Annotated in this window: 98 protein-coding genes and 3 pseudogenes (1 of these 101 cut by a window edge); 39 read left to right on the top strand and 62 right to left on the bottom strand. The window is 72.2% G+C overall.

What is annotated here, in order from left to right; all coding sequences use genetic code 11:
- Window positions 1-188, bottom strand: the beginning of a protein-coding gene (locus tag AB0L95_RS26065; RefSeq protein WP_365165106.1) for an acyl-CoA dehydrogenase family protein. 964 nt of this gene lie to the left of the window's left edge; only the first 188 of its 1152 coding nucleotides appear in the window; the start codon lies at window positions 186-188; the stop codon falls past the left edge of the window.
- A gap of 141 nt (window positions 189-329) precedes the next feature.
- Between AB0L95_RS26065 and AB0L95_RS26060 the strand changes: the two genes are divergently transcribed.
- From AB0L95_RS26060 to AB0L95_RS26050, 3 genes are all read left to right on the top strand, one after another.
- Window positions 330-971, top strand: coding sequence for a TetR/AcrR family transcriptional regulator (locus tag AB0L95_RS26060; protein ID WP_365165103.1), 642 nt, complete (start codon window positions 330-332; stop codon window positions 969-971).
- Between the two features lie 79 nt (window positions 972-1050).
- Window positions 1051-1767, top strand: a complete 717-nt coding sequence (locus AB0L95_RS26055) for a winged helix-turn-helix domain-containing protein (protein WP_365165101.1) — start codon at window positions 1051-1053, stop codon at window positions 1765-1767.
- Window positions 1768-1913: 146 nt separating this feature from the next.
- Window positions 1914-2912, top strand: coding sequence for a DMT family transporter (locus AB0L95_RS26050; RefSeq protein WP_365165191.1), 999 nt, complete (start codon window positions 1914-1916; stop codon window positions 2910-2912).
- 16 nt (window positions 2913-2928) lie between these two features.
- Here the strand turns inward: AB0L95_RS26050 and AB0L95_RS26045 are convergent, their stop codons facing one another.
- The 5 genes from AB0L95_RS26045 to AB0L95_RS26025 form a co-directional block, all read right to left on the bottom strand.
- Window positions 2929-4011: a Zn-dependent alcohol dehydrogenase gene (locus AB0L95_RS26045; RefSeq protein ID WP_365165098.1), complete on the bottom strand. Its 1083-nt coding sequence runs from the start codon at window positions 4009-4011 to the stop codon at window positions 2929-2931.
- 5 nt (window positions 4012-4016) lie between these two features.
- Entirely contained in the window at window positions 4017-5414 is a 1398-nt protein-coding gene (locus AB0L95_RS26040) for an aldehyde dehydrogenase family protein (RefSeq protein WP_365165096.1), read from the bottom strand.
- Window positions 5415-5460: 46 nt separating this feature from the next.
- Complete coding sequence (locus tag AB0L95_RS26035) at window positions 5461-7776, bottom strand: molybdopterin oxidoreductase family protein (RefSeq protein ID WP_365165094.1); 2316 nt, start codon at window positions 7774-7776, stop codon at window positions 5461-5463.
- 101 nt (window positions 7777-7877) lie between these two features.
- Window positions 7878-8498 carry a TetR/AcrR family transcriptional regulator gene (locus tag AB0L95_RS26030; RefSeq protein WP_365165091.1) on the bottom strand — a complete coding sequence of 207 codons (621 nt, stop codon included), beginning with the start codon at window positions 8496-8498 and terminating at the stop codon, window positions 7878-7880.
- Window positions 8499-8597: 99 nt separating this feature from the next.
- Window positions 8598-9149 (bottom strand): PadR family transcriptional regulator, encoded by a 552-nt coding sequence (locus AB0L95_RS26025; protein WP_365165088.1) that lies wholly within the window; start codon window positions 9147-9149, stop codon window positions 8598-8600.
- 105 nt (window positions 9150-9254) lie between these two features.
- Between AB0L95_RS26025 and AB0L95_RS26020 the strand changes: the two genes are divergently transcribed.
- Window positions 9255-9686, top strand: a complete 432-nt coding sequence (locus AB0L95_RS26020; protein ID WP_365165085.1) for a nuclear transport factor 2 family protein — start codon at window positions 9255-9257, stop codon at window positions 9684-9686.
- Between the two features lie 110 nt (window positions 9687-9796).
- Here the strand turns inward: AB0L95_RS26020 and AB0L95_RS26015 are convergent, their stop codons facing one another.
- A complete protein-coding gene (locus AB0L95_RS26015; protein WP_365165082.1) occupies window positions 9797-10321 on the bottom strand; it encodes a hypothetical protein in 525 nt (174 codons plus the stop codon).
- 163 nt (window positions 10322-10484) lie between these two features.
- On the opposite strand from AB0L95_RS26015, the gene hmgA reads away from it, so the two are divergent.
- The 4 genes from hmgA to AB0L95_RS25995 all read left to right on the top strand — a co-directional run bounded on the left by hmgA (window position 10485) and on the right by AB0L95_RS25995 (window position 15084).
- On the top strand, window positions 10485-11825 hold the full coding sequence (gene hmgA / locus AB0L95_RS26010; protein WP_365165080.1) for a homogentisate 1,2-dioxygenase: 1341 nt from the start codon (window positions 10485-10487) through the stop codon (window positions 11823-11825).
- A gap of 26 nt (window positions 11826-11851) precedes the next feature.
- Window positions 11852-12601, top strand: a complete 750-nt coding sequence (locus AB0L95_RS26005; protein ID WP_365165078.1) for a GntR family transcriptional regulator — start codon at window positions 11852-11854, stop codon at window positions 12599-12601.
- Between the two features lie 12 nt (window positions 12602-12613).
- Window positions 12614-13783 (top strand): type ISP restriction/modification enzyme, encoded by a 1170-nt coding sequence (locus tag AB0L95_RS26000; RefSeq protein WP_365165076.1) that lies wholly within the window; start codon window positions 12614-12616, stop codon window positions 13781-13783.
- 104 nt (window positions 13784-13887) lie between these two features.
- Entirely contained in the window at window positions 13888-15084 is a 1197-nt protein-coding gene (locus AB0L95_RS25995) for a CaiB/BaiF CoA-transferase family protein (protein ID WP_365165074.1), read from the top strand.
- A 55-nt stretch (window positions 15085-15139) separates the two neighbouring features.
- Here the strand turns inward: AB0L95_RS25995 and AB0L95_RS25990 are convergent, their stop codons facing one another.
- From AB0L95_RS25990 to AB0L95_RS25980, 3 genes and pseudogenes are all read right to left on the bottom strand, one after another.
- Window positions 15140-15409 (bottom strand): hypothetical protein, encoded by a 270-nt coding sequence (locus tag AB0L95_RS25990; RefSeq protein ID WP_365165072.1) that lies wholly within the window; start codon window positions 15407-15409, stop codon window positions 15140-15142.
- Between the two features lie 115 nt (window positions 15410-15524).
- Window positions 15525-16355, bottom strand: coding sequence for an anti-sigma factor (locus tag AB0L95_RS25985; RefSeq protein ID WP_365165070.1), 831 nt, complete (start codon window positions 16353-16355; stop codon window positions 15525-15527).
- A pseudogene (locus AB0L95_RS25980) lies at window positions 16352-16897 on the bottom strand (sigma-70 family RNA polymerase sigma factor); the annotation flags it as partial. The pseudogene AB0L95_RS25980 and the gene AB0L95_RS25985, both read right to left, overlap by 4 nt.
- A gap of 203 nt (window positions 16898-17100) precedes the next feature.
- On the opposite strand from AB0L95_RS25980, the gene AB0L95_RS25975 reads away from it, so the two are divergent.
- The 4 genes from AB0L95_RS25975 (at window position 17101) to AB0L95_RS25960 (ending at window position 23955) form a co-directional block, all read left to right on the top strand.
- Window positions 17101-18627 carry a DUF4331 domain-containing protein gene (locus AB0L95_RS25975; RefSeq protein ID WP_365165067.1) on the top strand — a complete coding sequence of 509 codons (1527 nt, stop codon included), beginning with the start codon at window positions 17101-17103 and terminating at the stop codon, window positions 18625-18627.
- A gap of 145 nt (window positions 18628-18772) precedes the next feature.
- Window positions 18773-20641, top strand: a complete 1869-nt coding sequence (locus tag AB0L95_RS25970) for a tetratricopeptide repeat protein (protein ID WP_365165065.1) — start codon at window positions 18773-18775, stop codon at window positions 20639-20641.
- Window positions 20638-22284: a nickel transporter gene (locus tag AB0L95_RS25965; protein WP_365165062.1), complete on the top strand. Its 1647-nt coding sequence runs from the start codon at window positions 20638-20640 to the stop codon at window positions 22282-22284. Before AB0L95_RS25970 ends, AB0L95_RS25965 begins: the two co-directional genes overlap by 4 nt.
- A gap of 63 nt (window positions 22285-22347) precedes the next feature.
- Window positions 22348-23955: a protein kinase gene (locus tag AB0L95_RS25960; RefSeq protein WP_365165060.1), complete on the top strand. Its 1608-nt coding sequence runs from the start codon at window positions 22348-22350 to the stop codon at window positions 23953-23955.
- 3 nt (window positions 23956-23958) lie between these two features.
- On the opposite strand, the gene AB0L95_RS25955 is transcribed toward AB0L95_RS25960, so the two are convergent.
- Window positions 23959-24765, bottom strand: coding sequence for an SGNH/GDSL hydrolase family protein (locus AB0L95_RS25955; protein ID WP_365165057.1), 807 nt, complete (start codon window positions 24763-24765; stop codon window positions 23959-23961).
- Between the two features lie 304 nt (window positions 24766-25069).
- On the opposite strand from AB0L95_RS25955, the gene AB0L95_RS25950 reads away from it, so the two are divergent.
- The 6 genes from AB0L95_RS25950 to AB0L95_RS25925 all read left to right on the top strand — a co-directional run bounded on the left by AB0L95_RS25950 (window position 25070) and on the right by AB0L95_RS25925 (window position 33418).
- Window positions 25070-25492 carry a hypothetical protein gene (locus tag AB0L95_RS25950; RefSeq protein ID WP_365165054.1) on the top strand — a complete coding sequence of 141 codons (423 nt, stop codon included), beginning with the start codon at window positions 25070-25072 and terminating at the stop codon, window positions 25490-25492.
- Window positions 25493-25496: 4 nt separating this feature from the next.
- On the top strand, window positions 25497-26591 hold the full coding sequence (locus tag AB0L95_RS25945; protein WP_365165052.1) for a GNAT family N-acetyltransferase: 1095 nt from the start codon (window positions 25497-25499) through the stop codon (window positions 26589-26591).
- A 366-nt stretch (window positions 26592-26957) separates the two neighbouring features.
- Entirely contained in the window at window positions 26958-27776 is an 819-nt protein-coding gene (locus AB0L95_RS25940) for a glycosyltransferase family 2 protein (protein WP_365165049.1), read from the top strand.
- On the top strand, window positions 27773-28777 hold the full coding sequence (locus tag AB0L95_RS25935) for a glycosyltransferase family 2 protein (protein WP_365165047.1): 1005 nt from the start codon (window positions 27773-27775) through the stop codon (window positions 28775-28777). The genes AB0L95_RS25940 and AB0L95_RS25935 overlap by 4 nt, the downstream gene beginning before the upstream one ends.
- Window positions 28774-29574, top strand: a complete 801-nt coding sequence (locus tag AB0L95_RS25930) for a polysaccharide deacetylase family protein (protein WP_365165044.1) — start codon at window positions 28774-28776, stop codon at window positions 29572-29574. The genes AB0L95_RS25935 and AB0L95_RS25930 overlap by 4 nt, the downstream gene beginning before the upstream one ends.
- Window positions 29567-33418 carry a lipopolysaccharide biosynthesis protein gene (locus AB0L95_RS25925; RefSeq protein WP_365165042.1) on the top strand — a complete coding sequence of 1284 codons (3852 nt, stop codon included), beginning with the start codon at window positions 29567-29569 and terminating at the stop codon, window positions 33416-33418. Before AB0L95_RS25930 ends, AB0L95_RS25925 begins: the two co-directional genes overlap by 8 nt.
- A gap of 49 nt (window positions 33419-33467) precedes the next feature.
- On the opposite strand, the gene AB0L95_RS25920 is transcribed toward AB0L95_RS25925, so the two are convergent.
- A complete protein-coding gene (locus tag AB0L95_RS25920) occupies window positions 33468-34886 on the bottom strand; it encodes a xylan 1,4-beta-xylosidase (RefSeq protein ID WP_365165188.1) in 1419 nt (472 codons plus the stop codon).
- 147 nt (window positions 34887-35033) lie between these two features.
- Here AB0L95_RS25920 and AB0L95_RS25915 point away from each other — a divergent pair, with 147 nt between their 5' ends.
- Window positions 35034-36146, top strand: a complete 1113-nt coding sequence (locus tag AB0L95_RS25915) for a DUF5925 domain-containing protein (RefSeq protein WP_365165039.1) — start codon at window positions 35034-35036, stop codon at window positions 36144-36146.
- A gap of 51 nt (window positions 36147-36197) precedes the next feature.
- The gene (locus AB0L95_RS25910; RefSeq protein WP_365165037.1) at window positions 36198-36983 is read left to right on the top strand and encodes a DUF72 domain-containing protein; all 786 of its coding nucleotides are present in this window, start codon (window positions 36198-36200) and stop codon (window positions 36981-36983) included.
- A 67-nt stretch (window positions 36984-37050) separates the two neighbouring features.
- On the opposite strand, the gene AB0L95_RS25905 is transcribed toward AB0L95_RS25910, so the two are convergent.
- Window positions 37051-37419: a GntR family transcriptional regulator gene (locus tag AB0L95_RS25905; protein WP_365165035.1), complete on the bottom strand. Its 369-nt coding sequence runs from the start codon at window positions 37417-37419 to the stop codon at window positions 37051-37053.
- 76 nt (window positions 37420-37495) lie between these two features.
- Here AB0L95_RS25905 and AB0L95_RS25900 point away from each other — a divergent pair, with 76 nt between their 5' ends.
- Entirely contained in the window at window positions 37496-37996 is a 501-nt protein-coding gene (locus AB0L95_RS25900; RefSeq protein ID WP_365165186.1) for a DUF402 domain-containing protein, read from the top strand.
- Window positions 37997-38071: 75 nt separating this feature from the next.
- Here the strand turns inward: AB0L95_RS25900 and AB0L95_RS25895 are convergent, their stop codons facing one another.
- Window positions 38072-38698, bottom strand: a complete 627-nt coding sequence (locus AB0L95_RS25895; protein WP_365165184.1) for a class I SAM-dependent methyltransferase — start codon at window positions 38696-38698, stop codon at window positions 38072-38074.
- A 159-nt stretch (window positions 38699-38857) separates the two neighbouring features.
- On the opposite strand from AB0L95_RS25895, the gene AB0L95_RS25890 reads away from it, so the two are divergent.
- On the top strand, window positions 38858-38992 hold the full coding sequence (locus tag AB0L95_RS25890) for a hypothetical protein (protein WP_365165032.1): 135 nt from the start codon (window positions 38858-38860) through the stop codon (window positions 38990-38992).
- A gap of 39 nt (window positions 38993-39031) precedes the next feature.
- Here AB0L95_RS25890 and AB0L95_RS25885 read toward each other — a convergent pair whose 3' ends face one another.
- The 3 genes from AB0L95_RS25885 to AB0L95_RS25875 form a co-directional block, all read right to left on the bottom strand.
- Complete coding sequence (locus AB0L95_RS25885) at window positions 39032-39505, bottom strand: GNAT family N-acetyltransferase (RefSeq protein WP_365165030.1); 474 nt, start codon at window positions 39503-39505, stop codon at window positions 39032-39034.
- Window positions 39506-39783: 278 nt separating this feature from the next.
- Window positions 39784-40656 (bottom strand): alpha/beta fold hydrolase, encoded by an 873-nt coding sequence (locus AB0L95_RS25880; RefSeq protein WP_365165027.1) that lies wholly within the window; start codon window positions 40654-40656, stop codon window positions 39784-39786.
- A gap of 191 nt (window positions 40657-40847) precedes the next feature.
- Window positions 40848-41294, bottom strand: coding sequence for a MarR family winged helix-turn-helix transcriptional regulator (locus tag AB0L95_RS25875; RefSeq protein ID WP_365165025.1), 447 nt, complete (start codon window positions 41292-41294; stop codon window positions 40848-40850).
- A 94-nt stretch (window positions 41295-41388) separates the two neighbouring features.
- Between AB0L95_RS25875 and AB0L95_RS25870 the strand changes: the two genes are divergently transcribed.
- Entirely contained in the window at window positions 41389-41763 is a 375-nt protein-coding gene (locus AB0L95_RS25870; protein ID WP_365165023.1) for a cupin domain-containing protein, read from the top strand.
- Between the two features lie 2 nt (window positions 41764-41765).
- On the opposite strand, the gene AB0L95_RS25865 is transcribed toward AB0L95_RS25870, so the two are convergent.
- Together AB0L95_RS25865 and dnaE are read right to left on the bottom strand one after the other, a co-directional pair.
- Entirely contained in the window at window positions 41766-42740 is a 975-nt protein-coding gene (locus tag AB0L95_RS25865) for a hypothetical protein (protein ID WP_365165021.1), read from the bottom strand.
- Window positions 42737-46255, bottom strand: coding sequence for a DNA polymerase III subunit alpha (gene dnaE, locus AB0L95_RS25860; RefSeq protein WP_365165019.1), 3519 nt, complete (start codon window positions 46253-46255; stop codon window positions 42737-42739). Before dnaE ends, AB0L95_RS25865 begins: the two co-directional genes overlap by 4 nt.
- A gap of 237 nt (window positions 46256-46492) precedes the next feature.
- Here dnaE and AB0L95_RS25855 point away from each other — a divergent pair, with 237 nt between their 5' ends.
- Window positions 46493-48874: an excinuclease ABC subunit UvrA gene (locus tag AB0L95_RS25855; RefSeq protein ID WP_365165017.1), complete on the top strand. Its 2382-nt coding sequence runs from the start codon at window positions 46493-46495 to the stop codon at window positions 48872-48874.
- A gap of 133 nt (window positions 48875-49007) precedes the next feature.
- On the opposite strand, the gene AB0L95_RS25850 is transcribed toward AB0L95_RS25855, so the two are convergent.
- The 6 genes from AB0L95_RS25850 to AB0L95_RS25825 all read right to left on the bottom strand — a co-directional run bounded on the left by AB0L95_RS25850 (window position 49008) and on the right by AB0L95_RS25825 (window position 56328).
- Window positions 49008-50087 (bottom strand): S1 family peptidase, encoded by a 1080-nt coding sequence (locus AB0L95_RS25850; RefSeq protein WP_365165015.1) that lies wholly within the window; start codon window positions 50085-50087, stop codon window positions 49008-49010.
- Between the two features lie 462 nt (window positions 50088-50549).
- Window positions 50550-51455 (bottom strand): S1 family peptidase, encoded by a 906-nt coding sequence (locus AB0L95_RS25845; protein WP_365165013.1) that lies wholly within the window; start codon window positions 51453-51455, stop codon window positions 50550-50552.
- A 269-nt stretch (window positions 51456-51724) separates the two neighbouring features.
- Window positions 51725-52507, bottom strand: coding sequence for a DUF1684 domain-containing protein (locus AB0L95_RS25840; protein ID WP_365165011.1), 783 nt, complete (start codon window positions 52505-52507; stop codon window positions 51725-51727).
- Window positions 52508-52632: 125 nt separating this feature from the next.
- The gene (locus tag AB0L95_RS25835) at window positions 52633-53646 is read right to left on the bottom strand and encodes an LLM class flavin-dependent oxidoreductase (protein ID WP_365165009.1); all 1014 of its coding nucleotides are present in this window, start codon (window positions 53644-53646) and stop codon (window positions 52633-52635) included.
- Window positions 53647-53719: 73 nt separating this feature from the next.
- Complete coding sequence (locus AB0L95_RS25830) at window positions 53720-55483, bottom strand: FAD/NAD(P)-binding protein (RefSeq protein WP_365165007.1); 1764 nt, start codon at window positions 55481-55483, stop codon at window positions 53720-53722.
- Complete coding sequence (locus AB0L95_RS25825; RefSeq protein ID WP_365165005.1) at window positions 55480-56328, bottom strand: amino acid ABC transporter permease; 849 nt, start codon at window positions 56326-56328, stop codon at window positions 55480-55482. Before AB0L95_RS25825 ends, AB0L95_RS25830 begins: the two co-directional genes overlap by 4 nt.
- A 556-nt stretch (window positions 56329-56884) precedes the next feature.
- Between AB0L95_RS25825 and AB0L95_RS25820 the strand changes: the two genes are divergently transcribed.
- Entirely contained in the window at window positions 56885-57841 is a 957-nt protein-coding gene (locus AB0L95_RS25820) for an ABC transporter substrate-binding protein (protein ID WP_365165003.1), read from the top strand.
- Window positions 57842-57872: 31 nt separating this feature from the next.
- On the opposite strand, the gene AB0L95_RS25815 is transcribed toward AB0L95_RS25820, so the two are convergent.
- Both AB0L95_RS25815 and AB0L95_RS25810 read right to left on the bottom strand, forming a co-directional pair.
- Window positions 57873-59117, bottom strand: a complete 1245-nt coding sequence (locus tag AB0L95_RS25815; protein WP_365165001.1) for a nitrate- and nitrite sensing domain-containing protein — start codon at window positions 59115-59117, stop codon at window positions 57873-57875.
- 188 nt (window positions 59118-59305) lie between these two features.
- Window positions 59306-60463, bottom strand: coding sequence for a DUF5685 family protein (locus AB0L95_RS25810; RefSeq protein ID WP_365164999.1), 1158 nt, complete (start codon window positions 60461-60463; stop codon window positions 59306-59308).
- Window positions 60464-60753: 290 nt separating this feature from the next.
- Here AB0L95_RS25810 and AB0L95_RS25805 point away from each other — a divergent pair, with 290 nt between their 5' ends.
- A complete protein-coding gene (locus tag AB0L95_RS25805; protein WP_365164997.1) occupies window positions 60754-61191 on the top strand; it encodes a cell division protein SepF in 438 nt (145 codons plus the stop codon).
- A gap of 39 nt (window positions 61192-61230) precedes the next feature.
- On the opposite strand, the gene AB0L95_RS25800 is transcribed toward AB0L95_RS25805, so the two are convergent.
- The gene (locus tag AB0L95_RS25800; RefSeq protein ID WP_365164995.1) at window positions 61231-62421 is read right to left on the bottom strand and encodes an acyl-CoA dehydrogenase family protein; all 1191 of its coding nucleotides are present in this window, start codon (window positions 62419-62421) and stop codon (window positions 61231-61233) included.
- A 168-nt stretch (window positions 62422-62589) separates the two neighbouring features.
- Window positions 62590-64203 (bottom strand): MFS transporter, encoded by a 1614-nt coding sequence (locus tag AB0L95_RS25795; protein ID WP_365164993.1) that lies wholly within the window; start codon window positions 64201-64203, stop codon window positions 62590-62592.
- A 256-nt stretch (window positions 64204-64459) separates the two neighbouring features.
- On the opposite strand from AB0L95_RS25795, the gene AB0L95_RS25790 reads away from it, so the two are divergent.
- Together AB0L95_RS25790 and AB0L95_RS25785 are read left to right on the top strand one after the other, a co-directional pair.
- Window positions 64460-65626 carry a glycosyltransferase family 39 protein gene (locus AB0L95_RS25790; RefSeq protein ID WP_365164991.1) on the top strand — a complete coding sequence of 389 codons (1167 nt, stop codon included), beginning with the start codon at window positions 64460-64462 and terminating at the stop codon, window positions 65624-65626.
- A gap of 239 nt (window positions 65627-65865) precedes the next feature.
- Window positions 65866-66888 carry a phosphatase PAP2 family protein gene (locus AB0L95_RS25785; RefSeq protein WP_365164989.1) on the top strand — a complete coding sequence of 341 codons (1023 nt, stop codon included), beginning with the start codon at window positions 65866-65868 and terminating at the stop codon, window positions 66886-66888.
- Between the two features lie 84 nt (window positions 66889-66972).
- On the opposite strand, the gene AB0L95_RS25780 is transcribed toward AB0L95_RS25785, so the two are convergent.
- A complete protein-coding gene (locus AB0L95_RS25780) occupies window positions 66973-67188 on the bottom strand; it encodes an I78 family peptidase inhibitor (RefSeq protein WP_365164987.1) in 216 nt (71 codons plus the stop codon).
- 438 nt (window positions 67189-67626) lie between these two features.
- Here AB0L95_RS25780 and ctaD point away from each other — a divergent pair, with 438 nt between their 5' ends.
- Entirely contained in the window at window positions 67627-69327 is a 1701-nt protein-coding gene (ctaD, locus tag AB0L95_RS25775) for a cytochrome c oxidase subunit I (protein WP_365164985.1), read from the top strand.
- Here ctaD and AB0L95_RS25770 read toward each other — a convergent pair.
- The 4 genes from AB0L95_RS25770 to AB0L95_RS25755 form a co-directional block, all read right to left on the bottom strand.
- The gene (locus tag AB0L95_RS25770; RefSeq protein WP_365164983.1) at window positions 69209-70276 is read right to left on the bottom strand and encodes a YafY family protein; all 1068 of its coding nucleotides are present in this window, start codon (window positions 70274-70276) and stop codon (window positions 69209-69211) included. The two genes, ctaD and AB0L95_RS25770, sit on opposite strands and share 119 nt — an antisense overlap.
- Before the next feature lie 48 nt (window positions 70277-70324).
- Window positions 70325-71140: a hypothetical protein gene (locus AB0L95_RS25765; protein ID WP_365164980.1), complete on the bottom strand. Its 816-nt coding sequence runs from the start codon at window positions 71138-71140 to the stop codon at window positions 70325-70327.
- Complete coding sequence (locus tag AB0L95_RS25760; RefSeq protein WP_365164978.1) at window positions 71137-72384, bottom strand: glycosyltransferase; 1248 nt, start codon at window positions 72382-72384, stop codon at window positions 71137-71139. The genes AB0L95_RS25765 and AB0L95_RS25760 overlap by 4 nt, the downstream gene beginning before the upstream one ends.
- Before the next feature lie 231 nt (window positions 72385-72615).
- Window positions 72616-73302, bottom strand: a complete 687-nt coding sequence (locus AB0L95_RS25755; protein WP_365164976.1) for a transglycosylase family protein — start codon at window positions 73300-73302, stop codon at window positions 72616-72618.
- A gap of 540 nt (window positions 73303-73842) precedes the next feature.
- Between AB0L95_RS25755 and AB0L95_RS25750 the strand changes: the two genes are divergently transcribed.
- Window positions 73843-74616, top strand: a complete 774-nt coding sequence (locus AB0L95_RS25750; RefSeq protein ID WP_365164974.1) for a hypothetical protein — start codon at window positions 73843-73845, stop codon at window positions 74614-74616.
- A gap of 166 nt (window positions 74617-74782) precedes the next feature.
- The gene (locus AB0L95_RS25745) at window positions 74783-75190 is read left to right on the top strand and encodes a hypothetical protein (RefSeq protein ID WP_365165182.1); all 408 of its coding nucleotides are present in this window, start codon (window positions 74783-74785) and stop codon (window positions 75188-75190) included.
- Between the two features lie 77 nt (window positions 75191-75267).
- On the opposite strand, the gene der is transcribed toward AB0L95_RS25745, so the two are convergent.
- The 16 genes from der to AB0L95_RS25665 all read right to left on the bottom strand — a co-directional run bounded on the left by der (window position 75268) and on the right by AB0L95_RS25665 (window position 92981).
- Complete coding sequence (gene der, locus AB0L95_RS25740) at window positions 75268-76752, bottom strand: ribosome biogenesis GTPase Der (RefSeq protein ID WP_365164972.1); 1485 nt, start codon at window positions 76750-76752, stop codon at window positions 75268-75270.
- A gap of 72 nt (window positions 76753-76824) precedes the next feature.
- A complete protein-coding gene (locus tag AB0L95_RS25735) occupies window positions 76825-77472 on the bottom strand; it encodes a lysophospholipid acyltransferase family protein (protein ID WP_365164970.1) in 648 nt (215 codons plus the stop codon).
- Window positions 77469-78164 (bottom strand): (d)CMP kinase, encoded by a 696-nt coding sequence (gene cmk, locus AB0L95_RS25730; RefSeq protein ID WP_365164968.1) that lies wholly within the window; start codon window positions 78162-78164, stop codon window positions 77469-77471. Before cmk ends, AB0L95_RS25735 begins: the two co-directional genes overlap by 4 nt.
- A gap of 119 nt (window positions 78165-78283) precedes the next feature.
- On the bottom strand, window positions 78284-79378 hold the full coding sequence (locus AB0L95_RS25725; RefSeq protein WP_365164966.1) for a prephenate dehydrogenase: 1095 nt from the start codon (window positions 79376-79378) through the stop codon (window positions 78284-78286).
- Entirely contained in the window at window positions 79375-79743 is a 369-nt protein-coding gene (aroH, locus tag AB0L95_RS25720; RefSeq protein WP_365164963.1) for a chorismate mutase, read from the bottom strand. Before aroH ends, AB0L95_RS25725 begins: the two co-directional genes overlap by 4 nt.
- A gap of 127 nt (window positions 79744-79870) precedes the next feature.
- On the bottom strand, window positions 79871-80893 hold the full coding sequence (locus AB0L95_RS25715) for an ADP-ribosylglycohydrolase family protein (protein ID WP_365164961.1): 1023 nt from the start codon (window positions 80891-80893) through the stop codon (window positions 79871-79873).
- Window positions 80890-81609: an NUDIX domain-containing protein gene (locus AB0L95_RS25710; RefSeq protein WP_365164958.1), complete on the bottom strand. Its 720-nt coding sequence runs from the start codon at window positions 81607-81609 to the stop codon at window positions 80890-80892. Before AB0L95_RS25710 ends, AB0L95_RS25715 begins: the two co-directional genes overlap by 4 nt.
- Before the next feature lie 166 nt (window positions 81610-81775).
- A complete protein-coding gene (locus AB0L95_RS25705; RefSeq protein ID WP_365164956.1) occupies window positions 81776-82840 on the bottom strand; it encodes a pseudouridine synthase in 1065 nt (354 codons plus the stop codon).
- Window positions 82840-83511, bottom strand: coding sequence for an SMC-Scp complex subunit ScpB (gene scpB, locus AB0L95_RS25700; RefSeq protein ID WP_365164954.1), 672 nt, complete (start codon window positions 83509-83511; stop codon window positions 82840-82842). The genes AB0L95_RS25705 and scpB overlap by 1 nt, the downstream gene beginning before the upstream one ends.
- Window positions 83508-84791: a segregation/condensation protein A gene (locus AB0L95_RS25695; protein ID WP_365164951.1), complete on the bottom strand. Its 1284-nt coding sequence runs from the start codon at window positions 84789-84791 to the stop codon at window positions 83508-83510. The genes scpB and AB0L95_RS25695 overlap by 4 nt, the downstream gene beginning before the upstream one ends.
- A gap of 20 nt (window positions 84792-84811) precedes the next feature.
- Entirely contained in the window at window positions 84812-85387 is a 576-nt protein-coding gene (locus AB0L95_RS25690) for a hypothetical protein (RefSeq protein WP_365164948.1), read from the bottom strand.
- Window positions 85372-86505, bottom strand: coding sequence for a ParA family protein (locus AB0L95_RS25685; RefSeq protein WP_365164946.1), 1134 nt, complete (start codon window positions 86503-86505; stop codon window positions 85372-85374). The genes AB0L95_RS25690 and AB0L95_RS25685 overlap by 16 nt, the downstream gene beginning before the upstream one ends.
- A gap of 411 nt (window positions 86506-86916) precedes the next feature.
- Window positions 86917-88041: an alanine dehydrogenase gene (gene ald / locus AB0L95_RS25680; protein WP_365164943.1), complete on the bottom strand. Its 1125-nt coding sequence runs from the start codon at window positions 88039-88041 to the stop codon at window positions 86917-86919.
- Window positions 88042-88176: 135 nt separating this feature from the next.
- Window positions 88177-90246 (bottom strand): tetratricopeptide repeat protein, encoded by a 2070-nt coding sequence (locus AB0L95_RS25675; protein WP_365164941.1) that lies wholly within the window; start codon window positions 90244-90246, stop codon window positions 88177-88179.
- A 336-nt stretch (window positions 90247-90582) separates the two neighbouring features.
- Window positions 90583-91209, bottom strand: coding sequence for an NUDIX hydrolase (locus AB0L95_RS25670; protein ID WP_365164939.1), 627 nt, complete (start codon window positions 91207-91209; stop codon window positions 90583-90585).
- Between the two features lie 83 nt (window positions 91210-91292).
- A complete protein-coding gene (locus AB0L95_RS25665; protein ID WP_365164936.1) occupies window positions 91293-92981 on the bottom strand; it encodes a CTP synthase in 1689 nt (562 codons plus the stop codon).
- Window positions 92982-93447: 466 nt separating this feature from the next.
- On the opposite strand from AB0L95_RS25665, the gene AB0L95_RS25660 reads away from it, so the two are divergent.
- Window positions 93448-95250, top strand: a complete 1803-nt coding sequence (locus AB0L95_RS25660) for a glycoside hydrolase family 15 protein (RefSeq protein WP_365164933.1) — start codon at window positions 93448-93450, stop codon at window positions 95248-95250.
- 107 nt (window positions 95251-95357) lie between these two features.
- Here the strand turns inward: AB0L95_RS25660 and AB0L95_RS25655 are convergent, their stop codons facing one another.
- Complete coding sequence (locus tag AB0L95_RS25655; protein ID WP_365164930.1) at window positions 95358-96053, bottom strand: PAS domain-containing protein; 696 nt, start codon at window positions 96051-96053, stop codon at window positions 95358-95360.
- Between the two features lie 310 nt (window positions 96054-96363).
- Here AB0L95_RS25655 and AB0L95_RS25650 point away from each other — a divergent pair.
- The 4 genes and pseudogenes from AB0L95_RS25650 (at window position 96364) to AB0L95_RS25635 (ending at window position 101931) form a co-directional block, all read left to right on the top strand.
- A pseudogene (locus tag AB0L95_RS25650) lies at window positions 96364-97409 on the top strand (zinc-binding dehydrogenase).
- A 255-nt stretch (window positions 97410-97664) separates the two neighbouring features.
- A complete protein-coding gene (locus AB0L95_RS25645) occupies window positions 97665-98744 on the top strand; it encodes a hypothetical protein (protein ID WP_365164927.1) in 1080 nt (359 codons plus the stop codon).
- Window positions 98745-98832: 88 nt separating this feature from the next.
- Complete coding sequence (locus AB0L95_RS25640; protein WP_365164925.1) at window positions 98833-100215, top strand: FAD-binding oxidoreductase; 1383 nt, start codon at window positions 98833-98835, stop codon at window positions 100213-100215.
- A 69-nt stretch (window positions 100216-100284) separates the two neighbouring features.
- Window positions 100285-101931: a PucR family transcriptional regulator gene (locus AB0L95_RS25635; protein WP_365164923.1), complete on the top strand. Its 1647-nt coding sequence runs from the start codon at window positions 100285-100287 to the stop codon at window positions 101929-101931.
- A 25-nt stretch (window positions 101932-101956) separates the two neighbouring features.
- Here AB0L95_RS25635 and AB0L95_RS25630 read toward each other — a convergent pair whose 3' ends face one another.
- The 6 genes from AB0L95_RS25630 to AB0L95_RS25605 all read right to left on the bottom strand — a co-directional run bounded on the left by AB0L95_RS25630 (window position 101957) and on the right by AB0L95_RS25605 (window position 108098).
- Window positions 101957-103093, bottom strand: a complete 1137-nt coding sequence (locus AB0L95_RS25630; protein WP_365164921.1) for a glycosyltransferase family 4 protein — start codon at window positions 103091-103093, stop codon at window positions 101957-101959.
- A 213-nt stretch (window positions 103094-103306) separates the two neighbouring features.
- The gene (locus AB0L95_RS25625; RefSeq protein ID WP_365164919.1) at window positions 103307-104149 is read right to left on the bottom strand and encodes a hypothetical protein; all 843 of its coding nucleotides are present in this window, start codon (window positions 104147-104149) and stop codon (window positions 103307-103309) included.
- Between the two features lie 31 nt (window positions 104150-104180).
- The gene (gene recN / locus AB0L95_RS25620) at window positions 104181-105923 is read right to left on the bottom strand and encodes a DNA repair protein RecN (protein WP_365164917.1); all 1743 of its coding nucleotides are present in this window, start codon (window positions 105921-105923) and stop codon (window positions 104181-104183) included.
- Between the two features lie 83 nt (window positions 105924-106006).
- The gene (locus AB0L95_RS25615) at window positions 106007-106912 is read right to left on the bottom strand and encodes an NAD kinase (protein ID WP_365164915.1); all 906 of its coding nucleotides are present in this window, start codon (window positions 106910-106912) and stop codon (window positions 106007-106009) included.
- Window positions 106909-107724, bottom strand: a complete 816-nt coding sequence (locus AB0L95_RS25610) for a TlyA family RNA methyltransferase (RefSeq protein WP_365164913.1) — start codon at window positions 107722-107724, stop codon at window positions 106909-106911. Before AB0L95_RS25610 ends, AB0L95_RS25615 begins: the two co-directional genes overlap by 4 nt.
- Window positions 107725-107780: 56 nt before the next feature.
- Window positions 107781-108098 carry a hypothetical protein gene (locus AB0L95_RS25605; protein WP_365164911.1) on the bottom strand — a complete coding sequence of 106 codons (318 nt, stop codon included), beginning with the start codon at window positions 108096-108098 and terminating at the stop codon, window positions 107781-107783.
- Between the two features lie 42 nt (window positions 108099-108140).
- Between AB0L95_RS25605 and AB0L95_RS25600 the strand changes: the two genes are divergently transcribed.
- Window positions 108141-108488: an SCP2 sterol-binding domain-containing protein gene (locus tag AB0L95_RS25600; RefSeq protein ID WP_365164909.1), complete on the top strand. Its 348-nt coding sequence runs from the start codon at window positions 108141-108143 to the stop codon at window positions 108486-108488.
- 44 nt (window positions 108489-108532) lie between these two features.
- Here the strand turns inward: AB0L95_RS25600 and AB0L95_RS25595 are convergent, their stop codons facing one another.
- Genes AB0L95_RS25595 through AB0L95_RS25580 form a run of 4 tightly spaced genes read right to left on the bottom strand, consistent with a single transcriptional unit; the run spans window position 108533 to window position 112556 of the window.
- A complete protein-coding gene (locus tag AB0L95_RS25595; RefSeq protein WP_365164907.1) occupies window positions 108533-109402 on the bottom strand; it encodes an ABC transporter ATP-binding protein in 870 nt (289 codons plus the stop codon).
- Window positions 109399-110436 carry an iron chelate uptake ABC transporter family permease subunit gene (locus tag AB0L95_RS25590; RefSeq protein ID WP_365164905.1) on the bottom strand — a complete coding sequence of 346 codons (1038 nt, stop codon included), beginning with the start codon at window positions 110434-110436 and terminating at the stop codon, window positions 109399-109401. The genes AB0L95_RS25595 and AB0L95_RS25590 overlap by 4 nt, the downstream gene beginning before the upstream one ends.
- On the bottom strand, window positions 110433-111476 hold the full coding sequence (locus tag AB0L95_RS25585; RefSeq protein WP_365164903.1) for an iron chelate uptake ABC transporter family permease subunit: 1044 nt from the start codon (window positions 111474-111476) through the stop codon (window positions 110433-110435). Before AB0L95_RS25585 ends, AB0L95_RS25590 begins: the two co-directional genes overlap by 4 nt.
- A 51-nt stretch (window positions 111477-111527) precedes the next feature.
- Window positions 111528-112556: an HAD hydrolase-like protein gene (locus tag AB0L95_RS25580; RefSeq protein WP_365164901.1), complete on the bottom strand. Its 1029-nt coding sequence runs from the start codon at window positions 112554-112556 to the stop codon at window positions 111528-111530.
- A 70-nt stretch (window positions 112557-112626) separates the two neighbouring features.
- On the opposite strand from AB0L95_RS25580, the gene AB0L95_RS25575 reads away from it, so the two are divergent.
- Window positions 112627-113916, top strand: a complete 1290-nt coding sequence (locus AB0L95_RS25575) for a DUF1015 domain-containing protein (RefSeq protein WP_365164898.1) — start codon at window positions 112627-112629, stop codon at window positions 113914-113916.
- A gap of 64 nt (window positions 113917-113980) precedes the next feature.
- Here the strand turns inward: AB0L95_RS25575 and AB0L95_RS25570 are convergent, their stop codons facing one another.
- Complete coding sequence (locus tag AB0L95_RS25570; protein ID WP_365165179.1) at window positions 113981-114823, bottom strand: hypothetical protein; 843 nt, start codon at window positions 114821-114823, stop codon at window positions 113981-113983.
- A gap of 321 nt (window positions 114824-115144) precedes the next feature.
- Between AB0L95_RS25570 and AB0L95_RS25565 the strand changes: the two are divergent.
- Window positions 115145-115343: pseudogene (locus AB0L95_RS25565) on the top strand (hypothetical protein); the annotation flags it as partial.

The following is a 115343-nucleotide window of genomic DNA, read 5'->3' as shown; positions in this document are numbered from 1 at the left end:
CCCGAGCCGCCGTACTCCTCGTCGATGGTGAGCCCGAGGAACCCGACCTCGCCCAGCTTCTTGACGATGCCCCGGTCGACCTCCTCGGCCCGGTCCCAGGCGATGACATGCGGGGCGACCTCACGGGCCACGAAGTCCTCGGCCAGCCGCCGCACGGCGGTCTGCTCCTCGCTCAGCTCCAGATTCACGACGCGTCACCTCAAGGGAAGGTCCGGGAAGGGCGGGAGGAGATCCCGGATGGTCTGTGAAATCCGCACCGAAACCGCACCGAAATCCGCACCCCTAAATTAGCACTGCTAGTTTTCGAGTGCAGCCCTACTATGTGCGCCATGGCCCGACCGCGCAAGCCCCTCCTGAGCACCGACCGCATCGTCGCCACGGCGCGGGCGCTGGTGGACGCGGAAGGCCTCGCTGCCGTCTCCACGCGCCGCCTCGCCGCGGAACTGGGGGTGAGCGGCCCCTCCCTCTACAACCACTTCCGCACCAAGGACCAGATCCTGGAGGCGGTGGCGGACTCGGTGAGCGCACAGGTCGACCTGTCGATGTTCGAGGACGGCCGGCCCTGGCGGAGGGCACTGCACGACTGGGCGGTCTCCTACCGAGCCGCCCTGCGCGACCACCCGAACATCGTGCCGGTGCTGGCGCGTGGCCCCGGCCGCCGCCCGGCCGCGCTGCGCCTCGCGGACGCCGTCTACGGCGCGATGGTCGACGCGGGCTGGCCGCCCGCGCAGGCCACCTCCATCGGCGCGCTGATGCGCTACTTCGTCATGGGCTCGGCGCTCGGCTCGTTCGCGGGCGGCTTCGTGGACGACGCGACGGCGTACGACCCCGCCGACTATCCGCACCTCGGTCAGGCCCACCGCCTCGCCGAGCGTCAGGAGAAGATCGACGAACGGGCCTTCGAGACCGGGCTCACGGCCCTGCTGGACGGACTGGAGCAGCAGTACCGGCAGATCCGACGGACCGCCTAGGTAAGGCCCGGCCCTTCGGGGAACGGGCGCCCGGCACACTTCGGCGGGCGCCGAAGTGTTCGTACCGCATGCTGGACGCATGACAGGCCGGAAGGATGCGGGAGCGGCGGGGCTCGCGGCGCTCGCCGGACTCATCGCCGACCAGACGCGGGCCGCCTGCCTGCTGGCCCTGCTCGACGGACGGGCCTGGACCGCCTCGGAGCTGGCACGGCACGCGGGCGTCGCGGCGTCCACGCTGAGTGAACACCTCGGCAAGCTCGTCGCCGGCGGGCTGCTGGCCGAGGAGCGGCAGGGGCGCCACCGGTATGTGCGGCTGGCCGGGCCGCGGGTCGCCCAGCTGGTCGAGGAGCTGGCCGCGCGGGTCCAGCCGGGTGTCCGGACCGCGCGCCCGACCACCCTGCGCGCGTCGGGCGCCGAAGCGGCGATGGCCCGTGGCCGCACCTGCTACGACCACCTGGCCGGGCGGCTCGGCATCGCGGTCCTGGACGCGTTCACCGCGCGCGCACTGCTGCGCCAAGACACGGGGTTCGCGCTCACGGGCGCGGGGCTGAGGTGGTTCGACACCGCCGGCATCGGCCTCGACCGCACGGGCCGCCGTCCGCTGGTCCGCGCCTGCCTCGACCGGACCGAGCGCCGTCCCCATCTCGCGGGGGTCGCGGGCGCGGCTCTGTGCCGCCACGCCCTGGACGCGGGCTGGTGCGTGCGCATCGGCTCCGAGCGGGCCGTCAGGGTCACGACGGAGGGCGAACGCGCACTGTCCGCGCTGCTGGGCATCGAGGCGGTGGCGCTGCGGTGAGGCAGCCGCGCCCGGCGCCGCCGTGAGCGTCCGTGTCTCCGGCGCCGCGGTGCGCCTCCGTCTCCCCGGCGCCGCGGTGCGGGCCAACGTCCCGTCCGAAATCCGCGAGCGTTTCCCTCTTCGACCCTCCTAGCCTCTGGAGCATGATGAACGTCTCCCCCTCCCGGTCGGCCGCGGGCGCGGCCACGGTCACCGTGCTGCTGTGGGCCTCCGCCTTCGTCTCCATCCGCAGTGCGGGTGCCGCGTACGCGCCGGGTGCGCTGGCGCTCGGACGACTGCTGGCCGGGGCCCTGACCCTCGGGGTGCTCTGTCTGATACGGCGGGAGGGACCCCCGCCGCGGGCCGCGTGGCGCGGGATCGCACTGTCCGGGCTGCTGTGGTTCGGCTTCTACATGGTCGTCCTCAACTGGGGCGAGCAGCAGGTCGACGCGGGCACGGCGGCGCTGGTGGTCAATGTCGGGCCCCTGCTGATCGCGCTGCTCGGTGCACGGCTGCTCGGGGATCCGATGCCGCCGCGACTGCTCGCGGGGATGGCGGTGTCCTTCGCCGGGGCCGTGACCGTGGGGCTGTCGATGTCGGGGGACGGCGGTTCCTCGGTGCTCGGGGTGGTGCTCTGTCTGCTCGCCGCGGTGGCGTACGCCGGCGGGGTCGTCGCGCAGAAGCCGGCGCTGGGGTCGGCCAGTGCGCTCCAGGTGACGACGTTCGGCTGCCTTGTCGGCGCGATCGGCTGTCTGCCGTTCGCCGGGCAACTGGTCCACGACGCGGCCGACGCGCCCCTGTCCGCGACGCTCAACATGGCGTATCTGGGCGTCTTCCCGACCGCGCTGGCCTTCACGACCTGGGCGTACGCCCTGGCCCGTACGACGGCCAGCCGCATGGGCGCAACGACCTACGCGGTGCCCGCGCTGGTCGTCCTGATGTCCTGGCTGTTCCTCGGCGAGGTGCCGGGAGTGCTGACGCTCGGGGGCGGCGTGCTCTGTCTGGCGGGCGTGGCGGTGTCGCGGTCGCGGTCCCGCCGTCCGGCCCCGGTTCCGAGCCCGCGCCCCTCACCCGAGGCTCCGTACGCCACGCCCCAGACTCCGCACGCCACGCCCGACGGTCCGCACACCGCACCCGACCGGTCGCCGGCCGCCGAGTCCCAGTAGTCCGCCCGTCGGGGCCCTAGAACACCACCAGCGCCCGGCCTCCCCTGCCCGCCAGCATGTTCTCGAACGCGCCCGGGATCCCCTCCAGCGTGATGCGTTCCGTCACCAGCGCCCCCAGGTCGAGGCGGCCCGAGCGCACATGCTCCGCCAGGACCGGCAGGTCCTCGGCCGGGTTCGAGTTGCCGTAGACACAGCCCGACAGGGTGCGGCCCCAGTGGAAGATCTCCAGGGCGTTGAAGGTGACCTGCTGGTCCTTGCCGCCGATGCCGACCACCGTCGTACGGCCGCCGCGGCGCGTGGACTCCCAGGCCGCGCGGATGGTGGCCGCGCGGCCCACGCACTCCACCGCCACATCGACGCCCTGCTTGTCCGTGAGCCCGCGGATCTCACGGGGGGTGGTGTCGGAGGCGAGCGAAAAGTCGGTGGCGCCCGCCCGCCGGGCCAGTTTCTCCTTGGCGGGGGACACGTCGACCGCGACGATCCGCTCCGCGCCCGCGATCCGGGCCGCCTGCACGGCCGCGAGACCCACCCCGCCGACGCCGAACACCGCCACCGTCTCCCCCGGCCGCACCCGGGCCGCATGGTGCACGGCACCATAGCCGGTCAGGACGGCGCAGCCGAGCAGGGCCGCGTCGGCGAGCGGCACCCCGTCCGGCGCCGGCAGCACACAGGAGGCCGCCACCACCGTCTCCTCGGCGAACGCGGCCACGTTGAGGCCCGGGTACAGATCGCCCCCGTCGTCCGCGCGACGGGCGTGGACGTCCCCGGAGCCGTTGAGCGCGTTCGCGCACAGCCACACCTCTCCGCGGGCGCAGGCGTGGCAACCGCCGCAGGACGGCGCCCAGTTGAGGACGACCGCGTCGCCCGGCGCGACATGGGCGACGCCCTCGCCCACGGACACCACCGTCCCCGCGCCTTCGTGGCCGAGGACCGCGGGCACCGGCACCCGCATGGTGCCGTCGGCCAGGGACAGGTCGGAGTGGCACACCCCGGCGGCGGCCAGCCGGACGCGGACCCGGCCGGGGCCCGGTTCCGGCAGCTCGATGCCGGTGATCTCCAGCGGGGCGCCGACGGCGGGCAGGACAGCGGCACGGACCATCTCGCTCAGCCTTCCTTGAACTGCAGGGACTTGGTCTGGAGGTACTCGGCGAGCCCGTGCGCACCCAGCTCGCGGCCCACTCCCGACTGCTTGTAACCGCCGAAGGGGGCCCGGGGATTGAAGCGGCCCCCGTTGATGTCGATCTGACCGGTCTCCAGCCCGCGCGCGAACGCGGCCGCCTCCGCGTCGTCGCCCGCCCAGACGGCGCCGGCGAGCCCATAGATCGTGCCGTTGGCGATCCGCCGCGCGTCCTCCTCGTCCTCGTAGCGCAGGATCGACAGCACCGGGCCGAAGATCTCCTCCTGGGCGATCGTCATCTCCGGGGTGACGTCGGCGAAGACGGTGGGCCGGACGTAGTAGCCGCGCTCACGGGGGGCGTCCGGGCCGCCCGCGACCAGGCGCGCGCCCTGAGCCACGCCCTGGTCGATGTAACCGCGCACCCGCGCCTGCTGCCGGGCGCTCACCAGCGGGCCGATGCGGTCGCCGTACTTGTCCGCGGCCGCGGCGGCCAGCGCGACCGCCTCCTCGTACCGGTCCCGGTGCACCAGCATCCGGGTCCAGGCGCTGCATGTCTGGCCGGAGTTGGCCATCACGTTCGCGACGCCGACGTTCACCGCCCGGGCGAGGTCCGCGCTCGGCAGGATGACGTTCGCCGACTTGCCGCCCAGTTCCAGTGCGACCTTCTTGACGGCCGCGCCCGCGGTCGCGCCGATCTGCCGGCCCACCGCCGTGGATCCGGTGAACGAGACCAGGTCGACGCCCTCGTGTCCGGCGAGCGCCTGGCCCGCGACCGGGCCGAGCCCGGTGACGAGCTGGAACACCCCGGCCGGTACGCCCGCCTCGTGCACCGCCTCCGCGAAGAGCTGAGCGGTCAGCGGGGTGTCCTCGGCGGGCTTGAGGACGACGGTGCAGCCCGCGGCGAGCGCCGGGGCGACCTTGGCGACGATCTGGTGGAGCGGGTAGTTCCAGGGAGTGATGGCGCCCACGACACCGACCGGCTCGTGATACACGACGGAGTTGCCGACCTTCTCCTCGAAGGCATGTCCGGCGGCCAGTTCGGCGTACGAGCCCGCCACGGCGATCGGCAGACCCGCCTGGACGTTCCGGGAGAACTCCGGCGGCGACCCCAGCTCGGCCGTGACGGTCTCGGCGATCTCCTCCCGCCGGGCGGCAAGCACGTCCCGCAGCGAGCCGAGGCGCTCGGCCCGCCGGGCGGGCGGGGTGGCGGCCCACGCCGGGAGGGCGGTCCGTGCGGCCTGTACGGCGGCGTCGACGTCCTCGGCGGTGCCCGCCGGGACCCGGCCGATGACCTGCTCGTCCGCCGGGTTCACGACGTCGATGGTGTCCCGGCCAAAGGCGGGGCGCCAGGCGCCGTCGATGTACATGCCGTCATGTGCCTTCATCGTCGTCCTTCCGGGCGGGCCGTGAACGGGCCCCAAACTAGCGACGTTAGTTTTGCGGCGCCAGGTCCTTCGCCGACGTGGCCGGTCGGTCCGGCGTGTCGAGCGGCAGAAGGTCGACGGGCACCCCGTTGAGCACCGCGTTGCCCGACAGCGGGTCGAGCAGGCTGCCGTCGAGGAGCTGGTTGACGTTGACGCCGGGGTCCAGGGCGGCGTGGCTCATCCGGGTGCCGGGCCGGTCATGTCCCCAGCCGTGCGGGAGGCTCACGACCCCGCGCCGGACGGTGTCGGTGATCTCGACGGGCGCGGTCACCGCTCCCCCGGCGCCCCGGACCCGTACCGGCGCGCCGTCGACGAGGCCGAGCCGCTCCGCGTCCTCGGGGTGGACCTGCAGGGTGCAGCGGTTGGAACCGCCCGTCAGCGCGGGCACGTTGTGCAGCCAGCTGTTGTTGGACCGCAGATGGCGACGCCCGACGAGCACCAGCCCGGCGGCGCGCTCGCCGAGGGCCTGCCTCAGGCGCGGCAGGTCGCCCGCGATGGGCCCCGGCAGCAGTTCGACCTTGCCGCTCACGGTCTTCAGCGGCTGCGGCAGTCGGGACGTGAGCGGGCCGAGGTCGATGCCGTGCGGATGGGCGAGCAGCTTCTCCAGGGTGAGCCCGTCGGGCCGGGAGCCGAACCCGTCGCCGTAGGGGCCGAGACGCAGCATCATGTCCAGTCGCCGCTCGGCGCCGTTGTCCCCGGTGAGCTGCGCGGCCAGTTCGCGCGGGTCGCGGCCGTGGACGGGCGAGTGTGCTTCGGTGACCGCCTTGCCGAGAGTCTGGTCGATGACCATGGTGTCGACGGCGGCCGCCGCGCCGTACTTCCCCAAGCTCTCGGCTTCGCTCGAGCAGGGGAGACCCCAATCCGTGGCGGCGAGGACCAGCCGGGCGAGGATCTCGGTCTCCGGCATACGGCCGGGCTCCAGGGGGACGGCGGCGGGGGTGTAGCGGACCTGGTTGCGTACGGCGAGGGCGTTGAAGGCGAAGTCGAAGTGCGGCGCCTGGGAGGGCGGGGGCGGCGGCAGCACGACATGCGCGTGGCGCGAGGTCTCGTTGAGATACGGGTCGACGCTGACCATGAAGTCGAGCGTGCCGAGCGCCTTGTCGAGGCGGTCGCCGTCCGGGGCTGAGAGCACGGGGTTGGCCGCGACCGCGATGACGGCACGGATCGGGCTGCCCTCGTCGGTGACGGTGTCGATCTCCTCCGCCAGCGCGGAGATGGGCAGTTCACCCTTTGCCTCGGGGTGCCGGTTCACCCGCGAGTGCCAGCGGCCGAGCGCGAAGCCGCGGCCGGGCCCGGCGGGGCGGGGGGTCTTGTCGGTGGCCGAGAGCGGGAAGAGCGCGCCGCCCGGCCGGTCCAGGTTGCCGGTGAGGATGTTGAGCACGTCGACCAGCCAGCTGGCGAGGGTGCCGTGCGGCACGGTGCAGCTGCCGATGCGTCCGTAGACGGCAGCGGTGGGGGCGGCGGCCAGCTCCCGGGCGAGGGTCCGGATGACGTCGGCCTCGACATCGCACGCCGCGGCGACGGCCTCAGGAGTGAAGTCCCGGAGGGCGGCGGCCAGGTCCTCGACACCCTGGACGTGCGGGGCGAGATGCCCGAGGCCGACGAGGTCCTCCTCGAAGAGGACCTGGGTCATCGCCGCGAGCAGCAGGGCGTCGGCGCCCGGGCGGACGGCCACATGGCGGTCGGCGAGGCGGGCGGTACGGGTGCGACGCGGGTCGATCACGGTGAGGGTGCCGCCGCGGGCCTTGAGCGCCCTGAGCCTGCCGGGGAAGTCGGGGGCGGTGCACAGACTTCCGTTGGACTCCAGGGGGTTGGCGCCGATGAGCAGCAGATGATCGGTGCGGTCGAGGTCGGGCACGGGGATGGCGCCGGCGTCGCCGTACAGCAGTCCGCTGGAGACGTGCTTGGGCATCTGGTCGAGGGTGGAGGCCGAGAAGAAGCTGTGGGTGCGCAGACCGGCGAGCAACAGGGGCGGATAGAGGCCGCCGGCCACGGTGTGCACATTGGGGTTGCCGAGGACGACGCCGACGGCGTGCGGCCCGTACTGCTCGACGACCGGCCGCAGCCCGGCGGCGACGGCGTCGAACGCCTCCTCCCAGGTGGCCTCGCGCAGTGCTCCGTCCCGGCGCACGAGCGGCGTGCGCAGCCGGTCGGGGTCGGCGTCGGCGGCCCCGAAGGAGGCGCCCTTCGGGCAGATGAAGCCCCTGCTGAACACGTCGTCCCGGTCACCGCGGGCGCCGGTGACCCGGGTGCCGTCGATCGTGAGCGTCAGCCCGCAGGTGGCCTCGCAGAGGGGACAGATACGCAGAGCGGTGCGGGGCACGGGTCCTCCCGGAGGGTGGCGGCGGTGACGCACGAACGAGCCGAGCATACCGACCGGTATGAACGGAGGGGAGGGGGCGCGGTGCGCGTCCCCTCCGGCTCTCAGTCGAGGGCCCGCTCCAGATAGGCCCGCAGGAGCGTGCGTGCCTCGGCGATGATCCGCTCGTCGCCCGCGGGGTCCGTCCGGAAGGCGAGATGGACCAGGGTGTCGGCCGTTTCCACCGCGACCAGGAACATCCGCCGCAGGTCTTCGTCCGGTTCGCGGTCGATGTACGCCGACAGCAGGTCCGAAAGGCGGTCGGCGACGCGGTGGTTGGGTTCGGCGTATCGGGCGCCGACCGGGATCTGGTTGCCGAAGTCGACGAGGGAGAAGCCGGGCGCCGTGCGCTTCATGTCCAGGTACTCGTCGAGCACCGCGTCCATGGCCGCGCGCCAGCCCCTCTCGCCCTCCGCCTCCGCGAGGCGGCGGGTGACGCGCTCGGTGTAGCGCTCCAGGTTCCGTTCGGCCAGGGCGTCGGCCATCGCCCGCTTGTTGCCGAAGAAGCGGTACACGGAGCCGATGGGCACGCCCGCGCGCAGGGCCACGGCCCGGGTGCTCAGGGCGTCGTAGCCGGCCTCGTCGAGCAGGTCGGCACATGCGTCGAGGATTCTGGTCAGTCGTTCCGCGCTACGGCGCTGGACGGGCGCGCGGCGCAGCGATGTCGCGTGGGGCACGGGCTTCATGATGCCTCTCCGCCGGGGTCCGGTGAACCTCGCCCGTTTGTACGGAGTTGGATGGCACCAGCACTCATCCGGCGCCGGGGAGGCCGCTGCGGGCCGGGCCTACCGCCTCTCCCGCAGGACGGTGACGATGCGCTCGCACCAGTCGCGGTTGCCCTGTTCGAAGGCGAGGCCGCGCAGGCACGTCAGGTAGGGGCCGATGCGGTGGCCGTGGCGCAGGAACTCATCCTCCGTACGCTCACCGCGCATGGTACGGAGCAGCTTGCCGAAGAGGTCGATCTTGTCCTGGGCGAAGGCGGCACGCTCGATGAGCTGGGCGATCAGGGTCTCGGTGTCGACGTGGTCGGCGGCCTGGACCTTGACGAGCAGGTCGTCACGGATGAAGGAGGGCTTCGCGGATGCGGCCGTGAACTCCTCCAGCTCCGCCAGCCCGGCATCGGTCACCCGGAACAGGCGCTTGGTGGGGCGGGTCTCCTGGACCACCGCCCGGCCCGCGATGAGCCCGTCCTTCTCCAGGCGGGTCAGCTCGGCGTAGAGCTGCTGCGGCTGGGCGTGCCAGAAGTTCGCCACACCGAGGTCGAACGCCTTGGTCAGCTGGTATCCGCTGAGCTCCCCGTCGAGCAGCGCCGCCAGCACGGCGTGCCGTAGCGCCATCGGATCGCCTCCCTCACACCTCTCACACCTCTGTCGCCGGACGTCCGTCCATGATAGTCATGAAAATGACTAATCACATCCATGACTATGGAAGGGGAGCGCGCCATGAACGCTGCCGACCGATTCCGTGCCGCCGTCGACAACCGGGACCTCGCGGCCCTGGACGACCTGTTCACGGAGGACATCCGCCTCTACAGCCCCGTCAAGTTCGCCCCCTTCGAGGGCAAACCGATGGTGCTGGGCCTCTTCGGGGTCCTGCTGCGCACGTTCGAGGACTTCCGTTACATCGGCCGGTACACCGGTACCGCGCAGACCAGCAGCGACGGCACGTCCGCCCCGTCGGAGGTGCTGCTCTTCCGCGCCACGGCGGGCGGCAAGGAGATCCACGGGATAGATCTGCTGCACTTCGACGACGACGGCCGGATCAAGGAGTTCACGGTCATGGTCCGCCCCCAGTCCGCCGTCCACGCCCTCGGCGAGGCGGTCCTCGGCGGCCTGGCCGAGGACGGACTCGCGCCGGCGCCCTCCGGTCGGTAGACACACACCCCGCCCGTCGCCGGGGGCCCCGCGAGGAGCCTCGGCCGACTCCGGGAAACCGCCGCTCCCCCGATCACCCCGTGCACAGGCGGCACCCGCGCCCTTCGGGCCTACGTGCACCCGGGGCCCGGCGTCCGTTCCGTCCCCGAGGACGTGAGGGCGGCCGCGCCCTCCACCGGCCGGCCGTGCACCGACCACAGGGTCCGGTCGTCCGCGTAGAGCCGGGCCCTGACGCGGTGTGTGCCCCGCGGGACCAGGGCGGCGGGGAGGCGGTAGGCGGTGACGCGCAGCCAGGTCAGAGAGCGGCCGTCCAGAGAGAGCCGGGCGAGGCCGCGACCGGCCACGGCCACCGGGCGCACCTCGGCCGCCGAGAAACGGAAGTGGCGGACGGTCAGCTGTATGTCCCGGCCACCCCCGGAGTCCGGCCGGACCTCGACGGCCACCCGGGGCGCACCCTTCGGGTCGACGTCACGGTAGTGCCGCCCCTGCTCGTCCGTATCCGTCAGCACCGTGCCCGCCGGCGAGACCCTCGCCCCGCCCTTCCCCTCGTGGACGTCCTCCGCGCCGCAGCCGGCGGAGCCGCCGATCAGAGCACCCGCCGCGAGCGCGGCGAGCAGTCCGCGCCTGAACGCCATGCCGGCGAGCGTAGGACAGTCCCGCGGCGGCCGGATCCCCCTGGAGGCTGGTTCCGGTGTCCCCCGGAAGTGCCGCGCGCCCCTCTCGAATCCCGCTCCCCCTTGCGCGCCCGACCCACGAATCCTACGGTGATGCATAGGAATCAGTGACGAGGGAGCAGTGATGAACGGGGACGCGAGGAAGACCGCGGAGGGGCTGGCGTATCTCTCCGGTTTCGGCAACGAGCACAGCTCGGAGGCGGTTCCGGGCGCCCTGCCCGAAGGCCGCAACTCCCCGCAGCGCGCCCCGCTCGGGCTGTACGCGGAGCAGTTGAGCGGGACGGCGTTCACCGAGCCGAGGGCGCACAACCGCCGCTCGTGGCTGTATCGCATCCGCCCCTCGGCGGCCCATCCGGCGTTCACCCGCGCCGACAACGGCACGCTGCGCTCGGCGCCCTTCACGGAGGCGGTGCCCGACCCCAACCGGCTGCGCTGGAACCCGCTGCCCGAGCCGGCGGCGGGCACGGACTTCCTCGCCGGGCTGTGGACCCTCGGCGGCAACGGCGACGCCACCCAGCGCACCGGCATGGCCGTGCACCTCTATCACGCCAACGCCTCCATGGACCGGGTCTTCAGCGACGCGGACGGCGAACTGCTGATCGTGCCGGAGCGCGGCGGACTGCTGCTGCACACCGAGTTCGGGATGCTGCATGTGGAGCCCGCCGAGGTGGCGCTCATCCCGCGGGGCGTCCGCTTCCGAGTGGAGCTGCTCGACACCGGCTCCGACGGCGGTGAGCGCCCGACGGCCCGTGGCTATGTCTGCGAGAACTACGGCGCCCCCTTCCGGCTGCCCGACCTCGGCCCGATCGGCGCCAACGGCCTGGCGAACGCCCGTGACTTCCGGGCGCCGGTCGCGGCGTACGAGGACGTGGAGGGGCCGGTGGAGGTGGTGAACAAGTTCTGCGGCAACCTCTGGTCGGCCGTCTACGACCACTCGCCGCTGGATGTCGTCGCCTGGCACGGAAACCATGTGCCCTACGTCTACGACCTGCGCCGCTTCAATGTGATCGGCACCATCAGCTACGACCACCCCGACCCGTCCGTCTTCACGGTGCTGACCTCGCCGAGCGACACCCCCGGACTGGCGGGCGTCGACTTCGTGGTCTTCGCGCCGCGCTGGCTGGTGGGTGAGGACACCTTCCGGCCGCCCTACTTCCACCGGAACGTGATGAGCGAGTACATGGGGCTCATCGAGGGGGCCTACGACGCCAAGGCGGAGGGTTTCGTACCGGGCGGGGGCTCGCTGCACAACATGATGTCGGCGCACGGTCCGGACCGGGAGACGTTCGAGAAGGCGAGCACGGCCGAGCTGCGGCCGCACAAGATCGACGACGGGCTGGCGTTCATGTTCGAGACCCGCTGGCCGGTGACCCTGACAGCGCACGCGGCCCGCGCCGATCACCTGCAACACGGGTACGACCAAGTGTGGCGGGGCCTCGAACGTCACTACCGCCCGTTGCACTGAGCGCCGTCGACCGGTACGGATAGCCCGTGACCTCCTTTGCCCCCGACTCGATCGTTCTGAACCGCAAGCTGCCGCTCTGGTACCAGGTGTCGCAGTCGCTGCGCGCCTCGATACTCGGTCGCTCGCCCCAGGACCCGCTGCGCCTGCCCACCGAGGAGCAGTTGGCCGGGCACTACGGAGTGAGCGTGCTGACCATGCGGCAGGCGCTGAAGGAGCTGGAGGACGAGGGCCTGATCAGCCGCCACCGCCGGCGCGGCACGTTCATCGAGCCCAGCGCCAGGAGGGGCACCCCGGTGCGTCTGCTGGGCTCGGTGGACGCGATCGTGGCCCAGCAGTCCGGTATGACGACCGAGCTGCTGGACCGGGGCACGGGGCCGGTGCCCACCGAACTGGCCGAGCACTTCCCGGGTCTTCGCGAGGTGGCGACGTATCACCGGCTGCGCAGCGACGAGAAGACGGGCGAACCCACCAACCACGCGCGCAACTACGTCCGTCCGGAGCTGGCGGACCGCATCGACCGCGAGGATCTGCTGCGCTGGCCCATGACCAAGGTGCTGCGGGACGTGGTCGGCGCGGACATCAGCCGCATCACGGACACGGTCGAGGCGCGGCTCGCGGACCCGGAGACCGCACAGTTGCTGAACGTCCCGCTGCTCAGCCCGATCCTGCACTACACGGGTGTCACCTACGACACCTGCGGTCGGGCCCTGGACGTGGCGGTGATCCACTACCGGGGGGACCGCTTCTCCTTCACGGTCACCCTCGAGGCCACCTGAGCACGTCGTACGATGCCCGGCGTGACGCACGACGACGCTCCGCTGCTCGCGGACCTCATGCCGTGGTCCGTCGCACCCGTGCGGCCGGGCCGTTCCTGGCCGTCGGCGCCCGACGCGGCCTGTCTGAAGGCGCGGTGGGACGCCTTGGTGAAGGCCGAGGGGCCCGACCGTGAGGCGTTGCTGGAGCCGACACGCTCCCGCACACTGCACTCGGCGGTCGGTCAGCTGCCGGGCCAGTCCAGCGGCACGGAGAAGCTGGCGCGCGCGGCCGGGCCCTGCCCGGAGCCGGTCCGCGTGCTGTCGGCCCCCTTCGACGAACAGTGGCTGATCCCCGACCACCGCCTCATCGACACCGCCCGGCCCGAGCTGTGGCGAGTCGCGGACGAGCACCAGGTGTTCGTCGTGGAGACGGCGGCGGACTCGGGCGGCCCCGCCCTGCTCGCGACGTCCCTGCTGCCGCTGCTGCGCCCCGGCCGCATCCGCCCGCTGTACCGCCGCCCCGGCGGCACGGAACCCAATCTGGCGCCCGGCCTGCTGGAGCATCTGCACGGCCGGCTGGGCACGAGGCCCGCCCCGACGGACGTCCTCGCCTGGATCATGGCGACGGCACGCCCCGGCCCGGACGGACTCGCCGTCCCGCTCACCGCGAGCCCCGAGCACTTCTCCCGTGGCGTGGAGCTGGGCCGGCGCGCGCTGTGGCTGATGCGGCGCGACGGCGAGCGCCCCAAGCTGCCGGGCGGCCGCCGCCCGTACGTCCGCGCCCCGCTGCCCTCCCGGCCTCTGACCCTGCGCTACGACCCCGACGAGGAGACCCTCCACCTCGACGAGGGCCGTGTCTCCCCGGTGCCGCGGCAGGCCTGGGAGTTCGAGGCGGGCGGGGTCCGGGTCCTGGAACAGTGGTTCACGGCCCGCACCGAGCGGGGACAGCCCGGCATGCTGACGGCGATCCGCCCCGCGACCTGGTCGCAGACCTGGACGTCGGAGCTGCTGGAACTGATCACGGTGCTGGCGCTGCTCGCGGAACTGGGCCCGGCACAAGAGGAATTGACGCCCGGTGATCCCGTCACGGCCGGAGACCTGCGCGAGGCGGGAGTCCTGCCGGTCCCGGACGCGGCCCGCCTCCCCGCCTCCGTGCTCGACCACCACGAGGAGGGCCCGGAGGGGCAGTTCGCGCTGCTCTAGGCGCCGACGGCTGGGTTCGCCGTCGGCCCGCCGGCTCGACGAGGCGGGTGACCCCGGTGACAGCCTGCTGACAACGCCGCCCTCCGCGGGTCATGATCCCGCCCATGGACCGTCTTCCGCTGCCCCTGGAGGGCCTCACCGTCGTCGCCGTCGAACAGGCCGTCTCGGCCCCCTTCGCCACCCGTCAGCTCGCCGATCTCGGCGCCCGGGTGATCAAGGTCGAGCGGATCGACGGCGGCGACTTCGCGCGCGGCTACGACACCGCCGCCCGCGGTCTGGCCTCGCACTTCGTGTGGTGCAACCGCGGCAAGGAGTCGATCGCCCTGGATCTGAAGGATCCGAGGGGCCTGGCCGTCGTACGGCGGCTGATCGCGGACGCGGACGTGTTCGTGCAGAACCTGGCCCAGGGGGCCGCGGCCCGCCTCGGCCTGGACGCGGCCACCCTGTGCGCGGCGCACCCGCGGCTGGTGGCCGTGGACATCTCGGGCTACGGGGCGTCCGGACCGTACGCGGACAAGCGGGCGTACGACATGCTCGTGCAGTGCGAGGCGGGGCTGGTGTCCGTGACCGGGACGCCCGGGCAGCCCGTCAAGGCCGGCATCCCGGCGGCCGACATCGCGGCGGCCATGTACGCGTTCTCCGGGGTGCTCGCGGCGCTCGTCCGACGCGGCACGACCGGGCGCGGGGGCCCGGTGGAGATCTCCATGCTGGAGGCGCTGGCGGAGTGGATGGGCCATCCGCTGCACCACACGATGCATGACGGCACGCCACCGGCGCGCACAGGTCTGGCGCACGCCGTCATCGCCCCCTACGACGCTTATCCGACGGCGGACGGCGGCCGTGTGCTGCTGTCCGTGCAGAACGACCGGGAGTGGCGGCGCCTCGCCGAGCAGGTGCTCGGGCAGCCGGAGCTGGGGGACGACCCCGCGTACGCCACGAACGCGGCGCGGGTCGCCCGTCGGGAACGCACGGACGCGCTCGTCGCGAAGGCGCTGGGCGCGCTGGACGCCGACGAGGCGATGTCCCGGCTGGAGCGGGCGGGCATCGCGTGCGCGCGTCTGAGGGATCTGCGGGAGCTGGCCGCGCATCCGCAGCTGGCGGCCCGGGACCGGTGGCGGGAGGTGGGGACTGAGGTGGGGACGCTCAGGGCACTGCTGCCGCCGATCACGCTGCCGGGCGGGAACGAGGCACGGATGGGGGACGTGCCCGCGCTCGGGGAGCACACCGAGGCGCTGCTGCGTGCCGTGGGGATGATGGACGACGAGATCGCAGCGTTGCGCCGGGACGGTGTGGCGGCCTGAGCGCGGGCCTTGCGAGCGCCCGCGTCGCGGGCGCCATGAGGAACGCCGGTGGCGCTCAGCGCCCGCCGAACAGCGTACGACGCAGGCGGCGCAGCGGCGCGAAGAGCGAGACCTTGCTCACGCGCGCAACCCTTCCGCTGCGCTCGTGCGCGGGGCCACGTGCGGTCAGCTCGCGCATCAGGGACGTCGCCTCGGCCGTCTCACGCTGTGGCACGGCAGGGCCTGCCAGTACCGAGAGATGGCGATCGAGGCGCGCGCTGGTCGCACTGCTCCCGCAGGTGATCGCAGGGACCCTCGCCCTGCTGCGCACTGTTATCTGTTCCATGTCACTCCCCACCCGTACGAGTCCACCCGGCCCGGGCAGGCTAACCCTATCGCCCCCTCGGGGCACGCGTGTATCACGGGCGCAGGATTCACCTTCTCTGTAAGGAGGTTGACAGCTACTCTCCGAATCCGACGGATTGCAGGGCGAGTTGGACAACTGGCTGGCTGGTGGGCTGCGGTGAGCCCCCGTCGGGTTCCACGGTCACGGCGAGTGACGTCGCCGCCTTGCTCAGACCGCGCGCGATCAGGGGTGTGTCGCCATGGAACAGCCCGAGGGAGCGCGGTTGCACGTTGGGGCGCATGAGCCAGAGCTGATGCACACGCCCGCTCGGTGGCGCATCGAGTCCGCTGAGGGTGACGACGGCGCGCCCCTCGGATGCGGATGCGATTACTCCGATTCCTCGGCCCTTGGCGTCCCGGTCGTTGGTCGCCCGTGCGTCGGGCGCGGCGAGAACGTGGGCGATCTCACGCGCCTGCGCACGCTCGGCATCGAGGGTGCCCTGCGTCTGCGTCGCCTGTACCGCGAACAGCGCGGCGACGACGAGGGCCGCCGCGGCCGTGGCGGTGGCGAGCGGGGCGAAGAGAGGGCGCATCCGGGGCGCACGGGCGCGTTCGGGCGGCGGGGCGGCTCCCCAGACGTGCGGCGGCAGATGCCGGGCGCGGGACCTGATCGCGTCGTACGCGGGTGCGGGCGCGGGGTCCTGAGGGATGGTGCGCACGGCGGTCAGCACGCGGCCGCGCAGGCCGGGCGGCGCCAGCGCGTTCGTGGACCAGGCGAGGCGCACGGCGTCCTCGGACAGGGCCCGCACCTCGGCGGCGCAGCGCTCGCAGCCCGCGAGGTGCTTCTCGAAGCGCACGCGCTCGGCGGGCTCCAGCGCGTCGAGGGCGTAGGGCGCCGCCAGGGAGTGCAGGTCCTCGCGGCGCAGCAGGCGGTCGAAGAAACTCATGCGACTCCTCCCAGGCATTGGCGCAGCCGGGTGAGTCCGTCGCGCATCCGCGTCTTGACCGTGCCGAGCGGCAGCGACAGCCGCTCGGCCACCTCACGGTACGTGTAACCGTCGTAGTAGGCGAGTGTGACGGACTGACGCTGCAGAGCGGTGAGGCGGTCCAGACAGCGGCGCACCCACTCCCGCTCCAGACCGGCCTCCACCTCCTCGGCGACATGGTCGAAGGCGGGGTGGTGGGCGCGTTGGGCCTCGCGCTGCTCGCGTTCGCCGGCGGCGCGGACGCTGCGCACCCGGTCGACGGCACGGCGGTGGGCCAGGGTGAGGATCCACGACAGGGCGCTGCCGCGGCCGGGGTCGAACCGGGGTGCGGAGCGCCACAGTTCGAGCAGCACCTCCTGGGACACCTCCTCCGACTGCGCCGGGTCCCGTACGACCCTGCGCACCAGACCGAACACCGGCCCGGACACCAGCCCGTACAGCTCCTCGAAGGCCTTCTGGTCACCTCCGGCCACAAGGACCAGAAGCTCGTCCGCCTCCACTCGTACCGCCCTCTCCGCCGCCGCGTACGGCCTGCTCGCCCGACTGTGGCACGCGCTGCGTCCACCGCTTCGGATGGGATACGGATCAGCAGGCCGAAAACGCGGGTCGAGCAGGCACAAAAAGATTTTTCGAGATCCACCAATCCGCCTCGCGGGCCGCTCCGAATCCCGGTGCGTCAGGCAAGTTGGCACTGAGGACGGACGGCATGACACCTATCTCCAGGAACGGCGCGGGGCGCAGGAGTATCGCGACCCTCATCTCCGGTGCGCTGGCCGCCGGCGGGCTCGCAGCCGCCGGTGTGGCCGCGCTGGAACCGGGGGCGGCCTCCGCCTCCTCCCACCGGGAGGCTCCGCTCATCTCGGGGCAGCCGCAGTTCGACAACACCGACCTGTACGCGTTCGTGAGCCCCGACAAGCCGGACACGACGACGGTCATCGCGAACTTCATCCCGTTCGAGGAACCGGCGGGCGGCCCGAACTTCTACACGTTCGCGGACGACGCGCAGTACGACATCCACGTCGACAACGACGGTGACGCGCAGAGCGACCTGATCTTCCGCTACACGTTCAAGACGCACGTCAAGAACAAGAACACGTTCCTCTACAACACGGGTCAGGTCGACAGCCTGGACGACCCCGACCTCAACGTCACGCAGACGTACAACATCGACCTGATCAAGCTGCACAAGGAGAAGCTCGTCTCGAAGACGAGGATCGCGGACAACGTGCCGGTCGCCCCGTCGAACGTCGGCAAGGCGTCGATGCCGAACTACGACAAGCTGCGCAACCAGGCGGTCTACAAGCTCGCGGGCGACGCCACGGCGTTCGCCGGCCAGGCGGACGACCCCTTCTTCGCGGACCTGCGCGTCTTCGACCTGCTGTACGGCGGCAACCTCTCCGAGGTCGGCAACGACACCCTCAAGGGCTACAACGTCAACTCCCTCGCGATCCAGGTGCCGAACGACTACATCCGCGAGTCGGCGCACCAGCCGATCGTCGGCATCTGGTCGACGGTCCAGCGCAAGGACGCCCGGGGCTACTGGTCGCAGGTCTCGCGTCTGGGCAACCCGTTGGTGAACGAGGTCGTCAACCCGCAGAAGGACAAGGACAAGTTCAACGCGTCCTCGCCCGCGTACGACGCGCAGTTCCTGAAGAACGTGACCAACCCGGAGCTGCCGAAGCTCATCGAGTCGATCTACAAGATCAAGGCGCCGTCCGAGCCGCGCAACGACCTGGTGGACGTGTTCCTGAAGGGCGTGAAGGGCCTCAACCAGCCGCCGTACGTCAAGCCGTCGGAGCAGCTGCGGCTCAACACCTCGATCAAGCCGACCGCCTACCCGAAGCGGCTCGGTGTGCTGGACGGTGACAACGCGGGCTTCCCCAACGGGCGCCGGCTCACCGACGACGTGATCGACGAGGCGCTCCAGGTGGTGGAGGGCGAACTGGTCGGTTCCAAGAACGACCTGGGCGACTCGGTCGACGCCAACGACCAGAAGTTCGGGCACTCCTTCCCGTATCTCGCCGACCCGACCTCGGGCTCGCGCGGTCCGGTGGCCAAGGGCACCGGCAACAACGTGCGCAACCAGCTGGGTGACGGTCTGATGGCGACCGGTTCCGACGGCCCGGACACCGCCCTGATCGCGTCCTCCGCGGCCGCGGGTGTGGCGGGCGTCCTGCTGGTCGGCAGCGCGGTGATGTGGTGGCGCCGCCGGTCCCGCTACCGGGCGTACTGAGCCGCCCCGCCCACGGGACCGGTCCCCGGTCCCGTCCCCCTGACCGGCGCGGCCCGTATCCCAGCCATCCCCCACGGCGCGGGCCGCGCCGCTCCCCCCCCCGTCCGACAACGAGCGTTTCCGTCCAGGAGATTGAGGAGAGGGCATGTCCCCGCGTAAGAACCAGAGCGCGCCGGAGAACGGGCGCGGCGGCCGGCCGGAGGCCGAGCCGACGTCACCGGCGCTCCGCGCGGCGGAGACCATGCCCGAGGAGGGCGCCTTGAGCGCCGGATCGCGCGGCGCGCACGCCGAGGCGTCCGACACGAAGGCGCTGAGCGTCTCGCCGGTACCGCCGGACGAGGACGGTCCTGCGGCCGACGGCCCGGCGACGGACACCGGGCCGTCGGCGGAGCGGACGCAGGACGACGACGCGGCGGCCGGCCCGGGCCCCCATGCCGGACCGGCCGCCGCAGAACCGTCGACGGCCGAAGCCGGGCCCTCCGCTCCCGCGAGCGACCCGGCCGCGCCCTCCGCCACGACCGAGCCGGCGGAGACGGTCGAGGGCCCGGCCGTGGACGGCGCACCCCACGCGGACGCGGCGCCGTCCCCGGAACCGGCCGACAGCGCCGTGGTGGACATCGCCGCCGCCGAAGCCGTCGACGGAGATGAGCGCATGAAAGCCCTGCGGAGGTTCTCCGCGGCCGGACGGCGCCGGCGGCCCGTGCAGCTCGGGCTCTGCGCCGCGTCGCTGGCCGTCGCGCTCACCGCGGGCGCCCTCGTCGTCGGTGCCGTACGGGACAGCGGCCGTAGCGCCCCGGTGGCATCCATGCCCGGCGCGGTCTCCCCCGAACTCCTCGCCGGCGGTGACCTCGACACGAGCATCCGGTCCCTGCAGGCCCAACTCCGCGCCCAGCCACGGGACTACGGCAGCTGGGCGACGCTCGGACTGGCCTACGTCGAGCAGGCGCGCACCAAGGGCGACCCCTCCCGCTACCCGCAGGCGGAGCGCGCCCTGGACCGTTCGCTGGCGATCCGGCCGGACAACGACCCCGCGCTCGCCGGACGCGCCGCCCTCGCCGCGGCCCGCCATGACTTCACCGGCGCCCTGAAGTACGCGGATCTCGCCCTGAAACAGAACCCGTACAGCGAGCGCGCCCTGTCCTCCCGTGTCGACGCGCTCGTCGAACTCGGCCGCTACGCCGACGCCTCGAAGGCCGCCGACCTGGCGGACTCGCGCCGTCCGGGCGTCCCCGTCTTCACCCGCTACGCCTATGTGCACGAACTGCGCGGCGACGTGGGGACCGCCCGCCGTGTCCTGGAGCAGGCCCTGAGCACGGCCACGAGCCACGGCGACATCGCGTACGTCGCCACCGCGCTCGGCCAGCTCGCCTGGAACCAGGGCGACTACAAGACCGCCCTCGACCGCTACGCGCGCGCCCTGGCCGCCGACGAGAACTACCTTCCCGCGCTGGAGGGCCGGGCCCGCGCCCAGGCGGCCCAGGGTGACACCGCCGACGCGATCCGGGGCATGGAGCTGGTCGTGGACCGCTATCCACTCCCCCAGCCGCTGGTGGAGCTGGGCGAGCTGTACGAGGCACGCGGCAAGGAGGGCGACCGGGCCAAGGCCCGCGACCAGTACGCCCTGGTCGACGCCTGGGTCTCGCTGGCCCGCGCCAACGGCGTCAACGCCGATCTCGACACCGCCCTCGCCGCCGCCGACCACGGCGACCACGCGGCCGCGCTCAAGGCCGCCCGGGCCGAGTGGGCGCGCCGCCACACCGTGCACACCGCGGACGCCCTCGCCTGGGCGCTGCATGTGAACGGCCGCGACCGGGAGGCCCTCCCCTACGCCCAGCAGGCCACGGCCACCGGTTACCGCAACGCGGTCTTCATCTACCACCGCGGCGTGATCGAACGCGCCGTCGGCCGGACGGACCAGGCCCGCGCCTCGCTCACCAAGGCCCTGCACCTCAACCCGGGGTTCTCCCCGCTGGGCGCGCGTGCGGCCCGCAAGGCGCTGGAGGCGATGAAGTGAACCTGCGTCGTGTCGCCGCCGCGGGCGCCGCCGCCCTCACGGCCGCCTGCGCGCTCGTCCTGGTGCCCGCGGGCGCCGCGAGCGCGCACCCGCTCGGCAACTTCACCGTCAACCGGTACGACGGCCTGGTCGCCGGCCCTGGTCAGCTGCGGATCGACCATGTCGAGGACCTCGCGGAGATCCCGGCCACCCAGGCCCGGCCGGACCTGGAGAAGCTCGGCCTCTCCGAGTGGGCACGGCGCAGGTGCGCCAAGGCCGCGCAGGGCAGCACCCTGAGCGTCGACGGACACGCGGTGCCGCTGGCCGTCGGCCCGAGCCGGGCAGAGCTGCGGCCCGGTCAGGCGGGGCTTCACACCCTGCGGGTGGAGTGCGCGCTGAGGGCGCCGCTGCCCAAGGGGAAGACCGTGGCCCTCGCCTTCCACAGCGCGGGCGCGACCACCGGGCCCGGCTGGCGGGAGATCACCGCGCGCGGCGACCGTGTGACGCTCACCGGCACCGATGTGCCGAAGATGTCCGTGTCCCGCGAACTGACCAGCTATCCCAAGGACCTTCTCTCCTCGCCGGCCGACACCGTCAAGGCCTCCCTGCGGGTGCGGCCGGGCGGTGCCGCCCTCGTCGACGACCGGCGGGACGCGCCTGCCGCCGCCGTACTGCCGCGTGGTGCCGACCGGTGGACCGAGGCGCTGAACAATCTTGTCGCGCAGCACCATCTCACCGTCGGCTTCGCCGCGCTCGCCCTGGTCATCTCGATCGGCCTCGGGGCGATGCACGCGCTGGGGCCCGGCCACGGCAAGACCCTGATGGCCGCCAGCGCGGCGGCCCGCGGCGGCCGGGCGAGGCTCAGGGACGTCCTGCCGCTGGCCGCCTCCGTGACCGTCACCCACACCCTCGGCGTGGTCGCGCTGGGCCTGCTGGTCACGGCCGGCTCCGCGGCGGCACCCTCGGTGATCGCCTGGCTCGGCCTGGCCAGCGGCGTCCTGGTCACCGTGGCCGGCGCGCAGCTCGTCCGCAGGGCGTGGCGCAACCGGGTTCCCGTGCACGGCCATGACCACAGCCACGATCAAGGCCACAGCCACAGCGATGAGCACGAGCACGTCCGTCAGCGCGTACACGCGCACGCCGGCGCGCACGCGGGCCCGGCGCACGACCATGCCCACACCGATCACGCGAGCGCGCACGACCACGCCCACCCGCACGAGCACGCCCACCCGCACGAGCACGACCACGCGCACCCGCACCCGCACGACCACGGCATCCCCCACACCCACGGCGGCATCACCCACACCCATCCCGTCGCCCCCACTCTCCGCGGCACCCTCCTGCTCGGCTTCGCCGGCGGGCTCGTGCCCAGTCCGTCCGCCGTCGTGGTCCTGGTCGGCGCCGCGGCACTCGGCCAGGCCTGGTTCGGTCTGCTGCTCGTCGTCGCCTACGGCGTCGGGCTCGCCCTGACGCTGACCGCGGCCGGGGTCGCGGTGGTCAAGCTGGGCAGCGGGGTGAGCCGGGTGCTGGACCGGCGGCCCGGTTGGACCCGCGGCCCGGCGGCGGCTCTGGTGCGCAGGACCGCGCCCCTGGGGTCCGCGTTCGTCGTCGTGGCCCTCGGGGCCGGACTGGTGTTCAAGGGGGCGGCATCCGCGCTCGGTTGAGCTACTTTTGGGGAGAAATCACGCGGAGTGGATACGACGCTCGGATGCGAATGGGGGACGCCCGTGTCCGAAGAACCGGGCCGTGAACGTGTGATCGCGGGGCGCTACCGTCTGCTGTCCCCCCTCGGCGAGGGCGGGATGGGGACGGTGTGGCGGGCCCATGACGAGGTGCTGCACCGCGAGGTCGCCGTCAAGGAGGTGCGCGCGCCCGCCGGGCTTCCGTCGGCCGAGGTGGAGCGTATGTACACCAGGCTGGAGCGCGAGGCCTGGGCGGCCGCCCGGGTGGCGAACCGCAATGTGGTGACGGTCTATGACGTGGCGCACCAGGACGGCCGCCCGTGGATCGTGATGGAGCTGATCCGGGGCATCGCGCTGTCGGACCTGCTGGACGCGGAGGGGCCCCTCTCCCCGCAGCGGGCCGCGTACATCGGCGCCGAGGTGCTCGCCGCCCTGCGCGCCGCACACGCGGCCGGTGTGCTGCACCGCGACGTCAAACCGGCCAACGTGCTGCTGTCGAACGACGACCGGGTGGTCCTGACCGACTTCGGCATCGCCACCGTCGAAGGCAGTTCGGCGCTGACCATGACCGGCGAGGTCATCGGCTCGCCGGAGTTCCTCGCCCCGGAACGGGCGCTCGGGCGCACACCGGGCCCGGAGTCCGATCTGTGGTCGCTGGGCGTGCTGCTGTACGCGGCTGTCGAGGGCAACTCCCCGTTCCGTCAGAACACACCGCTGAGCACGCTGCGGGCGGTCGTCGACGAGGAGTTGCCGCCGCCGCGCCGGGCCGGTCCGCTGGCGCCGGTGATCGAGGGGCTGCTGCGCAAGGACCCTGCCGAGCGCATCCCGGCCGAGCAGGCCGGGCGGGACCTGCGGATCATCGGCTCGGGCGGCACCCCGCGCACGGGCGCACCGGCATCCTTCTACGCGCCGACGGTCGCGGCGTTCCCGGGCGGGTCCCCGACTCCCCCGCTGCCCACACCCGCTCCCGTCCCCGTCGGTGCGACCGGGCCCGCGTACCCGGCGCAGTACGGGCCGCCGCCGCGCAACCGCCGTGCCGCCGTGGTCCTGGTGACGGGTCTGGCCGCGCTCGCGCTCGCCCTGGCGGGACTGACGTACACGCTGGTGCACGGCAACGACGACGGCGGCGGCTCCTCGGCGGGCAAGGGTGCCCAGCACAGCGACACCGCGGGCGGCGGGGCCACGAGCGGTCCGGAGCGGAGCACGGGAGCGAGCCCGGGGCCCACCGGGAGATCCACGGCCGGCGGCGGGAGCGGGCATACGACGAGTCCGCCCGCCCAGTCGGTACGGGTGACGGTCACGGGGACGCACACCGACTACTCCGGGACCTGCCCGCCGCCGGACGCCGAGGCGCCCACGTTCACGGCGACGTTCACGGTGGGGAACGTCCCGGCGGAGGTGTCGTACCGCTGGGTCACGACCTCGGGGCAGGTGTCGGACCCGGGCTGGAAGACGCTGTCCTTCCCGGCGGGCGGCGGGCGGACGAAGCAGCGGCAGGTCGTCGTCACGACGTACGACCCGGCGGGTTCGGTGCGCAACGCGATCGGTGTGGAGGTGCGCTCTCCGGTGCAGGTCACGTCCGGCACCGTGCCGTTCACGGTGACCTGTGAGACGGAGACCCCGACGGGCGGGGCCTCCCCCTCGAGTTCGTGACCGTCAGGCCGCGTTGGTGAGAACCGGCAGATAGCCGCCGGACTGTCCGGCCGCGGTGGGGTGGTAGGACTGGCCGATGTTCAGCCAGTCGACGCTGTGCAGCCAGGAGTCGCTGGAGCAGATCTCGTGGCCGCTGAAGGTGGTGCGCACGTCGCCGAACGTGAATCCGTGGTCTGCGGCGCGCTTGGCGATCGCGGCGTCGATGTAGTCGGCGGCGCCGTTGATCGCGGAGCGCTTGGTGTCGGACAGCCCGACGCAGGTGGTGCCGAGCTTGTAGAAGCGGGGGTAGCCCAGCACGACCACATGGGCGGACGGGGCCCTGGAGCTGATCGCCGAGTACACGGCGTCCAGTTGGCCGGGCAGGGTCGAGTCGACGTAGGCCTTCGCGGTGGCTATGCGCGAGAGGCAGGAGCTGTCGGACTGGAGCACACAGGTCGTCATGACGTCGGAGAAGCCGGCGTCGTTGCCGCCGATGGTGATGGACACGAGGCTCGTGGCGGAGCTCAGGGTGCCGAGCTGGTTGCTGAGGACATCGGTCGTCTTGGCGCCCGAGCAGGCCAGGAAGCTGAACGAGGCGGGCGCGTGGGCCGCCTGCCACAGATACGGGGCGGCATTCGTGCTGCGGTCGCAACTGCCGCTGGAACTGATGTAGCTGCCGGCGCCGACGCCGGAGGCATAGGAGTCGCCGAGGGCGACATAGCCGCCGGCCGCGGCGAGCGGTGACGCCTGCGCCGCGGCCGCCCCGGTGAGAGCGAGGCCGACGGCAAGGAGGAGTGAAGTCACATACGCCGCAATTCGGGAACGTCTCATGGAACCTCCCTTTAGCAGGATCTCTGCCTCAACCGTGGTAGCAGCTACGCGGGTTGACTGGAAGTGTCCATGCCAAAACTGTTTCGGTATTCATCCACCCCGCCCCAGGCGTTCACCCTCGCCCCGCGCACGCTTGTGGCAAGGGCATGACAGAGAAACCTCCGGAGGCCGTCGCGCCTGGAAGGGAACACATGTTTAGAGCGGGCCAAGAACCTGTGCGTCCCGCTTCCGCATCTTGACGACCCCCTCTTCGCTGCGCGACATTGAAGCCCGGCATCCGGCGCTTCGGGGGGCAAAGTCGCCAATGCAGACCTTACGCATCAAGCCACCTTCGCCAGACGAGGACGGGGGGCCGGAACAGGATCCGGGGAGGGACCTGTTCCCGCTGCTCGCGGGTGTGGCGGTCGCCGTCGCGGGCGTCGGCGCGATCCTCGCGCTGAGCGGCTCGGACTCACCGCTGCGCGGCCCGTTCACGCTGTTCTTCCTGCTCGCCGCGCCGGCAACGGCCGTCGGCGCCGTCCTGCGGGGGCTGCAACCCTGGCCCCGCACGGTGGTGTCCATGGCGGGAGCGATCGCGATCGACCTGCTGGTCGCCCAGGGCATGCTGGCGGTGCACCGATGGTCGGTCACCGGCGGGATCCTCGCGGTGGCCGCGATCAGCTCCCTCGTTCTCCTGCTGGTACAGGTACGACGGCAGCACCGCCGTACGGCGAGAAGACGGGCCTGACGACGTGGACATCAGGGTGTACCGCCCCGGCGAACTGAGCGCCGCCAACCGGGCGGCGTGGACGGCTTTGCAGTCGAAGGCCCATCTGAACGGCTCGCCCGAGCTGGCGAACCCGTTCCTGTCACCGGAGTTCGCCCTCGCGGTGGGCCGCACGAGACGCGGCGTACGCATCGCGGTGGCGTACGAGGACGGCGAACCGGCCGCGTTCTTCCCGTTCCAGAGAACCACCGCAGGCGTCGGACGGGCCGTCGGCCTCGGCGTCTCGGACTGCCAGGGCCTGGTGCACCGGCCCGGCTTCGCCTGGGACGCACACGAGCTGCTGCGGGCGTGCGGGCTCGCCGTCTGGGAGTTCGACCACCTGGTGGAGGGCCAGCAGCCGTTCGAGGCGGAGGCCAGCGGCACCTTTCCGTCCCCGGTCATGGACATCGACCAGGGGTACGAGGCCTATCTGCGCCGACTGCGCGAGCAGTCGCCGAAGTTCACCCGCACGACGCTCGCCAAGGACCGCAAGCTGGGACGGGACGCCGGCCAGGTGCGCTACGTCCACGACGAGCGCGACCCGGCGGCCCTGCGGACGCTGATGGGCTGGAAGTCCGCGCAGTACCGCAGGACCGGGCGCAGCGACCGCTTCGCGCACCCCTGGATCAACCAGCTGGTGCATCAGCTCTTCCACACCCGCTCCGAGCCGTTCGCCGGGATCCTTTCGGTGCTCTACGTGGCCGACCGGCCAATCGCGGCGCACTTCGGACTGCGCACCGAGCGGGTGCTGGCCTGCTGGTTCCCGGCGTACGACCCGGAGTTCGCGAAGTACTCGCCCGGGCTGATCCTGCATCTGCGGATGGCCGAGGCCGCCGCGGCCGACGGCATCGCCTATCTGGATCTCGGGCGGGGCCAGAAGGAATACAAGGACTCCCTGAAGACACGGGAACTCTTCGTGTCCGAAGGGTGGGTGACGCGTCGTCACCCCGTCGCACTCGGACACAGGGCGCGCCGCGCCCCGGTCCGGGCACTGCGCAATGCGGTGCTGTCGCGGCCGGAGCTTTTCGAGCCGGCCGACCGGATCCTGAAGCGGATGGGGAAAATCCGTTCTAAGGGTTGAATGACGACCATATCGGCGAAAACGAGGGACACGACCCAGGTCTTGCCATAAAGTCGCAATCGTCAATACCGTCATACATCAACCCGCATCGGTCCATCATCAAGCGGTCCAGGGGAGGGCTCAGGTACCGCGATGGTTCCGGCGCGGGGCGCGGTAGGGGGGTGCCGTGCTCGGCGACCACAGTCGTACGAGCCGTGCCGCGCGACCGGCTGCCGTTCTTCCGGCAGACGGCCAGCTTTGCCAGCTCACCCGGCATGCACGGAGATCCGTGCCGTCATGCCTCAGGTGAGAACCCCCCTTTCGAACCGGACACAAAGCAGGACCGCCCGGGGGCGGACGGTCCACCGGACGAGAGGGACCAGACTCATGAGTTCTGTACTGCGCCCGGCCATTTCGGGCCAAGATCCGTTAATGCCGGGGAAATACCGGCCCATCTCCTCTCACCTGGCCATTGCGCCGCCGGTGAGCGTGGTGATTCCCGCCATGAACGAGGCGGAGAATCTCCCCTACGTCTTCAAGACCCTTCCCGAGTGGATTCACGAAGTGGTGCTCGTGGACGGCAACTCCACCGACGACACCGTGCAGGTCGCGCGCGATCTGTGGCCGGAGGTGAAGGTCGTCGAGCAGCGGGGCAAGGGCAAGGGTGACGCGCTGATCACCGGGTTCGAGGCCTGCACCGGCGACATCATCGTGATGGTCGACGCGGACGGCTCGGCCGACGGCCAGGAGATCGTCAGCTACGTCTCCGCCCTGGTGTCCGGCGCCGACTTCGCGAAGGGCTCGCGGTTCGCGAACGGCGGCGGCACCTCGGACATGACGCCGATCCGCAAGCTGGGCAACCGGGTGCTGTGCGCCATCGTCAACGCCAAGTTCGGCGCCCGCTACACCGACCTGTGCTACGGGTACAACGCGTTCTGGCGGCATTGCCTGGACGAGATCGACCTCGACTGCACCGGCTTCGAGGTCGAGACCCTGATGAACATCCGGGTGGTCAAGGCCGGCCTGAAGGTGCAGGAGATACCGAGCCACGAGTACCTCCGCATCCACGGCGACAGCAATCTGCGCGCGGTGCGCGACGGCCTCCGGGTGCTGAAGGTGATCCTCAAGGAGCGCTCCAACCGGCGTGCGCTGCGTCGGCGCCCGCACGCGGTGGCGCTCAACTCGGGTCAGGGAGAGTTGACTTGAAAGACCCGGACATCTCCGTGGTGATCTGCGTCTACACCGAGGACCGCTGGGAGGACATCCTCGCGGCGGTCGCCTCGGTGCGGGCGCAGTCACTGCCGGCGCGCGAGACGCTGCTGGTCGTGGACCACAACGTGACCCTGCTGGACCGGCTGAGCAGGGAGTACAAGGAAGCCGCGGAGGACGGGTCGGTCCGGGTGCTCGCCAACGCGGGCCCCCGCGGCCTGTCCGCCGGCCGCAACACCGGGATCGCCGCCTCGCACGGGGAGATCATCGCCTTCCTCGACGACGACGCGGTGGCCGAGCGCGACTGGCTGAAACACTTCGCCTCGGGGTACGAGGACCCGAGGGTGATGGCCGTCGGCGGCCGTACGATGCCCGTCTGGGCGTCGGGCCGCCGCCCGGCCTGGTTCCCGGAGGAGTTCGACTGGGTGGTGGGCTGCACCTACCGGGGACTGCCGCCCGGCCGGGTCCGGGTGCGCAACGTCCTGGGCGGCAACGCCTCCTTCCGCCGTACGGCCTTCGAGGCGGCGGGCGGCTTCGCCACGGGCATCGGGCGCGACGGCGACAAGCGCCCGCTGGGCGGCGAGGAGACGGAACTGTGCATCCGCCTCACCCGGGCCCGGCCCGACGCGGTACTGCTGATCGACGACCGGGCCGTCATCCACCACCGGGTGCCCGCACCGCGCGAGCACTTCGCGTACTTCCGCACCCGCACCTACGCCGAGGGCCTCTCCAAGGCGCTCGTCGCCCGCAGCGTCGGCCCCGGCAAGGGTCTGGAGTCGGAGCGCCGCTACACCACCCGGGTGCTGCCCGCCGGGGTGGCCCGCGGACTGCGCGACGCCCTGCTGGCCCGTCCCGGCGGCGCGGGCCGCGCGGGCGCGATCGTCGCCGGGGTCTTCTCGGCGGCGGGCGGCTATGCGCTCGGGAGCGTCCGGGCGCGCCGGGGCGGCGCCGTGTTCTCGGTCGTGGAGATCCCGGACGGTACAGGGGAGGCGCCATGAGTGACCAGCCCGTGCCCATCCTCATGTACCACTCGGTCGCCACGGCGCCCAACGAGGCGACACGTGCCCTGTCGGTGGCGCCGGAGGCGTTCGCGGAGCAGATGGCCCTGCTCGCGGACCTGAAGTTCACCCCGGTGACCACGGCCCAGCTGGCGAGAGGCTGGCGGGACGGCGGTCCGCTGCCCGAGCGGCCCGTCCTCATCACCTTCGACGACGGCTACGAGGGCGTGCACCGGCACGCCCTGCCCGTGCTCGCCGGACACGGCTTCTCGGCCACCCTGTTCGTCTCGACCGGGTGGATCAGGGGCGCCCATGACACCGGCGGCGGTCTGGACACCATGCTCGACTGGGGCCAGGTCCGCGACCTCGCGGGCGCGGGGGTCGAGATCGGCGGCCACAGCCACACGCACCCGCAGCTCGACCAGCTCGCCGACGAGGCGCTCCGGTTCGAGCTGGTGCACTGCGGGGAGATCGTCGCCGACGAGCTGGGCGACCGCCCGGTCTCGTTCGCCTACCCGTACGGCTACTCCAGTCGGCGGGTGCGCCGTACGGTGCGCGAGACGGGCTACCGCCAGTCGCTCGCCGTCGGCAACGGTCTCGCGCGCCGTCACCAGGGCCCGTACGCGCTGCAACGGGTCACCGTGCGCCGCAACACGGGCGCCGAGGAGTTCGAGCGGCTCGTCCAGGGCCGTGCGATCGCCCGCAACTTCGCCAGGGACCGCGCCCTGACCAAGGGGTACGCCGTGGTCCGAAGAGCACGACAGGCTTGCCGGAAGGCCATCCGTTCCCGTGTCTGACACGACGACCACAGCCCAGAACCCCACGGCCCCGACCGCACCGCCCGAACGGTCCGGCCGCCGCCTGCGCCTGCCCGGACGCGGCGGGGGCGGCGGCAGTCAGCTGTTCCGCAACGCCTACGCGCTGATGCTCAACACCGGTATCTCGGCGGTGCTCGGCCTCGGCTACTGGCTGGTCGCGGCCCGCTACTACTCCGCTGCCGCGGTCGGTGAGGGATCGGCCGCGATCGCCGCGATGAAGCTCCTCGCCGGACTCACCGCGGTGACGCTGACCGGTGCCCTGGCCCGTTTCATCCCGATCGCGGGACGCAGCACCGCGCGTCTCATCCTCCGTACCTACGCGGGCAGTTCGATCCTCGTGGCCACCGCCGCGGGTATCTTCCTGCTGACACTGAACGCGTGGGGGCAGTCGTACCACTTCCTGCACGGGCCGGGCCGCGCGTTCGTGTTCGTCGTGGCGGTCGTCGCCTGGAACCTGCTCACCCTCCAGGACGGTGTACTGACCGGGCTGCGCAGCGCGCTGTGGGTGCCGGTGGGCAACACCGTCTTCTCCGCGGTGAAACTGGTGCTGCTCGTCGGGCTCGCGGCCGCCATCCCCGCGATGGGCGTCTTCGTCTCCTGGGTCGCCGCCATCGCCACCTCGGTACTGCCGCTCGGCTGGCTGGTGGTCCGGCGTCTGATCCCCCGGCATGTCCAGGCCACCGAGAGTCACGCCAGTCCGCCGTCGCTGAAGGAGATCGGCCGGTTCCTGGCGGGCGACTACACCGGCTCGCTGTTCTCGCTCGCCGTGGTCTATCTGGTCCCGGTGATCGTGGCCTCGCAGGTCAGCGCCGCGGACAACGCGTACTTCTACATCACCACCACCATCGGCGGCACGACCAATCTGCTCGCCATCAACATGGGTGCCTCGCTCACCGTCGAGGGCTCGCACGACCCGGCGCGGCTCGCCGCCAACACCCGGGCGGCGCTGAAGCGCATGGCCCGGATCATGCTGCCGGTCACCGGTCTGCTGTTCCTCGGCGCGCCCTTCATCCTGCATGTCTTCGGCGACGGCTACGCCCATGCGGCGACCCCGCTGCTGCGCTGGTTCGCGGTCGGGGCACTGCTGCGGGTCGTCATGGAGACGTATTTCGCGGTGCTGCGCGCGCAGAGCCGCACCCTGGGACTCGCCTGGCTCCAGGGCCTGCTGTGCGTCCTGGTGCTCGGTCTGACCGTGCTGCTGCTGCCCCGTATGGGGCTCACCGGCGCCGGCGTCGCGGAGATCTCCAGCCTCACGGTGATCGTGGCGATCGCCGCACCGAGGCTCTACCGGATCCTGCGCTCCGCGCCTGCCGACGCCGTGCCCGAGGACACGGCACCGGACGGGGACCTCGCCGACCTGGGGGCGCGCGAGGTCCCCGTCCCGAGGACCGGCCCGTCCTGGGCGACGAAGCTCGACGCCGACACGCTCGCGCTCGGCATACACGTCGACTTCGACCATGTGGAACGCAGGCCGGACGTGCGCCCCGGCCCGGGGACCCCGCCCACCGGGACTCCCGTGGTGCCCGCGGACCACGACCGGTCGGCCTGGAACCTGCGGCTGCCGCCGGACTCTCCGGCGGGCCTGCCGGTGAAGGAGCTCCCCTCGGCCGGGCGGAGCCGGGACCGGGCGGGGGAAGCCCACCCGGAGGCCTCGCCGGAGCCCGCCGGGACACCGGAGGTGGACGCGCCGTTCGGCAGTGACGAGCCCTGTCGCGCCCCGTCCGGGCCGCGGGGCACCGAAGAGAGCGCCTCCCCCGCGGGCGCGCGGGCGGCCACGAGCGATCCGGGGACCGAGGAACGGCCCCGGTCCGGCCCGCCCGCTGTCGTCCTCGGCTGTCTGCTCGTCTTCGCGCTGCTGCTGTACTGGCTACCCGCGCTGGCCATGAACGACGGCTCCCTCGAACGGATGGGCGGCCTGGGGCTGATCTCGGTCCTGCCGCTGCCGACGCTGGCCGGAGCCGCGCTGCTGGTCGTGGTCTTCGCCGGGCTGCTGTGGCGCGGCCGTGAGCACAAGGGCCTGTTGCTGGCCACGCTGCTCGCCACCGTCGTCTCCCTGCACGCGCTGCCCGCCGTGATCGAGAGCGAGCCGCGCTTCGCGACGGCCTGGCAGCACCTCGGATTCCTCGACTACATCGACCGCACCGGTTCCGCCGTACCGGACCTGGACGCGCGCTGGAGCTGGCCGGGCTTCTTCGCGGCGGCCGCGTTCGTCTCCAGGGCGTGCGGGGTCACCGACCTCACCGAGGTCATCCGCTGGTGGCCGCTGGCCGTCCAACTGCTCTATCTGGCACCGATGTTCCTGCTGGTGCGCGCGCTGCGGGCCGGCTGGCGCGCCAAGTGGACCGGCATCTGGATCTTCGTGCTCAGCGGCTGGGTCGGCCAGGACTACTTCTCCCCGCAGGGCTTCACCTTCCTGCTCTACCTGGCCTTCGTGGCGATCCTGCTGGTGTGGTTCCGCGCGCCGCGCGTGATCTGGGCCAAGGCGCGTCCCGGCGAGGCGGAGGTGGAGCCGACCACGCGTGGGCAACGGGGCGTGCTGCTCATGGTGCTGATCGGCCTGTACGCGGCGAGCGTCCCGGCCCACCAGCTCACGCCGTTCGTGATGCTGGGCGTGCTCGCGGCGCTCGTCCTGGTCGGCCGCTCGGAGCTGCGCGGGCTGCCGATCCTGTTCGCGGTGCTGGTGGCGTTCTGGGTCGGCTTCATGGCCGAGCCGTACTGGTCCGGCCATTTCAACGAACTGTTCGGCGGGGTCGGCGGCGTCGGCAGCAATGTGTCGACCTCCGTCTCCGGGCGCATCCAGGGCGGCGACTCCACCCACAAGCTCGTGCTGTACACCCGTGTCCTGCTCGCCGGCTCGGTCATGGCGTTCGCGTGCTGGGGCTGGTGGCGGCGGCGCGAGCACAAGTACCGCGACCGGTCGCTGCTCGTGCTGACCTTCGTACCGTTCCTGGGCTTCGGCATGCAGTCCTACGGCGGCGAGATGGCGCTGCGCGTCTTCATGTTCGCCGTCCCGGGCGCGGCCCTGCTGGCCGGGCTGGCCCTCTTCCCGCGCACCGGTGCCACAGCGGGGGAGCGGGACAAGGACCGGTCGAGCCTCGCCCCGCTCGCCGCCCTTCTGGCGGGTCTGCTGCTGATGGGCGGCTTCCTGGTGGCCCGCTGGGGCAACGAGTCCTTCGAGCGGATCCGTCCGGGCGAGGTCGCGGCGATGGACTACGTCTACGCCCATGACAACCCGACCGTGCGGCTGCTGTGGCTGAGCAACGACACCGTCAACAACGTGACACCCGCGATGCCGTGGGGCGCCAAGGACATGGAGAAGGTGCAGTACGTGCCGACCCTGGCGCCCGTCGATCCGGTCCTGGTGTCGGGCCTGGTCAAGTCACTCAAGGACGCGGGCCCGAACTCGTATCTCATGATCAACGAGAGCCAGGTGACCTACCTCCGGATGGACGTGGGCTACTCGGCGACCTGGGAGTCCCGGCTCATCAGGAACCTGGACGGCCGTCCGGAGCTGAAGAAGGTCCTCGTCAACGGCGACGTGACCATGTACGCGCTGCGCAACCAGCCCGCGGGCCCGGTCGCCGGGCCGCACCCGGGTCCGATCGGACCGCGGGTGACCTGGACGCCGTGGTCGGTGGTCGGGGGGCTCGCGGCCGTGGCGCTGGTCCTGATGCTGACGGCGCGTGAGGTCGTCCGGGTGGCGATGCCCCCGAGCGTGCGGCGACTGCGGCTGCTGCAGAGCAGTTTCTGGTTCTCCCTGCCCCTGCTCGCGGTGTTCCTGGCCTCGCTGGTGCAGCGCTTCCTGACCATGGGCAAGGGCTGAACACCGGGCGGGAGGTCGACGGGTCAGCGGGCGTACGAGGTGGAGCGGCTCATCGCGAGAGCCACTTCACCTCGTACGCCTTCATGTCGAACCGCTTGCCGTCGACCTGGGCGCTGATCGCGCGGTCCAGGGTGTTCACCACGAGGACGACCTTGTCGTTGGCGAGGACGCGGACATTGCGGACGTCGTCCGGGGCGACCTGCACCGTCCGGTACCGCGTGCCCGGCGGGAACTCCTTGCCGAACCGGGAGACCAGGTCGTACATGGGCAGTGCCCTGCCGCCGCCGGCGGTGTCGGTCGGCGTCCACAGACAGCCCGCGCAGTCGGTGCCCTTCTGCTCCTCCGGGTTCCAGTAGAAGCCCGAGGAGGCCCCGCCCTTGACCAGGGCGATCATCCCGGTGGCCTGGACGGCGACGCGGTGGTCCTCGGTCCAGCCGTCCCGGTCGTCGTTGCCGTCGGCGGGCTCTACGTAGTACTCGGCCCACCACAGCGGCAGATCGTGGGTCTGCTGCCGTACCCAGGCGCCGACGGCGGTGAGCTTGTCGGTCGCGGCGAACTCGTTCGGCAGCAGATCGTCGTCCTTGGTGTAGCTGGAGCCGTCCACGACGACGAAGTCGGCGCCCGCCTTGTGCTGGTTCCAGTAGCTGAAGGCGTCCAGGACGCGCTGGTCCATGGCACCCCAGGTGCCCCGCAGGGCCGTCGACGCCTCCTGCTGCCGGGGGTCGACGCTGTCCATGACGAGATACGGACCGCCCACCATGATCTTGTCGTCGACCTGTTTGAGCGCCTTGTAGACCAGGTTGTACAGCGTGGTGTAGCCCTCGTAGTCCCAGCGGCCCTCGGAGTCGTTCCAGAAGCCCTTGAACTCGTTCCAGACGATGAAGTGGCGCACGTCCGGATAGCGCTTGGCGACGGTCGCGGCGAGGGCCGCGTAGTCCTTGTAGTGGTCGGGGGTCGGCGCGGTCTCCAGGGCGGCCTGGCTCCAGTCCGTGGCGCCGGCGCCCGCCTTGCCGCCCTTCATCCAGTCCGGGGCACAGCACAGGGTGATGACCGGGGTGCCGCCGCTCCTGCGGACGAAGTCGATGCGGCGGTCCATCTCCTCGAAGTCGTAACGCCCCTTCACCGGCTCGGGATTGCCCGCGCCCCAGCCCATGACGGCCTGATCCTGCGGCAGGTCCGTCCCGGAGAGCAGCCCCTCGACACGCGCGGTCGCGGTGCCGCTGCCCTCGTCGGCGCTGTACTGGGTGTGGGTGAAGCCCCAGCCGACGTCCGGCCCCGTGTCCGCGGGCGGGGTGGCGGGCGTGCCGTGCACCTTGTCGCCGTCACGGGTGGTGCCCCTGGTGCTCACTCCGTTGCCGGGCAGCGTGCCGATCAGGGTCACCACCAGGGCGAGAGCGACCGCTCCCACGCCGAGCAGAGCGGTGAGGCGCCACCGCCGTGCCCCCGAATCCCACTCATGACGTCCCATCATGGGCCACAGTAACGGCCGCGATCGGACCGCGGACAGGTTTCGTGTTCGACGGTCAGGTAACAGGACGTACCGGATGCACCGGGAGCACGGAGCAGATCCGACACACCCGGCGCACCTCGGAAACCGGGTGCGCGGGAGGGTCCCGTGACGGATCATGGCGACATGTCCGCGAACCCGCACGATGCTCTGCCGATCCGGCTCAACGTCGATGACAGCGACTCGCCGTCCGACGTCGTCGACGCGCTGTTCCTCGGCCGCTTCGCGACGGGCGAGCAGCCGTACTCCCACGCGGCGAACATCGACCGCGTACGCTCCGGGGCCACGCTCCTGCCGCCGGACGCCCGGGTGCTGCGCATCGCCCGTGACGACGACCGCAGCGCGACCCTCGCGGAGGGCGACGGCTGGACCCTGCTGGTCTCCCGCTGGAACCGCGGTGCGGACGTCACGGTGACGGCCACCAGCGCCGAGCTGGCCGAACAGGTGCTCGGCCAGGCCACGGACGGCGCGGCGGACGAGCCGGAGCCGCAGCCGGAGAACGTGACGATGGGTTTCTGGTACGTGTCCCCGAGACGCGGCCCGCACCGGACGACCCGGCAGATCTCGGCGGGCACCTGGGAGGAGGTCCGCGCGAACTACACGGCACCGGTGGCGGACGCCATGGACCAGCTGATGAAGACGACCCCGGAGGACATCGCGGGCCGGCTGCTGCTGCTCCACGGCCCGCCGGGCACGGGCAAGACGTCCGCGCTGCGGACGCTGGCCCGCTCCTGGCGGGACTGGTGCCAGGTGGACTGTGTCCTGGACCCGGAGCGGCTCTTCAGCGACGTCGGCTATCTGATGGACATCGCGATCGGCGAGGAGGACGCGGCGGGCAAGGGCCGTTGGCGGCTGCTCCTGCTGGAGGACTGCGACGAGCTGATCCGCGGCGAGGCGCGGCACACCGCGGGGCAGGCGCTGTCCCGGCTGCTGAACCTGACGGACGGGTTGCTGGGGCAGGGCAGAAACGTCCTGGTGGGCGTGACGACCAACGAGGACCTGGAGCGTCTCCATCCGGCCGTCGTACGCCCCGGGCGCTGTCTGGCCCGTATCGAGGTCGGCCCGCTGACCCATGCGGAGGCGGTGAGCTGGCTCGGCCGGGAGGACGGCGTGGGCCGCGACGGTGCGACCCTCGCGGAGCTGTACGCGCTGCGCCGGGGGACGTCACCGACGTCGGTGCCCGATCAGCGGGCGGGGGCGGACTCGGGGCTGTACCTGTAGTCCCGCCCCGCCCCGCCGGTGGACGGCGGGAGCCGGTGCTTTGATGGACGTATGACCCTGTTCGTCGGTACGTCGGGGTGGCAGTACCGGGACTGGCGCGACGTCCTGTACCCGGCCGGCCTGCCCATGCGGCTGTGGCTGGAGGAGTACGCGACACGGTTCGCCACGGTCGAGATCAACAACGCGTTCTACCGGCTGCCGACCCGCGAGACCTTCGAGAGCTGGCGGGAGCGGGTGCCGCCGGGGTTCGTGGTCGCGGTGAAGGCGAGCCGCTATCTGACCCATATCAAGCGGCTGCGCGACCCCGAGGAACCGGTGCACCGTCTGATGGACCACGCGGCCGGTCTCGGCGACCGTCTCGGCCCGGTGCTGCTCCAGCTTCCGCCGACCCTGCGCGCCGATCCGGTCCTCCTCGACGACTGCCTCGGCTGCTTCCCGGCGGGCACCCGGGTCGCGGTCGAGCCCCGGCACGACTCCTGGTGGACGCCCCGGGTGCGCGGGGTGCTCACGGCCCGGGGCGCGGCGCTGTGCTGGGCCGATGTGCTCTCCCGCCCGGTCACCCCGCTGTGGCGGACCACCGACTGGGGCTACGTCCGCTTCCACGCGGGCCGCGCCCAGCCGTGGCCGCACTACGGCCGCCGGTCCCTGACGTCGTGGGTCCGCCGTCTCGCCGAGGCCTGGCCCGACGACCGGGACGTCCACGTCTACTTCAACAACGACCCGCACGCGGCGGCGGTCCTGGACGCGACGGTCTTCGCCCGCGTGGCGACGGCGGCGGGCCTACGGGTGACACGTACACCGCGAAGTCTTCCGGCAGCGGCGGGGGCGACCCGATAGTCCCGCACCCGGCGACGGCGTCCGGTGGCACCGGACCCGCCCCAGCGGCTGTCCGGGCCGCGGCGGTTCAGTCCTCGTAGGCCGCCCGCAGGGCGTCCCGCACCGCGGCCAGCGCCTCCTCCTCGCCCAGCCCCAGCCGTCGTACCCGCTCGGCGTACGCGGACGCGGCGGCAGCCGCCTCCCGCTCCGCGGCCGAGCCCGCGGCGGCCACGAACGTTCCGTTGCGTCCCCGTGTCTCGATCACCCCGTCGGTCTCCAGCGTCCGGTAGGCCTTGGCGACCGTGTTCGCCGCGAGGCCGAGGGACTCGGCGAGCCCCCGTACGGTCGGCAGCCGGTAGCCCACCGGCAGCACCCCCGACCGGGCCTGCTCGGAGATCTGCGCCCGTACCTGCTCGTACGGCGGTGCGCTCCCGTCAATCCTGATCTTCAAGGTCACACGCCGATTCTCCCGCACCCGCCGGAAAACAAGAGGCACCCCCGCGCCCGACCCGCGTACCGTGCGCGCTGTGACAGTGAGCGTGGACTCGGCCGGAGCCTCGGCCCAGATGGAGGTCGTCCTGGTCAAGGCGGGTCGTACAAAGATCCGTTACCCGGCCGGACTGCTGAGTGACGACGGCACTCGGATCGCCGTACGGGCCCCCTGGGCCGGCGACGGCGTCCGTGACTTCGGCTTTGTACGGTTCGAGCCCGGTGACGTCTTCACCGAGTACTACTGGCGCGACCGGTGGTACGCGGTGAAGGAGGTACGCGACGGGCGGGGCGCCCTGAAGGGCTGGTACTGCGACATCACCCGCCCGGCCGTGCGCTGCGGCGACGAACTGGTCGTCGAGGACCTCGACCTGGACCTGTGGCGCTCCGCCGACGGCACGACCGTGCTCCGCCTCGACGAGGACGAGTTCGCGGCGAGCGGCCTGGCACGGACGGACCCCGCGGCCGCCGCGGCCGCCGCGGGAGCCCTGGACGCCCTCGAACTCCTCGCGCACAACGGCGACTTCGAGGCGTTGCTGGCCTGAGAGCTGCGAACAAAACGGGAGCCGGGCGCCCATTTTGTTCGCAGCTCTGAGGCGGGACGTCCGACGGCCGGGCGGTCAGGGCACCGCCACCACCGCGTAGCGCTCGTCGTCCACCTCCTTGCCCCACAGCCGGGCGTCCTCCGACAGCCGCTCGACGCGTATGTCACCGGCGAACGGGGCGAGGAGCGCGGTCAGCCGCTCGGCGGGTATGCCGACCGGGCTGACGGTCCCCCACACCCCCTCGACCAGCACCAGCCGTCCCCCGGGCCGCAGCAGCTGCCGCCAGTGCCGCAGGGCACGGCCGGGGTCGGGCAGCGCCCAGAGCACATGGCGTACGAGGACGGCGTCGAAGAGCCGCTCACCGACCGGCGGGGACGCGGCGTCGCCGACGAGGAACAGCACGTCATGGCCCGCCAGTTTCGCCCGCGCGAGGGCGAGCATGGCCGGCGACTGGTCCACGCCCGTCACCCGGTGCCCCCGCTCGGCCGCCAGAAGCGACAGACTCCCCGTGCCGCACCCGAGGTCCAGCAGATCACCTGGCCGGGGCGGCAGCCACTCCCCCAGCCGGGCCGCCCAGGCCTCGCGCACGACGGGATCGCGCAGCCCGTGGTCCGGCTCTTCGTCGAAACCGGCGGCCGCCCGGTCCCAGTCGATGTCGGCTCCTGGGGCCGCCGATGTTTCGGGTGCCCGGTTCCTGGCCATGTTCCTGGTCACATCCCTGGTCATAAGGCCAGAGTGACAGCCGCCACTGACAGTCGAATGGTGACAGCCACCACAGACAGACCGCGATCGATGAGGAACCCTCGCCGAAACGTCTACCTCCGCCTCCACGCGGAACCCGGTGGACACAAGGAGGCAGCCATGCGCCGAGTGACCGTGCACAAGCCCCTGAAGAGGACAGACTCCCGCCGGGTGCGGGAGGAGAACGACGAGCGCCCTGCCGAGCGCCCGGAGATCCGCAGGGACATCGCCCGCCTCTGGTGGCCGGACGCCTGAACCGCGCCCGCCCGTCACCCCTGACCCGGCACGGAACGCTCAGCTCAGGCGCTTGCGATAGTGCACCCGGTCGTACGGCCCGTCGACGCGGCGCTCCCGGACCTCGTACCCGTGTCTCGGGTAGATCTCCTGGTTCTCCCACATCTTCGCGTTCGTGTAGAGCCTGACCTCGGGCAGTCCGAGCGCCCGCGCACGGGCGTCGACGAAGGCGAGCAGCCGCCGTCCGACCCCCTTTCCCCGGGCGTCGGGGTGCACGGCGATGCTGTCGAGGAAGAGATGGTCCCCGCGGGCCTCCACCACGACGAGGCCCGTCACGGGCTCTCCCGTCACGAACACCCGTCCCGCGGCCACGTTCGCCGCGTGGTCGGCCTCCATGGGCATGGGCACCACTCCGATGCGCGCGATGTAGGGGTGGTACGCGGCGTCGGTCACGGCCCGCACCGCCGGCACGTCGGCGGCCCCGGCCGGCCTGATCCCCTCACGCCTCCCGTACCCCTCGATGGCGTCCGTCATGGACACCAGGCTACCGAGGGGCGGGGCGAGCCCCCTCGACCGCTGTTCCTGATCGGCCCGTTAGCCCTGCCTTAACGCGACCATAAGGATCTCCTCCGCCCGTCTCAGGCAGGCGATTTCGCGGATTCTTGGGGCTAGTTTGCTGATCGCCCCCCACGGGTCACCCGGCCCCGGACCCATGGTTACGGGGCCTGTCCGGCGGCTCAGGTCGGACAGGCCCCGGGGACGGCCGCAGCGGCTGGGGACGGCTACGGACGTCGCGTGGTGGTGGTCGGGGGTCAGCTGAGCGCCGAGGCGCAGGTGGTGGGGGTGGCGTGCGCCGGGTCGAGGGCGTTCGCCACCTCGTGGAAGGCGATCCGGTCGGTCAGCCCGATCAGCACGTGCTCGGAGAGGTCGAGGCCGCACAGGTCCTGCAGCAGGACGTTGTGGACGCCGGATCCGCTCAGGAACTGGGAGCTGTACGGGGTGACCACCTCGTCGTACTTGGAGGCGATCACCGTGTAGTGGACGCCGGGCACGGTGTCTCCGCCCGCGTTGAGCTTGGTCAGGAACGCGGAGCCGGCGATCTGGTCGGCGAGCCCGGGCGTGGACTGGGAGAGCAGGTCCTCGGCGCCGGGGAAGTAGGGCAGCAGGTTGGTGAGCCCGTCCAGGGTGGTGCCGTGATTGTCGGGCGCGATGCCGACGAGGGCGTTCACCTTGGCGGCTCCGCCGAGGAACTTGAGGTAGTAGCGGGGCATCATGCCGCCCTGCGAGTGCCCGACGAGGTCGGCCTGGGCGGCGCCGGTCGCGGCGAGCACCTTGTCGACGAAGGTCTGGAGCTGGCCGGCGGACGAGGCGATGGACCCGAGTCCGTAGAAGAGGGGGACGCCGGGCAGCTGGCCGTAGTCGAGGGAGAAGACGCAGTAGCCGCGGTGCTCCAGATAGGGCGCGAGGGCCAGCCAGTTGTCGATGGAGTTCGCGAAGGTCCCGTGGACGAGGACGACGGGGCGGGGGTGGGCGGCGGAGGGCTTGCAGGAGTAGTCGTTCCAGCCGCTGCTCGGCGCGGCGGCTGCGTCGGCGGTAGCGGTGGCGGTGGCGGCGGGAACGACGGTGACCGCGGTGGCCAGCAGCAGCGCGGCCAGCGGTCTGAGCGCTCGTTTCCAGGGCAGCATCGGGTGGTCTCCTTGCGGCTCAAGGGAGGTGCGACGGCCTTAGCCCTGTGATCCGGATCACGGGATGCTGTTCACTCGTCAAGTTACGGACGAGTAGTGGACGTGTGAAGTTACGCGTCAGTAAAAAATTTCAGCATCGAAGGACGACTCCCGTGATTCCTGGTAATGCCTCGAACAGATGTGAGGACTCATCACCAGACGGGTTTGACGGGCCCGGAGGGCGCGATACGGAGCAATTGACTCTGGAGCAGACGAATTTCGCCCTCACCGAGCAGCTCCACCCACGGCCGCACGGCCTCCGCCGCGGCCTCTTCGGCGGCCCGGGTACAGGCCCACCCCCGCCCGGTCAGCACGATCAGCCGGGCGCGCGCGTCCTCGGGATGCGGCCGCCGTTCGGCGTAGCCCTTGCGCACGATCTCGTCGACGAGCTGACTCGCCGCCTGCTTGGTCACCCCGAGATGGACGGCGAGCTCGGTCACGGTCGCGCCACCCCGGGAGAGCCTGGCGAACGCGAACCCGTGCGCGGGCCGCAGCCCCTCGAAACCGCGCGCGACCACACCGTCATGGATGCGCTGCGTCAGCTCTCCCGCGACGGAGAGCAGGGCGGCGGAGAGGGTCAGGGCCTCGGGCTTCTGCACGAAGGCATTGAAACACCTTGACGAGATGGTCAACCAGCTTGACCATATTCCATGTAGTCAAGCAACTTGACCATCTTGAACCGAGGAGACACCCATGCCTGTCGTCCGCTCGTCCGAAGCCGTCACCCATGAGATGCACGGCGCCCGTTTCGTCTCGTACGCCTCCCCGGGGACCGGCAGCAAGGAGCTGTGCGCCTGGCGCACAGAGGTCCCCGCGGCCACCGAGGCGCCCGTCCACACCGTCACCCGGGAGGAGATCCTCCATCTGCTCGGCGGCGAGCTGCTGATCACACTCGACGGCCGCGCCGAGCGGATCACCGCGGGGGACACGGTGATCGTCAACTCCGGCACCGCCCTCGGCGTGCGGAACCCCACGGACGAGGTCGCCGTCTTCTGGGTCACCACCTCCGTCGGGCTGGAGGCCGAGCTGACCGACGGCACGCGCATCGCTCCCCCCTGGGCCGGCTGACGCTACGCGGCCAGCGTCCCCGGTATCACCGCGCGGGGGCCGAACTTGGCTCGCGCGCGGTCCGCGACCTCCTCCAGGCGGCGGACCTTCTCGTCCACGGGGTCGAAGGTCAGCTGGTGGGGCGCCTGTTCGGCGGGGCCCAGCCCCTCCGCGCGCAGGGCGATCGCGCGGACCCGGGCACGCTGCAGCCCGAGCGCCTCGTACATGCGGTACGCCTCCGCGGTGAGCGCCGCCGAGTGCGCGGTCGGCTCGGCGAGGGTGCGGCTGCGGGTCGTCGAGGAACGGTCGGCGTAGCGCACGGTGAGGGTGAGGGTGCGGGACACCCGCTCCAGGTTGCGCAGCCGGAAGCCGAGCTCCTCGGCGGCCGACAGCAGGGCGCGGCGGTGCCGGCTCGGGTCCAGCTCGTCGCGGACGAAGGGGCGTTCGGCGGCCAGGGAGGCGGAGACGGCGTTCGGTACGACCCGGCCACGGTCGACGCCGTTCGCCCTCTCGTGCAGTTCACGGCCCGCCCGGGCCCCGACCAGCCGCTGCACCGTCGACAGGGGCGCGGCGGCGACCTTGCCGACGGTGTCGAGCCCGTACTCGCACAGGGTGCGGGCGGTGACGCCGCCGACCCCGGGCAGTGCCCTGACCGGCAGTCCGTCGAGGAACTGTCGGACGGCGCCGGGCGCTTCGGGCACCACGCGGACCGCGCCGGGCGCCGCCTCCCGCAGGGCCATACGGGCGAGCATGGGTCCGGGCCCGGCCCCGATCGCGCAGTCCACCCCGTGGTGGGCGAGGGCCCGTACACGGATCAGCGCGGCCAGTTCGGCGGCGTCCCGCCCGAAGTACCGCTCGGCGCCCCGCAGATCGGCGAACGCCCCGTCGGGCGGCAGCGCCTCGACGACGGGGGTGAACTCCTCCAGGAGTCCGAGCAGCCCCGGCAGGGCCGCCTCGTACATCGGAGGCAGCTGGAAACGTACGCAGAGGATGGTCATCCCGCACTCCCCGGACTCTGGTGCCACAACTTCTTTCCACCCGCCGGGCCTTCGCCCGCGGGACGCAGATCGGCCCAGGGGTTCATCTCGTACCCCGTGGACATCCGGATGCGGCGGCCCTTCGCCGCATCGCCGCCGTCGCCGTCGCCGTCACCGTCCGGCTGCCGCGGCGCGGGCTCCGCCAGCCGCGCCGCCACCACGTCGAGGCCGCCCTCGGCACGCAGCTCGGCCAGTTCGGCGAGGTTCCAGGCGGCGGAGCCCACCACGCTGAGGCTGCGCGGTCCCCGTCGCTGCACCACTCCGCGCACCAGCAGCAGCCAGGAGTGGAAGACGGTGTGGGCGCAGGCGTCGTGGGAGTCGTCGAAGAAGGCGAGGTCGACCAGGCCCGTGCCGTCGTCGAGCGTGCTGAAGATGACCCGCTTGCCGGAGCGGATCGGCGGGGTCTGGGTGGCCGCCTTGGCACCCGCGACCAGCACCGTCTCACCGTGCCGTGCCGTGCGCAGCCGACGGGCCGACACCACGCCCAGCTCGTCGAGGAAGGCGCGGTGGTCGTCCATCAGATTGCGCGAGGCGTCCATCGAGAGCACGCCCAGCTCGGCGCTGAGCCGTTCCTCCGGGGAGAGGTCGGGCAGCCCGGCGGAGGCCGTCCTCCGCCCGCCCGCCAGGGGGAGTTGGCCGCCGCCCGCGCCCCGGGCGCCCCGGTGCAGTTCGGTCAGGTGCAGTTGCAGATCACGGCGGTTGGCACCGAACGCGTCCAGCCCGCCGACCTGGGCGAGCCGCTGGGCGACGGGACGGCTCGGCCGGGCGCGCTCCCAGAAATCGAGCAGGGAGGAGTACGGCTGCCCGGTCTCGATCCGCCGTGCCTCGGCCTCGCTGATGCCGTGCACGTCGCGGAGGGCGAGCCGGAGCCCCCACCGCCCGACGGAACCCCTCTCCTCGGTCACCAGTTCGATACGGTGGGCGGCTCCCGACCTGTTCACGTCCAGCGGCAGGATCGGCACCCCGCGCCGCCGCGCGTCCGCCAGCAGCAGCCGCTTCGGGTACATCCCGGGGTCGTGGGTGAGCAGACCCGTATAGAAGGCCGCCGGGTGATGGGCCTTCAGCCACGCCGACTGATACGTCGGTACGGCGAAGGCGACCGCGTGCGCCTTGCAGAAGCCGTACGAGCCGAACGCCTCGACGATCTCCCAGGTGCGCTGGATCGATTCCGCGTCGTATCCGTTCGCCGCCGCCTGCTGGGCGAACCAGACCCGGATCCGCCCCTGCGACTCCGCGTCGGACAGCCCGCGCCGCACCCGGTCCGCCTCGTCGCGCCCGCAGCCGGTCATGATGTCGAGGATGTGGATGACCTGCTCGTGGAAGACGACGACGCCGTACGTCTCCTTCAGCGGCTCCTCCAGGTCGAGGTGCGGATAGCGGACGGGCGCCCGTCCGTGGCGCGCCTCGATGAACGGCCGCACCATGTCGGCCGCGACCGGACCGGGCCGGAACAGCGAGATGTCGACGACCAGGTCGTGGAACGTGGCCGGCTGCAACCGCCCGACCAGGTCCCGCTGGCCCGGCGACTCGATCTGGAAGCAGCCCAGGGTCTCGGTGGAGCGGATGAGCCGGTACGTCGCCGGATCGCCCGGCGCCAGGGCGTCCAGGTCGATCCGCTCCCCCGAGGCCCGTTCCACCTCCGCGACCGCGTGCGCCATGGCGGACTGCATCCGCACCCCGAGCACATCGAGCTTGAGCAGCCCCAGTTCCTCGACGTCGTCCTTGTCGAACTGGGACATGGGGAAGCCCTCGCCGCTGGTCGGCATGACCGGCGTACGGGACAGGAGGGAGGCGTCGGAGAGCAGGACCCCGCACGGGTGCATGGCGACTCCGCGCGGCAGGGCGTCCAGGGCCTCGACCAGCTCCCACAGTCGGCCGAACCTCTCCCCCTCCTGCCGCACCTCCCCCGCCAGCCGCCTGAGCTCGGGCAGTTCCTCCAGCGCCGCGCGGGCGTCGCGGGCCCGGATGTGCGGGAAGGACTTGGCGATGCGGTCGATGTCGGCCGGATCCATGGACAGGGCCGCGCCCACGTCACGGATCGCGTGGCGGACGCGGTACGTCTCCGGCATCGCCACCGTCGCGACCCGCTCGGTGCCGAACCGGTCGATGATCGCGCGGTAGACCTCCAGCCGGCGGGCGGACTCCACGTCGATGTCGATGTCGGGCAGGGCCGTGCGGCGCTTGGACAGGAAGCGCTCCATCAGCAGTCCGTGCTCGACCGGGTCGGCGTGTGCGATGCCGAGCAGATGGTTGACGAGGGAGCCCGCGCCGGAGCCGCGCGCGGCGACCCGGACGCCCATCTTCCGAACGTCGTCCACGACCTGGGCGACGGTGAGGAAGTAGGACGCGAAGCCGTGGTGGGCGATGACGTCCAGTTCGTCGTGCATCCGCTCCCAGTAGGCGCGCCGGGTGTCGTAGCCGCGCAGCACCATGCCCGCCGCCGCCCGGGAGGCGAGCGCGCGCTGGGCCGTGCGGTGGCCGGCGCCGACGAGGTGCGGCTCGGGGAAGTGGACCGTGCCGACACCGAGGTCGTCCTCGGGGTCCACCAGGCACTCGGCGGCCGTCATCCGGGTCTGCTCCAGCAGGCGGTGGGCGGTGTCGCGGCGGTACCCGGCGGCCTCGACGACCCGCTCGGCCACCGTCAGCATGGACCGCGCATCCTTGAGCCAGGCCTCCCCGGAGTCCAGTTCCTTGGTGGGGTCGATGGGAACGAGCCGACGGGCGGCGTCCAGGACGTCGGCGACCGGGCCGAGGCCGGGGTCGGCGTACCGGACGGCGTTGCTGAGCACGGGGCGTATCCCCTGCTCGGCGGCGAAACCGACGGTGCGGGCGGCCAGACGCAGGGAGCCGGGGCCGGGGCCGCCGCGGCCGTGCCAGACGGCCGCCAGGCGCAGGGCGTCGCCGTAGACCTCCCGCCAGGGCGCGAGGAGCCTGGCCGCGCGGTCCGGACGCCCTGCGGCGAGGGCCCGGCCCACATCGGACTCGGGTCCGAGCAGCACGGTCAGCCCGTCGGCGTGGTTGTCGGCCCAGGACAGCAGCGGGGTGCCCTCGGATGAGGAGTGGGCGGCGCTGACCAGCCGGCACAGATCGGCCCAGCCGCGGGCGCCGTCCCGGGCGAGGAAGACGGCGCGGGGTGTCGACTCGTCGATGAAGGCACCCCCGCGCACGGGGGCACGGCGCCTCTCCCATGCTCTCGCCCCGGCCGGATCGGAGGGGCCCCCATGATCAGGGGAGAGCCCGGCCCGTCGTACGGGCTCGGGCGCAGTCACCGCCAGCTCCGCCCCGAACAGCGGCCGTACGCCCGCCGCCGCGCAGGCCCGGGCGAACCGGACCGTGCCCGCGAGGGTGTCCCGGTCGGTGAGCGCAAGGGCGTCCATGCCCAGCTCACCGGCGCGCTCGGCCAGCCGCTCCGGGTGCGATGCGCCGTAGCGCAGGGAGAACCCGGAGACGGTGTGCAGATGCGTGAAGCCCGGCATCCGCACCTCCCGTAGCCGTGAGCCCCACAAGGCGGCTCTCGAACATAAGTTCCCATCTCCCCCGCCCCCACCATAGACCAATTTTCGAACTGGCGTGCTACATCCGCATCCCCCTGCCTCACCTGCACCAACGGCGGATCCGGGTCCGGCGGCTAGGCTTCGGCCCTGTCCGGACCGGCAGGGGCGGCGGAAGGGTCAGACGGCCCCACGAGACAGACAGAGGGAGACACGACAGACATGGCCAAGAGGACGGACTCGCAGTCGCCCGCGCCGCACGTCGCCGACAGCCACGACCTGATCCGCGTGCACGGCGCACGCGAGAACAACCTCAAGGACGTCAGCATCGAGATCCCGAAGCGCCGGCTGACGGTGTTCACCGGCGTCTCCGGCTCGGGCAAGAGCTCACTGGTCTTCGACACGATCGCCGCGGAGTCGCAGCGGCTGATCAACGAGACCTACAGCGCCTTCGTCCAGGGCTTCATGCCGACCCTGGCACGGCCCGAGGTCGACGTCCTCGACGGGCTGACCACCGCGATCATCGTCGACCAGCAGCGGATGGGCGCCGACCCCCGCTCCACGGTCGGCACCGCCACCGACGCCAACGCCATGCTGCGCATCCTCTTCAGCCGGCTCGGCGAGCCCCACATCGGCCCGCCCAGCGCGTACGCCTTCAACGTCCCCTCGGTCCGGGCGAGCGGCGCGATCACCGTCGAGCGCGGTGACCGCAAGACCGAGAAGGCGACCTTCACCCGCACCGGCGGCATGTGTCCGCGCTGCGAGGGCCGGGGCACCGTCTCCGACCTCGACCTCACCCAGCTCTACGACGACTCCAAGTCGCTCGCCGAGGGCGCCATCACCGTCCCCGGCTACAAGGCGGGCGGCTGGAACTACCGGCTCTACAGCGAGTCGGGCTTCTACGACCCGGACAAGCCGATCCGCGACTACACCAAGAAGGAACTGCACGACTTCCTCCGCCGCGAGCCGACCAGGATGAAGATCGCGGGGATCAACATGACCTACGAGGGCCTGATCCCCCGCATCCAGAAGTCGATGCTCTCCAAGGACCGGGAGGCGATGCAGCCGCACATCCGGGAGTTCGTGGACCGGGCGGTCACCTTCACCACCTGCCCCGAGTGCGACGGGACCCGACTCAGCGAGGGCGCCCGGGCGTCGAGGATCAAGGGGATCAGCATCGCCGACGCCTGCGCGATGCAGATCAGCGACCTGGCCGACTGGGTCCGCGGTCTCGACGAGCCCTCGGTGGCGCCGCTGCTCGCCAAACTGCAGCACACCCTCGACTCGTTCACGGAGATCGGGCTCGGCTACCTCGCGCTCGACCGGCCCTCGGGCACGCTGTCGGGCGGCGAGGCGCAGCGCACCAAGATGATCCGCCATCTCGGCTCCTCGCTCACCGATGTCACCTACGTCTTCGACGAGCCCACCACGGGCCTGCACCCCCATGACATCCAGCGGATGAACGGCCTGCTGCTGCGGCTGCGGGACAAGGGCAACACGGTGCTCGTCGTGGAGCACAAGCCGGAGGTCATCGCGATCGCCGACCATGTTGTCGACCTCGGCCCCGGCGCGGGGACGGCGGGCGGCACCGTCTGCTTCGAGGGCACCGTCGAGGGGCTGCGGGCCGGCGGCACCATCACCGGCCGCCATCTCGACGACCGGGCTTCCGTCAAGGAGTCGGTGCGAAAGCCCACCGGCACGCTGGAGATCCGCGGCGCGACAACGCACAACCTGCGGGACGTCGACGTCGACATCCCGCTCGGGGTGCTGACCGTGATCACCGGCGTCGCCGGTTCCGGCAAGAGCTCGCTGGTCCATGGGTCGGTCCCCGCCGACACGGGCGTGATCTCGGTCGACCAGAGCGCGATCCGGGGCTCCAGGCGGAGCAACCCGGCGACCTACACCGGGCTCCTCGACCCGATCCGCAAGGCGTTCGCCAAGGTCAACGGCGTGAAGCCGGCGCTGTTCAGCGCCAACTCCGAGGGCGCCTGCCCCACCTGCAACGGCGCCGGCGTCATCTACACCGATCTGGCGATGATGGCCGGTGTCGCCACCACCTGTGAGGACTGCGAGGGGAAGCGGTTCGAGGCATCGGTCCTCGACTACCACCTCGGCGGCCGCGACATCAGCGAGGTGCTGGCGATGTCGGTGACCGAGGCCGAGGAGTTCTTCGGCGCCGGCGAGGCGCGCACACCGGCCGCACACCGCATCCTCGAACGACTCGTCGACGTCGGGCTCGGCTACCTCAGCATCGGCCAGCCGCTCACCACACTGTCCGGCGGCGAGCGGCAGCGGCTCAAACTGGCCACGCACATGGCGGAGAAGGGCGGCGTCTACATCCTCGACGAGCCGACCGCCGGTCTCCACCTCGCCGATGTCGAGCAGTTGCTCGGCCTGCTCGACCGGCTTGTCGACTCCGGCAAGTCGGTCATCGTCGTCGAGCATCACCAGGCGGTCATGGCGCACGCCGACTGGCTGATCGACCTCGGTCCCGGGGCCGGCCACGACGGCGGCCGGATCGTCTTCGAGGGCACCCCCGCCGACCTCGTCGCCGCCCGCTCCACCCTCACCGGCGAGCACCTCGCGGCCTACGTCGGTGCCTGAACGGGCCGTCGGTGCCTGACGGGGGCCGTCGCGGCGCCTGACGGGGCGCTCGCGGCATGGCCCGCCCATGCCGAACAGTCCCGCCCCCGAACGCGCGGGGCGGGACTGTCGTGGGAAGGGAGCCTCCGGCCGGTCAGCCGATGCCGGCCCCCGTCGCCGAGAGCGCCTCGGTGACGGGCTGGAAGAAGGTCTGGCCGCCCGAGGTGCAGTCGCCGCTGCCGCCGGAGGTCAGGCCGATCGCGCTGTCGCCGTCGAAGAGCGAGCCGCCGCTGTCACCGGGCTCGGCGCAGACGTCGGTCTGGATCAGACCGCTGACCGTGCCCTCCGAGTAGTTCACGGTGGCGTCCAGACCGGTGACCGTGCCGGAGTGGACCTGGGTCGTCGAGCCGCTGCGGCTCACCTTCTCGCCGACGGTCGCGTCGGCCGCCTTGGTGATCGCCTGTGTGGAGCCGTTGTAGAGGTCGACGGCGCTCGGGTGGTCGACGTCCGCGGTGTACTTGACCAGGCCGAAGTCATTGCCCGGGAAGCTGGACTGCGCGTTCTGGCCGATCGTCTTGCCGCTGGAGTCCGACCAGCTGGAGATCGCCTGGGTGCAGTGTCCGGCGGTCAGGAAGTACGGCTGGCCGTCCTTGACCACGTTGAAGCCGAGCGAGCAGCGCCCGCCCGAGCCGGTGATGGCGTCGCCGCCCGCGATGAAGGGCTTGAACGTGCCCTGCGAGCGCCGGAGTTCGGCCTTTGCGCCCAGCCCGTCGACCACGTGGGTGAGCCGCGCCCACGCCGCCTTCGACACGGTCCGGTCGGCCGTGACGACGACCTTGTTGGTCCTGGGGTCGGTCGCCCAGGAGGTGCCCGGGAGCGTCGCGTCCTTCTGGAGCGTGGTGCGGGCGCCCGCGAGTTCGGTCAGGGAGTTCTGGACGACTCTCGCCCTGGCGCCGGCCGCCTGGGCGGTCTTCGCGGCCGTCTCGTTCAGCACGTTGACGACGAGTTGCTCGGTCTTCGCGTCGTAATACGTTCCGGCCGCGTCGGCGCCCAGGTCCTCACCGAGCGTCGAGGCGAGCTTTCCGGCCGCCACGACCGAGAGCGTGTGGGGCGCCCCGGCCGTCGAGGTCTCGCTCGCGTTCGCATTCTGGAAGGTCACGCCCGCGACGATCAGCGCGGCGGCGCCCGCGCCGGCCAGGGCGGCCCGCCGCCGGGTTATGCGTCGATGCTTCAACTCACGTCCTCCTGTGGGGGGTCGGCCGCGGGGGACTGTGGGGGTCACACCGCGACCGGAAGGCGTTGGGGCACGAACGCGGTGTAGCACAGAAGCCACGTCCGTACCCACCGTGCGGCCCACTATCCCGAGGCTCACAGGGAGCACACAAGGTCGACTTCAGGACGCGCACACGCCAACAGCCGTGCGCCCCCCGTCCACTGACCGTTCCCTTGTGCCTGCCGTGTGGATTCCCACTGCAAATGCCATATGAGGGTTATCCCTGTGCGGTCCACGAGGTCTAGTCCTGTCTCAATCCCGACGGTTCGGACTCGGGTTCCAAGGTCGAGAAGAGGAACGAGAGTTGCTCCCGCACCGATTGCACACACAAGGGAGCCCCCGCTCCCAAGAGGCTCTTGGGTGCGGGGGCTCCCCTGCTGCCGGCTGCGGATCGGGTCGTACGGGAATACCGGTGGAACGGGATCAGTAGACGTGGACCCCGTAGGCGCTGAGGGCCTCGGTCACCGGCTGGAAGAAGGTCGTACCGCCGGAGGTGCAGTCGCCGCTGCCGCCGGAGGTGAGGCCGTAGGCCACACCTCCGTTGGAGTACAGCGGGCCGCCGGAGTCACCGGGCTCGGCACAGACCGTGGTCTGGATGAGGCCGTTGACGATCTCGCCGTTGCCGTAGTTGACCGTCGCGTTGAGGGCGGTGACGCGGCCGCTGTGGATGCCGGTCGTGGAGCCGCGGCGGTAGACGGTGGTGCCGACGGAGGGCGTGGCGGCGCTGGTGATGTCCACGCTGCCCACGGCGCCCGACTTGGTCACCGAGCTGTTGGTGTAGCGCACGATGCCGTAGTCGTTGCCGGGGAAGCTGGAGCCAGCCGTGGTGCCGAGCGTGGTGGCGTGGGAGGTGCTCGTCCACCAGGTGCCCGCGCCGTCGGTGCAGTGCCCGGCGGTCAGGAAGTAGTAGTTCCCGCTGGAGTCCTGGACGTTGAAGCCGAGCGAGCAGCGCCAGCTACTCGCATAGATGGCGTCGCCGCCGGAGATCAGCTTGTTGAACTGGCCCGGGGTGTGCTTGACGGTGAGGGCACCGGCGTTGCCGGCGGCCTCCTTCTTGATCTTCGCGATCTCGGCCTGGGAGACCGAGCTGTCGACGGTGACGACGACGCGGTTGGTGGTGGGGTCGACGGCCCAGGCGGTGCCCGGGACATCGGCCTTGAGCACCGAGTCGCTCGCCTTGCCGAGCTGGTTCGCACTGAAGGTGTGTGCGTCGCTCGCGTTCGCGCTGGGGACGGTGAACGCGGCAGCGGCCACGAGTCCGGCGGCCACGGCGATCAGCCGGGTCCGTCTCGCGATACCGCTGGTGGGGTTGGTGCGCTTGATCCTCACTTGTCGTTCCCTCCATGGGAAGTCGGGGGCCCACGTGGGGGATGGGGCCCGTGAGGCGCAGCCGGGAGCCGGCTCGTCCGGATTCCGAATATGCCGTGCTCCTGACAAGCGCTGAGGGGGAGTATTCGGCCGCGTGGCCGATCGGCGCAAGGGCGCCTTTCGGCCGTACAGCCTTCAACTGCCCCAGGAACCCCTTCGATTCCCCCGTAGATCCTGGAGGGTTGTGGAGGGTAATGGAGGAAGGGTGACGGGCTGTCAGCGGAGCTCCGCTACAGCAGGGTGCGCTCCCCCGCCTCGATCGCGATGCCCAGGGTGTTGCCCGGCGGCGGGAAGGGGCAGAGGAAGTGGTCGGCGAAGGCGCACGGCGGCAGCAGAGAGCGGTTGAAGTCCACCGTCGTACGCCCCTCGGTGTCGGGCGCCGGCGGCCGCAGGAACCGGAAGCGGTAGCTGCTGTTCCCGCTGGTGGTGTCGGCGAAGACGGCCCACAGCGAGCCGTCGTCCTCCACCGAGACCTGCAGGGTGAGGTCCTGTCCGTCGAGGGTGAAGGCTAGGACGCCGCCGAGCGCGAGACCGCGGTACTCCCCGTCGGCGTTCTCGACGCGTACGGTGCGGTGCTCTCCGTACGGGGTGAAGTGCCCCTCGACCGACCAGCGCGGATCGTGGGGTGTGGCGTCGATGCCCGGGAAGGCCCGGCGTGCGGGGGCGTCGGGATCGTGGTCCCGCAGGCCCCAGACGCCTTCGCGGACGAGGACGACCAGGCGGCGCCGGCCCACCGCGACACGGGACCCGGTGGCGGGGCCGGCATCGGCGCCGAGCCGGATCTCACCGGTGAAGGGCTCGCCGTCGACGGTCAGGCCGTCGTCCGCTCCGGCCGTCAGCACCACCCCCTCCTCGTCGGCCCTCCAACTCCCGGGGATGGCCGGAATCGGGTCGTCTGGATAGTCCTCCAGCCAGTAGGTGCCGGTCAGCGAGAGCGGCCCGTAGGGCGCCGACACCTGCTCGGTGCGGTGCTCGTGCCACTGCTTCCACTCGTCGGATGCGTCCGTCGTCATGTGATCAACCCTTCCACAGCGGATCCGTAGGTCCGGGGTGCCGGTCGCGTCCGTCCGGACGAACCCGTCCGTCTCCGCGCCGACGGCCCCGGAAGCGCCGACGCGATGCCCGACTCGTGCCCGGCTCATGACGCTCCCCCTGTCACGGTGTACCGGGTGGTGGGCCGGGAGAGGCCCAGATGCTCCCGGAGCGTGCTGCCCGGGTAGAAGGTCCGGAACCGGCCGCGGTGCTGGAGCAGCGCGACCGTGCCGTTGACGAGCCGCTCCAGGTCACGGCGCGGCTCGACGGGTGTGAGGTGGAAGCCGTCGACGGCGCCCGTCTCGTGCCAGGCAGCGATCAGCTCGGCCAGATCGACGGGCCCCCCGCGGTACAGCGGCCCGTCCCCGGTCCGCCGGGACCCGTTCCCGGCTCCCCCGAGGTCGCGGTCGTGACCGAACCGGGGGGTTCCCCATCCCGGCTCGGCCGCGTACTCGCCGTCGCCCAGGTCGACGATCAGCGCCGCCAGGACGCGCAGGCTCCCGGCGTCCCGGCCCGACTCCCGTGCCGCGTCCCGGATTTCGGTGCGTGCGATGGCGGCCTGTGCGAGGCTCCCCGCCCGGACCAGCGCCACGTCGGCGGGGCGGCCGGCGGTCCTGCGGCTGTGTGCGTCGGTGGCGTCGACGACACGGACGGGGTGCCTCTGCGAGGCGCCGTCCGCGCGGCGCTCCCGGAGCCGGGACGGAGGACCGTGCCGGGCGGTCCCGGCCCGGAGGTCGGATCCGCCCGCCGCCCGCCACTGCCAGCCGGCCCGGCCACGGCTGGCCCGGTCGAGGTCCGCGATGCCCGCCGGCACGCGGAACGGATCGGTGTGGGCGGCGGCCACGGCCGGCACCAGGCCGATACGGCTGGTGACGGGTGCGGCGCGGGCCAGTACGGCAAGGGCGTCGCGGGCGGTCCCCGCGGAGCCGAGCGCGTCGGGGCCGTCCTCGCCGAGCGTGAGGGGACCGGACCCCGCGGAGCCCTCGCCGAGCGTCACGAAGTCGAGTGCGCCGCGTTCCGCGAGCCGGGTCAGCTCCACCGGGGCGTCGGCGTCATGCGCCGACCGCCGGTCGACGGCGGCGGCCAGGTGCAGCAGCCCCCGGCCGTGCGATGAGGTCATCGGAGGGAAACCTTTCTCGGGGCGGGCCCGGCACACGGGCACCGCCTCGGAGTCGTGAGGGGGGAGGGCCTGGTCAGGCCGCGGCGCGACAGGACAGCTCGCGCAGGAAGGTCAGCGCGGCCCGCGCGGCGGCGTCGTTCTGCCGGAACGCCGGTCCGCCCGTGCGGGGCCTGGTGAACGCGCCGGCGCCCCGGGCGTCGGTGTGCGGGCCGAGCGCGAAACGGCGCGGATGCGGCAGGCCGGAGCGGTCCAGGAGGCGCCCGTCCACGGGGTCCACGGCGAGCAGCCCCTCGTCGGTGGCGACGGCGCCGTCCGCGTACAGCTCCCGCAGCAGCCGGTCGCGGGTGCGCCGGATCGTGGGGTGCGGCAGCCTCGCCTCGACGAGGGCACGGGCCTCGACCGCCGAGCCGGGCACACTGGCGCTCGTCGCCCGGAAGACCCCGTCCTCGGCGGTGACGGTCATGTCGGCACCGAGGAAGCGGAGGACACCCGCACGGGACAGCGCGAGCATCAGCCGCAGCCGCGGTCCGGGCGGCCCGGACGCCAGAAAGCTGAAGAAGCCGTGCCACCAGGACCCGATGTCGCCAAGCCGCACCAGATGCCCGTAGACCGACAGCAGTCCGAGGAAGACGGCCAGGTCGGCACTCTGCGCGGGATCGTGACGCCGGGCCAGGTCCGCCTCGATGTGGGTGCGCAGCCCGTCCTGGAGCGCGGCGGGCGTCGGATACCGCACCCCGTCCAGCGGGCGGTCGAGCGCGGTGAGGTCGAGCCGGTCGGCCGGGTCGGGAACGGCGGCGGCCACCAGCGCGGGCAGCGACGCCGGATCGGCGACGGCGTACTTCTCCTCGAAGTCCGCCCAGGCGACCGCAGTGCGCTCGGGGTGGGCGGCGAACAGCCGGTGGTAGTGGGCGAAGCCCAGCTCCTTCTCGATCAGCGGCCATACGTCCCGCCGGAAGTCGAAGCCGTCCGGGCGTGCGAGCAGCGCGTCGACCTCGGCGGGCCCGAAGAACCGGGGCAGCGGCGGCCGTTCGCCCGTCCAGTCGTAGCCGATCTTGGAGTGGTACGGGACACCGCGCCGGGACCCCACGTACAGGACCGGCTCCCGTCCGGACGGAACGTAGACGTCCCCCTCGTAGCGGCCGCCGCGCCCCTCGGTCAGCAGCACCATGAGGTCGACGAAGGCGAGTCCGAAGCCGCGGACGAGAACGGGTTCGCCGGCCTTCAGCGCGGACAGGTCGCTGTCGGCCGTGAAGTCGGGCGGCAGATGGACCAGTCCGTGGGTGCGGGCGTACGAGCCCAGTGTGCGCTGCTCGGCGTCGAGTTCGGCATCGAGGTGGCCGAGCGTGAGGACGACGAGATCGGCGCGGAGGGGCTCGGTCCGCCCCTGGAGCCAGACCCGCTGCCGGCCGTCGCGGGGACCGTCGACCCGGACGGCGAGGCAGGGGTGGTGGTGGACGCGGATGCCCGGCGGCAGGGCCGCGACCGCCTGCTCGTACACCCAGCGCAGATAGGCGCCCTGACGTCGGCGGCCGGCGAAGACACGTCCGTCGATGCCCGCCCACTCGTGCAGGGTCGGGCCCGTGCGCACCGGGCCCTCCATGGCCACCGTCTCGTCGGTGAACATGGTCACGTCCTCGGCGTGCGAGTTCATCCACAGCAGGGGGGACTGCGCGGCGCGCCAGATCCGTCCGGCGCCGGGCGGATGCGGGTCCACCAGGTGCACGTCCAGCTCCGCGCCGGAGTACAGTTCGGGCGCGTTGGCGGCGATCCGCTCCAGAAGGCCGGTCCCCCGCGGTCCGGCGCCCACGATCACCAGCGAACGGCGTGCGGTGCTCATCGGGCACGCTCCGCACCGCGGGCGTAGTACTTCTCCACATAGTGCTGGCCGACGCTGAGCACCGAGGTGACCAGCACGTACCAGAGGGTGGCCACCATCAGGAGCGGGATCACCTGGTAGGTGCGGTGGTAGACGAGCTGCGCCGAGTAGAGCAGGTCCTGGACGGCGATGACGCTGACGATGGACGTGCCCTTGAGCGTGCCGATCAGCATGTTGGCGGCGGCCGGCACGATGGACCGCATCGCCTGCGGCAGCACGATCCGCCGCCAGCGCAGCAACGTGCTCAGTCCGAGCGCCTGCGCGGCCTCGAACTGGCCGCGGTCCACGGAGAGGATGCCACCGCGCACCACCTCGGCGGCGTACGCGGCCTCGTGCAGGGTGAGCCCGACGACGGCGACCGTGACCGGCGCGAACAGGTTCACCGTCCGCACCCCCAGGATGTGCGGGTACAAGGCGCCGATGTTGAACCAGAACAGCAGCTGCACCAGGATCGGCACTGAGCGGAACAGCCAGACATATCCCCAGCTGACACCTCTCAGCACGGGGTTGGCGGAGAGCCGGGCGGCGGCGAGCAGGGTGCCCAGCGCGAAGCCGAGCGTCATGACGACGGCGGTCAGCCAGAGGGTGAGCCAGAGGCCGCGCAGCACGGCGGTCGAGGTGAAGTAGTCGCCGACGACGTCCCATTGGAACGCCTGGTTGCGGACGACGGAGACGACGGCGAGTCCGAGCAGGACGAGGACGACGAGGGCTGCGGCCCACTGGCCCGGACGGCGGCGCGGGACGATGTGCGCAAGTGCGGCCTCTTCGGCGGCTGCGGCCGGTTCGGCGAGGGTGTCGGAAGACATGTGAAGGCTCCGTGATACGTCGGATCGAACACGGGTGGTGCCTTCACACGGGGCGGTGCCGTACGGCCGAGCCCCTCAGCAGAGCCGTGCTCCGAGAGTAGGGGGGCGATTCCCCTCACTGTCAAGGCCGTCCATACTGTGAGCCATGCGTCTCAAGTCGGTTGACGCGGAAACGGATGCCTGTTCCACTTGGTACATGCGTCCACAGCAGCGGCTGGTCACCCGCTCCCACATCGACTTCGGTCGCGTGTGGTCCTCCTCCTGTTGAGCCGACCCCGCTGCACGCCCTGATCCGGGGCGCGCCACGCGTTCTTCCTGCGCCTTTCACACGCCTTCACACGCGTTTCCCCTCCCCTCTGCACCTCTCGGCGCACTCGTCTCTCCTTGAACTCCCCCTTGTTTCCCGCGTTTTCGTCGTACGTCCTCGCGCGACTTCGTACGTCCTCGCGCTTTCTCGTACGTCGTAGCGCTTTCTCGTACGTCCTTACGCGCCCTCGCTCGTCGTCCTCGTGCCCTCTCGCGTTCCATCGCTTCCGCCGTCAGGAGACCGCACACCATGCGTACGTCCACACGTACCCGTAACCGACTACTCGCGCCCTTCGCCCTCGTCGTCTCCGCCGCCCTGTCGCTCGCCGCCTGCGGCTCCGGCGGCACGGGCGGCTCCGGCGGGAGCGAGGTCCGGGCAGCGGGGAAGAACGACGGGGTCCCGACCACGGACGTCGTCTCCGCCGTCGAGCCGGACCCGGCCGCGGCCAGACTGCTGCCCCCGGGCGTGCACCGCCTCACCGTCGGGGTGGCCGTGTCCGGCCAGTTGCCCGGCACCAGTTACCTGGACGACGGCACGACCCTGGTCGGGCAGGACATCGACTTCTCGAACGCCGTCGCCAAGGCGCTGGGGCTCACGCTGAAGGCCGAGCCCGCGAGCTTCGAGGCGATTTTGCCAGCGCTCGGCAGCGGCAAGTACGACTTCGGCGTCGGCAACTTCGGCGTCACCGACGAGCGGCGCAGGACGATCGACTTCGTCACGTACATCAACGACGGCCAGGGCTTCGCCGCACGCAAGGACAGCGGACTGACGAAGGTCACCGATCTGAAGCAGCTGTGCGGGCTCACCGTCGCGACCGGCGCGGGCACCACCTTCGAGGCGACGCTGGAGAAGAACCGGCACGTCTGCACCGACGCGGGCAAGAAGGCGTACGCCGTGCAGACCTACGGCGAGTCGGGCGCCCTGTGGTCCTCGTTGCAGCAGGGCCGCAGCGATGTGGTGATGTCCACGATCAACGGACTGCGGTACGCGGTCGCCCAGCAGCCGGGCCTGAAGTTCCTGAACGAGTACCACCGTCTCGACGTCGGCTTCGCCTTCGCCAAGGGCACGAAGCTGGCACCCGCCTTCCAGGCCGCGGTCAATCATCTGATCGCCGACGGAACGTACGAGAAGATCCTCAAGAAGTGGGGAACGACGGGCTCGGCGATCCCGAAGTCACGCATCTCGCCGCCGGAGCTGAGGAGTTGACGCGTGCGCCTGCCGTGCGGGGCGCGGGGTGTCATGCCAGCGCGGCCGGGTCGGCGGCGGCGTCGCGGCGCAGCACCGCCTGCTCGACCGCGAGGTCGTAGGCGAGGCGCTGCACCCGTTCGAACGCCTCGGCCACCTGCACCACTTCCGGTGCGGCCCGGTCGGGCACGACGAGCGGCGCGGGCGGAGGCGTCCGGCCCGGCCCGCCGTGCCGCACGGCGGCGAGCGTCCGCGGCAGCCGGACGCCGGACACCTCCCGCACCTGCGCGGCAAGGGCGCCGAGCGGTGTGGAGACGGAACGTACGCAGTCGAGGGCGAGCCGGCCGAGCGCGGCAACCGTCCCGAGGGCGAACAGCGCGAACAGCAGCAGATCGCGGCGGGCCGTTCCCTCCAGTTCGGCGGCGCGGTCCTCGACGTCCCGGCCGAGCGAGAGCTGTACCGCGCGCAGGCCGTTGAGGGTGGAGGTCATGGACGCCCACCAGGTCACGGGCGGGATGGCACGCGCGTCGAGCCGGCCGCCGCCGCGCACCGCTGCGCCCTCGTAGGCGAGCGCGCGTGCGGTGGCCGGTGTGCCGAGCGCCGCGTCGAGCCGCCTTCGCTGGGCCGCGGTGGCCGAGCGCCCGAAGCTCTCCAGGGCGGCGAGCCTGCCCGCGCGGAGCTGGAGGAAGCGGATGTAGTCATCGGCTCGGAACCGTCCGGCGGGCACCGCGCCGAGCAGGAGGGCGTGCTCCTCGCCGGTGAACTCCTTGGCGCTGCCGAGGGTCCGCAGCGCCTGGCAGGCGGCGCGCAGTCGGCCGTCGCGCGCATCGTCGAGGCCGAGTCCGGGCCTGTCGAGGACGGTGATGGCGGCCGTGAAGCCGTCGAAGGTCTCGTTGAGCGTCGCGGTGCCGTCGTCGGCGTGCCGTCGGATCGCGGCGAGTGCGCCGAGCCGCCGCAGGGAGGCGCGTACGGCGGCGGCGACCGCGTCGTCGCGGCCTCTGAGCGCCGCCTCCAGCCGGGTGCGGGCGGTGTCCGTGGCCCTGCGCCGGGCGGGGAGACCGTCGCGGAACTGCCGTACACCGCCGAGGTGTCCGACGGTCAGCCCGCGCTCCTTCTGCAGGGCGTGGACAAGCCCCTGGAGCGTGCCGGAGAGCCGGGCGTTCGCGGCGGTGACGGCCGCGTTGCGGTACGCCGAGAACTGCTCCGCGGCGGCCGCACCCAGCAGGGCGAGCAGCACGGCCAGGGCGAGGACGAGGATCCTCAGCAGCCTGGCACGGATGGTGACGTGCACGGACATGCCTTGGGTAGGGGCCGGATCGAGGAGGCCGGGTCGTGGGGTAGCCGGAAAGGGTCCCGCGACTGACCAACGACCCGGCACCGCACCGGTCACCACATCATGTGCTTGTTTTACGGAGGGGAAACAGTATTACCGCAGTTTCTCCCGCCGCCTCGGCTTCCCCCGCCGCCTCAGTTCCCCCGGCCGCCTCAGTTGCAGCCGCAGTCGCAGCCGTCGCAGCAGCAGTCACACCCGTCGCATCCGCCGCAACAGTCGCCGCAGCACTCGCACCCGTCGCAGCAGTCGGCGCAGTCGGCGCACTCCTGGCATGCCGCGTTCTTGCGCTCCCGGGTCCATGGGTCCTCGTAACTGCCGCAGCACAGTTGGCAGGTGCAGGCGAGCCCCAGCCACACCGCGCAGCCCGCGATCAGCCCGCGGCGGCGGGGCGGCTCCGGGGGCGGCGGTCCGGCCGGGCCGCCGGGTGCGTGCGGTCCGGGCGTGTGCGAGCAGGAGGTGGTGCCGAACGCGCGGTCGACGGAGGTGCGCAGTTCGTGGGCGAGCAGGACGTGCGCGAGCCGCCCGTCCGTGAACTCCACGTCGCGCAGGGCGAGCCGTATCCCGTGCAGCGCGTCGTCGGCGAGACGTCGGGCCTCCGCCAGGGAGGTGCCGGTGGCATTCAGCATGTTCCAGGCGCCCGACGCGGCGTCCGCCTCCCGGTCCTCCACGGCGTCCAGCAGATGGGCGAGCCGTCCGAAGAGCCGGCCCGCCTCGGCCAGCGCCTCGGCGTTGCCGGGGCGTCCCGCCAGGACCGCCGTGTGCGCGAACGCGGCGGCGGTGGCGGTCTCGGTCGGCTCGGTGACGGCCGGCACCGGGGTGCCGGGCCCGGCGAGCACCTCGATGCCGGTCTGCCGGTCCACGGCCTCCACGAGCAGGGCGGTGTCGAACCCGACGGCGGAGCCGGTGCGGGCACCGGCCCTGCCCCAGCTCTCCGCGACCCGGCGCGCGGCGAACGCCATGGGCCGACGCGCCAACAGGCCGTCCCCGTCGGCCATATGGTCGCGCATCTTGGCGGAGGCGAGGACCAGCGAGACGGCTGCCGCGAGGCGCGCGCCCTCGCCCCGGACCACGGAGGCGGTGCGCATGCCGCGCAGCGGACAGGGCCCGGCGGTACGCCGCCCGCCGTCGGTCCGCTCGGCCTGAGCCTCCGTCAGAATCGAGACGAGCAGCCCGTCGTAGTTCGTGACGACCCGGGCGAACTGCCCGTGGTCCGCGCGCAGGGCGAGACACAGCCCGCACAGATGCGCCATCCACTGGGTTCCGAGACTCTCCCCGAGCCGATGCCGGCAGGGCCGGACGATTCCGAACACGACACTCCCCCGTGTCTTGTGCGTCGTTGAGCTGCGGCAGCTTATCTGCCACTTCGTTCACCCGTACGCACGACTCGTCACCCATACGCCGCCGCAAATAATATTTCACTCACAGTCAGCAGTCGTTTGTCCGACGGCCCTTGGGACACGCGGGCTCTCGACGTACTGGCTGTGCACCAGTACCGTCACGAAACCCCCGTGCGGCGTCTATCCCCTTGGCGCCACATCCGCATCATGGACGACCATGGAGTTGCGGAAGGCTTGAAGGACCGCTTGGGAAGGAGGCGTCCATGGGATCGGTACGCAAGGCGAGTGCCTGGCTGGGCCTCGTCGACGACAACGATGACGAGCGTTACTACGACGACGACTACGCCGAGGGCCAGGACCAGGGCGATGCCTGGGTGACCGACCCGCGCGTCAAGGTCGCGTCCGACACGGCCGAGGAGAAGGGCCGCCGGATCGGCACGGTGACCCCGGACAGCTTCCGGGACGCCCGGGCCATCGGCGAACTCTTCCGGGACGGCGTCCCGGTCATCATGAACCTCACCAACATGGAGCCCGGCGACGCCAAGCGCGTGGTGGACTTCGCGGCCGGTCTGATCTTCGGCCTGCGCGGCTCCATCGAACGGGTCTCCAGCCGTGTCTTCCTGCTGACCCCGGCGGACACGGAGATCGTCAGCGGCGAGGCCGCGAGCCGGCAGCAGGGCGGGTTCTTCAACCAGAGCTGAGGCAGGGCCGTTCACCGGCCCTGCCCGCTTCGGGCCTGCTCACCGGAAGGCGTCGAGCCCGGTGAGCGCCTTGCCCAGCACAAGCTGGTGCATCTCGACGGTCCCCTCGTAGGTGAGCACCGACTCCAGATTCGTGGCGTGCCGCATCACGGGGTACTCCAGGGAGATCCCGTTGGCGCCGAGGATCGTCCGCGCGGTCCGGCAGATCTCGATCGCCTCGCGCACGTTGTTGAGCTTGCCGAAGCTGATCTGTTCGGGACGCAGCCGTCCCGCGTCCATCCGCCGCCCCAGGTGGTGGGCGAGCAGGATCCCCTTGTGCAGTTCGACCGCCATGTCGGCGAGCTTGGCCTGGGTGAGCTGGAACCCGCCGATGGGCCGGCCGAACTGTTCCCTGCTCCGCGCGTACTCGACGGCGGTCTCGAAGCACGAGCGGGCCGCGCCCATCGCGCCCCACACGATGCCGTACCGGGCGTGGGAGAGACAGCCGAGCGGTCCCTTGAGGCCGACCACAGCCGGCAGTACGGCGTCGGCGGGCAGCCGCACGTCGTCCAGGACGAGTTCGCTGGTGACCGAGGCCCGCAGGGACCACTTGTGCTTGATCTCCGGGGCGGAGAAGCCGGGGGTGCCGGCGGGGACGAGGAACCCGCGGATCCCCTCGTCGGTGCGCGCCCACACGACGGCGACCCCGGCGACCGAGCCGTTGGTGATCCACATCTTGCGGCCGTTGAGGACCCAGTCGGAGCCGTCGCGCTTGGCGTAGGTGCGCATCGAGGCGGGGTCGGAGCCATGGTCGGGCTCGGTGAGCCCGAAGCAGCCGATGATCTCGCCGGCGGCCATCCTGGGCAGCCACTGCTGCTTCTGCTCCTCGCTGCCGAACCGGTGCACGGCGTACATGGCGAGGGAGCCCTGGACGGAGACGAGGGACCGGATCCCGGAGTCGGCGGCCTCCAGTTCCAGGCAGGCCAGGCCGTACTGCACGGCACTGGCCCCCGCGCAGCCGTAGCCGCTGAGCGACATGCCGAGCGCGCCCAGCGAGCCGAGTTCCCGGGCGAGTTCCCGGATCCCCGGCAGTTCGCCCTGTTCGTACCACTCGGCGATGTGCGGCAGCACGCGCTCCGCCGCCCAGGTGCGCACCGTGTCGCGGATGGCCAGGTCCTCGGCGTCCAGCAGGTCGTCGATCCCCAGCGGATCGGCGGGGTCGAAGGGCGGCAACGTCGAGGACGGGGTCATGGGGGCAGCCTCCGTGACATTGAAAACTAGCAGCGCTAGCCAGGACTGGACGGGCCGACGGTACGACGCGCCGGGCCGCGCGTCCAGTACCGGGCGCCCCGCCGGGGTCCGCCGGGGGCCGCATCGGGCCCGAGCGGCCCGCCGTCGCGGCCCCGCGCCCGCCCCCGGTCACGCCGAGACGCGGGAGTCCTCGGCCTTGCGCGGTGACGGCACGGCGGGCTCGCCCTGCGCGACCGGCGGCTCGCAGTGCATGACGCGCGGCAGCCGCAGCGCCATCACCGCGCCCAGCATCAGCAGGCCGGCACTGACCAGGAGCGTCATATGCAGGCCATGGACGAAGGAGTCGCGCGCCGCGTGGCGCAGCGCCCTGCCCCGTGCGCCGCCGAGGTGACCCGCCACCTCGTAGGCCTCGCCGAGCGAGTGGCCGGCGGCCCGGCTCGCCGACGCCGGAACCCCCGGCACCGACGACAGGCCGGGCGTGTACGCCGCGTTCATCACGCTGCCCAGCAGCGCTATCCCGATGCCGGCGCCCAGTTGGTACGAGGTCTCGCCGATCGCCGCGGCCCCGCCGGACTGCGCCTGCGGAGCCTCGCTCAGCATCGACTCGTACGCGCCGAACAGGGTCGTCTCCAGCCCGAAGCCGAGCAGGACGAAACCGAACAGAAGCAGCCCGGGATTGTCGTGCCCGCCCATCAGGGTCAGTGTGAGCACGGCGACGGTCGTCAGACAGAAACCGGACGTCACCATCCGGCGGGGGCCGAGGCGGTGCAGCAACTGCGAACCGGCCAGGCCGGCCGCCATCGCCGCGAACGTCAGCGGCAGCAGTCGCAGCCCCGTCCGGAGCGGCGACAGGCGCAGCACCAGCTGCAGATACTGGGCCGCGATCAGTTCGAGTCCGACCAGGGCCAGCATCGCCAGCACGATGCAGCCGACCGAGGTGCCGAACGCCGGGCGGGCGAACATCCGCAGATCCACCAGGGGGTGGGCGCGGCGCCGCTGCCGCCGTACGAAGGTGATCAGCAGCGCCGCACCCGCCAGCAGCGGGAGCAGGGTGTACGGGTCGAGCGGCGACTGCCCGGCGCCGAGCCGCTTCACGGCGAACACCAGGGCGAAGAGGCCGCCCGCCGCCATGAGCGCGCCGAGCACGTCCCAGGGGCCCTCGCTCTCGCCCTTCGACTCCGGCAGCAGCAGTCGCCCGACCGGCAGACTGACCAGCATCAGCGGGATGTTGATCAGGAAGACCGAGCCCCACCAGAAGTGTTCGAGGAGGAATCCGCCGAGCAGCGGCCCGATCGCCGCACCCACCGCGGCCACCGCGCTCCAGATGCCGATCGCCAGCGCCCGCTCGCGCCGGTCGGGGAAGACCTGGCGCAGGATGGACAGGGTCGCGGGCATGATCATCGCACCGCCCACACCGAGCAGCGCCCGTGCCCCGATCAGTACCTGTGCGTCGTGGGCGAGAGCCGCCGCCCCGGAGGCGATGCCGAACAGACCGTATCCGAGCAGCAGGACGCGCCTGCGGCCGACACGGTCGCCCAGCGTGCCGAAGAGGATCAGCAGCGAGGCGCAGACGAGCGGGTAGATGTCGACGATCCAGAGCAGTTGCGTCGCACCGGGCTTGAGATCCTCGGTGACGGCGGGCATCGCGACGTGCAACACGGTGGCGTCGACGGCGACGAGCAGCAGGCTCACGCAGAGGATGACGAGGACGACCCATCGGCTCGCACCCGCCCCGGCCGCCCGGCGCCGCGAGACAGCGGCGGCCATGGTCGTCCCGGACATAGAGGTACCTCCCAGATGATCCCTCGCTCCGGCGGATGCACGGGGTGGGGACGACCCCCGCGACCGTACCGGGAGAGCGGTTCCCGGTGGGGACGCAGCGAAGCGAGCGAGTCGCCAGCGTACGCGAGTTCCCCGAAGGGTCGCGTGGCGGACCTCTCACGTTCTCCTGGAGAGGGTGTGGCGTACGCCACCCCTCTCACGGTTCCCCACGTGATATGGGCGGCTCCGGTTCCCGTCGCCCTCGATAATCGGGCGGATGGACGATCCTGCCCGGCGCACGACGCCGCCCCCCGCCGGCGCCCTGCGCCGAGCCGCTCCCGCCCTCCTCGGGTACGCGGCCGTCCGGGCCGTGGGCCTCGTCGTGCTCGCCCTGTGGAGCGCGGCGCGGGGCACGAGCCCGCACACGCTGCTGGCCGCGCGCTGGGACTCGCTCTGGTACACCAGGGTCGCCGCCCTCGGCTACGGCTACGAGATCCGCCTCCCGAACGGCGACGTGCACTCGAACCTGGCGTTCTTCCCGCTGCTGCCCTGGCTGGAGCGGCTCGGCGCGGCGGTGACCCCGCTGTCGTACGCCGATGCGGGGCTCGCCGTCGCCACACTCGCCTCGCTCGCCGCGGCCTGGGGGATCTTCGCCGTCGCGGAGCATGTGTACGACCGCCGTACGGGTGTCTGTCTGGTGCTGCTGTGGGCAGTGCTGCCGGTCGGGATCGTGCAGTCCATGGCGTACAGCGAGTCCCTCTTCACCGCGCTCGCCGCCTGGTCGCTGTACGCGATCCTGACCGGCCGCTGGGTGACGGCGGGGGTGCTCGCCTCGCTCGCGGGTCTGACCCGGCCGGTGGGCGCGGCCGTGGTCGCGGCGGTGTGGGCGGCGGCGGTCACCTCGTTCAGGGACGACCGGCGCACGCTCCCGGCGGACGGCGTCCGGTGGGTACGCCGGGCGCTCGGCATGCTGATCGCCCCGCTCGGCGCCGCCGGTTACGTTCTGTGGGTCGGACACCGCACGGGTCGTGGTCCGCTCGGATATCTCGATGTCCAGGCGGGGTGGCGCAACGGATTCGACGGCGGATATGCCTTCGCCCGTTTCATCGCGGGGAAGTTCACCTCCCTCCCCGGCGCCCTGGCCGGCGTGGGACTGATCGTCGGGGCGGCGGCGATCGTCTGGCTGTACGTGGTGTGCGTCCGGCAGCGCCAGCCGCTGCCGTTGCTCGTGTACACGGGTGTGGTCACCGCGCTCGCCCTGTGCGCGTCAAGCTACTTCGGCTCGAAACCGCGTCTACTGCTGCCCGCTTTCCCCCTTTTGCTGCCTCTCGCCCGGGCGCTGGCCCGGGTGCGCCCGGCCAGGTCCGCGGTGGTGCTCGGCGGTGTCGCCCTGGCGTCGGCCGCGTACGGAGCGTTCTGGCTGAACGGCTCCGGTCCGCCATGATCCACTCCGTCCCGCACGGTGAGCGTCCGGATAATTCCGCCCCAGCATTCGGTGAACGAATAGATAAGGGCCATATAACCAAGGCCCTTGGCGATCAATGGAATTGAAGGACGAGCGGCACACCGATAACAGAATCCGTAGAAATAAGCCCCCTGTTGAGAGGAATCCCACATCACATCGTCATCACAAACCCGGTGATTCGGCCGGGCCCACAGCTCACTCGCTGTAACGTCGATTGAGTGCGTACCGAACGAAAGCTGAGCCGTCTGGACCGGGTCTTCGCCCGGTTGGACCGCGAGCCTGAACGACCGGCCCACATTGACGTGCCCCGGATGAGCCGGCACCGAGTGGTTCTCTTCTCGGCGACCCTGGCCTTCTACACGGCGATCGTGTGGGCCGTCGTCGTCTCCTCCTGGCTGGTCCGGCTCGACTGGCAGGTCATGTTCTTCCGGCCGTACCAGCAGTGGCCGCAGATCCACGCGTTCCTCGACTACTACGTGGTGCTGGGCCAGCGCGGCCCCACCGCGGTGATGGTCGCGTCCTGGCTGGGGTGGCGTTCATGGCGGCAGCACACCCTGCGTCCGCTGCTCTCGCTGGGCGCCGCGCTGCTCCTGCTGAACATCACGGTGGGCGCCGCCAAGTACGGAATGGGCCGCCTCGGTCCGCACTACGCGACCGTCATCGGGTCGAACGAGATGTGGCGGGGCGGCGATATATTCCCTTCCGGCCACACCGCGAACGCGGTGGTGACCTGGGGCATCCTGGCCTATCTGGCCTCGACACCACGGGCCAGGCGCTGGCTGTCCGCGCTCTCCGCGGTGACCTCCCTGGGCGTCGGTCTGACCACGGTCTACCTCGGTACGCACTGGCTGAGCGACGTGCTCCTCGGCTGGGCCGCGGGGCTGCTGATCCTGCTGGCCCTGCCCTGGTGCGAGCCGCTGATCGCCCGCGCCGAGACGGCCATCCTCGACCTGCGGGACCGTCGGCGCATCGGCCGTGCCCTCCCGGCGGCCGCCCCGGCCCCCGTGGCCGCGTCCCCGCGAGCCTCCACTCCCCGGCCGGCGGCGGTGGGCGGGGAGGCCTCGGCCCTGGAGCCGGTGGCCGCCACCCGTACGGCCCGGCCGCCGGTCTATCTGGCCCCCGGCCCGCACACCACCCGCGGGGAGCGCACCCCGGTCACCCCGGTGGGCAGCCGCCGCCCGCCGCATTCGGACCGGGTGCCGCGCGGCACCGCACCGGCCCGGCCGGTCGCGGGCGGCTGAGCACGCCCGGCGGGGACCGGTACGCACAACCTCCCCGCACGCCGAAGGCCCCGGCTCGCATCGAGCCGGGGCCTTCGGCGTGTGTCAGCCCTTCCAGCAGCGCCTGACCCTGTCGTCGGCGACCTCGAAGTTCAGCCGCCCCTCGCGGTACTCCATGGTGATGATCGTGCCCGGCGCCAGAGAACGGACCGTGCTCCAGCCGCGCTCGCGGGCCAGCCGCTCGGCCCGGTGCGCCTCCATGCCTACGTATGCCTCCGGGGAGTCCTCGCGTCGGGCGTCCGGAGTGGGAATGGGTGCCATGGCGCCACGTTAGGCCGCGGGCCCTCGTCAGGGAAGTACGGACCGCTCACCCCACGGGCCACTCATCCCTCTCCGGTCACGCTTCTGTCACAGAATCACGACACCCGTTTCGCCCTGGAACCGTCACACGTACGAGGGGTTTCGCATGCGCCACGCACCACTTCGAACGCAATTCGGATCCGGTTCGCGCACTCTCGGAAGGGGTTCGCAATAGCCCCGCGGAAAGCATGGTCCGCAGTTCGCTCCCGGCTCTTTCCATTCGGATTCGGTAAACGCGCTCACCAGCTGACTCCGCATAAGAAGCACACGGCTTCGGCACAGAATCCCCGCACGCGCGCGGTCGCACCGTGGGCGGGGACGTGCGCCATGGCGTGAGCCCGCGTGGGCGCCGGGCCGCGGGACATGTCGGGCCCGGTACGCGAGGAGCGAGGGGCAGCGATGGGGACGGACACCGCACAGGCGGCCGCGGGGGCTCTGCGGGCGAGGGGGCGGGAACGGCGGGGACGGCGGGTGGTCGACTGGCTGACCACCACCGACCACAAGAAGATCGGCCACCTCTATCTGGTCGCGTCCTTCGCGTTCTTCCTGGTCGGCGGGGTCATGGCGCTGCTGATGCGTGCCGAACTGGCCCGGCCCGGGCTCCAGATCATGAGCGCGACCCAGTACAACCAGTTGTTCACGATGCACGGCACGATCATGCTGCTGCTGTTCGCGACCCCGACCTTCGCGGGCTTCGCGAACGAGATCATGCCGCTGCAGATCGGCTCCCCCGATGTGGCGTTCCCCCGGCTGAACATGCTCTCGTTCTGGCTGTTCCTGTTCGGCGGGCTGATCGTGCTGGGCTCGCTGCTGACCCCGGAGGGCGCCGCCGACTTCGGCTGGTTCGCCTACGCGCCGCTCAACGACCTCAACCACACTCCGGGCGTCGGCGCCGACATGTGGATCATGGGTCTCGCGATGGCGGGATTCGGGACGATCCTCGGCGCGGTGAACTTCCTGACGACGATCGTCGGGATGCGCGCGCCGGGCATGACGATGTTCCGGATGCCGATCTTCACCTGGAACACGCTGTTCACGTCGATCCTCATCCTGATGGCGTTCCCCGTGCTGGCCGCGGCGCTGCTGGTCCTGGAGGCGGACCGGCGGTTCGGCTCGCAGGTGTTCGAGGCGGCGAACGGCGGGGCGCTGCTGTGGCAGCACCTGTTCTGGTTCTTCGGTCATCCCGAGGTGTACATCATCGCGCTGCCGTTCTTCGGGATCATCACGGAGATCCTCCCGGTGTTCAGCCGCAAGCCGGTCTTCGGCTATCTGACGCTGGTCGGCGCGACGATGGCCATCACGGGGCTGTCGGTGGTCGTCTGGGCGCACCACATGTTCGCGACGGGCGCGGTGCTGCTGCCGTACTTCTCCTTCATGTCGTTCCTGATCGCGGTGCCCACGGGCGTGAAGTTCTTCAACTGGAGCGGCACGATGCTCCGGGGCTCCCTGTCCTTCGAGACACCGATGCTGTGGGCGACCGGCTTCCTGGTGTCGTTCCTGTTCGGCGGGCTGACCGGGGTGATCCTGGCGTCGCCGCCGCTGGACTTCCATGTCACCGACACCTACTTCGTGGTCGCCCACTTCCACTACGTCGTCTTCGGCACGGTCGTCTTCGCGACCTTCGGCGGCTTCTACTTCTGGTGGCCCAAGTTCACCGGGAAGATGCTGGACGAACGCCTCGGCAAGATCCACTTCTGGGCGCTGTTCATCGGCTTCCACGTCACGTTCCTGGTGCAGCACTGGCTGGGCGCCGAGGGCATGCCGCGCCGGTACGCGGACTATCTGGCCGCCGACGGCTTCACCGCGCTCAACACGGTCTCCACGATCGGTGCGTTCCTGCTCGGCATGTCGACGCTGCCGTTCCTCTACAACGTCTGGCGGACCGCGTGCCACGGCACCAAGGTGCAGGTCGACGACCCCTGGGGGTTCGGCCGGTCCCTGGAGTGGGCGACGTCCTGCCCGCCGCCGCGGCACAACTTCGTCACGCTGCCCCGGATCCGCTCCGAGTCCCCCGCGTTCGATCTGCACCATCCCCGACACGCCTCCCAGGCCCCTCAGCCCGAGCCAAAGCGGCATCAAGCCGGTCACGAGCCGTCCTGAGGGCGTCGACGAGTTCGGCCGGCTCCACCACCTCGAACGGAAGGCCGATCATCAGGATGTGAACCACCATCACATCGAGGCTCGGGGCGCCCGTGCTCAGCAGACAGCTGCCGTCGGTCTCCGCCTGGAGCACGCCCGCCGACGGTGAGATCCGCTCGGCCGCCTCGGTCAGCGGCACCAGCAGCCGCACCACGGCCCGGGTGGGGTACACGGCCGTGGAGACACCCCGAGAGACATACGCGGCGAGGTCGTCCGCCGGGGGTGTGCGCGGGGTGAAACGGGGGCCGTGCGGGGGCTTCGGGGTGATGCGGTCGACGCGGAAGGTGCGCCAGTCCTCCCGGTCGAGGTCCCAGGCGACCAGGTACCAGCGCCGCTCGGTGCACACGAGGCGGTGCGGTTCGACCGTACGGCGGGTCAGGGAGCCGGCGGCGCTCTCCCCGCCCGAGCCGGAGCGGGGCCGGTCGCCGTACTCGAAGCGCAGCCGCTCCGCGTCCCGGCACAGATGGGCGAGTTCCGTGAGGACGGCCGGGTCGACGGCGGAGGCCCGGGGTCCGCGCAGCATCGGCACGGTGAACGCGTTGAGGGCGGAGACCCGGCGGCGCAGCCGGTCCGGCAGCACCTGTTCGAGTTTGGCGAGCGCGCGTACGGAGGACTCGCCGATGCCCTCGATCCCCTGCCCGGCGGCCGTGCGCAGCCCCACCGCCACGGCCACCGCCTCGTCGTCGTCCAGCAGCAGCGGGGGCAGCTCGGCCCCCGCGCCGAGCCGGTAGCCGCCGCCTGTGCCCGGGCCCGCGTTGACCGGATAGCCCAGCTCGCGCAGCCGGTCCACGTCCCGGCGCACGGTGCGGGCGCTGACGCCGAGGCGCCCGGCGAGGTCCGCCCCGGACCACTCGCGGTGGGTCTGGAGCAGGGACAGCAGGCGCAGCAGTCGGGCCGAGGTCTCCAGCATGGTCCCAGTCTGCCCGCCCTTGCGGACAGCGACTGTCCGCAAGGGAGATCAGCCCGTCGCGCTCACGGTCACTGACAGATCGTTGTCGACCGTGTAGTACGGCCAGGCCTCGACCGCGCCGTGCTCCGCCCGCACGGCGGCCCTCGGATAGCGGAAGACCGGCTTCTTGTCCGCGACGTCGTCGAGCAGCCGGGCGATCCGCACCTGCGGCCCCTCGGCCCCGCCCGGACGCAGCCACAGGTCCCAGATGCCGGGGCCGAGCGGCGCGTAGGGCACGGTGAAGCCGAACTCCGCCTCCCGCACGGTGAGGTCGGCGCGCAGCACGGACCGCGGGCCGCCCCGCTCGCGGACCTCGGCGTAGGCGTCCGGTGCCAGCCCGGTGCCGTACACCCGGCCGCTCACCGCCAGCTCGCCCTCGCCGATGCGGAGGTCGCCCGCCTCGGCGTGCGGGGCGCGCAGCCAGCTGCGGACGGCGAGGGTGCCGTTCTTGGCGGTGTACGGGATGCGGACGGCGATCCGGTCCGCCGTGTCGCCGGGCGCTCGGTCCACCAGGGAGCGCAGATCGTTGACGCCGGGTGAGAGGCGGCACGGCTCGCCGTCGCCGAACCGCGCGTAGGCGTCCCAGCGGCCCTCGGGCAGGTCGACGCCGCTGGGCAGGGCGGCACGCAGCCGGCCGTTCTCGGCGGGGGCCAGCGGCAGCGCGGTCTCCTCGCCGTCGCGGCGGCGCAGCACCAGATGGGCGGGGTCCGTCCCCCCGGTGCCGGCGATGTCGAAGGTCAGCCCGCCCGCGGTGTCGGCGACGCAGTCGGCGCGCAGGGGCGTGGCGGGGTGTTCGTACCGGGTGCCCGGCGTCTCGGTCATCATGCGGGGCGCCCCTTTCTCAGTGCGCCGCGCCCGGCGGTGCGGACGGCCTGGGCACCGCCGAGCAGTGCCGCCCGGGTGCGGTGCAGCGAGCCGCGCAGCCGGCTGCCGTGCGGGGCGGTACCGGTGAACAGGGACACATAGCGTTCGGCGATGCGGGCCGGGTCGAAGCGTGCGGAGGCCTGCAGGGCCGCGGCCGCCATCCGCCGGCGCAGCGCGTCGTCGTCGATCAGCTCCAGCAGTCCGGCGGCGACGGCGTCGGCGCTCCCGGACTCGACGAGGCGTCCGTCGACGCCGTCGTGGATGATCTCGCTGGGTCCGTGCGGGCAGTCGGTGGAGACCACGGGCAGTCCGCAGCGCATGGCCTCGACGATCGTCATGCCGAAGGACTCCGTGCGGGAGGTGACCGCGGCGAGGGAGCCCTTGGCCCACTCGGGCTCGATGGGGTGAGCGGGGCCCATGAGATAGACGTGGTTGTAGAGGCCGAGGCGGTCGATGAGGGCGCGCAGCTCCTCCTTCTGCGGGCCGCTGCCGTAGATGCGCAACCGCCAGTCGGGCCGCTCGGCGCGTACCCGGTCGAAGGCGGTGACGAGCAGGTCGTAGCGCTTGACGGGGTCGAGCCGGCCGGCCGCCACGACCCACTTGGCGGTGCCGTCGGCGGGGGCGACGGGCGGGGCGGGCACGGGGTTGGGCAGGGCCTCGATCCGGACGCCGGGCAGCCGCATCCGGGCGCGGTAGGCGCCCGCGTCGGCCTCGGTGGTCGTGGTGAGGACGTCCAGGCTCGGGTAGGTGCCGCGCAGGAGCACGCGCAGGGCCTTGGAGTGGCTGTCCAGGGTCAGGTGCTCCTGGCCGACGCGGAGCGGGCCGCGCCGGGTCTGGCGAGCGAGGTGCACATTGAGGCCGGGACGGGTGGCGACCACGACGTCGGCCTCGGTGGCCGCGAGGTGCTCACCGATGCGGCGGTCGGTGAGGAGGCTGTACTGCCGGTAGCGGCCCTCCGCACGCGGGAAGATCCGCGCGGGCCGCGCCAGCTCGGGGCGGCCGTGGTCGGGGCCGTCCGCGCGCAGGTCGACCAGGTGGCGCAGCCGGACGCGGGGGTCGGGCGCGAAGACGGGCTCCTCGCGGTGGCGGAAGACCGAGACGATCTCCACGTCGTGGTGCTCGGCCAGCGCGCTCGCGAGGTTGTACGTCGTGCGGTTCGTCCCTCCGATCCCGTAGGCGTTGTGTATCAGGAAAGAAATGTGCATGCGTCCCTGGATTCCTCGTCCGTTCCCCTGCCGTTTCGATTAGACACCTGGGGCACGGGTGCGTGCTGGGCAGCATGGCCATGTTGTGCCGCAACGGTTGTCCCATCGGTAGCCGCCGCGGGGAACCTCGCGGCCGGGAATCGCATCAGGGTTCGTACGCCGACCGGGGCCGGAACGCCGCGGGGCCCCGACGTCGCCGCATGGGACGTCGGGGCCCGGGAGCCGAGCCGGTCAGAGGGCGAGCCGCTGTCCGGGCACGATCAGGTCGGGGTCACCGCCGATGACCGCCTTGTTGCGCGCGTAGATCCGCTGCCAGGTGGTTCCGTGCCGCTCGGCGATGCCGCTGAGGGTGTCGCCGCTGCGGACGGTGTAGTCGCCGCGGGACGTCCCGCGACCGGTGTGTCCCGTCGAGCGCTCCGGCGCCTTCGACGACTGCTTCGACGGGGCGGACTCGGTGGTGGCGGACTCCGAGGCCGGGCGCGAGGCGTGCGCGGTCCCCGAGGTCGAGTGCGCTGTCGTCGTGGCGCCCGAGGCGGCGGGCGCGCCTCCGCTCGCTCCGGCGCGCCCGGAGCAGACGGGCCACGCGCCCCAGCCCTGTGCCTGCTGGACCTTGGTGGCGACGGCGATCTGGGCCCCCCTGGAGGCCTGGTCGGCGGTCGGGGCGTAGGCGGTGCCGCCGTACGCGCGCCAGGTGCCGGCGGAGAACTGGAGTCCTCCGTAGTAGCCGTTGCCGGTGTTGATGTGCCAGTTCCCGCCGCTCTCGCACTGGGCGATACGGTCCCACACTCCGCCGTCGGCCGCGGCGGCGTTGCCGGTCGCGGCGAGCAGTCCGAGCGGGGCGAGCAGGGCCGCTCCGGCGAGGACCGCCGTCGTACGGGTCGTACGGGTCTTACGGGTGCTATCGGCACATTCAGACATGTAATTCCCTCTCCACGTACCCGAGGTCCCCCAAGGCGGAGCACGTCGGCCGCGCGTGGAACGCGGTCGTCGCGCGCCGCCCCGTCCACCGGAAGTGGTGCTGCGCGCCGGCTGTGCGGCGCGACCGGTGGACGTACCCGGGCGGTGCTAGTTGCACACGGCGGAGGAATGTAAGGAGGTTGACCGCCTCGGATCAACCAACTCCCTGTCATTCCAGGCCAGTTCGCCGTTACCGGGGGTATCGCCGATTTCCGGCCAACCCTTTCATTCGCTGATTTCAGGATTTTTCGACCACTCCCCTGCGATGTCTGTGACTCACTTCACGCAACCAACTCCCTTGACCAACCGACGAGTTAACGGTGAGTAACGCATTCCGCGTGCACCCTCACCCTGCGCGTCGGATGGTTCGATTCCGTTCGCCCCCGGGCGTGACTCCGGCCACAGATCGTCCGTTGTCTTCTTCATGAGCCGGGGACCCCCGGACTCATGGGCCGGGAGCCACCCGGCACTGTCACGCACCGCATCCCGAGGGAGCCACCCGTGCCGCGCATGCTCGACGTCAGCGACGCCGTACGCGCCGAGATCGGCGACGAAGAAGCCGACCGGCTGCTCGCCGGAGAGAACGCCCCGGGCAGTTACGACTGCACCTCCTGCCGCACCCCGGGCGACTCCGAGCAGGAGCGCACCAGCACCGTCCTGTTCATCGGCGAGGAGACCGCCGTCCTCGCCTTCGCCCATGCCACCTGCCTTCCCTCCCAGGTCGTCCAGGTCACGGAGGAGCAGTTGCAGGGCGCCGTCCGCTCCATCACCGCCGAGACGGGAGGCGTCCAGGGCGCCCCCGAGCAGGCGGTGCTGGGCGTCACCAGCGGACTCGTCCTGATCGCCGGGGAGTTGCACCCGGCGCTCGTCGTGGAACCGACCGCGCCCATCGTGCGCCCCGGCGGCACCGGAATCGGCGACGACTTCCTGCCCCTGCTCATCGAGCAGGGCTTCATGCCCCTCACCCAGATCGTCGCGGTGCCGCCCGTGCTGCACGGCTGGTCGGTGCTGCTCGCCGTGGGCCAGCTGCACGCGGTACTGCAGCCCGGCGGCAACAGCGGGCAGCCGGTCGCCTGGTGGCAGGCGCACCAGCCGCTCCAGGTCACCGACGGCTGGCGGGCGGCCGCCAACAAGCACCAGCAGGTGCTGATGTTCGCGGCGCCGGTGGGCTCGATCGGCCGTCAGCCGCGGGAGGACCTGCTGCGGGATGCGCTGGACAAGGCGGCGGCCAACGGGAAGCTCGTCGCCGCCGCCCTGCCGCTCGCGGGGACCTGAGGCGCGGGCCCGTCCACCGGGCGCGGGGCCGCCGCGGCTCTCACGCGGCACCCCGCGCCCGTCACCGTCCCGCGCCCGGAGCGGCGCGCCGCCCCTCGGGAGACAGACAGTGACGAACCGGACCAATCGACCGCATCCCTTGGACGGCGGGGTCGTTGGCACCTACGTGCACGCATATGACGTCCCTCGCCGCCATTCCTATCAGCCGATCCCCTCCGGGCGAACGGCTCAGGACCCTTCGGCCGGCGCCTCGGCCACGCCGATCTACGACGAGCTCTGCGCCGAGTACGTCCGGGCCTTCCGGGCCTGCCCGGGCGACCGCAGCGGCGAGGAGGACCTGGGCTTCGTCGCCTTCTCCAGCTCCCCGCACGACACGGGCGCGTACGGCATCGGGACCTACGGCACGGGGACCTACGGCACCCGCCACGGCACCCCCCAGCACGCCACCGGTCATCTGACCGCCCAGCACGGCCACTCCGCCACGGCGGAGACCGTCTGGCAGCAGGTGGCCCGGCAGGCCCGGGGCATGCATCCCGTCCCGGCGCTGCCGCCGGCGCCCCGCAGAGGGCTCTAATCAGCATTCGAGCGCTATGCATGAGGGGCGGCCCGCTTCGGACCGCCCCTCACGCATAGCGCCGTACCGGCGTCACATCACTTCTTCTTGGTGCCGCGCTTCTCCCGGACGCGCACGGAGATGTGGATCGGCGTCCCTTCGAAGCCGAACTCCTCGCGCAGCCGGCGCTCGATGAACCGGCGGTAGCCCGCCTCGATGAAGCCGGAGGCGAAGAGCACGAACCGCGGGGGCTTGGTGCCCGCCTGCGTGCCGAAGAGGATGCGCGGCTGCTTGCCGCCGCGGACCGGGTGCGGGTGGGCGGAGACCAGCTCGCCGAGGAAGGAGTTGAGCCGGCCCGTAGGAACACGGGTCTCCCAACCCGCCAGCGCGGTCTCGATCGCCGGGACCAGCTTCTCCATATGACGTCCGGTGCGCGCCGAGACGTTCACCCGCGGCGCCCAGGCGACCTGGCCCAGCTCGGTCTCGATCTCCCGCTCCAGGTAGTAGCGGCGCTCCTCGTCGAGGGTGTCCCACTTGTTGTAGGCGAGGACGAGCGCACGGCCCGCCTCCACCGCCATGGTGACGATGCGCTGGTCCTGGACCGAGATGTTCTCGGAGCCGTCGATCAGCACGACGGCGACCTCGGCCTTCTCGACCGCGGCCGCGGTACGCAGCGAGGCGTAGTAGTCCGCGCCCTGCTGGAGGTGGACCCGCTTGCGGATACCGGCGGTGTCGACGAACTTCCAGGTCTTGCCGCCGAGTTCGATCATCTCGTCGACCGGGTCGCGGGTGGTGCCGGCCAGCTCGTTGACCACCACGCGCTCCTCGCCCGCGACCTTGTTCAGCAGCGAGGACTTGCCGACGTTCGGACGGCCGATCAGGGCGATGCGCCGGGGGCCGCCGATCCCGCCGTTGCCGAAGGTCTGGGCGGGCGCCTCGGGCAGGGCCTCCAGTACGGCGTCCAGCATGTCGCCGGTGCCGCGGCCGTGGAGTGCGGAGACGGGGTGGGGCTCGCCGAGGCCGAGGTTCCACAGATACGCCGCGTCGGCCTCGCCGCTCTGGCCGTCGACCTTGTTGGCGCAGAGCACCACGGGCTTGCCGGCCTTGCGCAGCAGACGCACGACCGCCTCGTCGGTGTCGGTGGCGCCGACCTTGGCGTCGACGACGAAGACGACCGCGTCGGCCGCCTCGATCGCGTACTCCGCCTGGGCGGCCACGGAGGCGTCGATGCCGAGGACGTCCTGTTCCCAGCCGCCGGTGTCGACGACCTTGAAGCGGCGGCCCGCCCACTCGGCCTCGTAGGTGACGCGGTCGCGGGTGACGCCGGGCTTGTCCTCCACGACCGCCTCACGGCGGCCGATGATGCGGTTGACCAGGGTCGACTTGCCGACATTGGGGCGGCCGACGACGGCGAGCACGGGCAGCGGGCCGTGTCCGGCCTCCTCGATGGCGCCCTCGACGTCCTCGACGTCGAAGCCCTCCTCCGCGGCGAGCTCCATGAACTCCGCGTACTCGGCGTCGCCGAGCGCCCCGTGGTCGTACTCGTGCTCCGCGGAGCCCTCGGGCTGGATGTCGTCGTTCATGAAGTCCGTACCTCGTTCATCGTGGTGATCGGTGGACACCGTGCCTACGGTGATCCACTACTCAAGTGTCGCCTAGCGCCCGGTGAGGCGCCTGGCGTTTTCCAGGTGCTCGGTCAGGTGCTCCTGGATGCGCACGGTCGCCTCGTCCAGCGCCTTGCGCGTGCGCCGCCCGCTGCCGTCGCCCGCCTGGAACGGGTCGCCGAAGACGACGTCGATCTTGCTGCGCAGCGGGGGCAGTGCCTTTATCAACCGCCCGCTCCGTTCCGAGCTTCCCAGCACGGCGACCGGCACGATCGGCGCCCCGCTGCGGACCGCAAAATAGGCGAGTCCGGCGCGCAGCGAGGCGAAGTCGCCCTCGCCGCGGGTGCCCTCCGGGAAGATACCGAGGACGCCCCCGTTCTCCAGCACGCCGAGCGCCCGGGTGACGGCCGTGCGGTCGGTGGTCGTGCGGTCCACCTTCAGCTGGCCGATCCCGGTCAGGAACGGGTTCAGCGGCCCGACGAACGCCTCCTTCTTGATCAGGAAGTGCGTCGGCCGGGGCGCCACGCCCATGACCATGGGACCGTCGATGTTGTGGGAGTGGTTGACCGCGAAGATCGCCGGGCCGGTCGCGGGGACCTTCCAGGCGCCGAGGACCCGCGGCTTGAACAGCCCGTGCATCAGGGGGACGCCGATGCGCCGCCCCACTTCGGCGCCCCGCTCGGAGGGAGCCTTGGTCACTTCGCCGCCCGCTTCTCCTCGACCAGGGTCACGACGCACTCGATGACCTGCTGGAGGGTGAGCTCGGTGGTGTCCACCTCGACGGCGTCGTCCGCCTTGGCCAGCGGGGAGGTCTTGCGGCTGGAGTCGGCGGCGTCCCGCTTGATCAGCGCCTCACGGGTGGCGTGCACGTCCGCGCCCTTCAGCTCGCCGCTGCGGCGGGCGGCACGCGCCTCCGGGGAGGCGGTGAGGAAGATCTTCAGGTCGGCGTCCGGCAGCACGGTGGTGCCGATGTCACGTCCCTCGACGACGATGCCGGTCGCCGCGGCCTCGGCGAGCGAACGCTGCAGCTCGGTGATCCGGGCCCGCACCTCCGGCACCGCGCTGACCGCGCTGACCTTGGAGGTGACCTCCTGGGTGCGGATCGGGCCGGTGACGTCCGTGCCGTCCACGGTGATGGTGGGCGCCGACGGGTCGGTACCGGAGAGGATCTCCGGCTTGCCCGCCACGGCCGCGACGGCGGTCGGGTCCGTTATGTCGATGCCGTTGCTGACCATCCACCACGTGATCGCCCGGTACTGGGCTCCGGTGTCCAGGTAGCTCAGCCCGAGCTGCGCGGCCACGGCCTTCGAGGTGCTGGACTTGCCCGTGCCGGAGGGGCCGTCGATGGCGACAATCACTGCCGGGGCGGTCCGGGCGGCGCCGTTTTCCACGGTGGGGACACCTTCCTGGTGCGGGGTGGTGGTGTGGGCGGGGCGCGAGGGCGCCCCGCACAAGGTTACTGGCTCGCCGGACCCGGTATGACTGACGGACGACGGGGACCGCCGTCGCCCTACTGGCGGATCGTCCAGCCCCGCTCCCGCAGTGCCGCGCTCAGCGCCGGGGCCGCCTTCTGCTCGACCATGAGCTGCACCAGTCCCGCCTGCTGCCCCGTCGCGTGCTCGATACGGACGTCCTCGATGTTGATGCCCGCCATGCCCGCGTCCGCGAAGATCCGGGCCAGCTGGCCGGGCTGGTCGGAGATGAGGACGGCGACGGTCTCGTACGCCCGCGGGGCGCTGCCGTGCTTGCCGGGCACCCGTGCCTGGCCCGCGTTGCCGCGGCGCAGCACGTCCTCGATGCCGAGGGCGCCCTCGCGCCGCTTCGCCGCGTCGGCGGCCTGCAGGGAGCGCAGCGCCCGTACGGTCTCGTCGAGGTCCGCGGCGACCTCCGAGAGGAGATCGGCCACGGGGCCCGGGTTCGCGGACAGGATGTCGATCCACATCCCCGGGTCGGAGGCCGCGATGCGAGTGACGTCCCGGACGCCCTGCCCGCACAGCCGTACGGCCGCCTCCTCCGCGTGCTCCAGGCGCGCGGCCACCATGCTGGAGACCAGGTGCGGCATGTGCGAGACCAGCGCGACGGCCCGGTCATGGGCGTCGGCGTCCATGACGACCGGCACGGCACGGCAGTGCGAGACCAGCTCCAGGGCGAGGTTCAGCACCTCGGTGTCGGTGTCGCGGGTCGGTGTGAGCACCCAGGGCCGACCCTCGAAGAGGTCGCCGCTGGCCGCCAGCGGGCCGGACTTCTCCCGGCCCGACATGGGGTGGGTGCCGATGTAGCGCGCGAGGGCGGCAGGGTCGACGCCCAGGGCCTCCAGTTCGCGGCGCGGACCGCCCTTGACGCTGGCCACGTCGATGTAGCCGCGCCCCAGGCCGCGCCGCATGGCGTCGGCGAGCGCGGCGGCCACATGCGCGGGCGGAGCCGCGACGATCACCAGGTCGACGGGGCCGTCGGGCGCCTCGTCGGTGCCGGCGCCGAGAGCGGCGGCCGTACGGGCCTGCTCGGGGTCGTGGTCGGCGAGGTGCACGGTGACCCCGCGCGCAGAGAGCGCGAGGGCCGCAGAGGTGCCGATCAGGCCCGTACCGATGACGAGTGCGGTTCTCACTGGGCGATGTCCTTGCGGAGGGCGGCCGCGGCACCGAGGTAGACATGGGCGATGTCGGCGCGCGGGCGGTCGGACTCGATAGGGGCGAGGATGCGGACGACCCGGGGCATCGCGCCCTCGATGTCCCGCTCCTGGGCGCAGATCAGCGGTCCGTCGGCGACGCCGATGCCGAGCTTGCGGGCGGCGGCCGCCGGGAAGTCGCTGTGCAGATCGGGTGTCGCGGTGAACCAGATGCTGATCAGGTCGTCCGTGGTGAGGCCGTTGCGTTCCAGGACGGCGGTGAGCAGGGCTCCGACCCGCTCGTCCATGTGCCCGGCCTCGTCCCGTTCGAGTTGGACGGCGCCCCGGACCGCTCGTACCGGCACGGTGATGCTCCTTGCTGATGTTCGGAAACGTCTGGTCACCAGCGTAGTCAGCCCGCGACGCGGGGATGCGCGCCGCCCGCCCGGCGAGACGACGCCGCGGCTGCGCCCGCTGCCTGGCCCGGGCCGCTCACACGTCCCAGAGCGCCCCGAGCGTCCACAGCTCGCCCCCGTACTCGATACGGTCCGCCCACGGTCGCGGCCAGGCCTCGGCGCCCAGGCGGGCGCCGGCGAAGGCGCCCGTGAGGCAGGCGATCGAATCGGAGTCGCCGGAGGTGCAGGCGGCCCGGCGCAGGGCGGTGACGGGCTCCTCGGGGAAGAGCAGGAAGCACAGCAGTGCGGTGGCGAGGGCCTCCTCCGCGATCCATCCCGCGCCGGTCGCGAGGCACGGGTCGTCCTCGGGCGACACGGTCCGCACGGCGGTCCGCAGGCGTTCGAGGATCTCCAGGCACTCGTCCCAGCCGCGTGCGATGAAGTGCTCCGGGGTGGGGTCCTGGGCCCGGGTCCACAGGTCGCCGAGCCATGCCGCGTGGTAGCGGCCGCGGTTCTCCCGCGCGTACGCCGCCAGCAGTTCCACCAGCTTCCCCGGCCCGGTGCCCTGTACCAGCAGGCGGATCGCGTGGGCGGTCAGGTCCGAGGCGGCGAGCGCCGTGGGGTGGCCGTGGGTGAGCGCGGCCTGCAACTGGGCGGCGCCGGCGCGCTGTTCCTCGCTCAGCCCCGGTATGAGCCCGATGGGCGCCACCCGCATATTGGCCCCGCACCCCTTGGAGTCGATCTGACTCGCCTGCTGCCAGGGCCGGTTGTCGTCGTCCAGGAGGCGGCAGGCGACCAGACAGGTCCGGCCGGGTGCCCGGTTGTTCTCCGGGGAGTGGTACCAGTCGACGAACTCCTCGCGTACCGGCCGTTCCATCCGCTTCGGTGCCAGGACCCCGCGGTCCATGGCCGTGCGCAGCCCGCGCCCGAGCGCCAGGGTCATCTGGGTGTCGTCGGTGACGATCGCCGGACTCGGCAGTTCCATCTCCCGCCACGGCCCGCACTTGGCGAGGATCGACGGCACATCGCTGAACTCGGTCGGGAAGCCGAGCGCGTCACCGAGGGCGAGCCCGAGCAGCGATCCGGTGGCGGCACTCCTGGCGGGGGTCGTGGTGGTCATGCGGGCCGTCCTTCCGTGGCGGGGCGGAGCAGGGGCGGGTACAGGGCGGTGGCGCCGCCCGCGCGGTAGAGCGCCGCGGGCTTGCCGCGGCCGCCGGTCAGCCGCGCGGCGCCCGGGACCGGTTCGACGAAGCCGGGCGTGGCGAGGACCTTGCGGCGGAAGTTGGGCCGGTCCAAGGCGGTGCCCCAGACGGTCTCGTAGACCTGCCGCAGCTCGCCGAGGGTGAACTCGGGCGGGCAGAAGGCGGTGGCGAGACAGGTGTACTCCAGCTTGGCGCCGACGCGGTCGTGGGCGTCGGCGAGGATCCGGTCGTGGTCGAAGGCGAGCGGCCCGGCGCCGGGGTACGGCAGCCAGCGCGCCTGTGTCGCGTCGCCGCCGCCGTGCGGCTCGGGAGGGTCGGGCAGCAGGGCGGCGAAGGCGACGGAGACGACCCGCATCCGGGGGTCGCGCCCGGGGTCGCTGTAGGTCCGCAGCTGCTCCAGGTGGAGCCCCGTGACGTCCGTCAGGCCGGTCTCCTCGGCGAGCTCCCGCCGGGCCGCGTCCTCCGCGGACTCCTCGGGCCGCACAAATCCGCCGGGGAGCGCCCAGCGGCCCGCGTAGGGCTCCTGTCCGCGCTCGACGAGGAGGGCGTGCAGCGCACCCGCGCGAAGGGTGAGGACGGCGAGGTCGACGGTGACGGCGAAGGGCTCGTAGGCGTACTTGTCGTAACCCTGCACGGCCCACCCCCTTTATAGTCGAGATGACTATAAACAGGGGACGCGGCGGGGCACAAGGAAGCGGCCGGCTCCCCCACAACGGGAACCGGCCGCTCCGGTGGCCTCTGACGCGTGACGCACGACGCAGTCCTACGACGTACTACGACGCCCTGCGCGAGGCGGGCGCCTAGAGGTCGACTTCCTTCATCAGCATGCCGACCTCGGTGTTCGACAGGCGGCGCAGCCAGCCCGACTTCTGGTCGCCGAGGGTGATCGGCCCGAAGGCGGTGCGCACGAGCTTGTCGACGGGGAAGCCGGCCTCGGCCAGCATCCGGCGCACGATGTGCTTGCGGCCCTCGTGCAGGGTCACCTCGACCAGGTAGTTCTTGCCGGTCTGCTCGACCACCCGGAAGTGGTCCGCGCGCGCGTACCCGTCCTCCAGCTGGATGCCGTCCTTGAGCTTCTTGCCCAGGTCGCGCGGGATCGGGCCCACGATGTGCGCGAGATAGGTCTTCTTGACGCCGTACTTGGGGTGGGTCAGCCGGTGCGCCAGCTCGCCGTGGTTGGTGAGCAGGATGACACCCTCGGTCTCGGTGTCGAGCCGGCCGACGTGGAAGAGCCGGGTCTCGCGGTTGGTGACGTAGTCCCCGAGGCACTGGCGCCCCTCCGGGTCCTCCATGGTGGAGACGACACCGGCCGGCTTGTTCAGCGAGAAGAACTGGTACGACTGCGTGGCCACGGTCAGCCCGTCGACCCTGATCTCGTCCTTCTCGGGGTCGACCCGCAGGCCCTGCTCGATGACGATCTCGCCGTTGACCTCGACCCTGGCCTGCTCGATCAGCTCCTCGCAGGCCCGGCGGGAGCCGTAGCCGGCCCGCGCGAGGACCTTCTGCAGCCGCTCGCCCTCCTGCTCGGCGCCGGGGAAGGTCTTGGGCAGCTTGACGTCCTTCTTGCCCGCGTACCGCTCGCGGTTGCGCTCCTCGGCGCGCACGTCGTACTCACGGGAGCGCCCGGGGTCCGTACGGCCGCCGCGCTGCTGGGACTGCTTGGGGCCGCCCTTGGCACCACCGCGCGCGGCGCCGCCGCGCCCGGACTTGGGGCCGTCCTGGGAGGCGCCGGGGCCCACGTCGTAGCGGCGCTCCTCCGGACGGGGCTTGCGGGGACGGCCCTGACCCTGCTTCTCGTCCTTGTTGTTGCCGGCACCGCGGTAGTTGCCGCGCCCGCCGTTCCTGTCGCTGCCGCTGCTTCGCATCAAAGTTCCGTCGTCGTGTTCGTCGTGTGATCGTCGTCCGCGTCCGGAGCATCGGGAGCGTCCGGGTCGAACGACGGAACGCCCTCCTGGGTCTCGGCCTCGATCGCCTCCGCCTCCGGGAGGAAGGGCGCGAGTTCCGGGAGCTCGTCCAGGCCGCGCAGGCCCATCCGCTCCAGAAAGTAGTTCGTCGTCCTGTACAGGATCGCACCTGATTCGGGTTCCGTGCCCGCCTCCTCGACCAGACCGCGTTGGAGGAGGGTGCGCATGACCCCGTCGCAGTTCACTCCGCGGACCGCGGAGACCCTGCTGCGGCTGACCGGCTGGCGGTACGCGACCACCGCCAGGGTCTCCAGGGCGGCCTGGGTGAGCCGGGCCTGCTGGCCGTCGAGCACGAAGCGTTCCACGGCCGGGGCGTAGTCGGCCCGGGTGTAGAAACGCCAGCCGCCCGCGACGAACCGCAGCTCGAACCCGCGCCCCTGCACGGTGTACTCGTCGGCGAGTTCCCGCAGCGCGTCGGCGATCTGCCGCCGGGGCCGCTCCAGGATCTTCGCCAGGTGCTCCTCGGTGGCGGGCTCGTCCACGACCATGAGCACGGCCTCCAGGGCGGGCTTGAGGTCGAGCTCCGCCACCGCGCTCAGGCCGGAGGGAGCCTCCGCGATCTCCTCGCTCACGCCTTCCTCTCCTCCTCGGGCACCTCGGGCGCCCGGTCGAACTCGTCCGTGACCACCGGTGTCTCGTCGCCGTCCCCGCCCGTCCAGCGCACCACCAGGTCACCGAGGGCGGTCTCCTGGTCCAGCGCCACGGCCTTCTCCCGGTACAGCTCCAGCAGCGCGAGGAAGCGGGCGACGACCGTGAGGGTGTCGTCGGTGTCCTCCACGAGCTCACGGAAGCTGGCCTCCCCCAGCTCCTTCAGGCGCGCCACGACGATCCCGGCCTGCTCCTGCACGCTGACGAGCGGGGCATGGATGTGGTCGACGTACACCTGTGGCCGGGGCTTCGGCTGCATCGCCTTGACCGCGAGCCTGGCGAACCCCTCGGCCCCGATGCTGATGACGACCTCGGGCAGCAGCTCGGCGTGGTGGGGTTCGAGGCCGACGGTACGGGGGTAACGCCGGGCCTCTTCCTCGGTGCGGCCGTTGAAGATCTCGGCGATCCGTTTGTAGGCGCGGTACTGCAGAAGCCGTGCGAACAGCAGGTCCCGGGCTTCGAGCAGCGCGAGGTCCGCCTCGTCCTCGACCTCGGCGGCGGGCAGCAGACGTGCCGCCTTGAGATCGAGCAGGGTGGCGGCGACGACGAGGAACTCGGTCGTCTGGTCGAGGTCCCAGTCCGGCCCCATGGCCCGGATGTGCGCCATGAACTCGTCGGTCACCTTGGACAGCGCGACCTCGGTGACGTCGAGCTTGTGCCTGGAGATCAGCTGGAGGAGCAGGTCGAAGGGCCCTTCGAAGTTGACCAGCCGCACCTTGAAGACACCGTCGGCGGCCTCGGGGCTCTCCGGGACCGTGTCGCTCCCGGACGGCGGCGTGGCCACGGCCACGGGGGCCGGGGAGGTCTCCGCCACGGGCTCCGGCACGGTCTCCGGCCCGGCAAGGGCCGCCTCGGGTTCTTCTGCTCCTTCGAGGTCTTCCTCGGCTCCTTCGAGGGCCGCCTCGGGTTCTTCCGCCGGGCGCGCGGGCTCCCCGGCGGGTTCCGGGGCCCGCTCAGGGGCACCCGCGCCCACAGGGGTCTCTTGTCCCCCCGCCTCGTCGGGCGCGGCCTCCTGGCCGGTCTCGGGCTCGGTGGCGACCGCGGGCGGTGTCGTCCGGGCCTCCTGGACCGGTGCGGGCCATGCGCTGTCGTCGTGCGCGGGCCGTCCGGTCCGCGAAGTGCCCGGTCCGCGCCCCAGTGCACGCCGACGGCCGCCGGAGCCGGAGGAGCCGGAAGCGGGAGCGGAGCCGTCGTACGAGGTCATAGCCGTCGCAGGCTACCTGCTCAGCGCCCCCGGAGCCGACGTACGAGGATGCTCGCGTCTCCGCGGGACTCCAGATCGGCCAGCACCACGGCGACCGCCTCACGCACGATCCGCCCGCGGTCCACCGCGAGTCCGTGTTCGCCCCGGAGCACGAGACGGGCGTGCTCCAGGTCCATCAGCTCCTCGGCGGACACATACACGGTGATCTTCTCGTCGTGCCGTTCCCGGCCGCTGGGCCGCCGTCCGGGAGCACGCCCCCGCTTGCGCGGCTGGGCCGCGGCGGCACCGGCAGAACCTTCCTGCCCGGGCTGCCGCCGTACGGGCCGCTCGGCGGTCGCCGAGCGGGTACGCGACTCCCCGGCCTCCGCCTCCGTGACATCCGCCGCGACGTGCTCGTCGCCCTCCCCGTCGCCGCCCCGCACGGGCACCGCCGGCGGTGCGTCCTCCGCCGCGGCCGTCGCGTCGCTCTCGCCCGCGGGAGCCGGCACCCGGGCCTCGCCGTTGGCCTGGCGCCTGGGGGTGGACGCCTGGAGCGCCATTCCCCCGGTGGTACGGAACAGTTCGTCGGCCCCCGGCAGACTCACTCGGCGTGACACCGGGCGAGCACCTCCCTGGCGAGCTGGCGGTAGGCGGCGGCACCGACGGAGTTGGAGGCGTACGTCGTGATCGGCTCACCGGCGACCGTGGTCTCCGGGAAGCGCACGGTCCGGCCGATCACCGTGTGGTACACGTGGTCGTCGAACGCCTCGACGACCCGGGCCAGGACCTCACGGCTGTGCACGGTCCGGGAGTCGTACATCGTGGCGAGGATGCCGTCGAGCTCCAGCTCGGGGTTGAGCCGCTCCTGGACCTTCTCGATGGTCTCGGTGAGCAGCGCGACACCGCGCAGCGCGAAGAACTCGCACTCGAGCGGCACGATCACCTTGTGCGCGGCGGTGAGCGCGTTGACGGTGAGCAGGCCGAGCGAGGGCTGACAGTCGATCACGATGTAGTCGTAGTCGGCCATCAGGGGCTTCAGGGCCCGCTGGAGCGTCGACTCGCGCGCGACCTCGGACACGAGCTGGACCTCGGCCGCCGACAGGTCGATGTTGCTCGGCAGCAGGTCCATGTTGGGGACGGCGGTCTTCAGCAGGACCTCGTCCGCGGACATGCCCCGCTCCATGAGCAGGTTGTAGACCGTGAGGTCGAGCTCCATGGGGTTGACGCCGAGACCCACGGACAGCGCGCCCTGCGGGTCGAAGTCGACGAGGAGCACCCGGCGCCCGTACTCCGCGAGCGCGGCACCCAGGTTGATGGTCGACGTCGTCTTGCCGACGCCGCCCTTCTGGTTGCACATCGCGATGATCTTCGCGGGCCCGTGGTCGGTCAGCGGGCCGGGGATCGGGAAGTACGGCAGCGGGCGGCCGGTCGGGCCGATGCGCTCGCGGCGCTGGCGCGCCGCGTCGGGCGCGAGCGTGGCCGCGTACTCGGGGTCGGGCTCGTATTCGGCGTCGGGGTCGTAGAAGTGCCCTTCGGGCAGTTCCTCGTAGGCGGCGAAGTGGTTGTGGACCTCGCCGCTCGGGCCGCCGGCCATGGCGTTCACGTGTGGGCCATCCATGCTCTGGTGTGCTGTCGGAACCAGGTGGGGGTTCTGGCTCTGGTGGGCTGCGAAGGTACGGACAGCGACGGAGCCGACAGCCTCGAGCCCCGTGGGGACCGTACCCCGCGCAGGCATTCCTGGTTGACCACCCCCGGGAGTAAATGTCGACTCATTCACAAGTCGTCTTACCTCCTTGGTGACCAGGAAACTTCTAGATAGGTCAGCGTGGCACCATGCCGACGGTTGGCGACTCTATGGCGTGTCGGCGGTCCGCAGCAACACAATCCGCCGGACCCGGCCCGATGTGTCGGCAATGAAACATCCCGCTGTCAAGGGTGTCCGGGCACCGTTCGTCAGGTTTCACCGGTGTGCGAAACGGTTGAAGAGTTGCGTTCGAGGCGAGTTGAACGAGTGTCGCAAAGTGACCATACACACATCCGGCCGGACCTTGTCGGGCAAGGTCCGGCCGGCTGCGCGGTGTTGACGAGGTGAATTGACCGATCGCCTTGGGGCGCGGGGAAATCGAACCCGGGCTGCGGTCGGACCTCAGTCGAGCAGGGAGGACAGCTCCAGGTGCTCGAGGCCGTGCGCCTCGGCGACCTCCTTGTAAACCACCTTGCCGTCATGGGTGTTGAGGCCCTTGGCCAGCGCGGCGTCACGGCGCAGCGCCTCGACCCAGCCGCGGTTGGCCAGCTCCACGATGTAGGGCAGCGTGGCGTTGGTCAGCGCGTAGGTGGAGGTGTTGGGGACCGCGCCGGGCATGTTGGCGACGCAGTAGAAGACCGACCCGTGGACCCGGAAGGTCGGCTCGGCGTGCGTGGTCGGACGGGAGTCCTCGAAGCAGCCGCCCTGGTCGATCGCAATGTCGACAAGGACACTTCCGGCCTTCATCCGGGACACCAGCTCGTTGGTGACCAGCTTCGGGGCCTTGGCGCCCGGGATGAGGACGGCACCGACGACGAGGTCGGCGTCGACGCAGGCCTTCTCCAGCTCGAAGGCGTTGGAGACGACGGTCTGGATCTTCGTACCGAAGATCTTGTCGGCCTCCTTGAGCTTGTTGATGTCCCTGTCGAGCAGGGTCACATGGAAGCCCAGGCCGATGGCGATCTGCGCGGCGTTCCAGCCGGAGACACCGCCGCCGATGATGACGGCCTTGCCCGCCGGCACGCCGGGGACACCGCCGGGCAGCACACCGCGACCGCCGTTCGCGGCCATCAGGTGGTAGGCACCGACCTGCGGGGCCAGCCGGCCCGCGACCTCGGACATGGGGGCGAGCAGCGGCAGGGCGCGGTTCGGCAGCTCGACCGTCTCGTAGGCGATGGCGGTGGTGCCGGACTCCAGGAGGGCGTCCGTGCACTCCTTGGAGGCGGCCAGGTGCAGATAGGTGAAGAGGACCTGGTCCTTGCGGAGGCGGTGGTACTCCTCGGCGACGGGCTCCTTGACCTTCAGCAGCAGGTCGGCGCTGGACCAGACCTCGTCGGCGGTCTCCAGGATCTGCGCGCCTGCGGCGATGTACTCGTCGTCCGGGATCGAGGAGCCGACACCGGCGTTGCGCTCGACGACGACCTGGTGGCCGTTGCGCACCAGCTCGTGCACACCGGCGGGGGTGATGGCCACCCGGAACTCGTTGTTCTTGACCTCGCGGGGGATGCCGACCTTCACGTCGATCACGGTCCTTGGCTCAGGGAATGTGGGGCATTGCAAGACATACCCGGACGCACGGGGGCACACCGGGGGACACCGCAGGAGAACGTGCGGTAGAGCCAGTTTAATGAAGGTGTTCCCGCTGTCTAGCCTTTCATTACATCAATCTTCACTAGATGTACTGCGGATTTCGCAGGCGTTGGCATCGTGTATCGGCACCGAGGGGTCCTCCTGGCACTCCTCACCCAGCATGCGCTCCGCGGCACCGCGATGCAGACGCGCCGCCGCCGGGTCGCCCAGCCGCTCCAGGGTGTCGGCCAGCCTGAGCCGCAGCGCCGCCAGCAGCCGCGCGTCCTCGGCGCGCCGCGCCCACTCGACCGCCTCGTGGCAGGTGCGCAGCGACTCCTCGGGCCGCCCCGCGTACTCCTGGACGCGGGCCAGCTCGCTCAACGCCCGTGCGTGGGCGGCCACATCGCCGTTCCTGCGGTGTACCGCGATCGCCGCCCGCCAGTTGCGCTGCGCCTCGCCGTAGCGGCCCGCGTAGGTCTGGACGGTGGCGATGCGGCCGTAGAGCCGGGCGGCGTCCGTGCGCTCGTCGCGGGCGAGCCGCTGGCCGAGCGCCCGGCCGTACCAGTCGGCGGCCCGGGCGTAGTCCCCCAGCTCCTGGTGAGCACCGCCTACGGATTCCATCGCGCGGCCCGTCGCATACGGGTCGTTCGCGGCCCGCCCGGCGTCCAGCGCGGCCCGGTAGCGGGCCAGCGCCTTGGCCGTACGGCCCGTCTGGGCGTCCAGGTCGGCGAGGTTCAGCAGAGCCGCGGCCTGCTCCCGGGGCAGGGCGCGGCGCTCGGCGACATCGAGAACCAGTTGATGGATGCCGTACAGCTCGGGCGCGGCGGCCTCGGTGCCGACATGCGCGACCAGGGCTCTGACCAGCGCGGCCATCAGCCGGCGGGCCAGCGTGTCCAGCTCGCCGTCGGCGACCGCGAGCCGGGCGGCGGCCAGCAGCGCGGGCTCTCTGACCCGCAACCACTCCCCGGCGGCCGGGAGGGACGAGAAGCGCAGCGCCCGGGGCAGTGCGGCGAGCTTCTCGCGGGCCTGCGGACTGTCGGTCTCGGCGATCAGCCGGCAGGACTGCAGCAGCCGTACGGTCCGCTCCAGCATCCGGGCGCGGGCCAGCTGCAGCTCGGCCGGGCGGTCCTGGCTCTCGGTGAGCGCGCTCAGCAGCGGCTGGAGACAGCCGGGGACGTCGTACTGCGGCACGGGCGAGTGCACGGCGTGCAGAAAGCCGAGAGCGGTGACGTCGTCGAGGGTGGTGCGGGCGGTGTCCACCGAGCAGCCGGCCAGCGCAGAGGCGGTGTGCGGGTCAACGCGACCGCCGGGGGCGAGGGAGAGCAGCCGCAGCAGCCGCTGGGCGGCGCCGGGCAGTGCCGCGTACGACAGCCGGAAGACACGGGCCAGGGGTGATCCCTCCTCGCCCGCGGTGTGCAGCTGCTTGGCGAGGTCGGCGACGGCGGCCTTGGGGTGGGCGGCGAGCCAGCCGCCGGCCAGGACGAGCGCGGCGGGGTGGCCCGCGCACTCCTCGACGAGCCGCTCGGCGGCGCTCGGGTCGACGGTGATCCGGACCGAGCCGGCGTACCGGGTGAGCAGTTCGAGGGCCGACTTGGTGTCCAGTCCGCCGAGGGTGCACGGACGCACATCGGCGATCCCGGTCAGCGGGCCCCCGGAGACGGCCACGACCAGGCACTCCGGGGTGTCGGGCAGCAGCGCGTCGACCTGCTGGGCGGCGACCGCGTCGTCCAGCAGGAGCAGGACCCGGCGATCCGCGAGGGCGTCGCGCACCGCCTGGCCCAGCTCGTCCTCGTCGCCGCCGGCCGGGGTCGGCAGGCCGAGGCCGGTGAGCAGTTCGCGGGCGGTGCGCTCGGTCGGTACGGGGGTGCCGTCGGGTTCGCTGAGGCGGGCGCGCAGCACGCCGTCCCGGTAACGGTGCGCGACCTGGCGGACCAGTTCCTCGGCGAGCGCCGTACGCCCGTAGCCGGGTCGCCCGGCGATGAGCAGCACCCGGGCCCGGGGGGCCTTGCGGCCGGCGATCGTGTCGAGTCCGGCGCGCTCGATGTCGAGGTGGAGTTCCTTCAACTCCCGTGCGCGCCCGAGGAACTGACTTTCCGTGGCGGCGGGACGCCGAGCGTCCTCGGACAGCTCGTCGCCGTCGGCCGCCACCGCCTGATCCGTCACGGGCCACGCTCCCGTCCCACTACGCACACAGGCCCGCCGGGTCCTGGGGCGGGTCGTCCCTCAGAGCCTAGTTCACGCTCTGCGACGAACCCTGCGGAGCAGGGCGGACTCATCCCCCGATCGGATCAGGCGATGGTACGACCGGCGGGATCGGGGCGGGTCCCACACCGGGGACCCGCGCGCGCCCGGATGCCGGGGCGCGGCCCGGACGGGTGTCAGGCCTCGACCGGCCTGGGTCCTGGGACGCGGCCCCAAACGGCCAGGGCTCCAGGACACAGCCCCTACCGACGTCAGGCCCCGAACCACCGGAGTCCCGGGGCGCGGCTCCGACCGGAGTCAGGCCTCGAAAGGCCGGGCCGGCCAGGGTGCCTCGGCCGGTCGCAGGGCGTCCAGGCCCTCGCCGCCGCGCGCCGCGACCAGGGAGAGCACGCCGACCACGAGGCAGTTGTTGTGGAGGTCGCCGGCCAGCACACCGCGGACGAGGTCGTCCACCGGGATCCGGGCCAGCTCCATGTCGGCCTCCTCGTCCTCGACCGCGAAGCGCTGCCCGTCGGCCTCGGACAGATCGCGGGCCAGGAAGATCCGCACGGCCTCGTCGCAGCCGCCCGGCGTGGTGTAGACGTCCGTCAGCACCCGCCAGTCCTCGGCCTTGACGTGCGCCTCCTCGTACAGCTCGCGCTGGGCGGCGTGCAGCGGGTTCTCCCCCGGGATGTCCAGCAGACCGGCCGGGATCTCCCACAGCTTGTGGCGCACGGGGTGGCGGTACTGCCGGATCACCAGCACCCGGTCCTGCTCGTCGAGGGCGAGGACGGCCACCGATCCCGGGTGGACCTGGTAGTCGCGGCGGACGACCGCACCGTTCGGCATGACCACGTCGTCGGCGCGGACGGAGGTCTTCTTTCCGACGAACGGGGTCTCACTCGCCCGGATCTCCCATTCCTCGGGGGTGTCCTTGATCGTCATGTCGCCCTGTTCCTCCCACGCCTTGCACGAAACCGGGGTACGCCTCCCGCAGGACGCGCACCCCGGCCACCGTACAGCCTGTGTTACTTGCCGTTCTTCCGCTCGGTCTCCTGCCGCTGCCGCTCCACGGCCGCCTTCACCAGGCCGGCGAACAGCGGGTGCGGCCGGGTCGGGCGGGAGCGCAGCTCGGGGTGGGCCTGCGTGGCCACCAGGTAAGGGTGCGCATCGCGCGGGTACTCGACGTACTCCACGAGCTTGCCGTCCGGCGAAGTGCCGGAGAACACGATGCCGGCCTTCTTCTCCAGCTCGGCCCGGTAGGAGTTGTTCACCTCGTAGCGGTGACGGTGGCGCTCCTCGACGTACTCCTTGCCGTCGTACACCTCACGCACGATCGACCCCTCGGCCAGCTTGGCCGGGTACATGCCGAGCCGCATGGTGCCGCCCATGTCGCCCTCGCCCGCGACGATGTCCATCTGCTCGGCCATCGTCGAGATGACCGGGTGGGCGGTGGCCGAGTCGAACTCGGTGGAGTTCGCGTCGGGGATGTCGGCGAGGTTGCGCGCGGCCTCGATCACGATGCACTGCAGACCGAGGCAGAGGCCGAGCAGCGGGATCTTGTTCTCGCGGGCGTAGCGGATGGCGCCGACCTTGCCGAGCACACCGCGGTCGCCGAAGCCGCCGGGGATGCAGATGCCGTCCACGTCGGCGAGCTGCGCCTTGGCCCCGGCCGGGGTCTTGCAGTCGTCGGAGGTGACCCACTTGATCTTCACGCGCGCCTTGTTGGCGAAGCCGCCCGCACGCAGCGCCTCGGTCACCGACAGATAGGCGTCGGGCAGGTCGATGTACTTGCCGACCAGCGCGAGGGTGATCTCGTCCGCGGGGTTGTGGACACGGTCGAGCAGGTCGTCCCAGGTCATCCAGTCCACGTCGCGGAAGGGCAGGTCCAGCTTGCGGACGACATAGGCGTCCAGGCCCTCGGAGTGGACGACCTTCGGGATGTCGTAGATCGAACGGGCGTCCGGGCAAGCGACCACGGCGGCCTCGTCGACGTCGCACATCAGCGAGATCTTGCGCTTGATGGCGGTCGGGACCTCGCGGTCGCAGCGCAGCACGATCGCGTCCGGCTGGATGCCGATGTTGCGCAGCGCGGCCACCGAGTGCTGGGTCGGCTTGGTCTTCAGCTCGCCGGAGGGGCCGATGTAGGGCAGCAGCGAGATGTGCACCACGAAGACGTTGTCGCGGCCGACCTCGTGGCGGACCTGGCGGACGGTCTCCAGGAACGGCAGCGACTCGATGTCGCCCACGGTGCCGCCGACCTCGGTGATCACGACGTCCACCTCGTCGGTGGCCATGCGCCGGATGCGGTGCTTGATCTCGTTGGTGATGTGCGGGATGACCTGGACCGTGTCGCCCAGGTACTCGCCGCGCCGCTCCTTGGCGATCACCGTCGAGTACACCTGGCCCGTGGTGACATTGGCGGAGCCGTCGAGGTCACGGTCGAGGAATCGCTCGTAGTGGCCGATGTCCAGGTCGGTCTCGGCACCGTCGTTGGTGACGAACACCTCACCGTGCTGGAAGGGGTTCATCGTGCCCGGGTCGACGTTCAGGTACGGGTCGAGCTTCTGCATCACGACGCGCAGGCCCCGTGCCTTGAGCAGCATGCCCAGGCTGGAGGCCGTCAGGCCCTTGCCGAGCGAAGAGGCGACACCCCCGGTGACGAAGATGTGCTTGGTCGTCGTGGCTGTGCTGTTTCGGAAAGCAGCGGGCGGCATGGCCAAGAGGGGGCTCCCGTGGTCGCGGTCTGGAATGCGGTCCGGCTCGCCTCCGAAGATGTCCGGCGGTGCCGTCGCTGCGGTTCGGGGGTTTCGTGCCCACCGGTCCACGGGCTACCAGCGTATCAGCGCCCGGAGGGGCCTGCTTCCGGCCACGCTTCGCGCACATGTGACCACGGACCCACCGCGGCCGCTCCCGCCTCACTCGTTCGGAGCCGTACCGTTGGCCGGACAGGCACGCGGACCATCCACGTGCGTCGTATCCTGCTCGGACATCACTGCCGAGCACTCCCGGCAAACGGCACCACCCCCGGCCGTCACCGGAACTACAACAGCTCGTCAGTTCGTTGAACATCGGCTGCTTCGTTTTCGAATGGGTCGGTGAACAACGCCTTTCTCACCGACCCCATGACCGCAAGAGCGACCGCCCCACCCGGGGCGACGTGGCCGTTCGACTGGAGTTGCATTGGCCGGGCGCATCGAAGACTACGCACTCATTGGAGACATGCAGACCGCGGCGCTGGTCTGCCGGGACGGCACCGTGGACTGGCTGTGCCTGCCCCGATTCGACTCCCATGCCGTCTTCGCGGGGCTGCTCGGCACAGAGGAACACGGCTTCTGGCGGCTGGGCCCGGCGCACGCGGCGGATATCGCGCCCCCGCCGGCCACCCGGCGCTCCTACCGCGGTGAGTCGCTGATCCTGGAGTCCGAGTGGGACACCCCGCGCGGCACGGTCCGAGTGACCGATTTCATGCCGCCGCGTGACGGCGCGCCCCAGGTGATCCGGATCGTGGAGGGCGTCACGGGCCGGGTGCCCATGCGTTCCGCGCTGCGGATGCGGTTCTCCTACGGGCGAGTGGTGCCCTGGGTGCACAAGCACGAAGGGCGCACGGTGGCCGTGGCCGGGCCCGACTCCGTGTGGTTCGACACCCAGGCCGAGACCTACGGCAAGGGGCTGACGACGTACGCGGACTTCACGGTCGCGCCGGGTGACCGGATCGCGTTCACCATCTCGTGGCAGCCCTCGCACCGGGAGCCGCCGTCGCTGCCCGAGCCCGAGCAAGCCCTGGAGGCGACCGAGGACTTCTGGCGTGAGTGGGTGGAGCACTGTACGTACCACGGTCCCTACCGCGAGGCCGTGGTCCGCTCCCTGATCACGCTCAAGGCCCTGACCTACGCCCCGACGGGCGGCATCGTGGCCGCGCCCACGACCTCGCTGCCCGAGGAGATCGGCGGCGTGCGCAACTGGGACTACCGGTACACCTGGCTGCGTGACGCCGCGATCACCCTCTCCTCCCTGCTGCGCACCGGCTACCGCGAGGAGGCGCGGGCCTGGCGTGAGTGGCTGCTGCGCGCCGTGGCGGGCGACCCCGAGAACCTGCAGATCATGTACGGTATCGCGGGCGAACGGGAGCTGGGCGAGGCCGAGCTGGACTGGCTGCCCGGCTACGAGGACTCCGCGCCGGTGCGCGTCGGCAACGGCGCCGCGCACCAGTTGCAGCTGGATGTGTACGGAGAGGTCACCGAGGCCCTGCATCTGGCCCATATGACGGGCCTCGCACGCAACGACTACGCCTCCCTGCTCCAGCTGAAGCTGATCCGCTATCTGGAGCAGCACTGGGACGAGCCGGACGAGGGCATCTGGGAGGTGCGCGGCCCCCGCCGCCACTTCGTGCACTCCAAGGTCATGGCCTGGGTCGCGGTGGACCGCACGATCAAGCTGATCGAGTCCGGGGACGCGGACGGCCCGCTGGAGAAGTGGCGCGAACTGCGCGACGACATCCACCGGGACGTGTGCGAGAAGGGCTACGACAAGGAGCGCAACACCTTCACCCAGTCCTACGGCTCCAGGGAACTGGACGCCTCGCTGCTGCTGATCCCGCAGATGGGCTTCCTGCCGCCGGACGACAAGCGGGTGATCGGCACGATCGAGGCGATCCAGCGCGAGCTGTCCACGCCCGACGGCTTCATCCTGCGCTACCCGACCTCGGGCGAGGAGGAGGGCGTGGACGGGCTGCCGGGTGACGAGGGCGCGTTCCTCGCCTGCTCGTTCTGGCTGGCCGACGACCTGGCGATGATCGGCCGTGTGGACGAGGCCCGCAAACTCTTCGAGAAGCTGCTCGCCCTGCGCAACGACCTGGGCCTGCTCGCCGAGGAGTGGGATCCGCGTCTGGAGCGCCAGGTCGGGAACTTCCCGCAGGCGTTCAGCCATGTGCCGCTGATCGACACGGCACTGCGGCTGACGGCGTCCGGGGCGTACGGGGGCTGAGTACGCGCCACCGGGCCGCGAGGCCGTCGCCTCGGGCGGCATCCCTCTTGAGGTCCCCCTCAGCGGACGGCTGAGGGGGACCTCGTGCGTCGGATCGAAGCGGCCGCTCAGGCGGGCGCGGGCGGCCAGGCCTGGGGTGAGAGCACTCCGTTGACGTAGGCGCGCGCCACCAGAGCCGTTCTGTTGGTGACGTTCCAGCGCCGGGACAGGCGTGCGAAGTGGTAGTTGACCCCGTCCGCAGTCAGGCCCACCTCGGTGGCGATACGGGTGCTCGTGAAGCCTGCGGCCGCCAGGGCGAGGATGCGTGCCTCGATGCCGCTGGTCTGTCCGGACGCCTGCGTCTGCGGGACCGGCGGGTCGGCGGGCTCCTCGAAGGCGCGCAGGACCAGCAGCAGATGGAGGGGACCGCCGGGGGCGTTGCCGACCACCACGTCGATGGTCATCTCGCCACGGCGTTCCGCGCCCGCGGCCGGGCGCCAGGTCACCTCGACCGGATACCGCGCCCGGCGGCGCAGCCGTAGGGCTTCCGAGAGGGGATCGAGCCGCCGCTCCGCCGTCGGACGGAAGAGGTCCAGGGCGCGGCGCCCGACGAGCCGGCCCGCGAGTGTGCCCCACTCCGCGGCCATGGCGCGGTTGGCGGAGAGGATGACACCCTCCGCGTCACAGAAGGCGACGGGCAGCGGAATGCGGTCGAACAGCGCTGTGGCCTGGTTGCGCCAGTAGACGGCATGGTCGGCGTCCGGCGCCGGCAGGGTGCCCGGCTCGCTCGGCTCGTCGCCCGTTCGACGCTCAGGGGTGTCCATCCTTCACTCCCGCCGCATGTACCTCAGATGTGGAGAGATGGCAAGCTCCAGCACACCGATACCTCTACAAGACTTTGTAGCACCGGCACGACCACACGCATCCCGACGGCCGCACGGTGGACAGGTGACGCTGCGGACGCCCAGGAGTGGCACCGGCTGCTGATCGCCGCCGGCCGCTCCGTCGAGGGCGTCCACCGCGGCTGACCCCCGGTCCCCGTGCGGGGAAGGCCGGCCGCCACCCCTTCCCCGCGCGGCGCAGCCGTCGCCGAGCCGAAGACCCGCCCGCAACCGAGAGAGTCGAGGTCACACCATGGCCACCATGCTTGCCGGCCGCCTCCGCCCGAAGACCTTGAGGTTCGCCGTCGAAGAGGTCCCCGTTCCCGTCCCCGGCCCCGGAGAGGTGCTGATCGAGGTCAAGGCCGCCGGTGTGTGCCTGTCCGACGTCCATCTGACCGACGGCAGTCTGAAGCCCTTCCGCCCCGTCGACGCCGTCACCCTGGGCCACGAGGTCGCCGGTGTCATCCACGCCCTCGGCCCGGGCCCGCTCGGCGACTGGACCCCGGGTATGCGCGTCGCCCTCCAGGCCGGCCAGTCGTGCGGCCACTGCGCCAACTGCGTACGCCGGCTGCGCCCCTGTCTCAAGACCATGACCCGTGGCCTGGACTACGACGGCGGCTGGGCCGAGTACGCCCTCGCCGTGAGGACACCCTCGCGCTCCTGCCCGACAACCTGGCCTTCGACCAGGCCGCCATCATCCCCGACGCCGTCTCCACCCCCTACGCGGCCATCGTGGAGACCGGCCAGGTCCGTCCCGCCCAGTCCGTGGGCATCTGGGGCGCGGGCGGTCTGGGCGCCCACGGCATCCGGCTCGCCCGGCTGGCCGGCGCCGCGCCGATCATCGCCGTCGAACCGCTGCCCAGCGCCCGCGAACGCGCGCTCGCCTTCGGCGCGGACCTCGCTCTCGACCCCGCCGACCCCGGCTTCACCGCGGCCGTGGACCGGGTCACGGGGGGCCTCGGCCTGGACGCGGCCTTCGACTTCGCCGGCGTTCCCGCCGTCCGGGAGCAGGCCGCGGGGGTCCTCGCCCGGGGCGGAGTGCTGGTCCTGGCCGGTCTCACCCCGATGCCGCTGACCATCACGGACGGCACCGGGTTCAGCTTCCGCCGCAACGAGGTCCGCGGCCACTACGGCTCCGGGCCTCAGTACGTCGAGCAGCTGATCCGCCTCGCCTCCACCGGCCGCCTCGACCTCGCACCCTCCATCACCGCCCACATCCCCCTCGCCGGGGCGGCCGACGCCGTGGCCCGGCTGGAGCGCAAGGAGGGCGACCCGATCCGCCTCGTGCTCATCCCCTAGGTCCTGCCGTCAAACTCCCGTCGTCCGCCCGGAGGGCGGGCCCTGCGGCGTCAGGTGCGTGCTCTCGGCGTGCCGCGCACAGGCCCTCGTACTGGATGTACTCGGGACTGTGCGGGGTGCGGCGGTGGGGGCACGCCCGCGCGAGCGAAGCCGAGCGTGGGGGAGCGTGCATGGCGTCGCGGGGCAGGCGGGAGTTTGACGACAGGGCCCAGGCCCCCACCGACAACGACCTCTGTCTGCTAGGAAACGACCTCCATGCACCACAAGCGCGCCGGCCGCCCTGCGGTAGGCCACCTGATCATCCCGAACCCCACCGTCCGCGCCGTGACCGTCCACCTGCTCACCCCGGTGCTGATGTGCCTCGGTATGGGCCTGGCCTACATCGGCGCCTTCCACGCACCGCAGGACCACACGCACGGGCTGAAGGTCGCCGTGGTCGGCGACTCGGCACACGACCGGCTGCTGGCCCAGGCGATCAAGGACAAGGCGGGCGACACGGTGGACGTCACCACCCTGCCCGACCGGGCCACGGCCAGACACCAGATCATGCACCGGGACCTGGTCGGCGCGTATGTGCCCAGCACCAAGCACCCCGAACTGATCGTCGCCGACGCCAACTCCAGCTCTTCCGCCACCGCGGCCCAGGACCTCTTCACCACGGTGGCCGCCCAGCAGGGCGACCCGCTGAAGGTCGTGGACCTGTCCCGGCTGGCCGACGGCGACCCCGGCAATCAGGGCCTGTTCTACGTGCTGATCGCGCTGTCCATCGGGTCCAACATCTCCGCCATCACCATCAGCACGGCCGGTGCCGCGCTCTCCGTGTGGGTCCGGGCCGCCATCGGCGTCGGCACCGCGCTGGTGGTGAGTGCCATCGGAGCGGTGCTGGCCGGTCCGGCCTTCCACATAGTGGATCACGATCTGTGGGGGGTGTGGGCCATGGCCTGGCTGTACACGACGGGCGCCCTCATCATCGGCGTCGGACTCCACACGTTCCTCAAGCGCTTCACGATGCCGGCCCTGATGGTGCTGTTCATCATGCTCAACTTCACCAGCAGCGGCGGTGTCTTCGAACCCGAGCTGCAGAGCGGCTTCTTCGGCGCGCTGCACGCCTTCTGGAACGGCGCCGGCTTCGTCGAAGGTGCCCGCAGCCTGCTCTACTTCCCCTCGGCGGCGCTGGGCGGCCGGATCCTCTCCCTCGTGCTCTGGCTGGTCGCGGGCCTGCTGCTGCTGACCGCCGCCGCGGCAACCGAACGGCGCGGCACGCCTGCCCCGGTGCATCTGCGCGGGCCGGAGGCGGACGTCGAGGAGGAGATGAGCGGAGCCCTCGCGGTGTGAGCACCCGGGCGGCCGAGCGGGACCGGCGCGCCGGGTCCGCCTAGGCTGAAGGGAGTTCTGTCCCCCTGCGGGAAGGGGGCTCGCCGCCATGGCTCCCCTTACGAAGGCGCGCACGGCGCTCGCCGCTCTTCGCGCGCGCCTGGAGGGCGAGGTCCTCGCTCCCGGGGATCACGGCTACGACGAGGCCCGGGCCGTCTTCAACGCGATGATCGACCGCCGTCCGGCCGTCATCGCGCAGTGCGCGGGCGAGGCGGACGTCATCCGGGCGGTGCGCTTCGCCCGGGACCTCGATCTGAAGATCGCGATCCACGGCGGCGGCCACAGTATGGCGGGCATGGCGGTCAACGACAACGGGCTGGTGGTGGACCTGCGCCGGATGCACCGGGTCACGGTCCGCCCCGGGTCCGCGTCGGTACGGGTCGAGGGCGGCGCCCTGATGAGCCACCTGGACCGCGCCACCCAGCCGCACGGTCTCGCGACCACCGGCGGCCGGGTCTCCACCACCGGTGTCGGCGGCTTTGTGCTCGGTGGCGGAACCGGCTGGCTGGACCGGGCCTTCGGGCTCGCCGTCGACAATCTGCTCGGGGTGGAGCTGGTGACCTCGGACGGCACCCCGGTCCTCGCGACCGCCGACGAGCATCCCGAGCTGTTCTGGGCGCTGCACGGCGGCGGCGGGAACTTCGGCGTCGCCACCGCGCTCACCCTCCAGCTGCACGCGCTGCCCGTGTTCTCGATCGCCCTGCTGATGTTCCCGCCCGAGCGGGGCCCGGAGGCGGTCCGCGCCTACCGCGACCTCCTCGCCACCGGCCCGCCGCAGGCGGGGGGCGCCGTGCTGTACGTGACCGGGCCGCCTGCCCCGTTCGTTCCCGAGCATCTGGTGGGGACGCTGCTGTGCGGTGTGCTGGTCACCTACGCCGGCGACGAGGACGGGCTGCGCGGGTTCGCCCGGCCGCTGCTGGCGCTGCCGCACGAGTCCGAGGTCGTCGCCACAATGCCGTACGCCGACGCGCAGCGCCTGCTCGACGCTCCGCCCGGACTGCGCAACCACTGGTCGGTCGAGTACGTGCGCGCCCTGCCCGACGCACTGGTCGACGCCTTCTGCGCCCGCGCCCCCTCGATGCCCGTCCCCTCCGCCTGTCAGCAGGTGCTGTTCCCGCAGGGCGGCGCGATCGCCGCCGGACCCGCCGAGTATCCGGTCCCCTACCGGGACGCGCCCTGGGCCGTGCATCCGCTCGGTGTCTGGGCAGACCCGGCGGACGACGAGCGGGCCGTGCGGTGGGTGCGGGACGTGCGCGCCGACGCCCGGCCCTGGAGCACCGGGGCGGTCTATCTCAACTTCATCGGGGACGAGGGCAGGGACCGGGTGGTGGCCGGCCTCGGCACCGAGCACCTCAACCGGCTGGCACGGGTCAAACGCCAGTACGACCCGGACAACGTGTTCCGCTACAACCACAACATCCAGCCCCTGTGAACCGGGCGCACGACCGCCCGGCCGAGGCCCCCGGTGCGCCCGGGGCGTCCGCGCGGGTAGCGTCACGGCATGGACAGCCGTTTCGACCCCCAGGGGCCCCAGGGCGCCGGAATCACCGTGCAGCGGGCGCTGGAGCTGCCCGGGCTGCGCAGCGGGCTGCCGGAGGTGCTCGCCGGCGCCGACCGGTTGCACCGCACGGTGCGCTGGGTGCACGCGGGCGAGGTCCCGAACATCGCCTCGCTGCTGAAGGGCGGCGAACTCCTGCTGACCACGGGCTATGGCCTCGGCACCCGCCCCGCCGACCAGCGCGCGTTCGTCCGCACCCTGGCCGAGCGCGGCATCGCGGCCCTGGTGGTGGAGCTGGGCCCGCGTTTCACCCGGCTGCCCGCCGCCCTGGTGGAGACGGCCCGCGCCGCCGGGCTGCCGCTCGTCCAGCTGCACCGCGAGGTGCCGTTCGTGACGGTCACCGAGGAGATCCACACCGAGATCGTCAATGGGCACTACGCGCTGCTCCAGCGGGCCGACGAGGTGCACCGCCGGTGCACGGAGGCGCTGCTCTGCGGGGGCGGGGTGCCGCAGGTCCTGCAGATCCTGGCCGACTTCGGCGGCAACCCGGTGTTCCTGGAGACCGCCGACGGCCGGCTGCTCTACGCCGCCGGGACCGGGCCCGCGGACACGGATCCGCTCCAGGTGTGGGAGGGACTGCGCGGACAGCACAAGGACACGCCCCCGGCGGGCACCGTCATCGTGGACGTGCCGGGCGGCGGACCCGGCACGGGCTCGGTCCGGGCCCGGCTGGTGCTGCTGCCGGTCGCCGCGCCGGTGGCGCCGGTGCACCGGATCGCCGCCGAGCGGGCCGCGGGCAGCCTCGCGGTGGTGCTGATGCAGGCCCGGCAGGAGGAGGAGTTGGCGGCGCGCGGGCGCGGCGACTTCCTCACCGACCTCGCCGAGGGCCGGATCACCGCCGAGGACGCGCCCGCGCAGGCCCGGGTGCTCGGCTTCAAGCCGGGCGGCGGCCCGCTGCTGCCGGTGGTGATGCGGCTGGCGGACGGCCCCGCGCCGGGCGGCGGGGGCTGGGCGGTGCTGGCGCGGGCGGTCGCGGAGGAGCTGGGTTCGGTGGGCGTGCCGGTCCTGCTCGGGGTGCGGCCGGTGGAGGGCCGGGTGCCGCTGCTGCTGGGTCTGCGTTCGGAGTCGGAGCGTTCCGCGGTGGCCGACCGGGTGGCCGCGGCGCTGCGGGCCGGGGTGGAACGGGCCGGTATGCAGCGGCCGGGCGCCCGGCCGCCGGTCGTGGTGGTCGGGGTGGCGGGCGGCTGGGCGGCGGCGTCGGCCGGGCTGCGGCACGCGGCGGAGACCGCCACTGCGGCGCAGGGACTTCCGGAGCGTCCCTGGCACGACGCCCGGCGCCTCGACATCGACCTTCTGCTGTGGCGGCTGCGCGACCATCCGGACCTGGCGGCCTTCGTGGACCGCGCGATCGGTCCGCTGCGCGACCACGACCACCGCTCCCGGCCGCCGCTACTGCCCACGCTGGAGACGTATCTCGCGCACGCGGGCCGCAAGGCCGAGACGGCCCGCGAGCTGCATCTGAACCGGCAGACCCTCTACAACCGGCTCGCCCGGATCGGGGAGTTGCTGGGCACTGACCTCGACGACCCGCAGACGGTCCAGGCCCTGAGCCTGGCCCTGCGGGCGCGCCGGCACGTGCCTCAGGGGTAGGCACGGCGGCAGGGGGACCGGGGCCCTACGGGTAGGGGCGTACCTGCGTCAACTCGTCGTAGACGCTCAGCACCTGGGCCACGGTCTCGTCCTCGGTGGGCCAAGCCGCGGCCTGCCGGGTGCCCTTGTCCCGCAGCAGCTCACGGCGCGCCGGGTCGTCGAGGAGACGTACGACGGCGGTGGCGAGCGCCTGGGCGTCTCCGTAGGGGACGAGTTCGGCCGCGTCGCCGACGAGTTCGCGGATACCGCCGACGGCGGTGGCGACAAGCGGCACGCGCGCGTGCAGGGCCTCCTGCGCGAGCACCGACCGGGACTCCCAGCTGCTGGGCAGCAGGGCCAGATCGGCGGCGGCGAGCAGTTCGCCGACGTCCTCACGCCGCCCGACCAGCCGCACCGGCAGCTCCTCGTCGTCGATGCGCCGTTGCAGCACCGTCCGCAGCGGCCCCTCCCCCGCGACGACGACCAGGGGCACCGGGTCGAGGCGGCGCCAGGCGCGGGAGGCGTCGAGCAGCACGTCGTATCCGCGGTACCGCTCCAGGGAGCCGACCGCCATCAGCAACGGCCGGTCCGTCGCGCCCAGTTCGGCCAGGGTCTTGGAGCGCAGCCGCTCGGGTTCGTCGTCCTCGGGGGACATCCGGGCTGCCGGCAGGGCGACGGCGGCGAGCCGGGCGTCCCGCGCGCCGCGGCGGCGAGCCCGGTCGACCAGGTCCGAGGACGTCCCGAGGACGACGGTCGCGGCCCTGGCCACCCGTCGCTCCAGCAAGCGCCTGAGACGGGCGCGCGCACCCTCGGCGTGCGCCCGCGTGTGCCAGGTGACCACGAAGGGGGTACGCCGCCCGCCGAGCGCGAGCGCGGCGCGCAAGCCCGCGTGCAGTCCGTGCGCGTGCACCAGGTCCGCATCGGCGCAGACGCTGCGCAGTGCGGTCAGGGAGGCGGGATCCGTGGTGCGGGGCACGGGGACGTGCTGGGCGCCGACGCCGGTGAAATCGTAGGTGCGCTCGGCCTCAAGGGGGGCGCACACGGTCACGTGTACGCCCCTGGCGACGAGGCCCGCGGCCAGCGACCGCACATGGGCGCTGCTGCCGGCACTGCCCCCGCCGAGCACCTGCACGGTGCGCAGCGGCGTCCGGCCGTGCGCTGAGTGGCTGCTCGCGAGGCTCACGTGGCCGGGGCTCCTGGTTCGGCATCGGGCGGTCACGAAGAAACGTACAGAAGGATCGCGCGGTGGGTGTGGACCGCGCGAGGTGCTCCGCGGATGGCTCAAGCATGCCAGGGAGCGGGGGTGGTGCGGCACCGGCGGAGGGCCGCGACGACGGCGGACCGAGCCGCCGGGGGCGCGCCCGGTCACTCCCCCGGGTGAGGGCGCGGGGCGGGCTCAGGTGGTGTGCGCGGACGCCATGACCGTGGTGGGCCCGGGTGAGGCGGTTCCCCAGGTCCGCGCCGCCTCGGTCACCTTGTCCCCGAACGCGGCCGCGGCGACGAACGCCGCCGCATGGGCGAGGAGCCCGGCCCGGCCTCCCGTCCGCTCGACGCGGTCCAGGCGGGGAGATCCCCAGCCGACGGCCACGGCGGCCCCGAGGGCGGCGCCCAGGGCATGGGCCCCGGTGTCCCCGAGCATCGCCCGCTCGCCCAGATCGTCGGGCAGCACTGCGGCGGCGGCCCCCAGCACGGCGGCGCACAGCTCCCCGCCCGCTCCCGCGCGCAGCAGCCCCGGAGCGCCGAGGGCGAGGACTGTCCCGGCGGCCCGCCCCGGCCGCACATCCACGAGGTTGACGAAGTGCGCGGCTCCCGCGATCACCACACCCGCGAGCGCCTTGTCCAGCGGCCGCCGCTGGAGCACGGCACCCGCGGCGAGCGCCGCCGCGGAGATCCCGAACAGCTTCACCGTGCCGCTGGTGACCTCGCCGTCCCGCAGGGCCGACAGATGCGCCCGGAACCCGCGCCGGGGGTCCCCGGCGCCGACGACGTCGTCGTAGGCGCCGCAGGCACCGGCGGCGAGCACGGCGAGTCCGGCCGCCGGATGGACCCGCCCCGCGCCGAGCGCCACGGCCACGGCCGACGCGGGCCCGGCATGGAGCTCGACGGTCCGCCCCGCGTGGTTCGTCCGCTCCCAGCGGCCGGGCCCGCCCGGCGCCAGGGCGCGCAGGGCGGTGGCCGCGGCGCGGGTGACGGCCGCGGCGCGGACGAACGAGACGGTCCTGCGGGAACGCATGATCATCCCGTCACCCTACGGGAGCCGCCGGGCAGCACTAGCCGTCCGCCCGCGCCGTCGCGAGCAGCTCCTCCGCGTGCGCCCGGGCGGTCTCGGAGTCCTCCTGGCCCGCCAGCATCCGGGACAGCTCGCGGATGCGGTCCTCGCCCTCCAGCACCTTCACGCCCGACCGGGTCACCGACCCGTCGTTCGTCTTCTCCACCAGCAGCTGCCGGTCGGCGAACGCCGCCACCTGCGGCAGATGGGTGACGACCACGACCTGCGCGGTCTTCGCGAGGCGGGCCAGGCGCCGCCCGATCTCGACCGCCGCCCTGCCGCCGACGCCCGCGTCGACCTCGTCGAAGAGGTACGTGGGCACGGGGTCCGTCCCCGCGAACACGACCTCGACCGCGAGCATCACCCGGGACAGCTCACCGCCCGAGGCGCCCTTGGCGATGGGCCGCGGCGGCGCGCCCGGGTGCGGCGCGAGCAGCAGCTCGACCTCGTCGACGCCCGACGGCCCGTACGCGACCGTACGCCCGCCGACCTCGACGCCGTCGGGGTCGTCCGTCTGCCGGATCTCGAACGACACGCGCGCGTGCGGCATGGCGAGCGAGGCCAGCTCGGCGGTGACGGCGGCGGCGAACCGCTCGGCGGCCTCCGTCCTCGCGTCGGTCAGCGCCTGGGCGAGCGCGCCCAGTTCGGCGCGCAGCCCGTCCCGTTCGGCGGTCAGCTCCTCGATCCGGTCGTCGTCGCCGTCGAGTTCGGTCAGCCGCGCGGCGCTCTGCTCGGCCCAGGCGAGCACGGCGCCCACGTCCTCGCCGTACTTCCGGGTCAGCGTGGTGAGGGCGGCCCGCCGCTCCTCCACGACCGCCAGCCGCAGCGGATCGGCGTCCAGGTCGTCGGCGTATCCGGCCAGCTCTCCCGCCACATCGCCCAGCAGGATCCCGATCTCCCCGATCCGGTCGGCGAGCCCCGCCAGCGCCGGATCGTGCGACCGCACCGCCTCCAGGGCCCGGTGCGCGCCCGCGACCAGGGTGGCCGCGTCCACGCCCTCGGGGTCCTCGGGATTGCCCGCGAGCGCCGCGTGCGCGGCGCTCGCCGCCGACGCGAGCGCCTCCGCGTGCCCGAGCCGCTCGGCCTCCTCGGCCAGCTCCACGTCCTCGCCGGCCCGCGGCTCCACGGCCGCGATCTCGTCGAGTCCGAAGCGCAGCATGTCGGCTTCCTGCGCCCGCTCCCGGGCCCGCGTGGTGATCTCCTCCAGCTCGGCCCAGACGGCCCGCAGCCGCCGGTAGGCCTCCCCGTACTTGGCGAGCGGAGTGGCGACGGCGTCACCGGCGTACCGGTCGAGCGCCTGCCGCTGCCGCGACAGCTTCAGCAGGCCCTGCTGGTCGGTCTGCCCGTGCACGGCGATCAGCTCTTCGGCCAGCTCCGCCAGTACCCCGACGGGCACGGAGCGCCCGCCGAGGTGGGCCCGCGAGCGTCCCTCGGCGGAGACGGTACGGCTGATCAGCAGCGCCCCGTCGTCCAGCTCGGCCCCGGCCTCTTCGGCGCGTACGGCGGCGGAGGCGTCCGGGGGCAGGGCGATCCGCCCCTCGACGACCGCGTTCTTCGCGCCGATCCGTACGAGCGCCGGGTCCGCGCGCCCGCCGAGCAGCAGACCGAGGCTGGTGACGACCATGGTCTTGCCCGCACCCGTCTCACCGGTCACGGCGGTGAAGCCGGGTGACAGCTCGACGACCGCGTCGTCGATGACTCCGAGCGACCGTATCCGCATCTCCTCCAACACGGAGAAGACCATACGAGGTCGGGCCGGGGATGTGCGAGCGGCCCCGTCACCCCGGAGGGGGACACCGCGCTCCCGCATACCCGGCCCGCGCCCCCTTAGTGAGGCGCTCCCCGCCACCCGGACACGGGCAGGGCGAACTTCGCCACGAGCCGGTCGGTGAACGAGGCGTGGTGCAGCCGGGCCAGCCGTACCGGCACCGCTCCCCGCCGCACCTCGACCCGCGCCCCCTGGGGCAGCTCCACCGTGCGTCGCCCGTCGCACCACAGCACCCCGTGCGGGGTGTCCGGCTGCACCTCCACAGCGAGCACGGAGTCGGGCGAGGTCACCAGCGGCTTGGCGAACAGGGCGTGCGCGCTGATCGGCACCATGAGCAGGGCCTCCACCTCGGGCCACACCACGGGCCCGCCCGCGGAGAAGGCGTACGCGGTGGATCCGGTCGGGGTGGCGCACACGATGCCGTCACAGCCGAACCCGGTCACGGGCCGGCCGTCGATCTCCAGGACGACCTCCAGGAGCTTCTCGGCGGAGACCTTCTGCACGGCCGCCTCGTTGAGCGCCCAGTCGGTGTGCACGATGTCGCCGTTCTTGTGCACGACGACGTCGACGGTCATGCGCTCCTCGACCTCGTACGCCTTCATCACCACCCGGTCGACGACCCGGTCGAGGTCGTCCCGCTCGGCCTCGGCGAGGAAGCCGACCCGGCCCAGGTTGATACCGAGCATCGGCACCCCGGAGGCGCGGGCGAACTCGGCGCCCCGCAGCAGGGTTCCGTCACCGCCGAGCACGATGAGCAGTTCGCACCCGTCGAGGCACTGCGGAGTGGCCTCCTTGACCAGCTGCACCTCGTCCGACAGCGGCAGGTCCGCCGCCTCGGCCTCCAGGACCCGTACGCCGATCCCGCACCGCACGAGACCCTTGACCACCAGCTCGGCGCTGCGAATGGCCGCGGGCCGCCCGGTGTGGGCGAGCAGGAAAACAGTACGAGCTGAGTTCTGTGTCAACGCGGCCCCTCCGCCACTGCACGGTCAACATCGGCCGGGTCCAGGGCGGGTGCCCCGGCTCGCAGCCACAGAAAGTACTCGACGTTGCCCGAGGGTCCGGGCAGGGGGCTGGCCGTCACGCCCAGTACGCCGAGCCCCAGCTCCGCGGCCCGCTCGGCCACCCCGCGCACCGCCTCGGCGCGCAGCTCGGGGCTGCGCACCACACCCCCGCTGCCCAGCCGTTCCTTCCCCACCTCGAACTGAGGCTTGACCATCATCACCAGATCGGCATCCGGCTTCGTGCACCGCACCAGGGCGGGCAGCACCAGTCCGAGCGGGATGAAGGACAGATCTCCGACGACAAGATCCACAGGTTCCCCATCGATCGCTTCGAGCGTCAACTCCCGTACGTTCGTACGGTCCTTGACGGTGACGCGTTCATCGCTCTGGAGAGACCAGGCCAACTGTCCGTACCCGACGTCGACGGCGACGACCTGGGCGGCGCCCGCGCGCAGCAGGACGTCGGTGAAGCCTCCTGTGGACGCGCCGGCGTCCAGCGCCCGCCGTCCCCCGACCGTCAGCCCCCGGGGCACGAAGGCCTCCAGCGCGCCCGCCAGCTTGTGGCCGCCCCGGGACACGTACTCGGGATCGCTGTCGTCCTGCACGACGACGATGGCGGCCGCGGTCTCCACCTGCGTGGCGGGCTTGGTCGCGACGGTCTTGCCGACAGTGACCCGGCCCGCGGCGATCAGCTGGCTCGCGTGCTCGCGCGAGCGCGCGAGCTTCCGGCGGACCAGCTCCGCGTCGAGACGGCGGCGTGCCACTCCTGCCACGTTCGGTTCAGCTCCTGTTCTCGTACGGTCATCCGACTGGTGCGACCCGAAGGGTCTCATTGAGGGGCGGTGCCCGGGTGACGGGCGGGAACCGGAGGTCCCGGGCGGGCGTCGAGTGCGGTGAGCACGTCACGCAGCCCCTCGTGTACATCCTCGTACACCTCGACATGGCCGTCCGTGGCGAGGTGGTCGGCGTCGGCCAGCCGCTCCAGCCGGGCGTCGACCTCGGCGTTGCCGGTGGGGGTCCGGTCCACGTGCAGCGGGGCCGGGGCGGCCGGGTCGTGCTCGCGGCCGGCCGCGGGTTCCACCGAGGCTTCGGTCGCGGGGTCGGCCTGCGCCGCTGCCGCCTCCGCCGCGGTCACAGAGTCGTTCATGCCCCGACGCTACCTCGTGGCGCTGAGGTACCGTCGCTCACGATGGCCACGATTGAGGAGTGCCGTACGGCACTCGAAAAGTTTTCGGACAACCTGGCGGGCGCGGACGGGGACGTACGCGCGGCCGCAGCCCTGGACCGCTCGCTCAGCTGCCGCATCACCGACCTGGACGTCACCTTCGTCGGCCGGCTCCAGGACGGCCGGATCCGGGTGCTCGACACACTCCAGGGACCGCCGCCCGACAAGGCCCAGATCAGGCTGACGATGACCGGCGACGACCTGGTGGCGATGGTCGACGGCGAGCTGCACTTCGCGAAGGCGTGGGCCTCGGGCCGGGTGAAGCTGGAGGCGGCCCTGCTGGATCTGCTGCGCCTCAGGAAGCTCCTCTAGCCGCCCCGGCGGCCGGAGGCCGCCTGCCCGGCGCCCGCAGCGGCTCAGGCGACCTCCTCGGCCGTGACGCGCGCACGTGCCCGGCGGGCCGCGGGGACCACCAGCGGGGTGCCGGTCTCCGGGTCGTCGATGACCTGGCAGCGCAGCCCGAAGACCTTCTCGACCAGCTCCGCCGTGACGATGTCCTTCGGTGCGCCCTCGGCGACGACCTCGCCGCCGCGCAGGGCGATGAGATGGGTGGCGTAGCGCGCCGCGTGGTTGAGGTCGTGCAGCACCGCGACCAGCGTCCGCCCCTGCGTCTCGTGCAGTTCGGCACACAGGTCGAGCACGTCGATCTGGTGCTGGATGTCGAGATAGGTGGTCGGCTCGTCGAGCAGCAGCAGCGGGGTCTGCTGGGCGAGCGCCATGGCGATCCACACGCGCTGCCGCTGGCCCCCGGAGAGTTCGTCGACGTAGCGGTCGGCGAGTTCGGCGACCCCGGTCTGCGCCATCGACTCCCGGACCACCCGCTCGTCCTCGCCGGACCACTGGCGCAGGATCCCCTGGTGCGGATAGCGCCCGCGGGCCACCAGGTCGCCGACGGTGATCCCGTCCGGCGCGATCGAGGACTGCGGCAGCAGACCCAGGGTCCGTGCGACCTTCTTCGCCGGCATCGACTGGATGACCTGGCCGTCCAGCAGCACCTGCCCCTCGGACGGCTTGAGCATCCGGGACAGAGCCCGCAGCAGGGTGGACTTGCCGCAGGCGTTGGGTCCGACGATCACGGTGAAGGAGTTGTCGGGGATCTCCACGGACAACCCCTCGGCGATCACGCGCCGGTCGTAGGCGAGGGTGACGTCGTCGGCGGAGAGGCGGTTCACGGTGCTCCTTGTGTCGTTCGTTTCGGGTCCGTCCAGGGCGCTCGGGGCACTCATACGCGACCCGCCCGGCGCTCGGTGACCAGCAGCCACAGCAGATAGAGACCGCCCAGGACCCCGGTGACCACGCCCACGGGCAACTGGTCGGCACCGAAGGCCCGCTGCGCGGCCCAGTCCGCGACGATCAGCACAGTGGCGCCCATGACCATCGAGGCCACGAGGTTCGGGCCGGGCGAGCGGGTCAGCCGACGGGCGAGCTGCGGCGCGGTGAGCGCCACGAATCCGACCGGGCCCGCGGCGGCGGTGGCTCCCGCGGTGAGCAGCACCGCGGACACCATCAGCAGCACCCGTACGCGCTGGACGCGCACCCCGAGGGCGTACGCGACGTCGTCGCCCATCTCCGTCATCCGCAGCCCCCGGGACTGACCGAGGACGAGCGGTACGAGGACGGCGCACAGCGCGAGCAGCGGCCACACCTGGTCCCAGTCACGCCCGTTGAGGGAACCGGTCATCCAGACGACCGCGCGGGCGGCGTCGACGAGGTCGGCCTTCACGAGCAGATAGCCGTTGGCCGCGGTGACGACGGCACTGACGCCGATGCCGACCAGGACCAGCCGGTAGCCGTGTACGCCCTGCTTCCAGGCCAGCAGATAGATGGCGAACCCCGTGGCCAGTCCGCCGACGAGCGCGCCGAGGGCGACCTGCGTGGCGCTGCCGGAGAAAACCACGATCACCACGAGCGCCCCGGCCGTCGAGCCCTGCCCGAGGCCGAGCACGTCCGGACTGCCCAGCGGATTGCGGGAGATGGACTGGAACAGGGCGCCGCCGAGCCCCAGTGAGGCACCGACCAGCAGACCGACGAGCACGCGGGGCAGCCGAAGTTCGGTGACGATGAACTCCTGGCCCGGGTTGCCGCCCCCGAACAGCGTCTTGACGACGTCGCCGGCGGGGATCGAGAAGTCGCCGGTGCCGATCAGCAGAACGCTCGCGGCAAGCGCGGCGGCCAGCAGCAGGAGGACGACGGTGAGCGCCCGGACGTCGAGACGTGCGGAGGGCCCGCCCGGGGTGCGCAGGGTACGGGTGGTCTTCACAGCTGTGCCGTCCTGCGTCGTCGTACGAGGAAGATGAAGACCGGGCCGCCGATGATCGCGGTCACGATGCCGACCTGGAGCTCGGCGGGCCGGGCGACGATACGGCCGATGACGTCGGAGCCGAGCAGCAGCACGGGCGACAGAACGGTCGCGTACGGCAGGATCCAGCGCAGGTCGGGGCCGGTGAAGGACCGTACGGCGTGCGGGACCATCAGCCCGACGAACACGATCGGGCCGCAGGCCGCGGTCGCCGCACCGCACAGCACGGTCGCGGCGGCCATGGCCAGGGCACGGGTGCGGTGGAGACCCGCGCCGAGGGCGCGTGCGGTGTCGTCGCCCATCGCCACGACGTTCAGCGGCCGGGCGAGGCCCAGCGCGAGGGCCGCGCCGACCACGAGGAAGGGCAGGACCTGCCGGATGGTCCCGTCGGTGGCCGAGGCCAGCGAACCGACCGTCCAGAAACGCATCTTGCCGAGCGCCGCATCGTCCGTGATCATCACGGCCTGGAGATAGCCGTAGAGCGCCGCGCTGATGGCGGTCCCCGCGAGCGCGAGCCGCACCGGGGTGGCGCCCCGGCTGCCGCCTAGGAACCACACCAGGGCGCCGACGGCAGCCGCGCCGAAGAAGGCGAACCAGACATAGCCGCTCAGGCTCGTGACGCCGAAGTAGGTGATGGCGGTGACGACCGCGGCGGACGCGCCCGCGTTGATGCCGAGGAGCCCCGGGTCGGCCAGCGGATTGCGGGTGAGCGCCTGGAGGACGGCACCGGACAGGCCGAGCGCGGAGCCGGCCAGCAGTCCGAGCACCGTCCGCGAGAGCCGGTCGCCGACGACCACGTCGGCATAGGTGCCCGAGTCGTGGAACAGACCGTGCCAGACCTGCTGTGGCGAGAGCCCCTTCGCCCCGACCGCGATGCTCGCCAGGACGACGAGCGCCAGGATCACCAGTGAGAGCAGGAGCCCAAAGGACCGTATCGCCCGGCGGGTTGGGGGCGCGGGGGCGGTCTCCGCGCGCGGTTCAGGAGGACTGTCGACCAACACGAGGTTAGGTTAGCCTACCCTCACTATTCACTGGGGGGCCGCCCTCCCGACTCACAACCCCAAGCGCGCCAGCGCCTTCGCCCCGTCCAACTCGCACGCGCCCTCGCCGGCCGCCGTCCAGGCCGCCGCGCACAGCGCCCGCAGCCCGTCCACGGCCTCGCCGTCGCCCGTCAGTTCCAGCCTTTCCTGCCCCGCAAGCACCGTCCAGCCACCGCAGCGGAAACCGTCGCCCGCGGCCTCCACCTCCGGCTGACCGGTCAGCAACCCCCGCAGGTCCGCGTCGACATACGTCGGCCGGTGGTGCACGGGAGCTGCCAGCAGCTGGGCGCCGTCGGTCACCCCGGTCAGCACGAGCAGCGAGTCCACCTCGCCGTTGAACGCGCCCTCGATGTCCGTGTCGAGCCGGTCCCCGACCACCAGCGGCCGCCGGGCGCCGGTCCGCAGGATCGTCTCGCGGTGCATCGGCGGCAGCGGCTTGCCCGCCACCTGCGGCTCGGCACCGGTCGCGATCCTGACGACCTCCACGGCCGCCCCGTTTCCCGGTGCGATGCCGCGCGCGCTCGGAATCGTGAGATCGGTGTTGGACGCGAACCAGGGCACCCCGCGTGCGATGGCGTAACACGCCTCGGCGAACCGCCCCCAGGCCAGCTCGGGCCCGCCGTACCCCTGCACCACGGCGACCGGATCGTCGTCGGCCGACTCCACGGGCACGAGCCCGCGCTCCCGCAGCGCGACGCGCAGCCCCTCACCGCCGACCACCAGCACCCGCGACCCGCCGGGCACCTGCTCACTGATCAGCCGGGCGACCGCCTGCGCCGAGGTGACGACGTCCGACGCCTCGGCCGGTATCCCCAGCTCGGTGAGGTGCGCGGCCACCGCGTCCGGCGTACGCAGCGCGTTGTTCGTCACGTACGCCAGATGCATGCCGCCCGATCGAGCGGTCCCGAGCGACTCGACGGCGTGCGCGATCGCCCGCCCGCCCGCGTACACCACCCCGTCCAGGTCGAGCAGCGCCGTGTCGTACGCCTCGCTCATGGGGCGCGCACTGCCCTCGGGCCGCGTCCTGACGGTCTGGCTCATTGCACATCGCTCCTCGTTCGCTCGTTTCCCCGATCATCCCCCACGGCACTGACACACTTACGATGCACCAATGAACACTGCAGGTCCCAGGGACGTACCGGCGGGCAAGGGCCTTGAACTGACCCCTTTCCGGGGCCTGCGCTACGACCCCGATCGAGTCGGCAGCCTCGCGGCCGTCACCTCCCCGCCGTACGACGTCGTCGTGCGCCCGGACGGGCTGCTGCACCTGGAATCGGCGGATCCGCACAACATCGTCCGTCTGATCCTGCCCCAGGCGGCCACCCCGGCGGCACGCAACAAGCAGGCGGCCCACACCCTGCGCCGCTGGCTCGACGAGGGCGTCCTCAGAGCCGACGCCGAACCCGGTCTCTACGTCTACGAGCAGCGCGGCAACGGTCTGGTCCAGCGCGGCGTGATCGGCGCGCTGCGCGTGTCGCAGCCCTCGGACGGTGTGGTCCTCCCCCATGAGGACGTGATGCCGCATGTGATCGCCGACCGTGCGGCCCTGATGCGCGCGACTTCAGCCAACCTCGAACCCCTGCTGCTGACCTACCGGGGCAGCGGAGCCGCGACCGGCGCGGGAGCCGTCATCGAACGCACCGCCGAACGTTCACCACTGCTGCGCACCACCACGGAGGACGGCTTCAGCCATCGCCTGTGGGCGGTCACGGATCCGGCCGAGGTCGCCGAGATCCAGTCGGAGCTGGCCCAGCACCAGGCCCTCATCGCCGACGGCCACCATCGCTGGGCGACGTATCTGCGTCTACGCGCGGAGCACGGCTCCCCCAGCCCCTGGGACTACGGTCTGGTCCTCCTGGTGGACACCGCCCGCTACCCCCTCCGGGTGCGCGCGATCCACCGTCTCCTGCACCGTCTTCCGGTCGCCGACGCCCTGTCCGCCCTCACCGGCCTGTTCCGCGTCCGCGACCTGGACGTCCCCCTGTCCGGGGCCCTGGACGCGCTGGCCGAGGCGGCCGGCCACGGCAACGCCTATCTGCTGGCGGGCGACGGCGCCTTCTATCTCGTGGACCGGCCGTCCCCGGAACTGCTGGCCCGTACGGTGCCCGCGGACCCGCCGGAGGCGTGGCGCACCCTGGACGCGACCGTCCTGCACCGGACGCTGCTGGAACACCTCTGGCGCATCCCCGAGGACTCGCCGGAGCACATCGCCTACATCCATGACACGGCCGCCACGGTCGAGAAGGCCGAGCGCATCGGCGGCACGGCCGTGCTGATGCACCCGGTCCGCGAGGAGGTCGTACGCGAGCTGGCCCGCCAGGGCGTGACGATGCCCCGCAAGTCGACGTCGTTCGGTCCGAAGCCGGCGTCGGGGCTGGTCCTGCGGACACTGACCGCCTGAGGCACCCCGGAGACACAAAGGGGCGGAATCCCTCTCGGATCCCGCCCCTGTCGGTGTGCGAAGGTCAGCCCCGGTCGCCGGCGCCGTGCTCGGTGCCTTCCTCGGCGTCCTCGGCGTCCTCGGCGTCCGCGGCGTCCGCGGCGTCCGCGGTCGACGGCTCGGAGGAGGATCCGTCGCCGTCGTCCTCGCCGAGACCGGCCTCGTTCTTGTCCTCGTCGTCCACCGTCTCGTCGAGCGCGTCGACGAATTCCACGCCGTCCAGCTCGGCGAGCCGGTCGGAGGCGTCCGTGCTGCCGTCCTTGTCGGACTCGACGGCCTTGGCGAACCACTCGCGTGCCTCGCTCTCCCGCCCGGCGGCGAGGAGGGCATCGGCGTACGCGTACCGCAGCCGCGCGGTCCACGGCTGCACGGAGTTGGACGCCAGCTCCGGGCTCTGCAGCGTCACGATGGCGGCGTCGAGCTGCCCCATGTCACGGCGCGCACCGGCAGCCACGAGCCGCATCTCGACCTGACCGGCCTTGTCCAGCTTGTGCACCTCGGGCGCACCGGCCATGTCCAGCGCCTTCTCGGGCCGGCCGAGGCCGCGCTCGCAGTCCGCCATGACGGGCCACAGATCGATGTTCCCGGTCATCCGCCGGGCCGCCCGGAACTCGGCGAGCGCCTCGCCGTACTTCTGGTTGGCGTACGCGGCGAAACCGGCGGCCTCACGCACGGCAGCGACACGGGACGCGAGCCGCAGCGCCACCTTCGAGTAGGCGTACGCGCCCTCGGGGTCCTCGTCGATGAGCCTGGCCACCATCACCAGGTTCCTGGCGACGTCCTCCGCGAGGGTCTTGGGCAGGCTCTGCAGCTCCTGCCGTACGTCCTTGTCGATCTCGTCGCCGGTGACGTCCTCGGGGATCGGCAGCCGCTTGATCGGCTCCCGGTCACGATCCCGCTCGTCACGGAACCGGCCGCCGCCGCGACGGTCGTCACGCCGGTCGTCGCGCCGGTCGTCACGGCCTCGGAAGCCGCCGGGACGGCCGCCTCGGTCGTCGCGACGGGGGCCGCGCGCGCCACGGTCGTCACGGCGAGGGTAGCCGCCGCGGTCATCACGGCGAGGGTAGCCGCCGCGGTCATCACGCCGGTCATCACGCCGGTCATCACGCCGGTCATCACGCCGGTCATCACGCCGGTCATCGCGCCTGTCGTCGCGGCGGTCGTCACGCCGGAAACCACCCCGGTCGCCATGCTCGCCGCCACGGCGGTCATCTCGTCGGTCGTCACGGCGGGGGTAGCCGCCGCGGTCATCACGCCGGTCATCGCGCCTGTCGTCGCGGCGGTCGTCACGACGGAAACCACCCCGGTCGCCATGCTCGCCGCCACGGCGGTCATCTCGTCGGTCGTCACGGCGGGGGTAGCCGCCGCGGTCATCACGCCGGTCATCG

Source organism: Streptomyces sp. NPDC052036 (assembly GCF_040680495.1).
GTDB lineage: Bacteria > Actinomycetota > Actinomycetes > Streptomycetales > Streptomycetaceae > Streptomyces.
This window is presented reverse-complemented; position numbering and strand designations above follow the sequence as displayed.

Excerpts from the sequence above, each read along its gene's own strand:
- AB0L95_RS25655 (WP_365164930.1), bottom strand. The coding sequence starts at position 96,053 with ATGGACACCCCTGAGCGTCGAACGGGCGACGAGCCGAGCGAGCCGGGC.
- AB0L95_RS25985 (WP_365165070.1), bottom strand. The coding sequence starts at position 16,355 with ATGAGTTTCTTCGACCGCCTGCTGCGCCGCGAGGACCTGCACTCCCTG.
- AB0L95_RS25780 (WP_365164987.1), bottom strand. The coding sequence starts at position 67,188 with ATGGCACCCATTCCCACTCCGGACGCCCGACGCGAGGACTCCCCGGAG.
- AB0L95_RS25640 (WP_365164925.1), top strand. The coding sequence starts at position 98,833 with ATGGCTCCCCTTACGAAGGCGCGCACGGCGCTCGCCGCTCTTCGCGCG.
- AB0L95_RS25970 (WP_365165065.1), top strand. The coding sequence starts at position 18,773 with ATGTCCCCGCGTAAGAACCAGAGCGCGCCGGAGAACGGGCGCGGCGGC.
- AB0L95_RS25685 (WP_365164946.1), bottom strand. The coding sequence starts at position 86,505 with ATGCCTGCGCGGGGTACGGTCCCCACGGGGCTCGAGGCTGTCGGCTCC.
- AB0L95_RS25880 (WP_365165027.1), bottom strand. The coding sequence starts at position 40,656 with ATGCTGCCCTGGAAACGAGCGCTCAGACCGCTGGCCGCGCTGCTGCTG.
- AB0L95_RS25800 (WP_365164995.1), bottom strand. The coding sequence starts at position 62,421 with ATGACCCCGTCCTCGACGTTGCCGCCCTTCGACCCCGCCGATCCGCTG.
- AB0L95_RS26025 (WP_365165088.1), bottom strand. The coding sequence starts at position 9,149 with ATGGCGCTACGGCACGCCGTGCTGGCGGCGCTGCTCGACGGGGAGCTC.
- AB0L95_RS26030 (WP_365165091.1), bottom strand. The coding sequence starts at position 8,498 with ATGAAGCCCGTGCCCCACGCGACATCGCTGCGCCGCGCGCCCGTCCAG.
- AB0L95_RS25910 (WP_365165037.1), top strand. The coding sequence starts at position 36,198 with ATGACCCTGTTCGTCGGTACGTCGGGGTGGCAGTACCGGGACTGGCGC.
- recN (WP_365164917.1), bottom strand. The coding sequence starts at position 105,923 with ATGGTCTTCTCCGTGTTGGAGGAGATGCGGATACGGTCGCTCGGAGTC.
- AB0L95_RS26000 (WP_365165076.1), top strand. The coding sequence starts at position 12,614 with ATGCCCGGCGTGACGCACGACGACGCTCCGCTGCTCGCGGACCTCATG.
- AB0L95_RS26040 (WP_365165096.1), bottom strand. The coding sequence starts at position 5,414 with ATGAAGGCACATGACGGCATGTACATCGACGGCGCCTGGCGCCCCGCC.
- AB0L95_RS25600 (WP_365164909.1), top strand. The coding sequence starts at position 108,141 with ATGGCCACGATTGAGGAGTGCCGTACGGCACTCGAAAAGTTTTCGGAC.
- AB0L95_RS26055 (WP_365165101.1), top strand. The coding sequence starts at position 1,051 with ATGACAGGCCGGAAGGATGCGGGAGCGGCGGGGCTCGCGGCGCTCGCC.
- AB0L95_RS25920 (WP_365165188.1), bottom strand. The coding sequence starts at position 34,886 with ATGGGACGTCATGAGTGGGATTCGGGGGCACGGCGGTGGCGCCTCACC.
- AB0L95_RS25770 (WP_365164983.1), bottom strand. The coding sequence starts at position 70,276 with ATGCTGGAGACCTCGGCCCGACTGCTGCGCCTGCTGTCCCTGCTCCAG.
- AB0L95_RS25625 (WP_365164919.1), bottom strand. The coding sequence starts at position 104,149 with ATGATCATGCGTTCCCGCAGGACCGTCTCGTTCGTCCGCGCCGCGGCC.
- AB0L95_RS26045 (WP_365165098.1), bottom strand. The coding sequence starts at position 4,011 with ATGGTCCGTGCCGCTGTCCTGCCCGCCGTCGGCGCCCCGCTGGAGATC.
- AB0L95_RS25635 (WP_365164923.1), top strand. The coding sequence starts at position 100,285 with ATGGACAGCCGTTTCGACCCCCAGGGGCCCCAGGGCGCCGGAATCACC.
- dnaE (WP_365165019.1), bottom strand. The coding sequence starts at position 46,255 with ATGCCGGGCTTCACGCATCTGCACACCGTCTCCGGGTTCTCCCTGCGC.
- AB0L95_RS25760 (WP_365164978.1), bottom strand. The coding sequence starts at position 72,384 with ATGCACATTTCTTTCCTGATACACAACGCCTACGGGATCGGAGGGACG.
- AB0L95_RS25755 (WP_365164976.1), bottom strand. The coding sequence starts at position 73,302 with ATGTCTGAATGTGCCGATAGCACCCGTAAGACCCGTACGACCCGTACG.
- AB0L95_RS25765 (WP_365164980.1), bottom strand. The coding sequence starts at position 71,140 with ATGATGACCGAGACGCCGGGCACCCGGTACGAACACCCCGCCACGCCC.
- AB0L95_RS25795 (WP_365164993.1), bottom strand. The coding sequence starts at position 64,203 with ATGTCCGGGACGACCATGGCCGCCGCTGTCTCGCGGCGCCGGGCGGCC.
- AB0L95_RS25705 (WP_365164956.1), bottom strand. The coding sequence starts at position 82,840 with ATGCGAAGCAGCGGCAGCGACAGGAACGGCGGGCGCGGCAACTACCGC.
- hmgA (WP_365165080.1), top strand. The coding sequence starts at position 10,485 with ATGAACGGGGACGCGAGGAAGACCGCGGAGGGGCTGGCGTATCTCTCC.
- AB0L95_RS25950 (WP_365165054.1), top strand. The coding sequence starts at position 25,070 with ATGCAGACCTTACGCATCAAGCCACCTTCGCCAGACGAGGACGGGGGG.
- AB0L95_RS25870 (WP_365165023.1), top strand. The coding sequence starts at position 41,389 with ATGCCTGTCGTCCGCTCGTCCGAAGCCGTCACCCATGAGATGCACGGC.
- AB0L95_RS25990 (WP_365165072.1), bottom strand. The coding sequence starts at position 15,409 with ATGGAACAGATAACAGTGCGCAGCAGGGCGAGGGTCCCTGCGATCACC.
- AB0L95_RS25575 (WP_365164898.1), top strand. The coding sequence starts at position 112,627 with ATGAACACTGCAGGTCCCAGGGACGTACCGGCGGGCAAGGGCCTTGAA.
- AB0L95_RS25805 (WP_365164997.1), top strand. The coding sequence starts at position 60,754 with ATGGGATCGGTACGCAAGGCGAGTGCCTGGCTGGGCCTCGTCGACGAC.
- der (WP_365164972.1), bottom strand. The coding sequence starts at position 76,752 with ATGAACGACGACATCCAGCCCGAGGGCTCCGCGGAGCACGAGTACGAC.
- AB0L95_RS25815 (WP_365165001.1), bottom strand. The coding sequence starts at position 59,117 with ATGTCCGTGCACGTCACCATCCGTGCCAGGCTGCTGAGGATCCTCGTC.
- AB0L95_RS25670 (WP_365164939.1), bottom strand. The coding sequence starts at position 91,209 with ATGACGATCAAGGACACCCCCGAGGAATGGGAGATCCGGGCGAGTGAG.
- AB0L95_RS25695 (WP_365164951.1), bottom strand. The coding sequence starts at position 84,791 with ATGACCTCGTACGACGGCTCCGCTCCCGCTTCCGGCTCCTCCGGCTCC.
- AB0L95_RS25895 (WP_365165184.1), bottom strand. The coding sequence starts at position 38,698 with ATGGCCAGGAACCGGGCACCCGAAACATCGGCGGCCCCAGGAGCCGAC.
- AB0L95_RS25825 (WP_365165005.1), bottom strand. The coding sequence starts at position 56,328 with ATGTCTTCCGACACCCTCGCCGAACCGGCCGCAGCCGCCGAAGAGGCC.
- AB0L95_RS25595 (WP_365164907.1), bottom strand. The coding sequence starts at position 109,402 with ATGAGTGCCCCGAGCGCCCTGGACGGACCCGAAACGAACGACACAAGG.
- AB0L95_RS25605 (WP_365164911.1), bottom strand. The coding sequence starts at position 108,098 with ATGAACGACTCTGTGACCGCGGCGGAGGCGGCAGCGGCGCAGGCCGAC.
- AB0L95_RS25865 (WP_365165021.1), bottom strand. The coding sequence starts at position 42,740 with ATGACCATCCTCTGCGTACGTTTCCAGCTGCCTCCGATGTACGAGGCG.
- AB0L95_RS26050 (WP_365165191.1), top strand. The coding sequence starts at position 1,914 with ATGAACGTCTCCCCCTCCCGGTCGGCCGCGGGCGCGGCCACGGTCACC.
- AB0L95_RS25885 (WP_365165030.1), bottom strand. The coding sequence starts at position 39,505 with ATGACGGACGCCATCGAGGGGTACGGGAGGCGTGAGGGGATCAGGCCG.
- AB0L95_RS25940 (WP_365165049.1), top strand. The coding sequence starts at position 26,958 with ATGAGTTCTGTACTGCGCCCGGCCATTTCGGGCCAAGATCCGTTAATG.
- AB0L95_RS25975 (WP_365165067.1), top strand. The coding sequence starts at position 17,101 with ATGACACCTATCTCCAGGAACGGCGCGGGGCGCAGGAGTATCGCGACC.
- AB0L95_RS25955 (WP_365165057.1), bottom strand. The coding sequence starts at position 24,765 with ATGAGACGTTCCCGAATTGCGGCGTATGTGACTTCACTCCTCCTTGCC.
- AB0L95_RS25820 (WP_365165003.1), top strand. The coding sequence starts at position 56,885 with ATGCGTACGTCCACACGTACCCGTAACCGACTACTCGCGCCCTTCGCC.
- AB0L95_RS26015 (WP_365165082.1), bottom strand. The coding sequence starts at position 10,321 with ATGGCGTTCAGGCGCGGACTGCTCGCCGCGCTCGCGGCGGGTGCTCTG.
- AB0L95_RS25830 (WP_365165007.1), bottom strand. The coding sequence starts at position 55,483 with ATGAGCACCGCACGCCGTTCGCTGGTGATCGTGGGCGCCGGACCGCGG.
- AB0L95_RS25930 (WP_365165044.1), top strand. The coding sequence starts at position 28,774 with ATGAGTGACCAGCCCGTGCCCATCCTCATGTACCACTCGGTCGCCACG.
- AB0L95_RS25840 (WP_365165011.1), bottom strand. The coding sequence starts at position 52,507 with ATGACGACGGACGCATCCGACGAGTGGAAGCAGTGGCACGAGCACCGC.
- AB0L95_RS25890 (WP_365165032.1), top strand. The coding sequence starts at position 38,858 with ATGCGCCGAGTGACCGTGCACAAGCCCCTGAAGAGGACAGACTCCCGC.
- AB0L95_RS25790 (WP_365164991.1), top strand. The coding sequence starts at position 64,460 with ATGGACGATCCTGCCCGGCGCACGACGCCGCCCCCCGCCGGCGCCCTG.
- AB0L95_RS25715 (WP_365164961.1), bottom strand. The coding sequence starts at position 80,893 with ATGACCACCACGACCCCCGCCAGGAGTGCCGCCACCGGATCGCTGCTC.
- AB0L95_RS26020 (WP_365165085.1), top strand. The coding sequence starts at position 9,255 with ATGAACGCTGCCGACCGATTCCGTGCCGCCGTCGACAACCGGGACCTC.
- AB0L95_RS25855 (WP_365165017.1), top strand. The coding sequence starts at position 46,493 with ATGGCCAAGAGGACGGACTCGCAGTCGCCCGCGCCGCACGTCGCCGAC.
- AB0L95_RS25645 (WP_365164927.1), top strand. The coding sequence starts at position 97,665 with ATGCACCACAAGCGCGCCGGCCGCCCTGCGGTAGGCCACCTGATCATC.
- AB0L95_RS25835 (WP_365165009.1), bottom strand. The coding sequence starts at position 53,646 with ATGACCTCATCGCACGGCCGGGGGCTGCTGCACCTGGCCGCCGCCGTC.
- AB0L95_RS25580 (WP_365164901.1), bottom strand. The coding sequence starts at position 112,556 with ATGAGCCAGACCGTCAGGACGCGGCCCGAGGGCAGTGCGCGCCCCATG.
- AB0L95_RS25995 (WP_365165074.1), top strand. The coding sequence starts at position 13,888 with ATGGACCGTCTTCCGCTGCCCCTGGAGGGCCTCACCGTCGTCGCCGTC.
- AB0L95_RS25665 (WP_365164936.1), bottom strand. The coding sequence starts at position 92,981 with ATGCCGCCCGCTGCTTTCCGAAACAGCACAGCCACGACGACCAAGCAC.
- AB0L95_RS26060 (WP_365165103.1), top strand. The coding sequence starts at position 330 with ATGGCCCGACCGCGCAAGCCCCTCCTGAGCACCGACCGCATCGTCGCC.
- ctaD (WP_365164985.1), top strand. The coding sequence starts at position 67,627 with ATGGGGACGGACACCGCACAGGCGGCCGCGGGGGCTCTGCGGGCGAGG.